Annotated in this window: 84 protein-coding genes (1 of these 84 running past the window's edge); 40 read left to right on the top strand and 44 right to left on the bottom strand. The window is 73.4% G+C overall.

Translation table 11 applies throughout. The features are described from left to right. Positions 1-116, top strand: the final stretch of a protein-coding gene (locus tag ACA514_RS34890; RefSeq protein ID WP_375045535.1) for a MarR family winged helix-turn-helix transcriptional regulator. The gene continues 319 nt to the left of window position 1, outside the view; the window shows 116 of its 435 coding nt (coding positions 320-435); the start codon falls outside the window, past its left edge; the stop codon is at positions 114-116. A 48-nt stretch (positions 117-164) separates the two neighbouring features. Here the strand turns inward: ACA514_RS34890 and ACA514_RS34885 are convergent, their stop codons facing one another. Beyond that, positions 165-686: a GNAT family N-acetyltransferase gene (locus tag ACA514_RS34885; RefSeq protein ID WP_375045559.1), complete on the bottom strand. Its 522-nt coding sequence runs from the start codon at positions 684-686 to the stop codon at positions 165-167. 1089 nt (positions 687-1775) lie between these two features. On the opposite strand from ACA514_RS34885, the gene ACA514_RS34880 reads away from it, so the two are divergent. The 7 genes from ACA514_RS34880 (at position 1776) to ACA514_RS34850 (ending at position 11872) form a co-directional block, all read left to right on the top strand. Next, positions 1776-3227 carry an aminobutyraldehyde dehydrogenase gene (locus tag ACA514_RS34880; protein ID WP_375045534.1) on the top strand — a complete coding sequence of 484 codons (1452 nt, stop codon included), beginning with the start codon at positions 1776-1778 and terminating at the stop codon, positions 3225-3227. Positions 3228-3264: 37 nt separating this feature from the next. Continuing rightward, the gene (gene speB, locus ACA514_RS34875) at positions 3265-4227 is read left to right on the top strand and encodes an agmatinase (protein ID WP_375045533.1); all 963 of its coding nucleotides are present in this window, start codon (positions 3265-3267) and stop codon (positions 4225-4227) included. A gap of 16 nt (positions 4228-4243) precedes the next feature. Then, on the top strand, positions 4244-5857 hold the full coding sequence (locus ACA514_RS34870; RefSeq protein ID WP_375045532.1) for a N,N-dimethylformamidase beta subunit family domain-containing protein: 1614 nt from the start codon (positions 4244-4246) through the stop codon (positions 5855-5857). Positions 5858-5870: 13 nt separating this feature from the next. Further along, positions 5871-6230 carry a cupin domain-containing protein gene (locus ACA514_RS34865; protein WP_375045531.1) on the top strand — a complete coding sequence of 120 codons (360 nt, stop codon included), beginning with the start codon at positions 5871-5873 and terminating at the stop codon, positions 6228-6230. A gap of 47 nt (positions 6231-6277) precedes the next feature. Continuing rightward, complete coding sequence (locus tag ACA514_RS34860; RefSeq protein ID WP_375045530.1) at positions 6278-7747, top strand: PucR family transcriptional regulator; 1470 nt, start codon at positions 6278-6280, stop codon at positions 7745-7747. Positions 7748-7871: 124 nt separating this feature from the next. Then, positions 7872-9335 (top strand): APC family permease, encoded by a 1464-nt coding sequence (locus ACA514_RS34855; RefSeq protein WP_375045529.1) that lies wholly within the window; start codon positions 7872-7874, stop codon positions 9333-9335. Further along, positions 9332-11872, top strand: coding sequence for a CehA/McbA family metallohydrolase (locus tag ACA514_RS34850; protein WP_375045528.1), 2541 nt, complete (start codon positions 9332-9334; stop codon positions 11870-11872). The genes ACA514_RS34855 and ACA514_RS34850 overlap by 4 nt, the downstream gene beginning before the upstream one ends. Positions 11873-11924: 52 nt before the next feature. Here the strand turns inward: ACA514_RS34850 and ACA514_RS34845 are convergent, their stop codons facing one another. From ACA514_RS34845 to ACA514_RS34825, 5 genes are all read right to left on the bottom strand, one after another. Continuing rightward, the gene (locus ACA514_RS34845; protein WP_375045527.1) at positions 11925-12971 is read right to left on the bottom strand and encodes a hypothetical protein; all 1047 of its coding nucleotides are present in this window, start codon (positions 12969-12971) and stop codon (positions 11925-11927) included. Further along, positions 12968-13924, bottom strand: a complete 957-nt coding sequence (locus ACA514_RS34840; RefSeq protein WP_375045526.1) for a LysR family transcriptional regulator — start codon at positions 13922-13924, stop codon at positions 12968-12970. Before ACA514_RS34840 ends, ACA514_RS34845 begins: the two co-directional genes overlap by 4 nt. Positions 13925-14155: 231 nt before the next feature. Continuing rightward, on the bottom strand, positions 14156-14770 hold the full coding sequence (locus tag ACA514_RS34835; protein ID WP_375045525.1) for a TetR/AcrR family transcriptional regulator: 615 nt from the start codon (positions 14768-14770) through the stop codon (positions 14156-14158). Then, complete coding sequence (locus ACA514_RS34830) at positions 14770-15618, bottom strand: oxidoreductase (protein ID WP_375045524.1); 849 nt, start codon at positions 15616-15618, stop codon at positions 14770-14772. Before ACA514_RS34830 ends, ACA514_RS34835 begins: the two co-directional genes overlap by 1 nt. Positions 15619-15772: 154 nt before the next feature. Further along, positions 15773-16348 carry a hypothetical protein gene (locus ACA514_RS34825; RefSeq protein ID WP_375045523.1) on the bottom strand — a complete coding sequence of 192 codons (576 nt, stop codon included), beginning with the start codon at positions 16346-16348 and terminating at the stop codon, positions 15773-15775. 112 nt (positions 16349-16460) lie between these two features. Between ACA514_RS34825 and ACA514_RS34820 the strand changes: the two genes are divergently transcribed. Next, positions 16461-17063: a TetR/AcrR family transcriptional regulator gene (locus ACA514_RS34820; protein ID WP_375045522.1), complete on the top strand. Its 603-nt coding sequence runs from the start codon at positions 16461-16463 to the stop codon at positions 17061-17063. Here the strand turns inward: ACA514_RS34820 and ACA514_RS34815 are convergent. Together ACA514_RS34815 and ACA514_RS34810 are read right to left on the bottom strand one after the other, a co-directional pair. Continuing rightward, positions 17050-17418, bottom strand: a complete 369-nt coding sequence (locus tag ACA514_RS34815) for a VOC family protein (RefSeq protein ID WP_375045521.1) — start codon at positions 17416-17418, stop codon at positions 17050-17052. The genes ACA514_RS34820 and ACA514_RS34815 overlap by 14 nt on opposite strands. Positions 17419-17451: 33 nt before the next feature. Continuing rightward, positions 17452-18228, bottom strand: coding sequence for an oxidoreductase (locus ACA514_RS34810; protein WP_375045520.1), 777 nt, complete (start codon positions 18226-18228; stop codon positions 17452-17454). 81 nt (positions 18229-18309) lie between these two features. Here ACA514_RS34810 and ACA514_RS34805 point away from each other — a divergent pair, with 81 nt between their 5' ends. Further along, entirely contained in the window at positions 18310-18897 is a 588-nt protein-coding gene (locus ACA514_RS34805; RefSeq protein WP_375045519.1) for a TetR/AcrR family transcriptional regulator, read from the top strand. Between the two features lie 222 nt (positions 18898-19119). Further along, positions 19120-19494: an MmcQ/YjbR family DNA-binding protein gene (locus tag ACA514_RS34800; protein ID WP_375045518.1), complete on the top strand. Its 375-nt coding sequence runs from the start codon at positions 19120-19122 to the stop codon at positions 19492-19494. A 366-nt stretch (positions 19495-19860) separates the two neighbouring features. Here the strand turns inward: ACA514_RS34800 and ACA514_RS34795 are convergent, their stop codons facing one another. Beyond that, positions 19861-20520: a hypothetical protein gene (locus ACA514_RS34795; protein ID WP_375045517.1), complete on the bottom strand. Its 660-nt coding sequence runs from the start codon at positions 20518-20520 to the stop codon at positions 19861-19863. A 487-nt stretch (positions 20521-21007) separates the two neighbouring features. On the opposite strand from ACA514_RS34795, the gene ACA514_RS34790 reads away from it, so the two are divergent. Further along, entirely contained in the window at positions 21008-21841 is an 834-nt protein-coding gene (locus ACA514_RS34790; protein ID WP_375045516.1) for a CHAP domain-containing protein, read from the top strand. Between the two features lie 106 nt (positions 21842-21947). On the opposite strand, the gene ACA514_RS34785 is transcribed toward ACA514_RS34790, so the two are convergent. Continuing rightward, positions 21948-22526: a class I SAM-dependent methyltransferase gene (locus ACA514_RS34785; protein ID WP_375045515.1), complete on the bottom strand. Its 579-nt coding sequence runs from the start codon at positions 22524-22526 to the stop codon at positions 21948-21950. A gap of 22 nt (positions 22527-22548) precedes the next feature. Between ACA514_RS34785 and ACA514_RS34780 the strand changes: the two genes are divergently transcribed. Then, entirely contained in the window at positions 22549-23397 is an 849-nt protein-coding gene (locus tag ACA514_RS34780; RefSeq protein ID WP_375045514.1) for a helix-turn-helix transcriptional regulator, read from the top strand. Between the two features lie 135 nt (positions 23398-23532). On the opposite strand, the gene ACA514_RS34775 is transcribed toward ACA514_RS34780, so the two are convergent. Beyond that, positions 23533-24027: a CAP family protein gene (locus tag ACA514_RS34775; protein ID WP_375045513.1), complete on the bottom strand. Its 495-nt coding sequence runs from the start codon at positions 24025-24027 to the stop codon at positions 23533-23535. 642 nt (positions 24028-24669) lie between these two features. Between ACA514_RS34775 and ACA514_RS34770 the strand changes: the two genes are divergently transcribed. Together ACA514_RS34770 and ACA514_RS34765 are read left to right on the top strand one after the other, a co-directional pair. Further along, the gene (locus ACA514_RS34770; protein ID WP_375045512.1) at positions 24670-24795 is read left to right on the top strand and encodes a hypothetical protein; all 126 of its coding nucleotides are present in this window, start codon (positions 24670-24672) and stop codon (positions 24793-24795) included. Between the two features lie 326 nt (positions 24796-25121). Next, positions 25122-25613, top strand: coding sequence for a nuclear transport factor 2 family protein (locus ACA514_RS34765; RefSeq protein ID WP_375045511.1), 492 nt, complete (start codon positions 25122-25124; stop codon positions 25611-25613). 74 nt (positions 25614-25687) lie between these two features. Here ACA514_RS34765 and ACA514_RS34760 read toward each other — a convergent pair whose 3' ends face one another. After that, a complete protein-coding gene (locus tag ACA514_RS34760; RefSeq protein WP_375045510.1) occupies positions 25688-26071 on the bottom strand; it encodes a DUF5997 family protein in 384 nt (127 codons plus the stop codon). A 55-nt stretch (positions 26072-26126) separates the two neighbouring features. Here ACA514_RS34760 and ACA514_RS34755 point away from each other — a divergent pair, with 55 nt between their 5' ends. Then, positions 26127-26810 (top strand): LysR family substrate-binding domain-containing protein, encoded by a 684-nt coding sequence (locus ACA514_RS34755; protein WP_375045509.1) that lies wholly within the window; start codon positions 26127-26129, stop codon positions 26808-26810. A gap of 114 nt (positions 26811-26924) precedes the next feature. On the opposite strand, the gene ACA514_RS34750 is transcribed toward ACA514_RS34755, so the two are convergent. Genes ACA514_RS34750 through ACA514_RS34740 form a run of 3 tightly spaced genes read right to left on the bottom strand, consistent with a single transcriptional unit; the run spans position 26925 to position 32391 of the window. Beyond that, complete coding sequence (locus ACA514_RS34750) at positions 26925-28103, bottom strand: hypothetical protein (protein ID WP_375045508.1); 1179 nt, start codon at positions 28101-28103, stop codon at positions 26925-26927. Continuing rightward, positions 28100-31030 (bottom strand): DEAD/DEAH box helicase, encoded by a 2931-nt coding sequence (locus ACA514_RS34745; RefSeq protein ID WP_375045507.1) that lies wholly within the window; start codon positions 31028-31030, stop codon positions 28100-28102. Before ACA514_RS34745 ends, ACA514_RS34750 begins: the two co-directional genes overlap by 4 nt. 38 nt (positions 31031-31068) lie before the next feature. Beyond that, entirely contained in the window at positions 31069-32391 is a 1323-nt protein-coding gene (locus ACA514_RS34740; RefSeq protein WP_375045506.1) for a hypothetical protein, read from the bottom strand. Between the two features lie 388 nt (positions 32392-32779). On the opposite strand from ACA514_RS34740, the gene ACA514_RS34735 reads away from it, so the two are divergent. From ACA514_RS34735 to ACA514_RS34695, 9 genes are all read left to right on the top strand, one after another. Continuing rightward, on the top strand, positions 32780-33628 hold the full coding sequence (locus tag ACA514_RS34735) for an ABC transporter permease (RefSeq protein WP_375045505.1): 849 nt from the start codon (positions 32780-32782) through the stop codon (positions 33626-33628). Then, entirely contained in the window at positions 33625-34356 is a 732-nt protein-coding gene (locus ACA514_RS34730; protein ID WP_375045504.1) for an ABC transporter ATP-binding protein, read from the top strand. Before ACA514_RS34735 ends, ACA514_RS34730 begins: the two co-directional genes overlap by 4 nt. Further along, entirely contained in the window at positions 34353-35927 is a 1575-nt protein-coding gene (locus tag ACA514_RS34725; RefSeq protein ID WP_375045503.1) for an FAD-binding protein, read from the top strand. Before ACA514_RS34730 ends, ACA514_RS34725 begins: the two co-directional genes overlap by 4 nt. Then, positions 35924-36268: a 4Fe-4S dicluster domain-containing protein gene (locus ACA514_RS34720; RefSeq protein WP_375045502.1), complete on the top strand. Its 345-nt coding sequence runs from the start codon at positions 35924-35926 to the stop codon at positions 36266-36268. The genes ACA514_RS34725 and ACA514_RS34720 overlap by 4 nt, the downstream gene beginning before the upstream one ends. Positions 36269-36329: 61 nt before the next feature. Further along, positions 36330-37301 carry an ABC transporter substrate-binding protein gene (locus ACA514_RS34715; protein WP_375045501.1) on the top strand — a complete coding sequence of 324 codons (972 nt, stop codon included), beginning with the start codon at positions 36330-36332 and terminating at the stop codon, positions 37299-37301. Further along, on the top strand, positions 37298-38848 hold the full coding sequence (locus ACA514_RS34710) for an FAD-binding protein (protein WP_375045500.1): 1551 nt from the start codon (positions 37298-37300) through the stop codon (positions 38846-38848). Before ACA514_RS34715 ends, ACA514_RS34710 begins: the two co-directional genes overlap by 4 nt. Then, on the top strand, positions 38845-39198 hold the full coding sequence (locus ACA514_RS34705; RefSeq protein ID WP_375045499.1) for a 4Fe-4S dicluster domain-containing protein: 354 nt from the start codon (positions 38845-38847) through the stop codon (positions 39196-39198). The genes ACA514_RS34710 and ACA514_RS34705 overlap by 4 nt, the downstream gene beginning before the upstream one ends. A 247-nt stretch (positions 39199-39445) precedes the next feature. Beyond that, complete coding sequence (locus ACA514_RS34700; protein ID WP_375045498.1) at positions 39446-39904, top strand: SigE family RNA polymerase sigma factor; 459 nt, start codon at positions 39446-39448, stop codon at positions 39902-39904. After that, complete coding sequence (locus ACA514_RS34695) at positions 39901-41073, top strand: hypothetical protein (RefSeq protein WP_375045497.1); 1173 nt, start codon at positions 39901-39903, stop codon at positions 41071-41073. Before ACA514_RS34700 ends, ACA514_RS34695 begins: the two co-directional genes overlap by 4 nt. Positions 41074-41095: 22 nt before the next feature. On the opposite strand, the gene ACA514_RS34690 is transcribed toward ACA514_RS34695, so the two are convergent. Then, complete coding sequence (locus ACA514_RS34690; RefSeq protein WP_375045496.1) at positions 41096-42016, bottom strand: AraC family transcriptional regulator; 921 nt, start codon at positions 42014-42016, stop codon at positions 41096-41098. Between the two features lie 126 nt (positions 42017-42142). Here ACA514_RS34690 and ACA514_RS34685 point away from each other — a divergent pair, with 126 nt between their 5' ends. Beyond that, positions 42143-42541, top strand: a complete 399-nt coding sequence (locus tag ACA514_RS34685; protein WP_375045495.1) for a Dabb family protein — start codon at positions 42143-42145, stop codon at positions 42539-42541. A 43-nt stretch (positions 42542-42584) separates the two neighbouring features. Here ACA514_RS34685 and ACA514_RS34680 read toward each other — a convergent pair whose 3' ends face one another. Both ACA514_RS34680 and ACA514_RS34675 read right to left on the bottom strand, forming a co-directional pair. Then, complete coding sequence (locus tag ACA514_RS34680; protein ID WP_375045558.1) at positions 42585-43817, bottom strand: nucleotide disphospho-sugar-binding domain-containing protein; 1233 nt, start codon at positions 43815-43817, stop codon at positions 42585-42587. Positions 43818-43871: 54 nt separating this feature from the next. Next, on the bottom strand, positions 43872-44861 hold the full coding sequence (locus tag ACA514_RS34675; protein WP_375045494.1) for a glutathione S-transferase C-terminal domain-containing protein: 990 nt from the start codon (positions 44859-44861) through the stop codon (positions 43872-43874). 179 nt (positions 44862-45040) lie between these two features. On the opposite strand from ACA514_RS34675, the gene ACA514_RS34670 reads away from it, so the two are divergent. Further along, positions 45041-46105, top strand: a complete 1065-nt coding sequence (locus tag ACA514_RS34670; protein ID WP_375045493.1) for a glucose-1-phosphate thymidylyltransferase — start codon at positions 45041-45043, stop codon at positions 46103-46105. Then, positions 46102-47067 carry a dTDP-glucose 4,6-dehydratase gene (gene rfbB / locus ACA514_RS34665; RefSeq protein WP_375045492.1) on the top strand — a complete coding sequence of 322 codons (966 nt, stop codon included), beginning with the start codon at positions 46102-46104 and terminating at the stop codon, positions 47065-47067. Before ACA514_RS34670 ends, rfbB begins: the two co-directional genes overlap by 4 nt. Here rfbB and ACA514_RS34660 read toward each other — a convergent pair. After that, positions 47021-48103: a Gfo/Idh/MocA family protein gene (locus tag ACA514_RS34660; protein WP_375045491.1), complete on the bottom strand. Its 1083-nt coding sequence runs from the start codon at positions 48101-48103 to the stop codon at positions 47021-47023. The two genes, rfbB and ACA514_RS34660, sit on opposite strands and share 47 nt — an antisense overlap. A gap of 147 nt (positions 48104-48250) precedes the next feature. Between ACA514_RS34660 and ACA514_RS34655 the strand changes: the two genes are divergently transcribed. Further along, positions 48251-49696, top strand: a complete 1446-nt coding sequence (locus tag ACA514_RS34655; RefSeq protein WP_375045490.1) for an NDP-hexose 2,3-dehydratase family protein — start codon at positions 48251-48253, stop codon at positions 49694-49696. 26 nt (positions 49697-49722) lie between these two features. On the opposite strand, the gene ACA514_RS34650 is transcribed toward ACA514_RS34655, so the two are convergent. After that, positions 49723-51591: a multicopper oxidase family protein gene (locus ACA514_RS34650; RefSeq protein ID WP_375045489.1), complete on the bottom strand. Its 1869-nt coding sequence runs from the start codon at positions 51589-51591 to the stop codon at positions 49723-49725. A gap of 247 nt (positions 51592-51838) precedes the next feature. Between ACA514_RS34650 and ACA514_RS34645 the strand changes: the two genes are divergently transcribed. Continuing rightward, on the top strand, positions 51839-54589 hold the full coding sequence (locus ACA514_RS34645) for an AAA family ATPase (protein WP_375045488.1): 2751 nt from the start codon (positions 51839-51841) through the stop codon (positions 54587-54589). Here ACA514_RS34645 and ACA514_RS34640 read toward each other — a convergent pair. The 8 genes from ACA514_RS34640 to ACA514_RS34605 form a co-directional block, all read right to left on the bottom strand. Beyond that, positions 54573-56171, bottom strand: coding sequence for a bifunctional 3-(3-hydroxy-phenyl)propionate/3-hydroxycinnamic acid hydroxylase (locus ACA514_RS34640; RefSeq protein WP_375045487.1), 1599 nt, complete (start codon positions 56169-56171; stop codon positions 54573-54575). The genes ACA514_RS34645 and ACA514_RS34640 overlap by 17 nt on opposite strands. Then, on the bottom strand, positions 56168-56962 hold the full coding sequence (locus ACA514_RS34635) for an arylamine N-acetyltransferase (RefSeq protein WP_375045486.1): 795 nt from the start codon (positions 56960-56962) through the stop codon (positions 56168-56170). Before ACA514_RS34635 ends, ACA514_RS34640 begins: the two co-directional genes overlap by 4 nt. Before the next feature lie 3 nt (positions 56963-56965). Further along, positions 56966-60061: a type I polyketide synthase gene (locus ACA514_RS34630; protein ID WP_375045485.1), complete on the bottom strand. Its 3096-nt coding sequence runs from the start codon at positions 60059-60061 to the stop codon at positions 56966-56968. Next, on the bottom strand, positions 60058-65202 hold the full coding sequence (locus ACA514_RS34625) for a type I polyketide synthase (protein ID WP_375045484.1): 5145 nt from the start codon (positions 65200-65202) through the stop codon (positions 60058-60060). The genes ACA514_RS34630 and ACA514_RS34625 overlap by 4 nt, the downstream gene beginning before the upstream one ends. A gap of 11 nt (positions 65203-65213) precedes the next feature. Next, complete coding sequence (locus ACA514_RS34620) at positions 65214-78269, bottom strand: SDR family NAD(P)-dependent oxidoreductase (protein ID WP_375045483.1); 13056 nt, start codon at positions 78267-78269, stop codon at positions 65214-65216. A gap of 127 nt (positions 78270-78396) precedes the next feature. Then, on the bottom strand, positions 78397-79071 hold the full coding sequence (locus tag ACA514_RS34615; protein WP_375045482.1) for an HAD-IA family hydrolase: 675 nt from the start codon (positions 79069-79071) through the stop codon (positions 78397-78399). Further along, a complete protein-coding gene (locus tag ACA514_RS34610; protein WP_375045481.1) occupies positions 79064-80170 on the bottom strand; it encodes a Gfo/Idh/MocA family protein in 1107 nt (368 codons plus the stop codon). The genes ACA514_RS34615 and ACA514_RS34610 overlap by 8 nt, the downstream gene beginning before the upstream one ends. Positions 80171-80241: 71 nt before the next feature. Beyond that, a complete protein-coding gene (locus tag ACA514_RS34605; RefSeq protein ID WP_375045480.1) occupies positions 80242-81393 on the bottom strand; it encodes a DegT/DnrJ/EryC1/StrS family aminotransferase in 1152 nt (383 codons plus the stop codon). A gap of 191 nt (positions 81394-81584) precedes the next feature. Between ACA514_RS34605 and ACA514_RS34600 the strand changes: the two genes are divergently transcribed. The 5 genes from ACA514_RS34600 (at position 81585) to ACA514_RS34580 (ending at position 87586) form a co-directional block, all read left to right on the top strand. Then, positions 81585-82016 (top strand): type II 3-dehydroquinate dehydratase, encoded by a 432-nt coding sequence (locus tag ACA514_RS34600; protein WP_375045479.1) that lies wholly within the window; start codon positions 81585-81587, stop codon positions 82014-82016. Beyond that, positions 82013-82900, top strand: a complete 888-nt coding sequence (locus ACA514_RS34595) for an ROK family protein (protein WP_375045478.1) — start codon at positions 82013-82015, stop codon at positions 82898-82900. Before ACA514_RS34600 ends, ACA514_RS34595 begins: the two co-directional genes overlap by 4 nt. Next, positions 82897-83946 carry a 3-dehydroquinate synthase family protein gene (locus ACA514_RS34590; protein WP_375045477.1) on the top strand — a complete coding sequence of 350 codons (1050 nt, stop codon included), beginning with the start codon at positions 82897-82899 and terminating at the stop codon, positions 83944-83946. The genes ACA514_RS34595 and ACA514_RS34590 overlap by 4 nt, the downstream gene beginning before the upstream one ends. A 1-nt stretch (position 83947) precedes the next feature. Then, entirely contained in the window at positions 83948-84745 is a 798-nt protein-coding gene (locus tag ACA514_RS34585; RefSeq protein ID WP_375045476.1) for a shikimate dehydrogenase family protein, read from the top strand. A gap of 75 nt (positions 84746-84820) precedes the next feature. Then, positions 84821-87586 carry a BTAD domain-containing putative transcriptional regulator gene (locus ACA514_RS34580; RefSeq protein WP_375045475.1) on the top strand — a complete coding sequence of 922 codons (2766 nt, stop codon included), beginning with the start codon at positions 84821-84823 and terminating at the stop codon, positions 87584-87586. Here the strand turns inward: ACA514_RS34580 and ACA514_RS34575 are convergent. Continuing rightward, positions 87563-89011: an MFS transporter gene (locus tag ACA514_RS34575; protein ID WP_375045474.1), complete on the bottom strand. Its 1449-nt coding sequence runs from the start codon at positions 89009-89011 to the stop codon at positions 87563-87565. The genes ACA514_RS34580 and ACA514_RS34575 overlap by 24 nt on opposite strands. Before the next feature lie 155 nt (positions 89012-89166). On the opposite strand from ACA514_RS34575, the gene ACA514_RS34570 reads away from it, so the two are divergent. Continuing rightward, positions 89167-89724, top strand: a complete 558-nt coding sequence (locus tag ACA514_RS34570; protein ID WP_375045473.1) for an NADPH-dependent FMN reductase — start codon at positions 89167-89169, stop codon at positions 89722-89724. A 63-nt stretch (positions 89725-89787) separates the two neighbouring features. On the opposite strand, the gene ACA514_RS34565 is transcribed toward ACA514_RS34570, so the two are convergent. The 10 genes from ACA514_RS34565 to ACA514_RS34520 all read right to left on the bottom strand — a co-directional run bounded on the left by ACA514_RS34565 (position 89788) and on the right by ACA514_RS34520 (position 104248). After that, positions 89788-90192, bottom strand: coding sequence for a TIGR03618 family F420-dependent PPOX class oxidoreductase (locus ACA514_RS34565; RefSeq protein ID WP_375045472.1), 405 nt, complete (start codon positions 90190-90192; stop codon positions 89788-89790). A gap of 50 nt (positions 90193-90242) precedes the next feature. Beyond that, positions 90243-91127: an SDR family NAD(P)-dependent oxidoreductase gene (locus ACA514_RS34560; RefSeq protein WP_375045471.1), complete on the bottom strand. Its 885-nt coding sequence runs from the start codon at positions 91125-91127 to the stop codon at positions 90243-90245. After that, positions 91124-92332 (bottom strand): macrolide family glycosyltransferase, encoded by a 1209-nt coding sequence (locus tag ACA514_RS34555; RefSeq protein WP_375045470.1) that lies wholly within the window; start codon positions 92330-92332, stop codon positions 91124-91126. Before ACA514_RS34555 ends, ACA514_RS34560 begins: the two co-directional genes overlap by 4 nt. Before the next feature lie 31 nt (positions 92333-92363). Continuing rightward, on the bottom strand, positions 92364-94034 hold the full coding sequence (locus ACA514_RS34550; protein ID WP_375045469.1) for a hydantoinase B/oxoprolinase family protein: 1671 nt from the start codon (positions 94032-94034) through the stop codon (positions 92364-92366). Next, positions 94031-96157, bottom strand: a complete 2127-nt coding sequence (locus ACA514_RS34545) for a hydantoinase/oxoprolinase family protein (protein ID WP_375045468.1) — start codon at positions 96155-96157, stop codon at positions 94031-94033. Before ACA514_RS34545 ends, ACA514_RS34550 begins: the two co-directional genes overlap by 4 nt. Next, a complete protein-coding gene (locus ACA514_RS34540) occupies positions 96154-97791 on the bottom strand; it encodes an ABC transporter substrate-binding protein (RefSeq protein WP_375045467.1) in 1638 nt (545 codons plus the stop codon). Before ACA514_RS34540 ends, ACA514_RS34545 begins: the two co-directional genes overlap by 4 nt. Positions 97792-97825: 34 nt before the next feature. Then, entirely contained in the window at positions 97826-99508 is a 1683-nt protein-coding gene (locus tag ACA514_RS34535) for a dipeptide ABC transporter ATP-binding protein (RefSeq protein WP_375045466.1), read from the bottom strand. Then, on the bottom strand, positions 99505-100416 hold the full coding sequence (locus ACA514_RS34530; protein WP_375045465.1) for an ABC transporter permease: 912 nt from the start codon (positions 100414-100416) through the stop codon (positions 99505-99507). Before ACA514_RS34530 ends, ACA514_RS34535 begins: the two co-directional genes overlap by 4 nt. Continuing rightward, positions 100417-101397: an ABC transporter permease gene (locus ACA514_RS34525; RefSeq protein WP_375045464.1), complete on the bottom strand. Its 981-nt coding sequence runs from the start codon at positions 101395-101397 to the stop codon at positions 100417-100419. A gap of 97 nt (positions 101398-101494) precedes the next feature. After that, positions 101495-104248, bottom strand: a complete 2754-nt coding sequence (locus ACA514_RS34520) for a family 78 glycoside hydrolase catalytic domain (RefSeq protein ID WP_375045463.1) — start codon at positions 104246-104248, stop codon at positions 101495-101497. A gap of 200 nt (positions 104249-104448) precedes the next feature. Here ACA514_RS34520 and ACA514_RS34515 point away from each other — a divergent pair, with 200 nt between their 5' ends. Further along, positions 104449-105468, top strand: coding sequence for an LLM class flavin-dependent oxidoreductase (locus ACA514_RS34515; protein ID WP_375045462.1), 1020 nt, complete (start codon positions 104449-104451; stop codon positions 105466-105468). A gap of 84 nt (positions 105469-105552) precedes the next feature. Then, the gene (locus ACA514_RS34510; RefSeq protein ID WP_375045461.1) at positions 105553-105990 is read left to right on the top strand and encodes a winged helix-turn-helix transcriptional regulator; all 438 of its coding nucleotides are present in this window, start codon (positions 105553-105555) and stop codon (positions 105988-105990) included. Positions 105991-105996: 6 nt separating this feature from the next. Here ACA514_RS34510 and rfbH read toward each other — a convergent pair whose 3' ends face one another. Next, a complete protein-coding gene (gene rfbH, locus ACA514_RS34505; protein WP_375045460.1) occupies positions 105997-107301 on the bottom strand; it encodes a lipopolysaccharide biosynthesis protein RfbH in 1305 nt (434 codons plus the stop codon). 146 nt (positions 107302-107447) lie between these two features. Beyond that, complete coding sequence (locus ACA514_RS34500; RefSeq protein WP_375045459.1) at positions 107448-107954, bottom strand: GNAT family N-acetyltransferase; 507 nt, start codon at positions 107952-107954, stop codon at positions 107448-107450. 178 nt (positions 107955-108132) lie between these two features. On the opposite strand from ACA514_RS34500, the gene ACA514_RS34495 reads away from it, so the two are divergent. Further along, a complete protein-coding gene (locus ACA514_RS34495; RefSeq protein ID WP_375045458.1) occupies positions 108133-110241 on the top strand; it encodes a TIGR03564 family F420-dependent LLM class oxidoreductase in 2109 nt (702 codons plus the stop codon). A 35-nt stretch (positions 110242-110276) separates the two neighbouring features. Here ACA514_RS34495 and ACA514_RS34490 read toward each other — a convergent pair whose 3' ends face one another. Continuing rightward, complete coding sequence (locus tag ACA514_RS34490) at positions 110277-110681, bottom strand: winged helix-turn-helix transcriptional regulator (RefSeq protein ID WP_375045457.1); 405 nt, start codon at positions 110679-110681, stop codon at positions 110277-110279. Between the two features lie 48 nt (positions 110682-110729). Here ACA514_RS34490 and ACA514_RS34485 point away from each other — a divergent pair, with 48 nt between their 5' ends. Then, positions 110730-111599 carry an MBL fold metallo-hydrolase gene (locus tag ACA514_RS34485; RefSeq protein ID WP_375045456.1) on the top strand — a complete coding sequence of 290 codons (870 nt, stop codon included), beginning with the start codon at positions 110730-110732 and terminating at the stop codon, positions 111597-111599. A gap of 22 nt (positions 111600-111621) precedes the next feature. Here ACA514_RS34485 and ACA514_RS34480 read toward each other — a convergent pair whose 3' ends face one another. Then, positions 111622-112998: an NtaA/DmoA family FMN-dependent monooxygenase gene (locus ACA514_RS34480; RefSeq protein ID WP_375045455.1), complete on the bottom strand. Its 1377-nt coding sequence runs from the start codon at positions 112996-112998 to the stop codon at positions 111622-111624. Between the two features lie 13 nt (positions 112999-113011). Next, positions 113012-114100, bottom strand: coding sequence for an LLM class flavin-dependent oxidoreductase (locus tag ACA514_RS34475; protein ID WP_375045454.1), 1089 nt, complete (start codon positions 114098-114100; stop codon positions 113012-113014). Between the last annotated feature and the right edge of the window lie 1243 nt (positions 114101-115343).

The raw sequence follows: 115343 nt of genomic DNA, 5'->3' as shown, positions 1-115343 counted from the left end.
TCAGTGAGGCCGCGGCCCACGGCCAGGACCACTTCCTCCGCTCCTTGGACCCTGCCGAACGCGACCATCTCAACGACCTGCTGCGACGTCTCTACAACGCCCACGTCCAGGCCTGACCCGAGCCGTCCGCCGCCGGCGACCCGCGCGCAAAGGCCCGCCGTGGCTCACGACGTGCCGGCGGGGCCGGTCAATTCGTCGGCCAGAAGGTCCATGAGGAGACCGTCGTGCCAGGTGCCGTCGGCGGCGCGTTCGTACCGGCGCATGACGCCGACCGGCCGGAAGCCGACCTTCTCGTAGCAGCGGATGGCGGCGGCGTTCGATGCCGCCGGGTCGATCGTGATCCGGTGGTGGCCGTGGTCGTCGAACAGGTGCCGGGCGAGGGTGCGGACGGCGTCGCCTCCCAGGCCCCGCCCGCGCACTGACGGGTCGAGGTAGATGTCGATGCCGGCGTGCCGGTAGTCGGGGTCCTCTTCCTCATGCCACTGGATCAGGCCGATGGCCCGGCCCTCATACTGGATCACCAGCTTCCCGCCGTCGGGGTCGGCGAGCTCGCGGGCCACCTCGGCGGCGAGGTCGGAGCCGCCCCGCCACCACTGGTGCACCTCCGGCTTCGCGCGGACCGCGGCCAGCGCGGGAACGTCGGCGTCCGTCGCGGGCCGCAGCGTCACGGACTCCCCGTGAAGAATCTCAGGCACGGTCCGACGATATCCGCAGCACCGCACAGCAGCCCGCGGGCGTTGGCCTCGGGCGCCTCGACCAGGGGAATTCCAGCGTCCGGCGCGACTTCTCCGTCTTGGTGGCACCGCCGGCCCGCACAGGCCGCCACACATAGATACCGGCCGCCATTCTTAACCAGTTCGGCCACTTTCCGCGCGACCACGTCCCGCGCCTGCGGCTGACGAATGAGCGATCGCGGGGCCCTCACGGGCGAGTTCTGGCCCCATCCGGGTAGGTTGACCGGGATAGCAGTGGTTGGCCGCCTTCATCGCTAATGGTGGAGTATGGCGTCGAGGGAATGCGGGCCGACGGTGCTATGTAGTGTCACCAGCTTCGACCTAAGGGCGGCCTTCCGCGCGCTAGGAGGAGAAGAGGACGGATGACGGTCAACGCTTATCGGAGTCGTCGGCTCGTACTGAAGAAGAACGTGCCTGTCACGTTGGTGGAGACGTTCGCCGAGGCTGCGGGCTGGGAGGAGAGAGATCACAGAGAGCCGAGATCCTCGCCCTGATGGAGAAGGGCATTCATGTCTGGACGCTGGACGAACTGGCCGAGATCGCCGATCTGAGCTTTGAGAGCGGACTCCCCGACGAACAAATGCGCGCCATACTGTGACTTGGGCTCGGAGCCCCGCTCGCGGCCGCAGAAGCATTCACAGAGCTGTTCGCACGGGGAAGTAAAGATCCGGCGCCGATCGTCCGGTACTCCACGTTGCGGGGATCGTCCATGCGGAATGGTCAGAGTGTCTGGTCATTGTAGAAGATCTGAGCCACGACCCGCACCCGCAGGTATCCGAGTTCGCCGGACGCGTGCTCGAGACATTCAGCGCCGTTGGTGATGGGCCATAGCCGCAAACGCGACAGCCGCGGTGGTGGTCCCCGGCGGTGATCGCGCCCTCGGGTACGGCGCCGCCGGGCATTGTCCGAACTGCACTGATGGATCGCGTCCGTGGGTCGGTCTGCACAAAGTCGGCGGCGGAGGTCTGTTCCTAGCATGACGGCGGAGCGCCGCCGTGAACGGTGCTCTGGACAGTGTTCCGCCGACTGGGAGGAGGCCCGATGGGCGACCGCGTCGAACTGCGGAACTTCATCGACGGTGAGTTCGCCGCTGCTGCGGACGGCGGCACCATGGAGATCGTCGACCCGTCGGACGGCGAGGTGTACGCGACGGCGCCGAGGTCGGGGGACGCGGATGTCGATCGGGCCTGCCGGGCGGCGGAGAGGGCCTTCGCCGGGTGGCGGCGAACGACCCCCGGCGAACGGATGGCCTGCCTGCTGCGCATGGCGGACGCCGTCGAGCGCCACGCGGGCGAGCTGGTCGAGGTCGAATGCCGGGACACCGGCAAGCCGCCCGCGCTGACCATGCGGGAGGAGGTCGTCCCGATCGTCGACCAGCTCCGGTTCTTCGCGGGCGCGGCCCGGATGCTCGAAGGGAAGGCGACGGCGGAGTACGTGCGCGGGCGCTCCTCGTCCGTCCGCCGGGAGCCGGTCGGCGTGGTCGGGGCGATCGCGCCGTGGAACTACCCGGCGATGATGGCGGTCTGGAAGTTCGGCCCCGCACTCGCGGCGGGGAACACGGTCGTGCTCAAGCCGTCCGACACCACGCCCGCCAGCGCCGTCTTCCTGGCCGGTCTCTTCGCCGACCTGCTGCCACCCGGGGTCTTCAACGTGGTGTGCGGCGACCGGCGGACCGGTGCGGCGCTGGCCGCGCACCCGGTTCCGGCGATGGTGGCGATCACCGGGAGCACCGCCGCGGGACGCGCCGTCGCGCGGTCGGCGGCGGACACGGTCAAGCGCGCCCATCTGGAACTCGGCGGCAACGCGCCCGTGCTGGTGTTCGGCGACGCCGACCTGCGGGCCGCGGCGGACGGGATCGCGTTCGCCGGCTGCTTCAACGCCGGGCAGGACTGCACCGCGGCCACCCGGGTGATCGTCGCGGAGGAGGCGCACGACGCGTTCGTCGACGCCCTGGTCGAGCGCGTCCGCGGGATCGGGCTGTCGCGGGACGAGCCCGCAGGCCGCGCCCTCGACATCCCGCCGCTGAACAACCCGGACCAGCTCGCGCACGTCGCGGGGCTGGTCGCCCGGGCGCCGTCGCACGCGACGGTGCCGGTCGGCGGCCGGGAGGCCGGCGGCCCCGGCTACTTCTACCTGCCGACGGTGGTCGACGGGGTGACCGCGGCGGACGAGCTCAGCCGCACCGAGATCTTCGGGCCCGTGGTCACCGTGCAGACGTTCCGCGACGAGGCTGATGCGATCCGGCAGGCCAACGACTCGCCGTACGGCCTGGCCTCCAGCGTGTGGACGCGCGACCACGGCCGGGCGCTGCGCGTCTCCGCCGCCGTCGACGCCGGCCACGTCGGCGTGAACTGCCATCTCCCGCCGGTGCACGAGATGCCGCACGGCGGCGTGAAGCAGTCCGGCTACGGCAAGGACCTGTCGCTCTACTCCGTCGAGGAGTACACGCGGGTCAAGCACGTCCTGTCGGCGCTCGGCGAGGACGCCGAGTGAACCGTCTCCCACCCCTGCTCCTGGAGGCTGCGAACCCATGACCGAGGTACCGAGGACCGGCCCGGTGGACGCGACGAAGATCCCCCGGTACGCCGATCCGGGCACCTTCGCCCGGCTGCCGCGGACCGACCAGGTGGACCACGTCGACGTGGCGATCGTGGGGGTGCCGTTCGACAGCGGCGTCTCCTACCGTCCGGGAGCGCGTTTCGGGCCCGGGCACGTCCGTGCGTCGTCGAAGCTGCTGAGGCCCTACCACCCGCCCCTCGACGTCGAGCCGTTCCGCGCCCAGCAGGTCGCGGACGCCGGTGACATGGGGGTGAACCCGTTCGACATCGAGGACGCGATCCGCACCATCGAGCGCCGGTCGGACGAGCTGCGCGCGGACGGGGCGAAGCTGCTGACGATCGGCGGCGACCACACCATCGCGCTGCCGCTGCTGCGGTCGCTGCACCGCGACCACGGCCCGATCGCGGTGCTGCACTTCGACGCGCACCTCGACACCTGGGACACCTACTTCGGTGCCCCCTACACCCACGGCACCCCGTTCCGCCGGGCCGGCGAGGAGGGCCTGCTGGACCCCGAGCACTGCATGCACATCGGGATCCGCGGCCCGCTGTACTCGCGGGAGGACCTGGCGGAGGACGACGCGCTCGGGTTCCAGATCGTCCGCGCCGACGACTACGAGAGTGGCGGGACGGCCGCCGCCGTGGAGCGGATGCGGGCCCGGCTCGGCGACCGGCCGGTGTACGTGTCGGTCGACATCGACGTGCTGGACCCGGCCCACGCCCCCGGCACCGGCACCCCGGAGGCCGGCGGGCTGACCAGCCGGGAGCTGCTGGCCACGCTGCGGGGACTGGCCGGGCTGAACCTGGTCGGCGCCGACCTCGTGGAGGTGGCCCCGGCCTACGACCATGCCGAGATCACCGGGATCGCCGCAGCTCACGTGGGGTACGAGCTGCTCAGCGTGCTCGCCCTGGACCGTTCCGGCGCATCCCGATGAGCAAGGAGTGAAACACGTGCACAACCCGAAGCCGGCCTTCGCATGGTCACCGCGGTCCTGGCCGTCGGAGCGGGCGTACGCCGTCCCGGACGCCGAGGAGGTCTGGTGCTACACCGACCGGTTCTCCTACTTCCCCGGCGAGACGGTCGCGTTCCATCTGAGTGCGAGCGTCCCGTCGTTCACCCTCGAGATCACCCGCGACGGCGCGCGCCCGGAGACGGTCTGGAGCCGTGAGGGCGTCACCGCCGGGCGGCACGAGGCGCCCGCCGACGCCCACGCCCGGGGTTGCGGCTGGCCGGCCGGTCTCACGCTGGAGATCCCGGACGGCTGGCGTCCCGGCTTCTACATCGTCACCGTCCGGACGGTGCTGAGCGACGGCGAGCTCTGGGAGCGCGAGCACTTCTTCGTGGTGAAGGCCCCGGCCGGGCGGCGCCCGAAGGCGGCGATCGTCCTCACGACCGGGACCATGCTGGCGTACAACGACTGGGGCGGCGCCAACCACTACCGCGGGCTGGGCGACGACCCGCGCGACGACGCGGGCTGCCCGCTCGCGTCGACGCAGCGTCCGATCGCGCGGGGAATGATCCGCAAGCCGGAGGGGGCGCCGCGGGAGGCGAACCACCTCACGCTGCCGATGAACGGCGCGCCCCGGTACGCCTCCTACGAGTGGGCGCGCCTGAACGGCTACAGCCGCCATCACGGCGACGCGTTCTGGGCCTCCTACGAGCGGCTTTTCGTCCGGTGGGCCGAGGAGCGCGGCTACGAGCTGGACTACCTCACCCAGCATGACCTGCACGTCGACGAGACCGTCCTCGACGACTACCGCTGCGTGATCGTGGTGGGCCATGACGAGTACTGGAGCTGGGAGATGCGCGACGCCGTCGACCGGTTCGTGGACGGCGGCGGAGGGCTGGCCCGGTTCGGCGGGAACTACCAGTGGCAGGTCAGGCTGAGCGACGACCTGACCACGCAGTACTGCTACCGCCTTCCCTCACTCGATCCCGATACGGCGCGGTCGCCGCGGACCGCCACGACGATGTGGGAGGCGAAGTCGGTCGGGCGGCCCGGGGCCACCACGGTCGGGCTCAACGGCCTCGGCGGCGTCTACACCCGGTACGGCGTCGCGACCCCCAGGTCGTCGGGCGGGTTCATCGTCTACCGCCCCCATCACTGGGCGTTCGAGGGCACCGACCTCTACTACGGCGACCAGCTCGGCGCGGCCCCGACCTTCCTGGCCGCGTTCGAGGTGGACTCGGTCGAGTACACCTTCCGCCGGGGCCTGCCGTACCCGACCTTCGAGGACGGTGCGCCGGAGACGCTGGAGATCCTCGCGCTGACCCCGGCGGTCCGCGGCGAGGAGGACCGGTTCGGCGGCCTCCTGCCCATGGGCGGGCCCGAGGAGGAGGTGTACGCCTACAACCGCGAACTCGGCGACGACCTGCCCGACTACGTGCACGAAGGGGAGATGCGCGGAGCCGGGATGATCGCGGCGTTCACGCGGGGACGCGGCGAGGTCTTCAACGGCGGCTCGACGGAGTGGCCCTACGCACTGCACGTCGGCGACCCCTACGTCGACCGGATCGTCCGCAACGTGCTCGACCGGTTCCTCACCCGCGACCTGGAAGGCTGAGGCGAGGCGCACCATGGACATCACCGACGTCGTCCGGCTCTCCCCGGAGACCGGAACGCCCAACGTCCCGCCCCTCGAGGGATACGAGATCCTCTCCGCGCAGTGGCGCGAGACCGAGTACCTCGCCTTCGGCGGCCCTGCCACGGAGTACACGGGCGGGTTCTGGACCGGGGAACCGGGCGCGGTGCGGATCGCCCCGTGGCCCTACGACGAGATCTGCGTGATCCTCAGCGGCCGGGTCGCCGTCGCCGACCTCGACGGCGGCCGCGCCGAGTTCGGCGCCGGCGAGGCCTTCTTCATCCCGCAGGGCTTCGAGGGCGACTGGTTGACGATCGAGCCCACGAGCAAGGTTTTCGTGGCCGTCAGCCGCTGAATGTTCCGTTTGCGCGGTCATGGCCGTACTGCGGCTACGTTGGCGTCGTGCTTCCTCTCCGGCTCTTCCTGACCCGGCTCGGGCTGCGGCCGCTCGGCACCGCCGACCCGTCCGAGCGGTGGGTGCGGTGGGTCCACGTCAGCGAGCTGCCCGACCCCTCCCCGTTCCTGCGCGGCGGGGAGCTCCTGCTGCTCGCCGGGACCGGCTTCCGCCCCGCCGACAGCCGCGACTACGTGCGGCGGCTGACCGAGACCGGGGTCGTCGCCCTCGGGTTCGGGGTGACGCCCGTCTTCGACGCCGTGCCGCCCGAACTCGTCGCCGCCTGCGACGAGTTCGGCATGGTGCTCCTCGAGGTCCCGGCCCGGGTGCCGTTCGCCTCGGTGGTCGAACTCCACCACGCCGAACTCGTCCGCGCCGAGACCCTCGGCCTGAAGCGCCTCTCGGAGGGGCAGGCGGTCCTGATCCGGGCCGCCGCGGGCCCGGGGCCCCTGCGGGCCGTGGTGGAGCGGACGGCCGACCTGCTCGACGGCTGGGTCCAGGTCGTGGACCGCAACCGGGACAGGACCTGGACCGCCGGGCCGGCCCGGCACGACCCCGAGGTGAGCGCGGCGCTCGACCAGGCCTGCCGGAGCAGGTCCCCGATGAGCGCGGCGCTCACCACCGCCGAAGAGAACATCGAGGTCCAGCGGCTCCTCGGCCCCGCCCCCACCGGCTACGCGATGGCCGTCGCGCGGCGCGCCCCGTTCACCGTCGCCGACCGGGGCCTCGTCGGCGTCACCGCGTCGGCGCTCTCCCTGCTCTTCACCGCGCCCTCCGAGGCGAGCTCGCCGGAGGCGCTCGGTACGGCCGTCGTGGCCGGGCTCCTGCGGCTCCCCGCGCTCGCCCGCGACCTCGCCGCGCCCCTCGACCGGCCCGCGGACGTCCGGTGGCGGATCGTCCGCGGCACGCTGGACGAGCCGCCCGGCTCCCGGGAGACGATCGTCCAGCGGCTGTCGGCGCTGCTCGGCACCCCTTTCGTCGCGCAGGACGGCTCCGCGTTCGTCGCGCTCGTCCCCGCGGACGCGGTGGACGAGCTGCCGCACGCGCTGGACGAGGCCGGCCTGCCCGCGGGGATCAGCCGCGCCCACCCCGCCGCGGACCTCGATCCCGCCTGGGGCGAGGCGGGCGCCGCGCTCGACGCCGCGCGCGTCGGCGGCGCGACCGTAGTCGCGGGAGCCGGCCTCCACGGCCTGATGGCCCTGCTGGACTCCCCGCAGGCGTCCCGGTACGCCGACCGGATCCTCGCGGGCCTCGACGCGGCCCCGTCCCCGGACCCCGCCCTGCTGGCCGGCACGCTGCGCAGCTGGCTGGCGCACCACGGCAACTGGGACCGCACCGCCTCCGACCTCGGCGTGCACCGCAACACCGTGCGGCACCGCATCCGCCGGATCACCGGGCTCCTGGACTTGGACCTCAACGACCCGGACGTGCGCATGGAGCTCTGGTTCGCACTGCGCTGGCGGAGCCAGATCCATTGAACCGGCCGGGACGATACGTACAACCCGCACCTTAAGCTGGGCCTGAACATCCACTTCTGTCGTACGAGGGGGCTTTCTAGCGTTGGCGCAGCGGGCTCCCGCGGACTCCCGGAGGCGGATGACCATGTCGACACACCCAGGTACCGACGGCCTGGCGGCGAACGCGATGGGGACGAAGGATCTCGTCTTCACCGTCCTGGCGGCGCTGGCGCCGCTGACCCTGATCGTCGCGGTGGCGCCGCTGCACTTCCTGAAGGGCGGCGCCGCCGTCCCCGGCGCCTACCTGGTGGCGGGCGTCGTGATGGCGCTGTTCGCGGTCGGTTTCATGACGATGAGCCGGTACGTCCGCAACGCGGGGGCGTTCTACGCCGTGATCACCCGCGGGCTGGGCCGGCCGGTCGGGTCGGGCGCGGCGACGCTGGCCCTGCTCGCCTACAACACCCTGCAGATCAGCACCTACGGGGCACTCGGCCTCTACGCCGCGGACACCTTCGACAAGTACACCGGCGTGTCGCTGCCCTGGTGGGTCTTCGCACTGGTCGCGGTCGCGCTGGTGGCGTGGCTCGGCTACCGCGGCATCCACACCAGCGCCCAGATCCTCGGGATCCTGCTCGTCCTGGAGATCGCGGTGCTCGTGGTGATGGCCGTGTACGTGCTCGCCAAGGGCGGCGCCGGGCACACGTCGTACACGTCCTTCTCCCCCGCGACGGTGTTCACGCCGTCCAACGCGGCGATGTTCGCGCTGGTGTTCGGCGCATTCATGGGGTTCGAGTCCACCGCGATCTTCAGCGAGGAGGCGCGCGGCGGGATCCGGACCGTCCGGCGCGCGACCTACATCGCGGTGGGCTTCATCGCCGTCTTCTACGCGCTCATCACCTGGACGATCGTCCAGGCCATCGGCGCGGACGGCATCAAGGCCGCCGCCGGCCAGGACACCGCCGGGCTGGTCATCGGGGTGTTCGACGAGTACACGCCGGACGCGGTCTCGGCCGTCATGCAGATCCTGCTCCTCACCAGCGCCTTCGCCGCGCTGCTGGCGCTGCACAACGCGGCGAACCGGTACCTGTTCGCGCTGGGCCGCGAGGGGCTCATGCCGCGTGCGTTCGGACGCACCCACCCCCGCACGCAGGCCCCGCTCCTGGCGGGCGTGGCGCAGACGGTGGCGGCGGCCGCCGTCGTGGTGATGTGGGCCGCGTTCGACCTCGACCCCTACCTCCAGCTGCTGCTGTGGGGCAGCGCGATCGGCTTCCTCGGGATCATCGTCCTGTGGGCCCTGTGCTGCCTCGCCGTGGTCTCCTACCTGCGGCGGAACGCCCCCGAGGCCGGGCTCTGGCGGACGCTGATCGCGCCCGGGCTCAGCTTCCTCGCCCTCTGCGTGATCCTCGTCCTGGCGCTCGCCAACGTGTCTCTGCTGACCGGTGCGGGCACGGTGACCAACGCGGTGCTCCTCGCGCTGAGCGTGCTCGCGTTCGCGGGCGGGGTCGCCTCGGCGCTGTCCCTGCGCTCGCGGCTCCCGGAACGGTACGCCGTCCTGGCGGAGACCGGCGCCCCCGAGGCCGCCGAGACGGTCGCCGTGGAGCCCGCATGACCTGGCAGCGCGGCTACCGGACCCTCGACCTGGCGGCGTGCTGGAACGCCCCCCTGACCCTCCTCGATGACGTGGACGCCTCTTTCGCCGGGGAGCGGACCCTCTACGGGCTGCCCTTCCGCTTCGGCACGGATCTCGACGGGGCGTCCCTTGTCCGGGTGACCCAGGACGATCCGGCCGTGATCCCCGTGGACGAGGACTGCCACTGGATCCTCTTCGCCCACGCCCTCGAAGAACCGAGCCTGTTCGAAGGGTCCCCGGTCGGCGAGACCGTCGCCCGCTACACGCTCCGGTACGCCGACGGCGGCGCGGAGAGCATCCCCGTCCGGCAGCGGTTCGAGATCGGTCCCACTCCGCGGCTGTGGCAGGGCCGCCCGCTCCCGCTGGACTGGGGCCAGACCCCCTTCCTCGCGCTGCCCGACGCGCAGCACCGCCTCATGCACCGCACCTGCGGGCGCTACGACGCCGCCGGGGCCAGATACGTCGACATCGACGACCCGCAGGCGCGCTCGCCCTACGTCCTGCCCTACCGCTTCTACCTGTGGCCCTGGCGCAACCCCCACCCGGAGCGCCGGGCGGCCGCCATCGAGATCGCGTCCGCCGGCCCGGCCGTCCTGATCGGCGCGATCACGCTGAGCAGGCTGGCCGAGGAGCCGTTCGGCCGGACGGTCTCCCGCGAACTGGTCTTCGCGCTCGCCGACGGATCGGTGGACGAGGACGTGGCGGTGACCGTCGACCGCGGCACCGCCACCTACGCCTACCGCACGGTCGACGAGGACAGCGTGTCGACGCCGCCGGCGTGGGGAGGCGCGACCAGCGAGCGCACCGGCTACGTCCGGGTCGCCGCGACGCCGTCGGCGACCGTCTCCCTCGACGTCGCCGGCACCGTCAAAGCCCGCTTCACCTGGGGAGACCTCCTCGAACAGGGCCGGATCGTCACAGCCGACGGCACCGCCTGGCGCCTGCCGGAGGCCGGCCGGGCCTGGATCAAGGGCACGGTCGCCGACGCCGCCACCGGCGAGCCGCTGACCTGCCGCCTGCACTTCCACACCCCCGAGGGCGTCCCCCTCGCGCCCTACGGGCACCACGCGCACATCAACTCCGACGGCAACACCTGGAACCTGGACATCGGCGGCGACGTCCGCCTCGGCCAGCGGACGTACGCCTACGTCGACGGCGAATTCGAGGGATGGCTCCCCCACGGGCGGGTCGTCGTCGAAGCCGCACGCGGCTTCGACTACCTTCCGCTGCGCGAGGAACTGACGATCCGGCCGGGCCAGCGGACCCTCGAACTGCGCCTCGAACGCTTCCACGACCCGGAAGCGGACGGCTACGTCGCCGGCGACACCCACGTCCACTTCGTCTCGACGCACGGCGCCGAACTCGAAGCACGCGGCGAGGGCGTGCGCGTCACCAACCTGCTGCTGAGCCAGTGGGGTCACCTGCACACCAACGTCGAGGACTTCACCGGGCACCCGCACACCTCGGCGGACGGCGCGACCCACGTCCACACCGGTCAGGAGAACCGGACCGCGATGCTGGGCCACATCAACCTGCTCGGCCTGCGCGCGCCGATCCGCCCCTGGTGCACCGGCGGCGCCGAGGAATCCGACCTCGGCGGCGGGCTGGAGACCACCCTCGCCCACTGGGCCGACGAGTGCCACGCCCAAGGTGGGACGGTCCTGCTCGCGCACTTCCCCGTCCCCAACGGCGAGGCCGCCGCCCTGATCGCCACCGGCAGGCTCGACGGCGTCGAGATGATCGCCTACGACGACTACAACATCACCCAGTACTACCGCTATCTCAACGCCGGATACCGCCTCACCCTCGTCGGCGGCACCGACAAGATGAGCAGCGAGGTGCCGATCGGCCTCGTCCGCACCTACGCCCGGGTCCCGGACCCGGCGACCATGGACTACTGGGATTGGTGCGAGGCCGTCCGCTCGGGCGACACCGTCGTCACCAGCGGCCCCCACCTGCGGCTTTCGGTCGACGACGCCCCTCCCGGCTCGGTGCTCGCCGATGCCGCAGGAAAAACCCTGCACGTTGCGGCGGAGTACCGCTCGATCTTCCCCATCGACCGCCTCGAAATCGTGGTCAACGGCACGGTCGCCGAGTCGCGGCGCTGGGACGAGCCCGCCCTGACCGGCTCGCTCGAATTCGACCTCCATGTCGAGGAGTCCTCCTGGGTCGCCGCCCGGTGCTACGGCCCGGGCGACGGCATCGCCCGCCACCGGGACGTCTGGGAGCGGCCCATCATGGCCCACACCTCACCGGTCTACCTCGCCGCCGGCGACGCCTACCAACGCACTGACGACGGCGTCCTCGATGAGATGCTGCACCTCATCGACGGGGTGGAAGAGCACATCCACCACCGCGCCAGGACCGCGTGGCCCGGCCCCGTCGACCACCGCCACGGGACGTCCGACCACACCCGGTACCTGCTCGCACCGCTGGCCGAGGCCAGGCAGGCGATCCGCGCATCCTCGACGACCACCCCGGCCGAGACCACCGCCGGCGAAGCGAACGCGGACTGAAAGGAAGACCGGTTCACCCCTCACTACCGGTGAAGTCGCCTTTGCCGTCGACTCAGTGCTCAATGGTCGCGGTGAGCATCGCGCCCAGCGCCGCGTCGCCGACCAGGGCGCCGTCCCACAGGGCGGTCAGTGCGGTGATGCGCGCGTGGCGGTCGAGTTCGAGCGCGACGGCGCCGTTGTTGACGAGGACGCCGCCGGGGTTGTTCGGATTGCTCCACTCGTAGCCGCCGCCCTGCGCGCTGCCGACCACGTGGCGGAGCGAGGACCCCGGCCCGTACGGCAGCAGGCGCAAGCCCCGCTTCAGGAAATCGGCGATTGCCCGGCGGCCCACCAGGCGGCTCTTCAACGTCAGGTCCTCGAAGCTCCCGTCGAAGGCGAACAGGTCGGCCGCCGCTGCCGCGTTTCCGGCAACGAAGGCTTCCGACAGGGCGGTGGCGACCCTGCGCACCACGGGTGAGGCGTTCTCGCCCGTGGCGCGTTCACCGAATTCACGGGGGAACTGCTCGGGGGGCAGCCGGAAGTCCTTGGTGGCTTGGATGGTGAAGTGCCTGCCGTCCCAGTAGTCCACCTGGCGGATGACCTTGCCGCCTTGGAAGTCGAGGGGCGCCATGGAACGGATTTCGTGGCCGAACAGCTCGGGTGAATCATAGAACAGGAGCATGGCGCTGCGGGAATCGCCGATGATTTTGATCGGGTACGCGTCGGCGTTGGGGCCCCACCCGGGCATGATCGCGCCTATTGCCGCGTAGAGCTCATCCCAGGTGCGCCACTGGCCGCCCCAGATGGGGTCGACGTAGGTCAGCCGGCGTTTTGAGAAGTACGACAGGAAGCCGTCCAGGTCCCTGGCCGCTTTGGCCTGGAACATCTTCACGACCAGGTCGGCGACTTTGCGCGTGGCGTGGCTCGCGTCCAGCGCAGGATCGGCTCCGCCGACAGGGCCGGAGGCGTCGGCCGCCGCGGCGACGGCCGAACCGCCGACCGCGGCCAGGGTGACGGCGCCGGCACCGGCGAGCGCCGCCCTGCGGGTCAGCAGGGACGGCGCGGACGAGGCGGACGAGGCGGACGGTGTGGCGAGGGTCTTGCTGCTGCGCTTGTTCACCTTGCCAGGGAAGCTCCGGTCTCCATCATTTGTCGAAGGTCGTCCGGGCATGGCTCCATGTCTGGCCGGCATAGCGCCTCGCCGGCGTGCCGGACGAACTGCGCGACATCGACCGATGTCGCGCGGGCGGCCCAGATGACCCGCAGCTCGATCGGCGACAGTTCCTCGATCTGGGGCACGACGCTCAGCCCCGTGCGCGGCAGGTCGCGAACGTGGCGAGCCGCGAGGAAACCGACGCCCCGGCCGAGGCGGATGCCGGCGACGAACTGGGAGAGGTCGTGCACCACCGGGCCGGCCTGCCACTCATAGGGCGTCCGGTCCGTGCCCGTCCAGAAGGCCGTTTCTTCGGCGGTGTGCGAGGCCCAGACCGGAAAGGTCTCGCCGTCGAGCTCACTGCGATGCACCTTCGTCCGCCCGGCCAGTGGATGGGATTCAGGGAGCACCGCGACCCGCGGGTCGCAGCGTATGGGGTCTGCTTCGAGACCCTGCAGATCGGCGGGACCGCTCCGCAGCGTCACGTCCACTTCCCCGTCGCGCACCTGATCGAGCTGGACCCGTCGGTCGACGACCTTCGCCAATGCCTGACGGGCGCCTGGGTAGCATTTATTGTAGGAGTCAACCAATTGCTGCAGGACATCTATGTCACAACTCTGGGCGCTTACCCGCAACTGCGGTTCTTCCTGCCCCAGTCGCAAAAGCCGGGTCAACGCCGTGTCGGCGAGATCAACGAGCGTGCGGGCATCCTGGCTGAGCAGCAGTCCGGCCTGAGTCAGTTCCACACCGTGCGGGCCGCGATTGAAAAGCGGTGTCTCGACCGCTCTCTCCAGCGTGCGGATCGCTCGCGACAGCGCAGGTTGAGTTATGTGCAGACGCTCGGACGCGGCGGTGAACGTACCCGCCTCGGCGACGGCGAGGAAGTAGCGCAAAAGTCTCAGATCGAAGTCCGGTTCCATGAACTCCACGATCTCACGTGGATCTTGCCCTGTCCTCGTGAAGATCGTTACATGCCAGGCCAGTACACTGACCCTTTTTCTTCCTCAGGCGATGTTCCCTGCCTTCCTTGGTGCCACAGCCCCCTTGAGGATTCCGGCGCGGTTCAAAGCCGGTCGGGATCGCGCGCTGCGCTTCTTCAGCTAAGCGCTCCCAACTGAAGCGGCATCCCGGTAACGGTCACCGGCCGACCCTCAGGTGGTCAGACGGGCGCTGGTCAGCCAGATGTGTTCGCAGGTCGCAGACGCCTCCTGCAACCTCCCGGGGGACTCTTGCGAGGCGTGGTAGAAGGTTCGCTCGATCATCCAGCACAGGGCTCGTGCCATCGCCGAGGCTTGTTCCGGCTCAGTGCCGGCCTGGACGCCGGCGCGTTCCAGAACGGCGGTGATGGCCGCGATGAACAAGTCGGCCGTACGGCTCCACAGCTCGCCGATCTCCGGGACGGTCAACGACAGGTCGATCGCCGTGCGCATGACCAGGCCGTGCTCGTTCCACAGGTCGACGGTGCGCTGCATGGCCGCCGTGATGGCCAGGCGCGGATCTTCGGTCTGCGCCGTGGTCCGGGACCGCTCCCACAGATGCTCGACGGTCCGGGCGACCAGTGCCGTGACCACTTCTTGCTTGGAGCCGAAGTAGAAGTACAGGGCGCCTCGGGTGATGCCGACGCCCTGGGCGATGTCGCCGACGGTCATGGCGTCGTAGCCCTTCCGTGCCAGCAGAATTTCGCAGGTGTCCAGAATGGCCCGCTCTCGGACATCGCCCTTGCGTTCGGTGGTGCGCCGGCTCCGCGCCGGGTGGTGACCGGCCATCAGAGCTGAGCGCCCTCGGCGAAGTCGGTCGTCCGGGAGAGCGCCTCCCATGCGCGGATGTCCTCGTCCACGGCCGTGCGCGCGGCGGCCACCAGGCGCAGCGCGTCCGAGCCCAGGACGAGGTGAGCCGGCGGCTGCTCGACCGACGCGATGTGCACGACGGCCTCCCCGGCCTTGGCCGGATCGCCCAACTGGTTCCCGCTCGCCTTCCACCGCGCTTCACGGATGGGGGCGAACAGCTCGTCGTAGTCGTCGATGGACCGCGCGGCGCGCGTCATGGACCGTCCGGCCCAGTCGGTGCGGAAGGAGCCGGGCTCGATCGCCGTCACATGGATCCCGAACTGTGCGACCTCCTTGCCCAGTGCCTCGAGGATGCCTTCCAGGGCGAACTTGCTGCCGCAGTAGGCGGACATGCCGGGCACGGCCATGAGCCCGCCCATCGAGGTGACGGCCATCAGGTGTCCGCGGCGTCGCCGGCGCATGTGGGGCAGCGCCGCCTGCAAGGTGGCCACTGTCCCGAAGACGTTGACCTCGAACTGCCTGCGCACCTCGGCGAGCGGGGTCTCCTCGAGGGTGCCCTCCAGGCCGTAGCCGGCGTTGGCGATGACGACGTCCAAGGGGCCGACGCTCTGCTCCACCTCCGTGATCACATTCGAGACGGCGCCGTCGTCCGTCACGTCCAGGATGCGGCCGTGCGCGTGCCCGGGTTCGAGCGCCTCGAAGGCCCGCAGGTCCTCCTCGGAACGGACCGTGCCGGCGACGGTGTGCCCAGCGGCCAGCGCGGCCTGGGCGAACGCGCGTCCCAGACCCGTGCTGACACCGGTGACGAGCCAGTTCTGCCTCTGCATTGCTTCTCCTCAGGAGACTCGCGAGGAGCCGGACCGCTCCCCCGCTCCCAAAGTCTACACAGCGTCGATTTTTCCCGGCGCCATGTAGACTTCTTGGACCTGCGACACAGGGTCGAGAGCGTTGGAAGCGTCGGTTGATACCGCCGGCGACCGTTCAGGCGTTGACGGTGTGTCGGCCGCCGTTGGCGGCCCGGCCGAGACGGATCGCCGAGATCAGGAAGAAGATGCCGCCGGGAACGGCGTAGCCGGCCGCGTTGGTCAGCGTCGGGTCGTCCGCGGAGGCGCCGATGACGAACGAGCCGCCGGCGAGCACGGAGATGGCACCGCTGATGATCATCGGCCACTGGCCGCCCATCGTGCGACGGGTGGCGCCCACGATCAGCTGGACCAGCCCGGCCACGACCGCCCAGGCGCCCCACACGCGCAGGACCGCCGGAATGCCGGACGCGCAGGCGGCGGCCACGCCGGCGGCGGTGAGCAGGCTGACCGCGATGTTCACGTACAACAGCGCGGGCGATCCGGTGGTGCGCGACGCGCGGGCGTCGACGATGGCGGCGGCCACGTCGAAGACCGGATACAGCACGAGCAGGGTGACCGCGAGCGGTCCCAGGTCCGAGGCGGTCGTGAACATCACGAGGGCCCAGACGATGGCGAATCCGAAGCGGACGAAGTACAGCCGCCGCAGGCCGGAAGCGGTCCCGGCGATGCCGTTCGAAGCGATGGTGGTCACGCTGGCCTCTTTCGATCAAGGAGGTAGAACGAACGTTCTGTCTTTATGAGCATCCCAAGCTCACCGCCCACTGTCAAGACCGAACGTTCTACCTCTCGCTAGGATGTTCCCCATGAGGCAAGAATCCGAGGGCCGGCCCTCCGAGGCGCGCTCCCGCCTGCTCGGCACGGCGACCAGGATCTTCTACACGGAGGGGATCCACTCGGTCGGGATCGACCGGATCGTCGCCGAGGCGAAGGTGACGCGGGCCACTCTCTACCGGCACTTCTCCAGCAAGGAAGACCTCGTCCTCGCCTATCTGGGCGAGGTCGACCGGGCCACGCGCGGCCAGGTGGACGACGCCGTCGCCCGCGGGCTGCCGGCGGCCGGCACCGTCCGGGCCCTCAGCGAGTCCATCGCGCAGGGCATTCGATCCCCCGGCTTCCGGGGGTGCGCCTTCCTGAACGCCGCCGCCGAATACTCCGACCCCGATCATCCGGTGCACATGGCCGTCATCGCCCACCGGCAATGGTTCCTGGACACCGTGACCGGACTGCTGGCACGCATCGGGGACACGCCCGCCGAACCCGCCGCCCGGCACTTCGTGATGCTGCGCGACGGCGCCATGGCCGCCGGCTGCCTCTTCGACCCGGAACTGATCTGCGAGACCTTCCTCCGCGGAGTCGACGGCCTGTTGGCGGCTCATGCCGCACCTGGCAAGGTCAGGCCGACCTGAGACAGAAGGGATGTCCGGCCGGGCTGGTGTACACCCGGGCGCCCTGCGGAGCGGAGGCGACGGCATCGCCCGCCGGTCGCAGCCGGCGACCGCCGGCGTCGAGCACGCGCTCGTCCGCGCTCGCCGCGTCGTCGGTGGCGAGGTCGAAGTGCATCTGCTGGGAGGCGCCGTCGGGCCACTGCGGCGGGACGTGCCCCGGAGCGCGCTGGATCACGATCACGGGGAAGCCGTCGATCCGCAGGAAGTGGTGCGTCGCCGTCCTCGTGATCGAGCCGCCGAGCAGCCGGTGCCAGAACGCGCTCTCGCTCTCCGGGTCCGCGGCGTCCACGATCAGTGACGTCAGGCTGAAGGTCATGGTGTCTCCTCGATTCGTGTGCCGGGGTGCGGCTCAGACCACGGGGATGATGCCGCCGTCGACCCGGAACTGGGCGCCGGTGAGCCACTTCGCTCGGTCGGAGGCGAGGAACGCGATCATCTCGGCGACGTCCTCGGGTTCGCCCGGGCGCCCCATCGGCACCTTCAGGTGGTCCACGATCCGCTGCTTGACTTCGTCAATTCCGATGTTTTGGTCATCGGCCATGTGCTGGAGGTGGGCGGCCGCCCCCTCGGTGAAGATGAAGCCCGGCAGGACGCACACCACGCGTACGCCGTGCTCCCCCACCTCCGTTGCCAACTGGCGGCTGTAGGCGTTGAGCGCCGCCTTCGACGCGTCGTACGACGCCTCGCCGGGTTGGGGAAGGCGGCTGGAGATCGAGGAGACGTGCACCACGACGCCGGAGCCGCGCTCGACCATCCCGGGAACCAGGACCCGGTCGAGGCGGACGGCGCTGAGCAGGTTCATCTCCAGATCGGCCAGCCAGGTCGCGTCCGACCGCTCCAGGGTCGGCATCGGCCCGGTCGCGGGGGCCGCGGCATTGTCGACCAGGACGTCGACGCCTCCGAAGCCGTCCACCACTCGGCGGCCGAGTTCCGCCACCCCCTCCTCCGACCCCAGATCGGCGGGAATGAAGGTGGCGGGCAGGTCCTCCGGAGGAGCGGTTCGCGAGGCCGTCAGCACGGTGGCGCCGGCCGCGGCGAACCGGCGGGCCGTCGCCGCCCCCAGTCCCCGGCTACCCCCGGTCACCAGCACTCGCAGGCCGGCGAGACCTTCGTGCTCGTGCGTCATCGCGTGCTCCCTCGATAAGGTGAACCAGACTCCGGAAACTGTACACAACAACCGGAGTCCGACTCACCTTATGGAGGACCGTTGCCGTCATCACGTCCGTTGCGCGCCGACGCCCGCCGCAACCGCGACGCACTCGTGCTCGCCGCGCGGGAGGCGTTCCTCGCCGGCGACACCGCCCATGTGGACGAGATCGCCCGCCGCGCCGGCGTGTCCGTCGGCACCCTCTACCGCCACTTCGAAACGCGCGAAGCGCTCGTCGCGGAGGTGTACCGCCAGGAAGTCGCCGAGCTTTGCGCGGCCCCCGCCCTGCTGCTCGCACGGCACGCCCCGGACGAGGCCCTCCGCACCTTCCTGCTGCTGCTCGTGGAGCACGCGGCGGTAGGCAGAGGGATGGGCGAGGCGCTGGAGAGCATCATGGCGACCGACTCGCCGGTCTTCGACGACGCGCGCGACGAGATGGCCCGCGCCCTCGACGAGCTCCTCGCCGCAGGCGTTGCGGCCGGCCTCGTCCGCAGTGACGTCACAGGCCGCATCGTCCTGCGCGCCCTCGGCGGCATCTGCGGAATGCGCGCCAAAGGCTGGAAGGACGACGCGCTACAGGTCGTGGCGGTGCTGTACGACGGGCTGCGCTACGGCGCGGCGAATCACGGCCACAACACACCCGAGTGAAGCCGTCCGTTGGCCGGAGGGTCCGCGAGGACGGTGCGGTCTGTGGCCAGACCATCCCACCCACACAGCGGCATCCGGGCCGTGCGAGACGAGAGTGCGGATCGCGCCTACGAGTACCTTGGTGGACCCGGCTGGGACAGGTCCGGCTGCCTCCGGTGCCTTCGCGGTTCGTGGGCCGATAGCCTGCACGTGTGCGGAAACCGGTGTCCGGGAGCGACCAGGATGGCTGACGCCGAAGACGTTCGCCGGTTGGCGCTCGCGCTACCTCACGTGGTCGAGATCGACAGCGACGGCTTCGATTTCCGGGTCGGCGGCAAAGGGTTCGTCTGGTCCTATCCCGAGCGCAGGCCGGGTAAGCCGCGCGTCATCCGGACCGACATCGCCGTACTGTACGTCGGCGACGAGGCAGAGAAGCAGGCGTTGCTGCTCGGTGAGCCGGAACGCTTCTTCACCACACCCGGCTACGACGGGATGCCTCTGGTCATGCTGTGGCTCGACAAAGTGGACCTCGACCGTCTGGAAGAGCTCATCACCGACGCCTGGCGCATGCGGGCGCCGGACACGCTCGTCGGCGACCTCGACGCCACAGCCGATTAGCCCAGCACAAATCCAGAATGGCCCTCGATGTCGGTGACGAAGCGGCCGTCAAGGTGAAAGACGGTTCCTGCCCGCTGGTCGGGGTGTTCGGAAGGTGATGGGCCAGTACCACGCCAACCCACTCGTGTCGCAGCGTCCGGTCCTAGCGCGCCCACAGGTTCCGTGTGCGCGTGCCGAACCTGCCCGGACGCGTGACGGAACAGTCGACCGCGGCGGCGACTTCAACGGCGAGCCCCGGCTTCGCTTCTCGAAAGTGTCGTGACGCGGGCGAGAGGTGGGCGCGACGATCGTGCCGCCGCGCGGGCGCGGGCCGGCAGCTGCCCGTGCTGCCGGGGCGTGATCGCCGCCGGCGCCGTCGAGGTCGTCTCAGGCGGCGAATACGGCAGGATCGGGCGCGTCTTCCCTGGTGAACAGCCATGCGGGCACCAGCCGGGGATGATGCCCCTCCGTACCCCAGTCCAATGCGTAGACGAAACGCGCGCCGGTCACCAAGGACGGCAGGCGGGGAGGAGGGCATGGGGGCGACTGGGGACGGTCGGCGGCCGGACACGCCTTGCTCGCCGTAGGCGGTCTGGCCGCCTGCGTCTGCAGACGGGCGAACGCTTGCGCGGCGTCCAGCAGCGTGCGCTCCGTCCCCTCCCCCGCAGGCCCCAGCCAGCCGGACGCGTAGACAACGCCGCTTCGATCGACCTGGACCTCGGTTTCCCAGCCCCACGTCGGATGCCCCTCCACGCGGGGCTCCAACCTGACGGTGGAGTTCTCGACCCGGGCATCGGCGGGATCCAACCCGGCCGCGCGCAGGACCGGCCGGGCAACGGTGCGCGCCTTGCCGTCGTCGGTCACTTCTGAGCCGTTGACGGTCGGTTGCCGTTGGTAGCGCCAGCGGCCTCCGCTGTCCGGCCATATTTCGAGCTTGGCCTCGCCTTGCACGGCTCGCCAGGGATTACCGCCGAAGGCGATAGGGGTTTCCGCCAGCCCGAGCGCGCCGGCGAGTGCGAGGGCGCGTCGTTGGCCCGGCGTGTCCAAAACGCGCGAGCGCCCCGTCTTGGGCCCACGTACGGTGAACGGGCGTTCGGTCCAGTATTTGGCCTGCTCGTACCCGAGCCGATGGGTTGGAGGGGGCGGGAATGTCGTTGGACGCTGGACGATGTCAGCCGTCGCCGGGACCTGTGTCGTGCTCGCGGTGGTATGTCCCGCACTCCCCGAACAGGCCGTCGTGGCACACACGACCACGATTCCCGCCGCCCATAATCGCCGCATCCCGCCTCCGGGCCTTGTCCGCCTGCACCGCTCACCCTAGGGCTGAGGTGCCGTGGTCGACGAACAGCGGGCGTGCCCGTGACGGTCGGCCCCGTCGGCAGGTCGAGGGAGAGCGACGGAAGCACGGCGGCCGGTCACGACGCCGCCCTACTTGTGCCACTCGGTTCCATCCGGTGTCACATGGCTGGAACGCCTACTGTGCGAGCCCTCCCAGGCCGACCCGGGGGCGTGCGCCAGCGAACGGAGACGTGCGATGAGCGAGGACCTCTTGTCGGAGCCGCTCCCCCGGGAGCCCGCCGACAAGGCCAGACCCCGTCCCGAGGACGGGCCTCAGGACGTTCCGCAGACGCCCGGCAGCACCGTCCCCGAGACGGTCGGCGCGGCGGTGGGCGCCGCGGCCGGCGGCGCCGACCAGGTGCTGGCCGTGGCGCGCGGCGAACTGGGCCAGGGCGAGCACCCGCCCGGCTCCAACCACAACAAGTACACGCAGTGGTACGGGCTCGACGGGCCGTGGTGCGACATGTTCGTGTCCTGGTGCGCCGACCGCGCCGGCGCCCTCGCGGCGGTCGGCAGGTTCGCGTTCACTCCGTTCCACGCCCAGTGGTTCAAGGACCACGGCCGCTGGGGCCATGTGCCGCGCAAGGGCGCGATCGTGTTCTACGACTGGGGCGGCTCCCGCGACATCTCGGCGATCGACCACATCGGGATCGTCGAGGCCGTCCGCGCCGACGGATCCATCGTCACCATCGAGGGCAACACCGAGGACCACGTCATGCGGCGGGTCCGCGCGTCCTTCATCGTCGGCTACGGCTACCCCGCCTACGGCGCGGCGGACCGGCCGGCCCCGACCGCTCCCGCCTGGCCGGGCCGCTTCCTGCGCTGGCCCCCGGCGATGACCGGACCGGACGTCCGCACCTGGCAGCAGCGGATGCACGACCGGGGCTGGCACCTGACCGTCAGCGGCACCTACGACTCCGAGTCCGTGATGGTCTGCCGCGCCTTTCAGGCGGAGAAGGCCCTGGAGGTGGACGGGATCGTCGGCCCCCTGACCTGGCAGGCCGCGTGGACCGCACCGATCACGCCCTGACCGCCCGCACGATCGCCCGGACGGGGGCGGGACCGCCCCCGTCCGGAACGCGGCTCCGGGCGGAGGTTGGACGCCATCCGCTCCTCGTCCGCCCGATGAGGCGCGGTTACGAAAAGGGCGCGGGCTTTCTCGCGTGGAAACGGAACTGGTGTTGGTTGGGGCGGTGCACGGTGACGTCCGTGAATCCGGCGGCGCGCAAGCGGTCTTCGAGAGTGCCGGGGTCGACGGGGACGTACGTGTCGTCGCGATGGCCTTGCCGGATCATTTCGCTGTCAATGGAGTCGACTCCGAGCAGTGCGGCACCGGGCCTCAGAAGAGCGTGGAGCCGGCTGAACAGCTCATCCTGGACTTGCGGCGAATCCATGTGGTGAAGCATCGAGAAACAGGTCCCGGCGGAGAACCGTCCCTCCTCGAGTTCGACGGCGCGGGCATCTCCGTGGACGACCGCCACGTCCCGTCCGTGAAGGCGTTCGCGAAGGCCGGTTGCGAGGTCGTGGTCCACCTCGACCGCCGTGACCTTGCCGGCCACTTCGAGGAGCAGGTCGGTCGTGAGCCCGGGGCCTGGGCCTATTTCCAGAACGTCATCGCCGAGGTCGGCGACCTGCCGCAGCCAGGGAAGCAGATCGGTGCGCAGTGTCTCGGCCCAGGCGGGGCTCGCCAGGTACGAAAGGTGGGATTCGTTCATGTGACATTGGTACCGTTCGGGCATGGCAGCCGGCTCTGCTGGAACGGCCGCATTCCCGCCCTCGGCGGCCAATGTCAGGCGGGTGGCGCCCGGCCGGTACGGCGGGATGGCCGCCGGGTCGTACGCATACGACGGCGATCTGCGCGATCTTCCACGGGAGATGCCGTGGCACTCGCATGATCTGCATCAACTGGAATACGCCTTCGAAGGCGTCGTGATGGTGGAGACGGCCGCGGCGCGCTACCGCCTGCCGCCGCGCCAGGCGGTGTGGATTCCGGCGGGCCTGGCGCACAAGAGCACCTTCGCCCAGGCCAGGACCGTATCGGTGTTCTTCGAGCCGTCGCTGGTCCACGACCGTTCGGGCCGAGCCCGCGTCCTGCCGGTGGAACCGGTGCTCCGCGAAATGATGATCTACGCGCTGCGCTGGCGCATCGACAGGACGTCCAGCGATCCGCTGGCCGACGGCTATTTCGAGACCTTGGCCCATCTGGTCTCCGACAGCCTGCGGTACGAGCTGCCCTTCTTCCTGCCGACCAGCACCGACCCGCTCATCACCGCGGTGATGCACTACACCGACGACCATCTGGACACGGTCGACCTCCAACAGGTCTGCGAAGCGGTCCGCATCTCAGAGCGGACGCTGCGCCGCAGATTTCGCGCCTCGACCGGAATGACATGGCGCCAGTACACCCTGCACAGCAGGATGCTGCATGCCATGACCATGATCGTCGATCAGGACGCCACGATCACGAGCGTCGCCACCAGCGTCGGCTTTGACAGCGCCAGTGCATTCAGCCGGGCATTCCAGGGTTACACAGGGCGCACACCGACCGCGTTCCGGCAGGAAAAGGGCGATTCCGAGATTGCTTGATCCGGCACTGCGTCGGACGGGCGCACCTCACTGACCACACCGAATCCCCCGGCCACGAAGATCTGCATCGCGTGCCGGGGGATATCGTCGTGAGGCTCCGGAGCCGACAGGTCAGAGGCTATCGGCGCCGCCGGTTCAGGCCGGAAGGACGTTTTCGGTGAAGGCGCCTTCCATGTTGCCCGGGGATTCGAAGACGAACACGATGTAGGTCTCGTAGTACTTGCTGCCCTTGCCGGAGACGCGTCCGATCCCAACCTTGGTGCTGCCCTTCCAGACCAGTTGGGTGAAGTGGCCGGTGCTCGATCCGAACTGGGCCTTGTTGAAGTCGTAGTCCTTGATCTCGTCGTACCAGGACTTGGCCGCCGCCGGCCCGTCGGCGGCGGTGGTGCCGGTGGTGGCGCCCCAGAAGATGTTCTCGCCGGTGCCCTCGCGCAGGCCGTCGTGGCCGGCGTCGAGCATCTCCTGCTCCGAGCGCGAGGCCGCCCGCTGCATGGCGTAGGCGTTGAGGTCGGGGTCCATCACCAGCGGCGGCGCGTGGTGGGTGGCCCGGTAGGCGTTGGCCGCGGCGAGCGCCCCGGCCTGGAAGTCCTGCGTGGTGTTGTCGGGCATGGCGGGACGCGTCGACGGCATGGGACATCCTTAGCTGGCGCTCCGAGGGGCGCCCGCAGGAACCGCGATCTCCGATGACCGCGGTGTGTCCTCCGATCGTTCATCGGGCGGGCGCACCGGGGCAATCGCCGAGCGGCGGACGGGCGGATCCGCCCCATTTCGGCGCGCGGCGGACGGCGCCGCGGCCCCGGTCCCCCGTCCGCATGCGGACGCGTCCGGCACGAGGGCGCTGGAAGCGCGAGCGAACACGCTTCCAGCGGATCTCCACGTCCTGAACCGGCCACCGCCTGCACAAACAGCCCGAAACCCGCCGAACACCTCACCGTCCGCCACGTCCGGCTGATGAAGATCACGGCGACCGGCGATGCTCGAACACCACCGCGGCCTGGTCGGTGCTCCGTGGGCCCATCGTTCCGGGCATCGAGAGAGGACCGAACGGCGAAGGTGCCGCGCCGGCGGGCGGCATTGCCGTCTCATCAAGGAAGTCGCGCACGGCGAAGGACCGTGCCGGATGGAGCCATCGTGAAATCCCGGCCGGCCGCGCGGTTGCCTCGGGCGCACGGCCGGTTGCCGCTAGGTGCTGGTCGCGCCCGAGGCGCCCCCGTGACCGGCCGGGATGCTCATCGGTACTGCGGGTGGAGCGGCCTAGTCACGGTCGGCGGCGTGTCGCGGCAAGACCAGCAGCGCTGCTTCGAGTACGGCGCCAAGCGCCTCCAGACCGACCGGCGGCTCCGCATGGCCGGGCCCGGCGTTTCCGCCGGCGGGCGGCACGGGAACGCAACGCGCTGACGCGCCCGATTCCGGAAGATCCTCGAATGGTGGGTCGTGCATGCCTGGAGCTCCTTGGTCCCACACCAGGTGCATCAGGTGCACCGGGTAGACAATGGGCAAGTTGCCGCCAGGGTCTGGAGCGACATCTTCACCGGTGCCGGCAGCGGATGCGCCGACACGGCATGGTGAACCATTCGGTCCTCACGCTACCCCTCGCCCGGGCGAGCGAAACATCCTTCGGGGCACATCGCGCACGCCGCGACCCTTCCTGTGCAGCGGAGGGCCGCGTCGAAAATTAGAACGTGTTCTTGTCAATGGCGGCGGTGTCGAGCAGGCTACGTCGCATGGATCTGAACGCCCTGGAAGAGATTCGTCAGGTGAAGTACCGCTACCTGCGCTGCCTGGACCTGAAGGACTGGGACGGGTTCGCCGGCACCCTCACCGAGGACGCCCTGGGCGCCTACGGGACCCGCGCGGTCGGCGGGCCGCTGCGCCTGGAAGGCCGCGACGCCATCGTCGGCTACATGCGCGACAACCTCGGTCCCGAGATCACCACGGTGCACTTCGCGGGCCAGCCCGAGATCCGGGTCGACGGCGACAGGGCCGAGGGCACCTGGTGCCTGGAGGACACCGTCATCGCCAAGGCGTTCCGGGTGCTGATCCGCGGATCCGCCTTCTACGAGGAGACGTATCGGCGCTGCGCGGACGGCGAGTGGCGCATCAGTGGCATCGGCTATGAACGGACCTACGAATACTCGGTATCGCTCGACGATGTGCCCAGCTTCAGGCTGCTGGCAGACCGCTGGGCGCCCTCGCCCTCGCAGCCGGGAACCTGACCCGCACCAGATCGAGAATCACGTCCATGCAGGGCGCCTGACCAATGCGGCCTCCACCGCGGGCATCGCGTGAGTCAGGCCTTGGCGCGCTGCTGCTTGAGGCGGAGTTCCTCCTTGCGGACCTCGGCTTGGACGGCCTGCTCGCGTTCCAGCCAGTCGGGCCGTTCGGCCTTCAGGTTCTCGATCTCGGCCGTGGTGAGGGGGCCCGTGATGCCGGCGCGGGCCAGACCTGAGACGGAGACGCGGAGCCTGGCGGCGGCGACCTGGCGGGGGTGGGGGCCCTCGCGGCGCAGGTCCGCCAGCCATGAGGGCGGGTCGGCTTGGAGCGCGTTCAATTCGTCCCGGGAGACAGGACCTTCCTGGAACTCGGCGGGTGCTGCCGACAGCAGGATCCCCAGCTTCTTGGCCGCGGTCGCGGGCTTCATGGTCTGCGGGGTCTTTGCTTTGGACGTGCCCATGACCTCAAGGGTATCCAGCGGGAAGGAGCCGCTCGGACGTGACTAGGGTGGCGGAGTGACCGATAGTGAGTTCCGGCTGGCCTATGTGCCGGGGGTGACGCCCGCGAAGTGGGCCGGGGTGTGGGCCGAGCGGGTCCGGGAGGTGCCGCTCCGCCTGCTGCAGATGCCGGCGACCGAGGTCGTCCCCCTGCTGCGGAGCGGTGGCGTGGACGCGGCGTTCGTACGCCTGCCCGTCGACCGCGAGGCCCTGCATGTGATCCCGCTGTACCTGGAGACGACCGTGGTCGTGGTGCCGAAGGATCACGCGGTGGCCGCGGTGGAGGAGGTGGAGCTCGCCGATCTCGCCGACGAGGACGTGTTCGAGCCACTCGACGAGGTCTTGACCTGGGACGACCGCCCTGGGCAAGCCGCCTTCACCCGTCCCGAGAGCACCGCCGGCGCGATCGAGTTGGTGGCGTCGGGAGCCGGCGTCCTGCTGCTCCCGCAGTCGCTGGCCCGCCTCCACCACCGCAGAGACCTCACCTACCGAACCGTGACCGACGCTCCTCAGTCGCAGATCGGCCTGGCCTGGCTCGACACCGAGACGACCGACCTGATGGAGGAACTGATCGGCATCGTCCGCGGCCGCACCCCCAACAGCTCCCGTGGCCGCAATCCCCGGCAGGAGCCCGCCCGTAAGAAGACACCGCAACAGCGTTCCACCTCCAAGAAGCGCCCCCAGAAGCGCCGCCGGAGGTGACGAGAGCCGTGCTCACCGACAACACCCGAAAGCCACGTCCGCGCAGGTAAAGCAGCATGCGCCCTCCTAGGCGGCCGGGTTCTTCCCGGCCGTTTCGGATGTTCCGGGATCGGCTCAGAGAGGTAGCGGGGACTGGCCTGTCTGGTAGGCGTGGCGGCGGAGGTCGTCCAGGGTCACTGGGGCCGTTTCCAGCTGGGTGCAGAGGCGGGCGAGGAATTGCTCGGCTTCGGCGGTGGAGAGTTTGCGCGACGCGATAACGCGGTTCAGCGCGCGTTCCAGGACGGCCTCGCGGCGTAGGCGCGGGTCGTCGCACCACAATTGCAGGACGTGGTTGCGGGGCGCCAGATAGGAACCGACCTGGGTGAGCGGGAAGGCGCCCTTGCCGTTCGCTCCTCGGCCGTTCGTCGTGCGGGCATCGGAGAAGCGGGCGGGAGGAAGTGTGAGGCGCAACGTGCCGGTGTCGGTCCAGCGAAGGCGGGCCGGGTCGATGTCGCGGTCGGAGAGCCACGTGCCGAATTCGGCGCGGACGTCGCCGGAGTCGCCCGAGTCGAGAGTGCGGGTGAGGGCGGGCCAGTTGCGGCTGATGTTCCTGAGATGGTCGTCGCGGGTCTCGGAAACCGCGGAGTACATCAGGAAGGACCGCCCGGCCGGGGTCTCGGTGCGGATCACGTAGCAGGGCAGGTAGGCGTTGCTCAGGGACTCGAAGGTCACCTCGCGGAGCTCGTCCGGGAGGTTGAAGTCGCGGCGGTCGGGGCGGGCGGCGAGGCGCTGGAGGGAGTCGTTGCGGAACGCGCAGGCGTACTCCATGAGGCGGTGCCAGCGCTGTCCTCTGGCCTCGGCGGTGTCCCAGACGACCACCTTGCGCCCGTAGTAGGCGGCGGGCAGGGGGTCGCCGAGGACGCCGTCGAAGTAGAGCCGCTGCCGGTCGCGTTTCGGGACGTAGCGGGTGTCGTCGCGGACGGAGCGGAGGCCGAGGCCGGTCAGGGCGAGGGTTCCGTCGGGGTGGGCGACCACGTGGCCGACGCCGCCGAGGAAGCGCAGGACGCGGTCCACCATCGCCTCGTCCAGGCCGAGGAGGCCCGCGATGTCCGGGACGGTGCGCAGGCCGGCCTCGGCGATCGCGCGGCCGACGAAGCGGTCGAGCAGGTCGTAGGGCTGGCGGTCGTCGACGAGCGCGCCGATCTCGACGGCGAAGAGCGGCACGCCGATCTTGTGCAGGCGGACGGGCCTGACGCCCGGGAGGCTCGCGGCGTCTTCCAGAGCGCGGGAGGTGTGGTAGAGCGGGTCCTTCACCGGTCTCCTTCCGGGGCGATCAGCTTTTGGACCTCGCGGACGTCGCGCAGGTCGCCGCTCGTGCGGACGTGGTCCAGGAGCGCTTGCGCCATGGCGCGGAAGTCGGGGTCGCGGGCCTGGACGAGGGTCGAGGAGTCGCCGACCAGGATCAGCAGCCGGCGGGGGCGGGAGAAGGCGACGTTGGCGCGGCGGAGTTCGTTGAGGAAGCCGATGGCGCCGGTGGCGTTGCTGCGGGTGAAGCCGAAGACGATCAGGTCGCGCTCGCCGCCCTGGAAGGAGTCGACGGTGCCGACGCCGGCGGCGGCCTCCCCGTCGCCGATGCGTCCGGCGAGCAGCTCGGTGACGAGCCCGACCTGTGCCTGGTACGGGAGGATCGCCGCCCAGTCGGCGACGGTTCCGCGGTAGTGCGCGACGAGGTCGGTGATGACGCGGGCCTCGGCGTCGTTGGCGTAGCCGTTGTCGGCCCAGCGCTCGTCCGGGCGGGGCTTGCGCTCGTGGCGCGCCCGGCGGGGCAGGCCGGCGGTGTCGACGAACACCAAGGGCGCGGCGAAGAGGCCGTCGCGGTGCGGGCGCTGCACGTCCGACTCCAGGAAGCCGTTGTAGAACCACCGCGAGATGAACCGTGCGATGACCGGCGGCATCCGCCGCTGGTAGCGCAGGATCTCGCGGTGCCCTTCCGGGACGCCGGGGAACAGCAGCTCGAAAGCGCTCTTGGTGACCAGGTCGAGGGCGCGCGGGTCGTGCCGGGCCCACGCCGCCACCTGCGGATCGACGAACGGCGGGAGCTGGTTGTGGTCGCCGACGAGGACGGCGCGGCGGGCCCGCACCAGCGGGACCAGGACGTTCGGCGTGCTGATCTGCCCGGCCTCGTCCACCACGGCGAGGGCGAAGTCGAGGCCCTTGAGCGCGCCGGTGGTGGCGGTGCCGATGCAGGTCGCGCCGATCACGTCGGCGTAGCGCGCGAGTTCGGGGTAGAGCTGCTCGGTGCGGCTGCCGAGGTGCTCGCGCCACTCGGTCAGCAGTTCAAGGCGCCGTCGCATCAGGTCCAGCGCTTGGACTGCCTGGTCGCGGAATCCGGCGAGGGCCGGCAGGCTCGCCTCGGGGGCCGGCGGGACGGGCACGCCGTGCAGGAGGGCGCGCAGTTCCGCGGCATCGTCGGCGGCGGCCCGCGCGCGATCACAGGACGCCGCGCGAGCCTCGTCCAGGGTGCGGCGCAGGCCGGCCAGCTCCGGTGAGGTGTCGCGTATCCGGCGGGCCTCGGCGAGGGCACGGTCCCGTTCTCCCAGGACGCCGACCAGCGCGGCTTGGACCCGCCCGCGCTCGTCCTTGCCCTGCCGGTGCTCGGCGGCGAGGCGGGCGGCGCGGCCGCGCAGCAGGCCTCCGACGACCGGCCAGCGCGCCCTGGCCTCGGCGCGCGCGAGACGCCGGGCGAGGACGGCCAGGTGCGCGTCGTGGTCGGCGAGCACGCGCTGGTGCTCGCCGGCGGCCTCGGTCAGCCGGCGCGCGTGGTCTTCCGCGGGCGCGGTGAGCTGGGCGGTCCGCTCATGCAACCGCGCGGCGGCCCGCCGCTCGTCCTGGTCGGCTTCGCCGAGTGCGCCGATGGACGCGTCCAGCTGCCGCAGCCATGCGTCGGCCTCACCGCGTCCGCTCTCGGCGGGCGCGTAGCCGCGGACGTGGGGTTCGGTACGGCGGAGGATCTCGTTCTGCAGGGTCGCCGCCTGCGCCTCCAGCGTCAGGTGCTCGCAGCCGGGCGTGACGCCGTCGTCCCGGCCGACGCGCAGGACGACCAGGTCGTGCGGCAGTTCCTGCAGGACGTTGTCGACCGCGCGGTTGGTGTAGGAGGTGATGAGGACACGCTCACGGGCGGCGGCGCAGGTACGGGCGATCTCGGCGATGGTGCGTGTCTTGCCGGTTCCAGGCGGCCCGAGGATCAACCCGACATCCGGTACCGCGAGCGCCTTGTGGAACGCCGATTTCTGACTGTCGTCCAGAGCGCGCGCGGGCTCGATCGCAGCGGGGGTGAACGGACGGAACCGGTGCCCGGCCAGGACGTCCAGCAGATACGGGTTCGCGGACTGCCCGTCGCGCAGCATCCGCACCGCCTCGGCCTGGCGGTCGTACGGGATGGTCGAGGGCGACTCCACGAACGCCCCCACCTTGGGGATCGTGTCGGCGTCGACGGGGCGCTCGAACCGGACGGTCATCAGGGTGCCGCGCAGCTCGTCCACCCGTCCGCGCAGATCGGGCATGTCCCGGATGTGCATGCGCGTGCCGACGACCGGGCGGCGGCTGCCGATCAGCTGGAAATCGTGGACACCGCGGGCGGACCGGCGCCGCGCGGCCGACGCCTCCACCCTCCGGTAGGAGATCATGCCGTCACTGCGGGCGGCGGCCAGCTCGACCCGGCGCCCCTCCTCGATCATCGCGTCGAGGAGGTCCAGGAACTCGTCGTGCGCCTTCGGCATCGACGGCGCGGGCGCGGCGGCGTCCTCGTTCAGAAGCCGCCAGCGGTCGCGCAGGAGGTCCCATCCGGCGCTGATCCCGAACGGCAGCTCCCTGATCTGCTGGTGGTAGATCCAGCCCGGCGCGCGTACCCGCAGCGCGCCCCGCACGATCTCGTCATGGTGATCGAAGCCCATCGGGTACACGCCGCTGACCGAGTACCCGTTGCCGTGCTTCGTCACGTTCATGGTCAGGACGTACCGGCCGTCGACGTAGAGCTTGAGGAAGTCGCCGCGCCCGCCGCGTCCCCGCTCGATCCGCGCGGGCACGGCCCCCCTGGACGTGACCTCGCGCAGGTCCCGCAGGATGCCCTCGACGTCCGGCAGGAACGAGTAGCGGGCGCGCTGCTCCGCCAGCCGCTCCAGGAAGCGCAGCGACGGGACGAGGTGGACCGCCCCTGGCAGGTCGATGTGCGGGTCGGACACCGGTTCTCCGTTTCGGTGATCGCTTCGCTGGCGAGGTTTCAGCGCTCGCGGCTGCCGGGCGCCCGGATCGCGGCGTGGGTTCCGGTCCGGAGAGCGGCGGCGAACCCGCGGACATCGGAGCGCTGCGCCGGATCCACGGCCAGGGCGTCCCGGAACGCCGCGTCCCACTCCGCCGGGACGGCCGGATTGAGAGTGGAGGGAGCCACGTGCCGCGCACGCCGTCCCGGCGGACGACCGGTGACCAGCTCGTACAGAACGCGCGCCAGCCGATGAACGTCGGTCGGCGGCCCGGGAAGCACCGTCCCCGCCGCCTGCTCGGGTGCGTGGTAGGGATCGTCGCGCTCCCCCACCCGCGGCGGTGTGGACGCGAGGCCGAGGTCCCGAAGCATGATCGTGTCCAGAGCCGGCATGACCAACGTCCCCGGGCTCAGCGCGCGATGAGCCGAACCGCGATCGTGCAGCTGCCCGAGCGCTTCACAAAGCGGCCGAAGGGCGCCCGCGAGCAAGGCCAGCTCGTCCCGGCCGGGGAGGAGGCCGGTACGGATGCACCTGTCACGGAACGTCTTCGGCGACGGCAGCGCCGTGACCAGGGTGACCGCCTCTGCCGTCATGTCCACGCCCAGCAGACGCGGCAGACCGGGGAGGGAGGGCAGGTCCAGGAGCAGCGCGGCCTCGTCGGCCAGCGCCGCCCTCAACACTCCTTCGCCCGGCGCCGCTTCCGACCTGCGCAGCCACGCGTGCCCTTCCGTCCCGCCCTCGCCGTATGCGTGCCCTTGGCACCAGATGACCGAGCCGTCACCTTCGGCCGTGACCTCATAGGCACCGTCGGCATGACCCTCGACGTCTCGGACAGCGCCCGGCACACCGCATAGCCGGTACGACTCACCGTCCACCACGACGACGTCGCCGGGACCGGGCGGCGTCCGCGCCGGGCTCTCGCCACCGGACGGCCGAAGCGGCGGGCGCGAGGCGAGCACGGCCGTCCACGACTCGTGGTCCCGCTTGAGCTTGAGCAGCTTGCGAGGCGGCCAAAGCCGCGCCCCGTCGCCCTTGTCTATGGTGCGGTGATCGGACGGGCACAGCAGCACGAGGTTCGCGATGCCGTTGACGTCCGCAGGCCGCACACCGTTGCCCCTGGGCCCATCGACCGCCTCCGCGACGATGTGCGCCGCCTCGGCGATGTGGTACCCGGCACCGCCCGGCCCCACGTCGATCACCAGAGACCGCTGGCACATCGCGCACCGCCCACCGCCACGCGTGAACAACTCTCGCCGAGTCCGTTCCGAGGCAGGCACCCGCAAATGGTAACGAATCCCCTCCAGAGCACGGGAGCGGAAAGATACCTCCGCCCAGAGGAGCACCCCGACACGGGTGACGTGATCTGCGTCACCATGGTGCCGGAGGCGGGCGCGGGGTGGTGCCCGGCATATTCCCTGGTAAATCGGTATGTTTTGTTGGTTTTACGCCTCGGCCGGGACGTCCGTGCAGGTCGTGCGGGCTTTCGGCGGGCTTCACAAGCGCCGGTTCCGTGTGCATCCTTGGGGACATGAACGCGACGGAGGTACTGGTGGCGAGGCGCCACATCGACCTCCTCCGCGTGTGCAGCGCGTCCTGTTGAACCGCTGATCCGCACGCCCACGGCCGGTGACCGGCCGCTTCTCTTCTCTCTCCTCCGCCCGGCAGCGCCGCCGCGCCGGATCCCTCCCTCCTGCCTTCCTTGCGTCCGTCCCCCTGTTCCGGAGGTGCCGCGTGTCCACCGATCTGCTCGATCCGCCCCGTTCCGCGCTAGCCGGGGCCGTGGCGCCCACGGCGGCGGGGCGCTCCGGTGCCGTGGCGCTGTCGCTGCTGCGCCGCGTCCGCAAGGCCGGCGGGCTCGTCGTCGTCCTCGCCCTCTGGGAGGCCGGCGCCCGCGCGGGCTGGCTCGGCAGCACGACGCCGCCGCTCAGCGACGTCGCGGTGCGCGGCTGGGAGATGGCCTCGTCGGGCGAGCTGTTCAGCAACCTCGGCGTCTCGCTGGTACGGGTGCTGAAGGGGCTCGCGATCGGGCTGCCGCTCGGCCTCGTGCTCGGCCTGCTCTCCGGGCTGTTCCGGATCAGCGAGGACATCATCGACGCGCCCGTCCAGGCCGTCCGGATGCTGCCGCACCTGGCGCTCGTGCCGCTGTTCATCATCTGGTTCGGGATCGGCGAGACGTCCAAGGTCGGCCTCATCGCGGTCGGCGTGGTGTTCCCGCTCTACATCAACGTGTTCCACGGCATCCGCGGCGTCGACGAGCGGCTGGTGGAGTCGGCGCGGACCTGCGGCCTCGGCCGGCTCGGGCTGGTCCGGAAGGTCGTGCTGCCCGGCGCGCTCCCGCAGATCCTGGTCGGGCTGCGGCTGTCGCTCGGCGTCGCGTGGCTGACGCTCGTCGTCGTGGAGCAGTCGGCGACCGCCAGCGGCATCGGGTTCCTCATCAACCAGGCCACCCAGTTCATGCAGATGGACACGGTCTTCCTGGTTCTGGTGCTGTACGCGGTGCTCGGCGTGTCGACGGACCTGCTGGTCCGGCTCATCGAGCGGCGCGCCCTGGCCTGGCGGAAGGGACTGGTGGCGCGATGACCGCGGCCCTGCGGAACGGGGTGCGCGTCCGCGGCCTCAGGCGGGTGTTCGGCGACCGGACCGTCCTGGACGGCGTCGACCTCGACATCGCGCCCGGCGAGTTCGTGGCGCTGCTCGGCGCGAGCGGGTCCGGCAAGAGCACGCTGCTGCGCGCCCTGGCCGGGCTGGACGGCAGCGGGAGCGGCGAGGTCGACGTCCCCGGCGGGCGCGCCGTCGTCTACCAGGAGCACCGGCTGCTCCCGTGGAGCCGGGTGTGGTCCAACGTCGCGCTCGGGCTGCGCGGCCGGGACCTGCGCAAACGTGCCGAGGCCGCGCTCGCCGAGGTCGGCTTGGCGGCGCGCGCCGACGCGTGGCCGCTCACCCTGTCGGGCGGCGAGTCGCAGCGCGTCGCGCTGGCCCGGGCCCTGGTCCGGACGCCCGACCTGCTGCTGCTCGACGAGCCCTTCGGGGCGCTGGACGCGCTGACCCGGCTGAACGCGCAGGCGCTCGTCGCCGACCTGTGGGCCGAGCACCGGCCCGCCGTCCTGCTCGTCACCCACGACGTGGAGGAGGCGCTGCTGCTCGCCGACCGCGCGCTGCTGCTGGCGGACGGCCGGATCGCGCGGGAGTACACCGTCGGCCTGCCGAGGCCGCGGTCGCTGGACGACCCGGAATTCATCGCGCTGCGGCGCGACCTGCTCGACGGGCTCGGGGTACGGGCCGTCGCCACCGTCAAGGAGACCCGATGAACGAACTGACCGCCGACGTCCTGGTCGCGGGCGGCGGACCCGCCGGCGCCTGGGCCGCCGTCAAGGCCGCGGAGGCCGGCGCGAGCGTCGTCCTCGCCGACAAGGGGTACCTCGGGACGAGCGGCGCGACGGCGTCCGCCGGCACCGGGGTCTGGTACGTCGAGCCGGAGCCGGCGGCGCGGGAGACCGCGATGGCGAGCCGGGAGGGCCTCGGCGGGCATCTCGCCGACCGGGAGTGGATGGCTCGCGTCCTCGACCAGACGTACGCGAACATGAACGAGCTGGCCGAGGTCTCGAGGTACCCGTTCCCCGTGGACGAGCACGGCCGGCAGATCCGGCGCGGGCTGCAGGGCCCGGAGTACATGCGCCGGATGCGCGTGCGGGTCCGCCGCGCCGGGGTCCGGGTCCTGGACCACAGCCCGGTCACCGAGCTGCTGGCGGACGGGTCCGGGGCCGTCGCGGGCGCGGCCGGGTATCACCTGCGGGGCGACCGGCCGTTCAGCGTCCGGGCCGGTGCGGTCGTGCTCGCCACCGGCGGGTGCGCGTTCCTCAGCAAGGCGCTCGGCTGCGACGTCAACACCGGGGACGGCGCGCTGTTCGCGGCGGAGGCGGGCGCGGAGCTGTCCGGGATGGAGTTCTCCAACGCCTACGCGATCGCCCCGGCGTTCACCTCTGTGACCAAGACGGCGTTCTACGCGTTCGCCACCTTCTACCGCGCGGACGGCAGCGTCCTGGAGGGCGCGGGCAGCCGCCGCGGCCGCTCCGTCATCGCCCGGACCCTGCTCAGCGAGCCCGTCCTGTGCCGCATCGACCGGGCGACCCCGGACGAGCAGCGGGCGATGCGGCTCGCGCAGCCGAACTTCTTCCTGCCGTTCGACCGGCAGGGCATCGACCCGTTCACGGACCTGTTCCCCGTGACGCTGCTGGCCGAGGGGACGGTCCGCGGCACGGGCGGCATCCGGATCGCCGGCGCCGACTGCTCGACGACGGTGCCCGGCCTGTTCGCGGCCGGCGACGCCGCCACCCGCGAGCTGATCTGCGGCGGCTTCACCGGCGGCGGCAGCCACAACTCGGCGTGGGCGATGTCGTCCGGCACGTGGGCCGGGCGGGGCGCCGCGCGCTATGCCGCCGGGCTGGGCGGACGGGCGGGCGCGCGTTCCGTGCGGGCGCTCGGGGAGGCGGGTGTGCGGCCGTCCGGCCCCGCGACGGGCGGTCACGCCGACCACGTCGCGGCCGTCCAGGCGGAGGTGCTGCCCTACGACAAGAACCTGCTGCGCACCGGCGACCGCCTCGCCGCGGCGCTGGCGTCCCTCGACGGGACGTGGCGCGAGCTGCGCGGCACGCTCCGCGAGGACGGCGCCGGGGTCGTCCGGGCGCGGTCGGCCGCCGCGATGGCCGCGCACGCCCGCTGGATGTACAACGCGGCGCTCGCCCGGACCGAGACGCGCGGCATGCACAAGCGGCTGGACCTGCCCGAGCAGGATCCGGCCCAGCGCCGCCGGCTCGTCACCGGCGGACTCGACGAGGTGTGGACGCGGCCGGAGGCCGGGGCCCTGGCGGTGGCGTCGTGATCGAGGTCGTCTCGCCGGACCGCTGCATCGCCTGCGACAAGTGCATCGAGGTCTGCCCGACCAACGTCTTCGACCGCGGGGCGGACGGGATCCCGGTGCTCGCCCGGCAGTCCGACTGCCAGACCTGCTTCATGTGCGAGGCGTACTGCCCGGTGGACGCCCTGTTCGTCGACCCGCGCTCGCATCCGCTGCCCGAGCCGCCGGACGAGGCGGTGCTCGCCGCCGGCGGGCTCCTCGGCAGCTACCGCGAGCAGATCGGCTGGGGCCGGGGACGGACCCCCGGCGCCCGGCTCGCGGTCGGGCCCTCGCTGGACGGCGCGGGCGCCCCCCTCACCTCCTGAGACCACGCAAACCCCTGCAGAGCCCGTCCGGCCACCTGCAGAACCCCCGAAAGGCATCACCGTGAGAACTCCCCGGGTCCTGGCCGCCGGCCTGCTCGTCCTCGCCGCGACGGCGTGCGGTTCGTCCGCGGCCGCCGGCGGCTCCGGGACGCTGCGCGTCGGAGTGATCGGATCGGCCGTCGGCAACAAGCTGACCCGCGCGGTCGGCTTCCTCGACGAGCGCGGCGAGCTGCTGCCCGCGCTGAAGGCCGCCGGCATCACCAAGATCAAGGTCGCGACGTTCCAGAACGGCCCCGACCTGAACCAGGCGCTCGCCGGCGGCTCCCTCGACATCGGCATGTACGGCGACACCCCCGCGCTGATCGGGCGCGGCCAGGGCCTGCCGACCCGCCTGCTGTCGCTCAACTCGGTCCGGCTGGACGCCGCGGTCGTCGCGAAGAAGAGCGGCGGGCCGGCGTCCCTCAAGGACCTGCAGGGCAAGGTGATCGGAGTGCAGACCGGCTCCTACATCCACCGCTACCTGCTCGGCGCGCTCCAGCAGGCGGGGGTGAAGCCCAAGCAGATCATCCACATGTACACGCCCGCGATCATCGCGGCGCTGGAGAAGGGCTCGATCGACGCGGGCGGCCTGGTCTCCGCCGACCAGGCCGCCGAGGAGGCGAAGGGCTACACGTCGATCGACGTCGCCTCCCGCGACCACCCCGACCTGCTCGGCACGTCCGTCACCGTCGTGACGGAGAAGTACCTGTCCAGGCACAAGGACATCGTCAAGGTGTGGCAGCAGGCCGAGACCAAGGCCTCGCAGGTCGCGAAGGCGAACTGGGCGGGCTACACCGCGTACGTCGCCAAGACCGGCGGGTACGCGCCGCAGGTCACGATCAAGACCACGCTGAAGGACCAGCTGCCCGACGAGCCGTTCCCCGCGGACGGGCTGAAGCTGCTCGAGGGCACCAAGACCTTCCTCGTGCAGCAGAAGCTCGTCAAGAAGGACTACACGCTCGACTCCTGGCTCGCGCCCGGAGCGAAGGCGTGATCGAGCTGGACGCCGACGTCCTCGTCCTCGGCGGCGGCCCCGCCGGGGCGTGGGCGGCGCTCGCCGCGGCGGGCGCGGGTGCGCGCGTCGTCCTCGCCGACAAGGGGTACTGCGGCACCAGCGGGCCGACCGCGTCGGGCGGCAACAACCTCTGGTACGTCCCGCCGGACGCGGCGGCGCGCGAGCGCGCCGTCGGCGAGCGGTTCGAGCAGAGCGCGCGGCTCGCCGACCACCGCTGGATGTCCCGCGTCGTGGACGAGACGTACCGGCGCGTCGAGGACCTCGCCGCGTTCGGCTACCCGTTCGCCATTGACGACGACGGCGTGGAACGGCGCGGGAGCCTCCAGGGCCCGGAGTACATGAAACGGATGCGGCGCCGCGTGCACCGGTCCGGCGTGACGATCCTCGACCACCATCCGGCGCTGCGGCTGCTCGTGGACGGCTCGGGGACCGCGTCGGGCGCGTCGGGCATCGCCCGCCAGCGGGGCGGCGAGGCGTGGACCGTCCACGCGGGCGCGGTGGTCCTCGCGACCGGCGGCTGCGCGTTCCTGTCCGGGGCGTTCGGCACCAACGTCGACACCGGCGACGGGCATCTCATGGCCGCCGAGCTGGGCGCGGACCTGTCGGGCATGGAGTTCTCCGCCGCGTACGCGCTGTCCCCGGCGCACGGCGCCCACACCAAGGGCCTGATGATGCAGTTCGCGACGTACTACACCGCCGGCGGGGAGCCGATCGACGTCCCGAATCCGCTGGGGGCGAGGATCCAGGTCGCGGAGCTGCTCGCGGCCGGCCGGAAGGTGTTCGCACGGCTGGACCGGGCGCCCGCGGAGCTGCGCGGGGCGATGCGCGACGCCCAGCCGAACTACTTCCTGCCGCTGGACAAGGCCGGCATCGACCCGTTCCGCGACCGCTACGAGGTGCGGATGGTGCTGGAGGGCACCGTCCGGGGAACGGGCGGCCTGCGGATCACCGGCGACGACTGCGCGACCACGGTCCCCGGCCTCTATGCCGCCGGAGATGTCGCGACGCGGGAGCTGGTGTCGGGGGCCGTCAGCGGAGGCGGCGCCTACAACGGGGCATGGGCCATCTCGTCGGGCACGTGGGCCGGGCGCGGGGCCGCCCTGTTCGGGACGGGCCGCCACCGTCCGCACGCCACCGCCGCCGGACGCGCGGGCCTCGGGCCCGGCCGGCTCGACGCGGCGGAGGTCGTCCGGGCGGTGCAGGCGGAGATGCTGCCGCTCGACCGCAACCTGTTCCGGACACGCGCCGGCCTGCGCGCTTCCCTCGCCTCGCTGGACGCGCTGTGGGACCGCATCACGTCCGAGGGCCTCGCGGGCACGGGCCGCGAACGCCTCCGTGCACGGTCGGCGGCGGCGATGGTCGCGCACGCCCGCTGGTGCTACCGCGCCGCGCTGGCACGCGAGGAGGCCCGGGGCCTGCACCGGCTGGAGGACCTGCCCGCCCTGCCGCGGTTCGAGCACCGCCTGCTGACCGGCGGCCTCGACGATCCGTGGACGGCCGCGGAACCGCGGGAGGCGGCGGCATGATCGAGGTGGTGAGCGCGGCCCGCTGCGTCACGTGCGACATCTGCATCAAGGTCTGCCCGACGGACGTCTTCGACCGCGGCCCCGACGGCCTTCCGGTGATCGCCAGGCAGAGCGACTGCCAGACCTGCTTCATGTGCGAGGCCCACTGCCCGACCGACGCGCTGTACGTCGCGCCCTTCAGCGAGCCCGCGCCGGCGGGCTCCCCGCACACCGACGAGGCGGCCCTGACCGGGGCGTTCGGCGAGTACCGCCGCATCGTCGGCTGGGGCCGCGGCCGCACTCCCGGCAGCCGCGCCGACCGCAACCACATCTTCACCGAACGGCTCCGGTCCACCCCGCAGAACCCCTGAGACTCCGCCCCCGAGACCCGCCAGGCGCGCCGTTGGCGGTGCAGGCGAAGTTCAGCGCGTCCACCGTGGCGTCGAGCGTGTCGGCCATGATCTGGAAGGCGCTGACTCGCGGAGCTGATCTCGGGGCGCAGGCATAGCCGTGGTCCTCCGAAAGCGTCTCAGGGGCGAGAGCAAATCGGAGGTGACGATGGATGCCGCCGCGGAGCGACATTTTCGTGAGTTCGTTGAGACGAGGTCGGTCGCGCTGATGCGCCTGGCGTACCTGCTCACCGGGGGCGACCAGCACGCGGCCGAGGACGTCCTCCAGGTCGCGCTCGCCAAGACGGCGGGACGGTGGGGCGACATCGACAACCCGGAGGCGTACGTACGGCGCGTGATGTACCGCCAGCAGGTCAGCACCTGGCGGCTCAAGTGGCGGCGGCGCGAGACCACCGTCACGGCGCTTCCCGAGAAGAGCGCGAACGACGACATGTCGGCCGTCGACCTGAAGCTCGCCGTACGGGGCGCCCTGACCCGCATCACTCCCCGGCAGCGGATGGTGCTGGCGCTGCGCTTCCTGGAGGACCTGCCGGAAGCGGAGGTGGCACGGATCCTCGGCTGCAGTGTCGGCACGGTGCGCAGCACGACGCACCGCTCGCTCGCCCGCCTGCGGCGGTTGGCTCCCGAACTGAACGAACCCGAAATGGCCGAGGAGGTCCAGCGATGAAGCCGGAGCTGATCGTCAGGAGTGCGTGCGAGGAATGGGCGGCGGAGGCGCGGGTCCCCGCGGACCTGGCCGACCGGGCGCTGCGAGCACGCACCGGCCGGCACCCGTTCAAACTCGCGCTGGCCGGAGGGGCGACCGCGCTCCTCGTCGGGGCCACGGCCGTCGCCGTCGCCTTCGGCGGCGGCTCGGCGCACCCCGGGCCTGACCACGCGTTCGAACCCGTGGCCCTGTCGTCGGACACGACATTGCGCACGGATCTCGGCAGCGCCTTCCCGCGCCGCCTCGTCGCCGCGGGGCACACGGCCGTGGCCGCCTACTTCACCCGACACACACGCATGGTCAACGGTCGAAGTACGCTCCAACGCACGTGGCACCTGTACAGCCCGTCGACCGGCGAATACGAGCAGACTCCTTGGGCGTACATCAGCGTCGCACCCGGAATGGAGCGGGCGGCCGTGCTGCAGGGTCCCCTCCCCGCCACCCGGGTCGGGGTACTCGACATGAGGACGCGGAAGGTCGTCCACTGGATCCAGCTCGATCACCCCGTCGGCGGCGCCGCCTGGTCGCCCGACGGCCGCCGCCTCCTCCTGACCGCCTACAACGGCAGTCCCGACGTGGAGGCGGGTCCGGGGAAGTCGTCTAGGACCGGCTACTACATCGTCGACAGCGCAGCCGGATCGGGCGCGTTCCATTCTCTGCCCGCACGGTCCGACAACTTCAACGCCCGCCAGGACATGGGGTGGAGCCGGGACGGAACCCTGATCTGGGCTCCCACGGCGACCGTACCGACCAAGGTCTTCTACACGCGGACCGGTGAGCGACGGCCCGCGCCCGCGCACGAGGCCGATTACACAGACGGTGAAGAGGCCGGTCTGTCCCCGAACGGCACGCTGCTGCCCGCGTTCGGTCCCAGTCCCGGCCCTGCCGTCACCGTCAGGAACGTGGTCACCGGAAAGGCGGTGGCGGTGCTCCCGATCGAGCAGGACAAGGCGTGGGCCGACGATCGGCACCTGTTCGCGATCGGCTGCGATCCGCAGAATTGCCAGCGGAAGAACGAGTTCAGGAATCGGCTGCTTCTCGTGGACCTGGACGGGAAGATCACGCCTCTCACCGGATACCGCCGATTCGATCGGGCCGGCGCCTGGGTTCCGGTCTTCACCCACCGCTGACACCCGGCGACGGGCTCGCGTGTCAGGGGTGGGGTGCCGGCTTTCGGCGGTACTGGCCTGGGGCGATGGTGAACGCGCGTTTGAAGGCGTTCGCGAACGCGTATTCGGAGGTGTAGCCGACGCGTTCGGCCACCGCATTGAGCGGTGCGTCGGAATCGCGGAGCAGCCTGGCCGCCTCGGTCAGCCGCCACCAGGTCAGGTACGCCAGCGGAGGCCGGCCGACGAGCGAGTTGAAGCGCCGCGCGAACGCCGCCCGTGACAGGCCCGCATGGGCGGCCAGTTCCGCGACGGTCCACGACTGGGCGGGGTCGCCATGGATCGCGTCGAGTGCCGTGCTCACCGCGGGATCGGCCAGGGCCGCGGCCCACCCGGTGGTTCCGCCGCACGTCGGCTGCTCCTCCAGCCAGGTCCGCAGGACGTAGACGAGCAGGGTGTCCAGAAGCGATGGCACGACGGCGGCGCTGCCCTGGCCAGGCGCCTGGAGTTCGGCGCCGAGCAGGTCGACCGCGGCGCGCAGGCGGGAGTGGCGGCCGACGCTCGCGGGGATGTGGACGATGCCGGGCAGTTCCGCCAGCAGCGGGTGCCCGCGGTCGGCGTCGAGCTGGTAGGCGCCGCACAGCACCACTGCGCTCGGCCGGGCGGCGGCGTCCTGGCCTGCGGGCACCCGGGCGTCCGAGGATGGGAGATCGTGGAAGCGTGCGGTGGGGGTGTCGGTCAGGCCGTATTCGCCTCCGTGCGGAAGGAACAGCACGTCTCCGGTGCCGAGCGGGATCGGGTCCCGGTCCGGCGGTATCAGCCAGTAGGACCCGGCGAGCACGACTTCGAAGCCGGCGGTCCCGGGCGGGTACCGGAACCGCCGCCCCCAAGGGGCGTGTCGTTCCACGCGGGCGGACCGGGGTTCTCCGGTGCGCATGACGGCGATCACGTCGCTCAGCACGTCCACGCGATCAGGCTAGCCGGAAAGACGATCACGTATGAAGACGAGACCGTGGCGCATTGGCCGTCTCGCGCGACCGCCGTACGGTCGTGATCACATCAGGTGAGAGGGAAGGCGAAAATGATCTTTCTTATGCTGCGTTTCAGCTTCAAGGCGGGCACCACGCCCGAACGGGAGGAGTCCGTGCTGGCCGCGATGAGGCGTACCTCGCAGGTGGAGTCGACGTCGTTCTCGTTCGTCGGTCCGGACCTGGGCGACCCGGCGGAGGGCTATACGCACGGATACTGCGTCGCGCTAAAGGATCTCGACGCGCTCGACCGCTACATGTACGACCCTGTGCATCTCGAAGGCGACTTCGAGATCCTGCCGCACCTGTCCCGGCTGTCTCAGATCCGGCTGTCGGACGACGCCGATCCGGACCTCAACGACAAGATCTTCGCGATGCACCAGAAGAAGCTGGCGACCTACCCCGAGTGGGACCGCCTCCTCGGCACGATCCCCGGCGGCGGTGCGCCGCCCGTGAACGCCTGACGCGCCGCGTCATGCCCCGGCCCCTCGGGCATCGGCGCGGCCGTCACCGATGCCGGACTCCCAGCGCTGCGACGTGCTCCAGGGTGCCGACGAGTTGGGCCGGGGTCGGCTGGGCGAGCATCTCCTGGCGCAGTCCGGCGGCGGCGTCGCGGTAGGCGGTGTCGGTGAGGAGGTCGTGGAGGGCCGCGCGCAAGGCGTCGGGGTCGGCCTCGTGCCCGGGCAGGTGGCGGCCCGCGCCGGCCGCTGCGACACGGCGGCCGGTGGCCGCCTGTTCGGAGGCGAACGTGGTGGTCAACTGGGGTACGCCCGCCCACAGCGCGGTCATGGCGCTTCCGCTGCCGCCGTGATGGATCACGGCGGCGGATCCCGGCAGGACGGCCCGCAGGGGCACGTGCTCGGCGACGCGGACGCCGGCGGGCACGGGGCCGAGGGCGGCCGCGTCCGCGGCGGTGGCCAGGACGATCACCTCGCAGCCCAGGCCGTCCACCGCCCGGAGGATGGCCGGGAGCAGGTAGGAGTCCGGTCCCGCGGTCGCGGTCAGGGCCGTCGACCAGGTCACGCAGACGCGGTGGCGGCCGGGCGCGGGCGGTTCGAGCGCCCATGGCGGGACGGGCGCGGTCCCGTTGAAGGGGACGTAGGCGAAGCGCACGCGCTCGGCCGGGGTCGGCGGGGCCAGGGACGGCGGGCAGGGGTCCAGGACACGCTCGATCATGCCCAGGTCGAACTCGCCTTGGCCATGGCGTGGGAAGGACCCGCTGTGGTCGGTCGGGACGATGCGCATGTGCTCGGGTTCGTGGGTGCCGACAGGCCCCCACAGGCACAGCGCCGCCGGGACGCCCGTGACGCGGGCCGCGAGCAGCCCTTCCAGGCTGGCGGGATCGTGCAGGACGAGGTCGGGCCGCCACGTGCGGGCGAACGCCACGGCCGCGTCGAAGCCGCGTGCGGCCCGCTCCGCCAAGTCAGGGGCGACGTCACTCTGGAAGCCGGCGGCGTCGAAGTCGGCGAGATCTTTCAGCGGTTCCCCGGTGAGGGGGTGCGGGGGCGGCCATGGGTAGGGCCGCTTCCCTTCGACGGCCTCGTGGTAGGCCTGCAACCGGAGCCGGGTGATGACCTTCATGCCGTCCAGGACGGGCACCGGGAGCAGGCCCGTCCGGCCGACCGCCGCCGTCTGGTCGGGCGTGCACAGCACCCGCACCTCGTGGCCCGCCGCCTGCAGCGCCCACCCGGGAGGGACCATCGCGGAGTAGTGGGTGGCCTGGGAGGAGACGGTGAACATGACCCGCACTCAAGGCTCCTTCGTCCGGCCGCCGCGGGCGTCGGGTCGCGCCGCTCAGGCGGTGAGGCGGTGGCGGTCCTGCGGTTCGTCCCAGTCGGCACGGTACGGCTCGACCTCGATGCGGGTCACGGCCGGGTCGAGGAACGGGGGGCCGAGGTGGGTGAAGGCGCTGAAGTCGGTGGTGTCGCGGAAGGCGGGCAGGGTGTAGAGGTCGCGGGCGTAGGGCCACAGGTGGGGGAAGTCGACCAGGCGGCGCTCGCTGATCTTGGCGAAGGGGTTGTAGGTGAGGTCGAAGCGCGCCAGCGTCACCCAGAAGCGCACGTCGGACTCGGTGACCGCGTCGTCGAACAGGAACCGGCGGGTCGACAGCCGCTCGTCGAGCCGGTCCAGCGCGGCGATCACGCGGCCGCGCAGGTCGGTGTAGGCCTCGTCGGAGGCGGCGCCGGCGACGCGGTAGTTGCCGTCGTTGAAGTTGACGTAGATGTACTCGTTCAGCTCATCGATCTCCTCCCGCAGCTCCACGGGGTACAGGTGGACGCCGGGGTCGCCGTACTCCTCGAACTGGGTGCCGAGGTCGATGGTGATGTCGAAGAAGTTGTTGCTCAGGATCCGGCCTGTCTCGCGATCCCACAGGACGGGCACCGACACGTGGCCGTCGTAACCGGGCTCGGTCGCCTCGTAGGCTTCGCGCAGGAACCGGAACCCGTTGACCGGATCGGCGCCGCGCTTCTCCCGGAATGCCCAGCCCCGCCCGTCGCGCTCGTCATCGACGTAGGACAGCGACACGACGTCTTCCAGCCCCTTCAGGATCCGGACGATCGCGGTGCGGTGCGCCCAGGGACAGCGGTGCGAGACGTACAGGTGGTAGCGCCCCGGCTCGGCCTTGTATCCGCTGGACCCGTCGGCGGTGATGCGCCCCTGGAAGGGGTAACGGGGCCGGTTCCAGCCGCCGTTCTCCGCCTTCAGCGCGGTCGCCCCGTAGACACCGTACTCGTCCAGGTCCACAGGGTCGGCGTACACGGCACCACCGGTCGTCGCGGTCATCGAAAGGCCTCCAACAGGAGCTCGGGAAGACGGAACGGGAATGCTCGTAGCGAATCACCGGCCCGGAGGAGCGGTCAATCGTCCCTACCGTTTAAATGGGGAATCCGCCCGCCCCCGTAGGGGTTCCCGGCCGGACGTCAGGGGACGGCGCCCCGGCCCCTCCCCCGACCATGGGCAGCATGAAAGCCCTGGTCCTCTCGGGCGGGTCCGGAACACGGCTGCGCCCCATCACGCACACGTCCGCGAAACAGCTGGTGCCCGTCGGGAACAAGCCCGTCCTCTTCTACGGGCTGGAGGCCATCGCCGACGCGGGCATCACCGACGTCGGCATCGTCGTCGGCGAGACCGCGGCCGAGATCCAAAGGGCGGTCGGCGACGGGTCGCGCTTCGGCCTGCGCGTCACCTACCTGCGGCAGGAGGCGCCGCTGGGCCTGGCGCACGGGGTGCTCATCGCGCGCGACTTCCTCGGCGACGAGGACTTCCTGCTCTTCCTCGGCGACAACTTCATCGTCGGCGGCATCACCGGCGTCGTCGCCGGCTTCCGCGCGGACCCGGCCGACGCCCGGCTGCTGCTCACCGAGGTGCCCGACCCGAGCCGTTTCGGCGTCGCCGAGCTGGGGCCGGACGGCCGGATCGTCGGCATCGAGGAGAAGCCGCACCGGCCGAAGAGCGACCTGGCGCTGGTGGGGGTGTACCTGTTCGGCCCCGCGATCCACCGGGCCGTCCGCGCGATCGCGCCGTCCGAGCGGGGCGAACTGGAGATCAGCGACGCCATCCAGTGGCTGCTGGACGCCGGCCTGGACGTGCGGTCGACGGTCATCACCGGGTACTGGAAGGACACCGGCAACGTCGACGACATGCTGGAGGCCAACCGCACCGTCCTCGAGTCCCTCGAACACGGCGTCGAGGGCGAGGTCGACGGGGACACCGAGATCATCGGCCGGGTGCGGATCGCGCCCGGCGCGATCGTGAAGGGCACCCGCATCGTGGGCCCGGCGATCATCGGCGAAGGCGCCCGGATCGTGGACTCCTACATCGGCCCGTTCACCTCCATCGGCGACGGCGTCCGCGTGGAGGACAGCGAGATCGAGTACTCCATCGTGCTCGACGGCTCCACCATCCAGGGCGTGCGGCCCATCGAGGCGTCGCTGGTGGGCCGCGCCGTCGAGGTCACCCCCGCCGCGCGGACCCGCGCCGCCCACCGCCTCGTCCTCGGCGACTACAGCCGGGTGCGGATCGCATGACGAGGATCCTGGTCACCGGCGGCGCCGGCTTCATCGGGTCGCACTACGTCCGCCGGCTCCTCGGCCCCGAAGGCCCGGGGGACGTGTCGGTCACCGTGCTGGACGCGCTCACCTACGCGGGCAACCTCGCCAACCTGGCCGCGGTCGAAGGCCATCGGGGTTTCCGGTTCGTGCACGGCGACATCTGCGACGCCGAACTCGCGGGCCGGCTGGTCGCCGAACACGACGAGGTGGTGCACTTTGCGGCCGAGTCGCACGTGGACCGGTCGATCGCGGCGGCCGAGGCGTTCGTGCGCACCAACGTGCTCGGGACGGGCACGCTGCTGGACGCGGCGCTCCGCTCGGGTCTGCGGACGTTCGTCCACGTGTCCACCGACGAGGTGTACGGATCGGTGGAGGCGGGGTCGTCACCGGAGACCGCACCGCTCAGGCCCAACTCGCCCTACGCGGCGTCCAAGGCGGCCGCCGACCTGCTCACGCTGTCCTACCACCGCACCCACGGCCTGGACGTGCGGGTGACGCGCTGCTCCAACAACTACGGGCCGTACCACCATCCGGAGAAGATCATCCCGCTGTTCGTGACCCGGCTGCTGGACGGCCGGCGCGTCCCGCTGTACGGCGACGGCCTGAACGTGCGGGACTGGCTGCACGTGGACGACCATGCGCGCGCTCTGGAGCTGGTGCGGGCCAAAGGGGCGCCGGGCGAGGTCTACAACATCGGCGGCGGGACGTCCCTGGCGAACCGGGAGCTCACGGGCCTCCTCCTCAACGCGACCGGGACCGGGTGGGACCGGGTCGAGCACGTCCCCGACCGCAAGGGCCACGACCGGCGCTACGCGGTCGACGACGCCAGGATCCGCGCGGAGCTGGGCTACGAGCCGAGGATCCGCTTCGCCGAGGGGCTGGCCGCGACCGTCACCTGGTACCGGGAGAACCGGCGCTGGTGGGAACCGCTGGTCTGACCGGTCCGTCCTGGTCGAGGGCGTGCCGGCGCACGCGGTCCACCAGCCGCGCCTGCTCGACCACCGTCTCCCCTTCCAGGACGGACGGCACGCCGTCCCGGACCCGGGCGACGAAGGACGCGACCGCGCCGGCGAAATGGTCCTCGGCGGGGAGCGCCAGCTCCTCGACGTGGTCCTGGCGTTCGATCCGCACGACCGGACGGTGCGCCGCGGACGGCGTGAAGGCCCAGGTCAGCTCGATCCGGCCGGAACTGCCCCACAGCGCGTACCGGGACCGGTAGGCGTGCTCGGCGCCCCAGGTCAAGTGGGCGGTGCGGCCGGACGGGTCGGCCAGCAGCGCCGCGCCCGCCACGTCCACGCCCCGCGCCTCGTCGTACCGCAGGTGCACGCCGCGCACCTCGAGGCCGGTCCCGAGGTGGAGGAGGGCGGCGCGCAGCGGGTAGACCCCGACCTCGGCCAGCACGCCTCCTCCGAGGCCGGGACGGTAGATGTTGCGGCCGTCGGCCATCGGCGGGAACGCGAACTCGGCGGTGAGCGTGCGCAGTTCCCCGATCACGCCCTGCGCGACCATGTCGCGGACCCGGGCGTGCTGCGCGTGGCACAGGAACATGAAGTTCTCCAGCAGCGCCAGCCCCCGCGACTCCGCGAGCGCGACCAGCGCCTCGGTGTCGGCGGCCGAGGCGGTCAGCGGCTTCTCCGCCAGCACGTGCCGGCCGGACCTCAGTGCCCGCCCGACCCACTCGGCGTGCAGGTGCACGGGCAGCGGCACGTACACCGCGTCGACGTCCGCGCGGTCCAGCAGTGCCTCGTATCCGACCACCGGCTCGCCGCCGAACCGCTCGGCGAAGCGCCGCGCCTTGGCCGGGTCGCGGCTCGCGAGCGCGGTCAGCCGGACGTCCGGATGGGCGGCCAGGGCCGGCAGCGCCCGCCGCCAGGCGATGTCCGCGCAGCCCATGACGGCGATTCTCAATGGTTCCGAATTCACCGGTACGGCCTCCAGTAAATAGGATTGGCGAATCACGATGAGGCTAGGCATGCCGACGGGACGCGTTACCCCTGACGTGTGATTACTCCCCCCGGGCACACCCCCTCAACACCCCCTGTCCATTGCCGCCACAGCGGCACGGAATTGCCCTTTACCGGCATATTGGAATCCTTGCCGAGGCCATTTCCAGGAGGACCGATGTCGGGGATCATCACGGCGCTGACGACCGACCACCGGAGGGCCGTGCGGATCGCCGAATCGGCGCAGGCGGCCGAGGGCGTGCTGTCCGAGGCGCGGTTCCGCGAGTGGTTCGCCGAGCGCCGCCGCAGCGACGTCTCGCAGGTCGAGCGGGTGCCGCTGGATCGGCTGGAGCGCTGGGCCACCGACCCGGCCACCGGCGACATCCGCCACGACAGCGGCCGGTTCTTCACGGTGACGGGCCTGTCGGCCGAGGTCGCCGGCGCGGCGGTCCCCGCGTGGACGCAGCCGATCCTGCTGCAACCGGAAATCGGCATCCTGGGAATCCTCGCCAAGGAGATCGACGGAGTCCTGCACTTCCTCATGCAGGCCAAGAACGAGCCCGGCAATCCCGACGGCGTGGAGATCTCCCCCACCGTGCAGGCGACGCGCAGCAACTACATGCGCGTGCACCAGGGCAGCCCGGTCCCCTATCTCGACTATTTCCGCGACACCCGCCGGCACCGCGTGGTCGCCGACGTGCTCCAGTCGGAGCAGGGCGCGTGGTTCTTCCAGAAGCGCAACCGCAACATCATCGTCGAGACCGACGACGAGGTGGAGCCGCTGGAGGGCTTCGCGTGGCTCACCCTGGGCCAGCTCCACCGGCTGCTGGCGGACGACACGGTCGTCAACATGGACGCCCGCACGGTGCTGTCGTGCCTGCCGTTCTCGGGCGTCGGGCTGTCGTCGTCCTATCCCGTCCGCGACCAGGAGTTCCGGCAGTCGGTGCTGCGCTCCTGCAGCGAGGAGTTCGCGGGGCTGCACGGCATCGGCGACATCCTGAGCTGGATCACCGAGTCCCGAAGCAGGCAAGAGGTGCTGGCGCACCGCGTGCCGCTCCGCGAGGCCGAACTGTGGCACCGCGGCGAGGAGGCGGTCGAGCACGAGTCCGGCCTGTTCTTCCGGGTGATCGGGGTCGAGGTGCGGAGCGGGCATCGCGAGGTGTCCCACTGGCACCAGCCGCTGGTTGAGCCGGTCGGGGTCGGCGTCAACGCGTTCCTGGTGAAGCAGGTGGACGGCGTCCTGCACGCGCTGGTCCACGCCGGCGTCCAGCCCGGCTACCTCGACGTCCTCGAACTCGGTCCGACCGTGCGGTGCACACCGGGCAACTACACCTGGCTGCCGGACGCGGCGCGGCCGCCCTTCCTGGACGAGGTGCTGTCCGCGCCGACCGGGCGGGTCCGTTTCTCGAGCGTGCTGTCGGAGGAGGGCGGCCGGTTCCACCACGCCCGCAACCGCTACATGATCACCGAGGTGGACGCCGGGTACGCGCCCGACCCGGGGCCCGACTACCGGTGGCTGACCCTTCACCAGCTCGTCGGGCTCCTGCGCCACAGCCACTACGTCAACGTCGAGGCGCGCAGCCTGGTCGCCTGCCTGCACAGCCTGGCGGGCCGGGCCGGCTGACCGCCCGGCCCGGCCCGCCGCGGCGGTCAGCCGTGGTGGTGCCCGAGGGGCGAGGAGGCGGGCCGCGCCGCCCCCATCCTGGCCGCCATCGCGGTCTGGATCGCCTTGGGCGCCACGACGAACGGGCGCATCATGCCGTGGTCCTCGTGTTCGAGGATGTGGCAGTGGTACACGTAGTTCCCCGTCCCGCTGTGGAACCGCCCGGCCACCGACACGTGGTCGTGCTCGTCCATGCGGATCGTGTCCTTCCACCCCTGCTCGTCCGGCCCGAGGCCCTTCGGGGCGCTGTAGGTGGCGGTGTAGGTGTAGACGTCGTTGGCGGTGTCGGAGGCGACGGTGACGGTGTAGACGTCGCGGGCCAGGGCCTGGAACGACACCAGGTGGATGTGCATCGGATGGTTCGGGCCGGCGAGGTCGATGAAGTTCCAGACCTCCCAGCCGTCGAGGGAGACGTTGAACGTCACGGCCTCGTCGAAGGTGCCCGCCACCTTCCGGTAGGTGGTGCTCTTGCCGTCCTTCACGATGGTGACGATGCGGTCGCCCTTCTGCGGGACGTACCCGGCGGGCGTCTTGGCCAGTTCCCACATCTCGGGATGGCCGCTCGACGTGCCGTCGTGGGTGGCGGTCGCGACGTACCGCTCGGTGTAGCCCGACGGGACCTTCGCGGCGGTCAGCCGGGAGAACGACGGCGCCAGCTTGGCGGGCAGGGCGAACGGGTCGGTCACGGCCGTTCCGCCCACCCGGAACTGCAGGATCTCGGGGCCGAGCGGCGAGGTGGCGGTGTCGGTGTTGGACAGCCGGAGCCGCGCCCCCTTGAACGCGGCGAAGTTGATCAGGATGTCGGCGCGCTCGGCCGGGGACAGCGTGACCCGGTCCTGCTTGACGGGGGCGCCGAGCAGCCCCTGCTCGGTGCCGATCTGGACGAACGCGCCGGTCACCGGCGTGCTGGTGCCGTCGGCGTTCTCCTTGCGCAGCTCCAGCGTGTAGGTGCGCCCGTTCGCGCCGTTCAGCACGCGGAACCGGTACCAGCGGGGCTCGACGTTCAGGTACGGCCAGATCTTCCCGTTGACGAGGTTGTACGGGCCGGCGAACGGGAGCGAGATCCGCCGGCCGTTGGTGTCGTAGTAGCCGACCTTGTGCAGCAGCCGCCCGTTGAAGGTGTCGTCGGCGTTGGTGTCGAGATTGCGGTCCGCGATGACCAGGGGGATCTCGTAGGCGCCGGACGGCAGTTTCAGCGCGTCCTCTTCCGGGTCGCGGATGAGGTACAGGCCCGATAAGCCGGCGAACACGTTGTAGGCGGTGATGTCCATGGCGTGGTCGTGGTACCAGAGCGTCGAGGCACGCTGGGCGTTGGGGTACTCGGCGGCCTGGGCCTGGCCATAGGAGATCCCGTTCTTGGGCCAGCCGTCGCTGTCGCCGCTGATGGCGCCGCCGTGCAAGTGGGTGACCACCCAGGGGGCCAGGTCCGCGATGTCGGGAAGCGGCTCGGCGCCGCCCCGCCCCGGACTGAGGATCGAGTCGAGCCCGGTGAAGGGGACCTCCACGGCGGTCACCGGGAACTTGCCCTCGATCCGGTTCTGCCAGCTCACCTTGACGCGCTGCCCGCGCCGCACGTCGATGACCGGCCCGGGGTAGGCGCCCTCGTAGCCCCAGACGGGCGTGTCGGGCAGTTGCGAGTGCAGCTTCACGGTGCCGGCGCGCTGCCGCAGGGTCAGCGCGGTGTCGGGCTTCAGCACCGCCGGGACGGGCAGCGGGTCGGCGAACTTGGCGAGGTCGGCGGGAGCCCCGCGGAACACGCGGGACGCGGAGGCGAACGCGGACAGGTTCGCCTGAACGGTGGCGGCCACGCCGATACCGGCGGCCGATCCGGCGATGAACTGACGTCGGCTGGGCATGGGGGGCTCCTCTGCGGGCATGGGCGGCGCAGCCGATCCTTCGCCCGCGGCGGCGCCGGCTCCATCGGCGGGCCGGAATTCAGGGGTTCGCGCGCCGGCTTCACGGGTTTACCGGGACTCCGACAGTGGAAGAACGTGCGCGTCACGGTGAACCGGCAGGGCCGGCCCGCGTCCCACCCCGGGATTCGGTCGTCCGATAGGCGCGCGATTGCCGGGCAGTGGGCGGGCATCTTCGATCATCGGATCCGTGGTCGCACTGGTCGAACGAGACGAACAGATCCAGCAACTCGACAGCCTGCTCGGGGACTGCCTGGCGCGCCGCGGCCGGGTCGCGCTCCTCGAAGGGCCGATCGGCACCGGCCGGACCGCGCTGCTGCGCGACCTCGCCGAACGCGCCGAACGGGCCGGATTCCGGTGCCTGCGCGCCTCCTGCTCCCCCGCCGAGCAACAGCTCCCCTACGGCGTCGCCGGCCAGCTCCTGCGGGACCTGCCCCGGCCGGACGGCCCGGACGATCCGTCCGGCCGCCTCCTGGAGGGGCTCGCGGCGACGGCGGACGTCCCGGACGCCGGCCCCGCGTCGCCGCGGGCGGTGCGCACGCACCACGAACTCGTGCTGGCCGTGCTCGGGTACGCCGAGCGGGAGCCGCTCCTGATCACCGTGGACGACCTGCGCTACGCCGACGTCCCGTCCCTGCACCTCCTGCTCCACCTGGTCCGGCGGCTGGCGTCGGCGCCGGTGCTGGTGGTGCTCGCCGACGAGCCGGTCCCGCGGCCGCGGCACCTGACGTTCCTGGCCGAGCTGTTCCGCAGGCCGGAGTTGCACCGGCTGCGGGTGGGGCCGCTGTCGCCGGCCGGGACCGCCCGCGCCGCGGCCGGGCCGTCCGGCGCCCCGCCGGCCCCGGCCGCGGACCTGCACGCGATCAGCGGCGGCAACCCGCTGCTGCTGGACGCGCTGGCCGAGGACGCCCGGGTCGCGGGCGGCCCGCGCGCGGAGGGGTACGGGCTGGCGTTCCTGGGCTGCCTGCACCGGGGCGACCCCGCGACGCCCGCGGTGGCGAAAGCCCTGGCGATCATGGGCGAGGAGGCGGCGCCGGCCGAGCTGTGGCCGCTCGTGTCGCTGAAGCCCGAGGACGGCGGCCGCGCCCTCGGCGCGCTCAACGCGGCCCGGCTCCTGGACGAGGGCCGGTTCCGCCACCCGGTGGCGCGGGACGCGGTGCTGGACGACCTGGCCCCGGCGGAGCGGGCCGAGCTGCACCGCCGGGCCGCGCGCCTGCTGCACGACCAGGGCGCGGCCGCCACCCGCGTGGCCCGGCACCTCGTCCACGCCGACCACGCCCAGGAGCCGTGGGCGGCGGCCGTGCTGTCCGAGGCGGCCGAGCACGCGCTGCTCGACGACCGGACCGAGGAGGCGGCGCGTTTCCTGCGCCTGGCGCACCGCGGCCTGTCCGGCGAGAGGGAGCGCGCCGCGGTCCGCACGCGCCTCGCCGGCGCCGAGTGGCAGACCGCGCCGGCCTCGGCCGCCCGGCATCTGGCCCCGCTGGTGACCGCCGCCCTCGGCGGCCGGCTCGGCGTCGCCGACGGGCTGGCCCTCGCCGGCCGGCTGCTCTGGTTCGGACGCGGCGAGGAGGCGGTGCGGGTCCTGGACCGGCTGCGCGCCGACGCCCGCTCCGAGAGCGGCGGCCTCCGGGACGCCGAGGTGTGGCTGGCCTACGCGCATCCGCCGCTGGCCTGCAACCGGCGCACGCCGGTGCTGGCCGCCGAGAAGGCCTTCGCCGTCCCGGCTCTCGGCGGCGATCCGCAGCTGCACGCGGCGGCGGTCCTGGCCGACGGGCTCATCCGCCGCCGGAGCCACACGGTGGCGGCCCGCGCCGAGCAGGTCCTGCGCGACCTCCCGCTGCACCTTCGCAACCCGTGGACGGTGGAGGCGGCCCTGCTGGCCGTGCAGGTGCTGCTGCGCGCGGACCGTCTCGACGTCGCGGCGGCGTGGTGCGAGGAACCGTCCGGTGAGGGGCGGAACGGCGCGTCCCAGGGCGACGGCACCCGGGCGGCGTTCTTCGCGGCGGCGCGCGCGGAGGTCGCGTTGCGGACGGGCGACCTGCCGAGCGCGCTGCGGGAGGCGCGGGAGGCACTGGCGCGCCTCAGCCCCAAGTCATGGGGCGTGGCGATCGGGTACCCGCTGGGCACCTGCATCCTGGCCGCCACCCGTGCCGGCGAGCACGACGAGGCCGCCCGGTGCCTGGCCCTGTCGGTCCCCGAGGCGATGTTCCAGAGCCGTCACGGCCTGTACTACCTGTACGCCAGGGGCCATCACCACCTCGCGTCCGGCCACGCCCACGCGGCCCTCGCCGACTTCCTCAGCTGCGGCGAGCTGATCCGCGGCTGGGGCCTGGACGCCGCCGGGCCGGTGCCGTGGCGCACCGACGCGGCCGAGGCGTGGCTGCGCCTCGGCAACCGCGACCAGGCCCGCCGGCTCGTCCGCGAGCAGCTCGCGCGGACCGACGGCCGCGGCCCGGCGCTGCGGGTCCTCGCCGCCGCGAGCCCGGCCGGGCGGCGGCTGCCGCTGCTGACCGAGGCGGTCGACCTCGCCGAGGCGTCGGGCGACCGGTTCGAGCAGGCGCGCGTCCTCGCCGGCCTCAGCCGCGTCCACGCGGCGGGCAACCGGCGGCGCGCCCGCCTGCTGCTCCGCCAGGCGCTGCACGTGGCGAACATGTGCGGGATGCGGCCGCTCGCCCGGGAGCTGCTGTCGGTGCAGGCCGACCTCGGCGGCGCGGAGGCGATGGCGGACGGGCTGGAGGGCATCGCGTCGCTCACCGACTCCGAGCGCCGGGTCGCGTCCCTGGCGGTGGTCGGCAACACCAACCGGGAGATCGCGGCGAAGCTCTACATCACCCCCAGCACGGTCGAGCAGCACCTCACCCGCATCTACCGCAAGCTCGGCATCCGGCGCCGCAAGGAGCTGCCCGCCGACCTGTGGGCCGGGCTCAGGAAGACCGGCTGACGGCACCACCCGCACCGAGGTCCGCGCCCGCGTCGAGGTCCGCGCCCGCCCCGAGCCCGTCGAGCAGTTCCTCGACCAGGGCGGCGGCGCCGGCCCGGTCGGCGGCCGTGCCGAACAGGTAGAAGTCGGGGCGGACGAGCGCCGCGACCGCCCCGGCGCGGGCCAGGTACGGCAGATGGACGGCGTCGAGGTCCGCCGCCGCGTCCAGCCGCACGAACCGGGTGCCGAGCCGAGCCAGCGCCGCCGCGTGCGGGGGGTCGAGCAGCTCGCCGGGCGGTTCGGTGGTGAGCAGCACGAAGCCGGGGGCGCCGATGACGTCGTCGAGCAGCCCTTCGCGGCCGCCGATGCGGACCCGGCCCTGCGGGGTGAGCTCGCCCGCCGCCCCGCGCGGGCGGCCGCCGGCGTCCCGGGCGAGCAGCCCCCCGGTCAGCGGGTGGACGGCCGACGGCGGGGGCGCGGCGAGGCCGCGCTCCCGCACGCCGATCATGACCTCGTCGCGGTCGCGGGCGGCGGCCGGGTCGGTCTGGCAGATGACGCGGCCGAGGTCGACGGACATGGCGATGGCGTGCCGGACGTGCTCGCGGCGCTCGTCGGTGTAGGTGTCCAGCAGCGCCTCGCCGGCCCGGCCGGTGAGGACGAGGTCCAGCTTCCAGGCCAGGTTCGCCGCGTCCCGGAATCCCGAGCACATGCCCTGCCCGGCGAACGGCGGCATCAGGTGGGCGGCGTCGCCCGCGATCAGGACCCGGCCGGTCCGCCACCGGTCGACGTAGCGCGCCTGGAAGGTGTAGACGGCATGGCGTTCCAGCGTCGCGCCGCTCTCCTCGACGCCGAACAGCGCGAGGAGGCGCCACACGTTCTCGATGCTGCCGAACTCCTCCCGCGGTTCGCCGGGCAGCCGCATGAACTCCCACCGGCGGTGGCCGGGCCCGGCGGAGACGGCGGTGCGCGGCCGGGCCGGGTCGCAGACCTGGAGGTTGTTCGGGACGAAGCGGCGCGGCTCGTGCAGCCGCACGTCGCAGGTCAGCCAGTCGTTGAAGAAGCGCAGGTCGGTGGCGGCGGCGTCGAGCGCGTCGCGGACGGCGCTGTTCGCGCCGTCGCAGCCCACGACGTACCGGGCGGTCAGCACGCCGCCCTCGGGGCCGTCGACGGTGGCCTCCACGTGGTCTCCCGCGTCGCGCAGGCCCGTCAGGCGGTGGCCGCGCAGCACCCGCAGCGTGGGCTGCGCGGCGCCGCGCTCGGTCAGGGCCGCCTCGATCCCGGGCTGGTACATCGAGACCGAGTCCGGCCATCCGGACCAGCCCCGCTCGGCGACGTCCACCTCGAACAGCGTCGCGCCGTCCCCGTTCGTCCAGACGTAGTCGCGGGACGGCTCGGCGACGGTGCGCAGGGCCTCGCCGATGCCCGCCGCGGCGAGGATGCGGGCGGACTCGCCGTCGAAGGACACCGCCCGCGGCATCGGGTAGGGCTCCGGCCGGCGCTCCACGACGGTGACGCGGTGCCCGCGCCCGGCCAGCAGCGTGGCGGTCACCTGCCCGACCGGCCCGTACCCGACGACGAGGACGTCGGTGCCCGCCCGGTTCACCGCGCGCTCCTCGCGGCGGCGGGCGAGCCGAGGATCTCGGCCACGACGCGCTCGTGCTCGGCCGGGTCGGTGAGCACGCGGACGGTCTCGCGGCCGTCGTCCACGGTGAGCAGGCGCTTGCCGATGAGCACGCGCTGGCCGGTCGCGAAGGACCGTCCCCGCACCAGGATCCCGGCCCCCGCCAGCGCCCGGGCGAACGCCTCCAGCTCCGCCGAGGGGTCCTGCCATTCGGCGAGGTCGCGGGGCCGGTCACGGAACCTGTAGACCGCCTGCCAGGTCCCGGACCGGCCGCTGCGTTCGACCACGTGGTAGCCGTCCACCCGCACGACACGGAATCGGTTGCCGTGCTGGTGCTGCACCTCGGCGGTGACGCGCAGCGGTTCCAGGTAGGACGGTCCGACGAAGCCCACGTCGACCAGGTACAGCTCGCCGCCGAGGCGGGCGTGGTTGAACACGTGCTCCAGGTCGGGGCCGAACGAGCCGTCCATCTGGCGGATGCCCGCGCCGAACACGCCGACGTCGAACCCCAACTCCTCCAGCAGGAGGCGGAACAGGCCGTTGAGCTCGTAGCAGACGCCGCCGCGCCCGCCGACGACGATCTCGTCGAACGCGGCGTCCCGGTCGATGTCCACCCCGGCCCACAGCGTCGCGTCCCTACCGGTGTTGAGCGCGCTGTCGTACGGGAAGGTCCGCAGGTGGCTGTGGTGCAGTGAGCGGAGGGTCTCCAGAGTGGGCGCGGCCGGGCCGTGGTGGCCGAGCGCCTTGAGGTAGGTGTCGACGTCGAAGCCCATGGGTCAGTCCTCCGCGGTCTCGGCGGTTCCGGTGCCATTGCGTGCGGTGTCATTGCGTGCGGTGTCGGTCAGTTCGGCCAGCAGGTGGTCGGCCAGTTCGGCCGGGGTGGCCCGATCGAAGATCAGCATTGCGGGCAGTTCCAGTCCGGTGGCGGCGGCCAGCCGGTCGCGCAGTTCGACGGCGGTCAGCGACACGTACCCGACCTCGAAGAAGACGTCGGTGGGGGCGAGCGTCTCGGCGGGCGGCCGGCCCAGGACCGCCGAGGCCTCCGTCCGCACGAACTCCACCAGCGCGCTCCGGCGTCCGTCCCCGTCGAGTTGGTCGAACCCGGCGAGTGGCGACGGCGTTTCCCCCGCCTCCTCGGGAGGCGTCGCGGCCGCCCGGGCGGTGGGCACGGATTCCAGCCAGTAATGGCGGTGCTGGAAGGCGTAGGTGGGGAGGTCGACGCGCCGCCGGCCGGCCAGGGACGCCGACCAGTCGACCCCGGCGCCGCGGACGCGAAGTGCCCCCGCTGACAGCAGGAACGCGCGGAGGCCGCCCTCGCCCCGGCGCAGCGTGCCGGTGACCGCGGCCGCCGCCGGACCGGCGGCGTCCTTGATCTCGGCCGCCAGCACCGGATGGGCGCTGACCTCCACGAACGCCCGGAATCCGTCGTCCAGGAGAGCGCGGGCGGCGGCGTCGAACCGCACGGTGCCGCGCAGGTTGCGGTACCAGTAGGCGGCTTCCAACCGCGTGGTGTTCAGCCATGTCCCTTCGACAGTGGAGTAGAAGGGCACCGGCGACGGTTTGGGGGCGAGCCCGTCCAGGAGCGCATGGAGCTCGTCGCGGATCGCCTCGACGTGCGAGGTGTGCGAGGCGTAGTCGACGGGGACGCGGCGGACCCGCACGCCCTCGTCCTCGTAGGACTCGATCAGCTCGGCCAGGGCGCCGGCGTCACCGGCGACGACGACCGAGGCATACCCGTTGACCGCGGCGATCTCCAGGCCGGACGCCAGCCGCGCGGCGACCCGCTCCTCTGGCAGCGCGACCGACGCCATACCGCCCCGGCCCGCCAGGCTTCGAGCAATAGCCTGGCTCCGCAACGCCACCACCCGCGCCGCGTCCTCCAGCGACAACGCACCGGCCACGTGCGCGGCGGCGATCTCGCCTTGCGAGTGCCCCACCACCGCGTCGGGCACCACACCGAACGACTCCCACAACCGGGCGAGAGCCACGTTGACGGCGAACGACGCGGGCTGCACCACGTCCACCCGATCGAGCGGACCACGCAGTTCCTCGGCGAGTGACCAATCGATGTAGGGCCGCAACGCCGCCTCGACATCTGCCAGAGCCGCAGCGAAGACCTCCGACTCGGCGGCCAGATCGGCGCCCATTCCCGTCCACTGCGTCCCCTGCCCGGGGAACACGAAGACGGTCCTGCCCTCGACGTCCGCGACGCCGGTGATCGTGGTGGGCGCGGGCTCCCCGGCCGCGACCGCGCGCAGTCCGGCGAGCGCCTCGTCCCGGCCGGCCGCCACGACGACCGCGCGGTGCGCGAGGGCCGCCCGGCCGGCCGCCAGGGACGCGGCGACGTCGGCGGGCTCCAGCGCGGGACGTTCCCCGATGTGGGAGGCGAGGCGCGCGGCCTGGGCCCGCAGCGCGTCCGCCGTCGCCCCGGAGATCTCCCACGGCAGTGCGGTCGGGGCGGCGGGCGGATCTGCGGGCGCGTCCGGCACCGGCGCCTCTTCGATGATCACGTGCGCGTTGGTGCCGCTGACGCCGAACGACGACACCCCGGCCCGGCGCGGGCGCCCCGGGTCGGGCCAGTCCCGCGGTCCGGTGAGCAGCCGGACCGCGCCCGCCTCCCAGTCGACCTTCGTGGACGGCGCGTCCACGTGCAGCGTGGCGGGCAGCGCCCGGTGCCGGAGCGCCTCGATGATCTTGATGATCCCGGCGGCGCCGGCGGCGGCCTGCGCGTGCCCGAGGTTGGACTTCAGCGACCCCAGCCAGAGCGGGCGGCCGGCGGGGCGGCCGCGCCCGTAGGTGGCGAGAAGGGCCTGCGCCTCGATCGGGTCGCCGAGCGGGGTGCCGGTCCCGTGGCCCTCGACCGCGTCCACGTCGGCGGGCGACAGACCCGCCGCGTCCAGGGCGGCCCGGATGACGCGCTGCTGGGACGGCCCGTTGGGGGCGGTGAGGCCGTTGGAGGCGCCGTCCTGGTTGACGGCGCTGCCGCGCACGACCGCGAGCACGGGATGGCCGTTGCGGCGGGCGTCCGACAGGCGCTCCAGGAGGAGGACCGCGGCGCCCTCGGCCCAGCCGGTGCCGTCGGCGGCGTCGGCGAACGCCTTGCAGCGACCGTCGGGCGCGAGGCCGCGCTGCCGGGAGAACTCGATGAAGGGCGACGGCCGCGCCATGACGGCGACACCGCCGGCGAGCGCGAGCCGGCATTCGCCGTCGCGCAGCGCCCGTGCGGCCAGGTGCACCGCCACCAGGGAGGACGAGCACGCGGTGTCGATGCTCAGGGCGGGCCCTTCGAACCCGAACGTGTAGGAGACGCGCCCGGACACGACGCTGCCGGACGTCCCCGTCCCGAGGAGCCCTTCGAGGTCGTCCGGGACCTCGGCGAGCGCGGCGGCGTAGTCGTGGTACATGACGCCGGTGAAGACGCCGACGTCTTCGCCGCGCAGCGAGGTGGGGGCGATGCCGGCGCGTTCCAGCACCTCCCACGAGATCTCCAGCATGAGGCGCTGCTGCGGATCCATCGCGAGCGCCTCGCGCGGCGAGATGCCGAACAGGGCGGCGTCGAAGGCTCCCGCGTCGCGCAGGAAGCCGCCCTCCCGCACGTAGGAGGTGCCGGACCGGCCGGCCTCGGCGGCGAAGAGCCCGTCGAGGTCCCAGCCCCGGTCATCGGGGAAGGGCGAGAGGCCCTCGCGTCCTTCGGAGACGAGCTGCCACAGGTCCTCGGGCGAGGCGATCCCGCCGGGCAGGCGGCAGGCGGCCGCGACGACGGCGACGGGGTCGGCGGCGGCGGTGCGTCTCAGCCGGTCGTTCTCCTCGCGCAGCCGCTCGTTGTCGACCAGCGCGGCACGCAGTGCGCGGACCACCTTGCCGTCGGTCATCGGTTCCCTCCCAGAGCCCGTTCCACCAGGTCGTCCACGTCCATCTCGGCGATGGCCGCCGCGATGCCGTCGGGCTCGCCGGGTGGCTCCGGCGCGAGCTCGGACAGGAGCCGCCGGGCCAGGTCCGCCGGGGTCGGGTGGTCGAAGACGAGCGTGGCGGGCAGCCGCACGCCCGCCGCCCTGGCGAGCCGGTTGCGCAGTTCGACCGCCGCGAGGGAGTCGAAGCCCAGGTCCTTGAACGCCTGCGCCGCGCCGACGGCGTCCGGGGCGTCGTGCCCGAGGACGGCGGCCGCGTTCCGCCTGACCAGGTCGAGCGCCGTGTTCGTCCGCTCGGCCGCGGACAGTCCGTCGAGCCGGTCGGCGAACGACGCGGCGGGCACGCCGGCGGGAGGCGGCCCGTCCAGGCGGAACCCGTTGACGAGACCGCGCAGGACGGGCGGCAGGTCGCCGTCGGAGGCGAGGGACCGCAGCGCGCCGGGGTCGAACCGCGCCGGGACGACGACGGCGTCCTCGGCCGCGAGGGCCGCGTCGAACAGGGCCAGCCCTTCGGCCGTCGAGAGTGCCGCGAGGCCGCCGCGCGAGAGCCTGCCCAGCGCGGCGTCGTCGAGGTGACCGGTCATGCCGCTGGCCCGGGACCACAGCCCCCAGGCGAGCGACACGGCGGGCAGTCCTTCGGCGCGCCGCATGCGGGCCAGCCCGTCCAAGTACCCGTTGGCCGCCGCGTAGTTGCCCTGCCCCGCGTTGCCGAGCACCCCGGCGCCGGAGGAGAACAGCACGAACGCCGCCAGGTCCAGGTCACGGGTCAGCTCGTGCAGGTACCAGGCCGCGTCCGCCTTGGGCCGCAGCACCGGAGCCAGCCGCGACGGTTCCAGGTCGTCCAGCAGAGCGTCGTCCAGGACACCGGCGGCGTGGACGACGCCGGTCAGCGGATGCCGGGCGGGGATCGCCGCGAGCGCCGCCGCCAGCACCTCCCGGTCCGCGGCGTCGGCGGCCTCGACGGTCACGTGGGCTCCGGCTTCGCGCAGTTCGGCGTACAGCTCGGTCGCGCCCGGGGCGGCGAGGCCGCGCCGGCTGATCAGGACGAGCCGGCGGACCCCGTGCGCCCGCACGAGGTGCCGCGCGACGAGGCCGCCGAGCGTCCCGGTCCCGCCGGTGACCAGGACCGTGCCGTCCGGATCCGGGGACGGCGGGTTCCTCCGGCCGGCGCCCGCGTGGGCCAGCCGGGGCGCGTGGGCGCGTCCGGCGCGCAGTTCGATCTCCGGTTCGCCGGAGGCGATGATCCGCGGCAGCAGGTCCTGGGCGTCCTCCTCCGCGTCCGCCCCCACCAGGACGATCCGCCCCGGCTGCTCGCGCTGCACCGCGCGCACCAGGCCGCGGACGGCGGAGGCGGCGAGGTCGTAGGGCGCGTCGCCGGTGAGGACCGCGACCGGGCCGCCGTCGCCGGCGAGCCGGTCGCGCAGGAAGGCGATCGCCTCGGCCGTCCGCTCGCGGGCGACCTCGGGGGTCCAGCCGCCGCGGTCGGTCAGGTCGAGGACGTCGTCGCCGGGGATCCGCGCTCCGGCGGCGCTGGGGAGGGAGACCGGCACGTGGTCGAGCCGGTAGAGCAGGTCGTGGGCGGGTGCCAGCCGGTCGGGGTCGACGTGCCTGAGCGTGAGGGAGTCGATCGAGGCGACGGGCCGCCCGTCCCGGTCAGCCAGGGCGATCGCGTATCCGGAGGTCGCGCCCTGGTGGGTGGCGTGGACGCGCAGCGCCGACACGCCGGACGCGTGCAGGCGCACGCCGCTCCAGGCGAAGGGCAGCGGTATCCGGCCGTTCTCTGGCTTCGTCGCGCCGAGCAGGCCGATGGTTTGGAGGGCGGCGTCCAGGAGGGCCGGGTGCAGCCCGAAGCCGTCCGGGCCGGTGCCTTCGGGCAGCTCCACCTCCGCGAAGACCTCCTCGCCGCGCCGCCAGGCGGCCCGCAGCCCTCGGAAGGCGGGCCCGTATTCGTAGCCCTCGGCGGCCTTCCGCTCGTAGAAGTCATCGACGGGGACGGGTTCGGCGTCCGCCACGGGCCACGGGAGCGGCGCCTGCGCACGGCGCCCGGCGGAGAGGCGGCCTGTGGCGTGCCTGGTCCACCGGCCCTGGCCGCGCCGCGAGTGGATTCCGACCTCCAGATCGGCGACCACGACCCGGATCTGCACGTCGTCCTGGTCCGGGACGGTCAGCGGCGCTTCGATGACGAGTTCGTCCAGCGCGTCGTGGCCGGTCTCGGCGCCGGCGCGCAGCGCAAGGTCGACCAGCGCCGCCCCCGGCAGCACGGTCGTGCCCGCGACGGCGTGGTCGGCGAGCCATCCGTGGTCGCGCAGCGACAGTCGGCCGGTGAGGACGGCACCGTCGGGCAGCGGAACGGCCGCGCCGAGGAGGGGATGACCTGCGTCCTCCACCCCGGCGGCGGTGAGGTCGCCTCGGCCGCGGCCGCCCTCCAGCCAATAGCGCTGATGCTGGAAGGCATAGGTGGGCAGGTCCGCGCGCCTGAACGGGCCGGGCCCGAACGCGCGGCTCCAGTCCACGGCGAGCCCGGCGACGTGCGCCTCCCCGGCGGAGCACAGGAACCGGTCGAGGCCGCCCTCGTCGCGGCGCAGCGTGCCGAGGGCCACCGACGGTTCCGCGACGACCTCCGCGATGCCGGGCGTCAGCACCGGATGGGCACTGACCTCGATGAACGCCTTGAAGCCGTCCTCGGCGAGCGCTTCAACGGCGTCGGCGAAGCGGACGGTCCGCCGCAGGTTGCGGTACCAGTACCCGGCGTCCAGTTCGGTGGTGTCCAGCCAGCGCCCTTCCAGCGTCGAGAAGAACGGGATCCGCGACGCGCGCGGGACGACCCCGGCCAGCAGATCCGCCAACTCGCTCTCAACCGACTCCACATGGGAGGTGTGCGAGGCGTAGTCGACGGGGATCCGCCGCGTCCGCACCCCGTCGGCTTCCAGCGCGACCAGCAGGGCGTCGAGTGCGCTCGGTTCCCCGGCGACGACGACCGAGGCGGGCCCGTTCACCGCGGCGATCTCCAGGCCGGACGCCAGCCGCGCGGCGACCCGGTCCTCGGGCAGCGCGACCGACGCCATGCCGCCCCGGCCCGCCAGGCCCCGAGCAATGCCCTGGCCGCGCAACGCCACCACCCGCGCCGCGTCCTCCAACGACAACGCACCGGCCACATGCGCGGCGGCGATCTCGCCCTGCGAGTGCCCCACCACCGCGTCGGCACGGACGCCGAACGACTCCCACAACCGGGCCAAGGCCACATTCACCGCGAACGACACCGGCTGCACCACGTCCACCCGATCAAGCGGACCGCTCAGTTCCTCGGTAAGCGACCAATCCACGTACGGCCGCAACGCCGCCTCGACCTCCGCCAGAGAAGCAGCGAAGACCTCCGACTCGGCGGCCAGATCGGCTCCCATTCCCGTCCACTGCGTCCCCTGCCCTGGGAACACGAAGACGGTCCTGCCCTCGACCACGGCCGGGCCTACCGACTCGACTCCGGCCAGGGCCGCGATCGCCTCGGTGCGGTCCCCGGCCACCACGACCGCCCGGTGCTCCAGCGTCGCCCGTGCCGTGGCCAGGGTGTGCCCGATCTCGGCCGGTGCGAGGTCGTCGTGTTCGCGCAGGAACGACGCGAGCCGCTCTGCCTGCGCGCGCAGCCCGTCCGCGGTCCGGGACGAGAGGAGCCATGGGACGGCGCCGGGTCCGGCGCTCTCCTCCGCGTCCTTCGCAGGGTCTTCGGCGGCCTGTTCGATGATCACGTGCGCGTTGGTGCCGCTCACGCCGAACGACGACACCCCCGCCCGGCGCGGACGGTCCGCCTGCGGCCACGTCACCGGTTCGGTCAGCACGCGGACGGCGCCGGCCTGCCAGTCGACCTGCGACGTCGGCGCGTCGACGTGCAGCGTCTCGGGCAGCACGCCGTGCCGGAGCGCCTGCACCATCTTGATCACCCCGGCCACGCCCGCCGCCGCCTGGGTGTGGCCGATGTTCGACTTCAGCGACCCCAGCCACAGCGGCCGGTCGTCCGGACGGTCCTGGCCATAGGTCGCCAGCAGTGCCCGCGCCTCGATCGGGTCGCCCAGCCGCGTCCCGGTCCCGTGGCCTTCGACGGCGTCGACGTCGGCGGCGCTCAGGCCGGCGGCGGCCAGCGCCTCCCGGATCACGCGCTCTTGCGACGGGCCGTTCGGCGCGGTCAGGCCGTTGGAGGCACCGTCCTGGTTGACCGCCGAACCGCGTACCACGGCCAGCACCTCGTGGCCGTTGCGGCGCGCGTCCGACAACAGCTCCAGCACGAGCACACCGACGCCCTCCGAGAGGCCCGTCCCGTCGGCGGTGTCCGCGTACGCCTTGCAGCGCCCATCTGCGGCCAAGCCGCGCTGCCGCGAGAAGTCGATGAAGACCTCGGGGGTCGCCATCACCGCCGCTCCCCCGGCCAGAGCCAGCGAGGACTCGCCCGACCGCAGCGACTGCGCCGCCAAGTGCAACGCCACCAGCGACGACGAGCACGCGGTGTCCACCGTTACCGCCGGGCCCTCCAGCCCGAACGTGTAGGACACGCGGCCGGAGGCCACGCTGCCGGAATTGCCGATGCCGAAATAGCCTTCGAGCCCCTCCGGGAGAGTCGCCAGGTTGTCCCGGTAGTCGTGGAACATCAGCCCCGTGAAGACCCCGGCGCGCGTGCCGCGCAGCGAGGTCGGGTCGATTCCCGCGCGTTCCAGTGCCTCCCACGACACCTCCAGCAGCAGCCGCTGCTGCGGGTCGACGGCGAGAGCCTCGCGCGGCGAGATGCCGAAGAGCGCGGCGTCGAACCCACCCGGCTCGGTCAGGAAGCCGCCCTCTCGGGTGTAGGTGCGTCCGGGACGTCCGGGGTCGGGGTCATAGAGCTCGTCGGGATTCCAGCCGCGGTCGCGGGGGAACGGGCCGATGGCGTCGCGGCCGCCGGCGACCAGCCGCCACAGGTCCTCCGGCGAGGCGATCCCGCCCGGCAGGCGGCAGGCCATCCCGACGATCGCGACGGGCTCGGTGCGGCGCGCCTCGGCATCGTGCAGCCTGCGGCGGGTCCGCCGCAGGTCGGCGAGGGTCCGCCGCAGGTATTCGCGTAGTTTCTCGTCGTTGGTCACGTGCCCCTCCTTCAGCCCTGTCCGAGTTCGTGGTCGATGAGCGCGAAGAGCTGGTCGTCGGTCGCCGCGTCCAGGTCGGGGCCGGGTTCGGCGGGCCCGGCCAGGCGGGCGGTCAGCGCGTCGAGCCGTGCGACGATCCGCTCGCGGAGCGCGGCGTCCTCGGGCGGCTCGCCGAGCGCGCGTTCCAGCCGTTCCAGCTCGGCCAGCGCGGGCGGGACGGCCTCGCGCGGGGCGACGCCGAGTTCGGCGCGCAGGTGCTCAGCGAGCGCGGCCGGGGTGGGGTGGTCGAAGACGGCGGTGGCCGCGAGCCGCACGCCGGCCGCCTCGGCGAGGCGGTTGCGCATCCGTACGGCCGTCAGCGAGTCGAATCCTGCGTCCTTGAAGGCCTGGTCGGCGCGCAGGGTCTCGCCTGCGGCCAGGCCGAGGACGTCCGAGGCCGCGGCGCGCACGATTTCGACCAGTTCACGCCGCTGATCGGGTTCCGGCAGCCGGGCCAGCCGGTCGGCCAGGGTCTCGCGGGCCGAATCCGCCACGGCCTGGGTCCGGTGCGGAGCCGTGCGGACAAGCCCGCGCAGCAGGGCCGGGAGCGTGCCCTCGCCGGCCCGGCGACGCAGGGCCGCATGGTCGAGCCGTGTCGGGACGAGCACCGGCTCGCCGTCCGCACGCAGTGCCTGGTCCAGGAGGGAGAGCGCCTCCGCCGTCGACAGCGCCAGTTGCAGGCCCCGGGCCAGACGGCCGCGGCCCGCCTCCCCGAGATGATCGGTGAGGCCGCTGGCCTGCTCCCAGAGCCCCCAGGCGAGCGAGACGGCGGGCAGCCCTTCGGCGTGCCGCAGCCGGGCCAGCCCGTCGAGGAAGCCGTTGGCCGCCGCGTAGTTGCCCTGTCCGGCGTTGCCGAACGTCCCGGCGCCGGAGGAGAACAGCACGAACGCCGCCAGGTCCAGGTCGCGGGTCAGCTCGTGCAGATGCCAGGCGGCGTCGGCCTTGGGGCGGAACACCGCGTCCACCTGGTCCGCGGTCAGCGCGGTGAGCACCCCGTCGGCCAGCGCGCCCGCCGCGTGGACGACGGCGGTCAGCGGATGTTCGGCCGGTACGTCCGCGAGGACGCCCGCCAGCGCGTCCCGGTCGGAGACGTCGGCGGCGACGATGCGCACGTGCGCACCCGCCTTCCGCAGCTCCTCCGCCAGCTCGCCCCCGCCGGGGGCCGCCAGGCCCCGGCGGCCGACCAGCACCAGGTGGCGGACGCCATGGGCGGTCGTCAGATGCCGGGCGACCAGCCCGCCCAGCGTCCCCGTGCCGCCGGTGATCAGCACGGTGCCGTCCGGGTCGAGCCGCGGCGGTTCTCCCGTGGCGCGTGCCTGCGCGAGGCGGGGTGCGTGCAGGGCGCCCTGGCGGACCGCGAGCTCCGGCTCGCCTGAGGCGACCGCCGCGGGTAGCAGCGCCCGCGCCGCGTCCGGCTCGTCGGCCTGGACGAGCGTGAGCGGGGCCGGGTCCTCGAGGCGGGCCGTGCGGACGAGGCCCGCCACGGCGGCACCGACCGGACCGCCACGGGTGAGGACGACCCTGGGCGGGTCGTCGGCGAGGCGCCGCACCACCCGGGCGACCAGGTCGCGGGCCGCCTCGTGGGGCGGTCCGGCCGGGACGTCGGTGACGTCGAGGACGTCCCCGGCCTCGACCGGCGAAGCGTCCGACACCTCCGGGACCGCGGTCCACACGATGCGGTGGAGCCCGTCAGAGGCGGGCGCCCCGGCCGGGCGCAGCACCAGCGATCCGATTCCGGCGACGGGCCGCCCCGACCGGTCGCTGATCGCGAAGGTGACGGCGTCGTCGCCCGACCGTGCGGCGTGGACGCGGAGCGCGGTGGCACCCGTCGCGTGGAGGGTGACGTCGTTCCAGGCGAACGGGAGGAGCGCGCCGCCGTCGCCGGAACGCGGGGCCGCACGGAGGTTGGCCGCTTGGAGGGCGGCGTCCAGCAGGGCTGGATGCAGAGCGAAGCCCTCGGCCTCGACACCGCCGGGCAGTTCCACCTCCGCGAACACCTCGCCCGGACGGGTCCAGGCGGCGCGCAGCCCGCGGAAGGCCGGACCGTACTCGTACCCGCGTTCGGCGAGATCGTCGTAGAAGGAGTCGACGGCGGCCGGTTCGGCCCCAGCCGGTGGCCACTGCGGCGGTACCGGTGCAGGCCCGGGGCCGTCCGCCGATACGCGGCCCGTGACGTGGCGCGTCCATGGACCGTCCGGTTCGGGACGCGAGTGGACGCTCACGGGGCGACGCCCGGACCCGTCCTCCTCCCCCACCGTGACCGAGACGCCGACGACGCCCTGCTCCGGTAGTTCTAGCGGCGTCTCGATGACCAGTTCCTCGATGCTCGCCGCCCCGGCCTCGGCGGCGGCCTGGAGTACGAGCTCGGCGAAGACCGCGCCCGGCAGCAGGACGCGTCCCCCCACGGCGTGGTCGGCCAGCCAGGGCCGGCTTCCGAGGGACAGCCGGCCTGCGGCGTGGACGCCACCGCTTTCCGGGTCGGGAGTGATGGTGTCCAGAAGGGGTTCGGCCGCCTCGATCCAGTAGCGGCGACGCTGGAACGCGTACGTCGGCAACGGCACCCGCCGTCCGCCGCGGGGCGGAAGGACCGGGGACCAGTCGACGGCCGCGCCGCGCACGTGGAGTTCGGCGAGCGAGAGCAGGAAGCGGCCAAGCCCGCCGTCGTCGCGGCGCAGCGTGCCGACGGCCACCGACGTGCGCTCGTCCACGAGTTCCTGCACGCTCGGCACCAGTACCGGATGGGCGCTGACCTCGATGAACGTGCGGTAGCCGGCGTCAGTCAGTGCTTCGGTGGCGTCGGCGAAACGGACCCTGTGCCGCAGGTTGCGGTACCAGTAGCCGCCGTCCAGCTCGGTGGTGTCCAGCCAGCGTCCTTCGACCGTGGAGAAGAACGGGATCCGCGAGGCGCGGGGAACGAGCCCATGCAGCAGATCGGCAAGCTCGCTCTCGATCGACTCCACGCGCGAGGTGTGCGAGGCGTAGTCCACCGGGATCCGCCGGACACGCAGGCCATCGGTCTCTGCCTGGGCAACGAAATCGTCCAGCGCGCCCGGGGCTCCTGCGACGACCACCGACCCCGGCCCGTTGACCGCCGCGACCTCCAGCCCGCCGGCCAACCGAGAAGCGACCTGCTCGACGGGCAGTGCGACCGAGACCATCCCGCCGCGCCCGGCCAGCCCGCGCGCGATCGCCCGGCTGCGCAAGGCCACCACCCGCGCCGCGTCCTCCAACGACAACGCACCGGCCACATATGCGGCGGCGATCTCACCCTGCGAATGCCCCACCACCGCGTCGGCACGGACGCCGAACGACTCCCACAACCGGGCCAAGGCCACATTCACCGCGAACGACACCGGCTGCACCACGTCCACTCGATCGAGCGGCCCGCTCAATGCCTCCTCGAAAGACCAGTCCACGTACGGATCCAGGGCCCCGCCCACCTCTGCCAGCGCCTCGGCGAAGATCGGTGACGCCTTCGCCAGTTCGTCCGCCATCCCGGCCCACTGCGCTCCCTGGCCGGGGAAGACGAAGACGGTCTTGCCGGTGACGTTCGCCGTCCCGGTGACGGCGGCCGGTGCGGACGTGCCCTGTGCCAGCGCCTCCAGTGCGGCTGCGGCCTCGTCCCGGTCGGCCGCGACGACGACCGCGCGTTCGTCCAAGGCGGCGCGGGCGGTGGCCAGGGCATGCCCGATCTCGGCCGCCGTCAGATCCTCGTGCTCCGCGACGAACGAGGCGAGCCGCGCGGCCTGCGCCCGAAGCGCCCGCGAGTCGCGGGCGGACACCTGCCAGACCACGGCGGCGGGCTCCTCGTCCGGGACAGGGGTCTCGGGGGCGGGCGCCTGTTCGAGGGGCACCGGCGCCTCTTCGATGATCACGTGGGCGTTGGTGCCGCTCACCCCGAACGACGACACCCCCGCCCGGCGCGGCCGGTCGACCTCGGGCCAGTCGCGCGGCTCGTCCAGCAGCCGGACGCCGCCCGCTGACCAGTCCACCTCCGAGGTCGGCCGCTCCACGTGCAGGGTCTCGGGCAGCACGCCGTTGCGCAGCGCCTCCACCATTTTGATCACGCCGGCGGCGCCCGCGGCGGCCTGGGTGTGGCCGATGTTCGACTTGACCGATCCCAGCCACAGCGGGCGGCCGTCCGGCCGCTCTCGCCCATAGGTCGCCAGCAGTGCCTGCGCCTCGATCGGGTCGCCCAGCCGCGTGCCCGTGCCGTGCGCCTCGACGGCGTCGATGTCGGCGCCGTTCAGCCCGGCGTCGGCCAGCGCCTGGCGGATCACGCGCTCCTGCGACGGGCCGTTCGGCGCGGTCAAGCCGTTGGACGCGCCGTCCTGGTTCACCGCCGACCCGCGCACCACCGCCAGCACCTCGTGCCCGTTGCGGCGCGCGTCCGGCAACCGCTCCAGCACCAGCACCCCGACGCCCTCCGACATGCCAAAGCCGTCGGCGGACTCCGCGAACGCCTTGCAGCGTCCGTCCTCGGCCAGCCCTCGCTGCCGGCTGAAACCGACGATGCCCTCCAGCGTGGACATGACCGACACCCCGCCCGCAAGCGCGAGCGAGGACTCCCCCGACCGCAGCGACTGCGCCGCCAGATGCAGCGCCACCAGCGACGACGAGCACGCGGTGTCCACCGTCACCGCCGGGCCCTCCAAGCCGAGGGTGTAGGCGACGCGTCCGGTCAGTACGCTCGCCGCGTTCCCAGTGACGAGGTAGCCCTCGTCCGCGTCGCCGCGCGGGCCGTTCCGCCCGTAGTCCTGGCCGTGCGTCCCGACGAAGACGCCCGTGGGCGTGCCGCGCAGGGACGTCGGGTCGAGGCCCGCGCGTTCCAGGGCCTCCCACGACACCTCCAGCAGCAACCGCTGCTGCGGGTCCATGGCGAGGGCCTCGCGGGGGTTGATGCCGAAGAAGCCCGCGTCGAAGTCGGCCAGGCCGCGAAGGAACCCGCCGCCCCGCACGTAGGTCCGGCCGGGTACGTCGGGATCGGGGTCGTGGACAGCGTCGAAATCCCAGCCGCGGTCCGTCGGGAAGCCGGTGATGGCGTCGCCGCCCGAGGTGACGAACCGCCAGAGGTCCTCGGGAGAGTCCACGTCTCCGGGGAAGCGGCATGCCATGGCGACGATGGCGATGGCATCGTCGTCGCCGCCTCCGGAGGCGTCAGAGATCCGCGCGTCTGCCTGCGGCGCCGTCCCGGACAGTTCGGACCGCAGCCTCTCCGCGAGCCGGGCGGGGGTGGGGTGGTCGAACACCAGGGTCGCCGGGAGGCGGAGCCCGGTGGCGTCGGCCAGCCGGTTGCGCAGTTCGACCGCGGTGAGGGAGTCGAGGCCGAGGTCCTTGAAGGCGCGTCCCGGTTCGACGGCGTCGGCGCCGGTGTGCCCGAGCACGGCGGCGGCCGTCGCCCGGACGACGTCGAGCAGGTCGGCGGGCGCGATCGCGTCCGGGCCCGGGGACGCCGCGGCCTCGGGCCGCCGGGCCCGTGCGGGGACCAGGGCGCGCAGCAGCGGCGGCACGTCCTCGCCGGCGCGGACGGCGGCCAGGTCCAGGCGGATCGGCACGAGTGCCGGGCGGTCGCTCTCCAGCGCGGCGTCGAACAGCGCCAGCCCCTGCTCGGCGGTCAGCGGACGCGTGCCGGAGCGGGCCATTCGCGCCAGGTCGGTGCCGGAGAGGCGGCCGCCCATGCCCTCGGCACCGCCCCACAGCCCCCATGCCAGCGAGACGGCCGGGAGGCCCTCCGCCCTGCGGTGCCGGGCGAGCGCGTCGAGGAAGGCGTTGCCCGCCGCGTAGTTGCCCTGGCCGGGGCTGCCGAACGTGGAGGACGCCGACGAGTACAGGACGAACGCGGCGAGGTCGAGGTCGCGGGTCAGTTCGTGCAGGTGCCAGGCCCCGTCCACCTTCGGTGCCAGGGCGGCGTCCCAATCCTGCCGGCCGAGCGAGGCCAGCACGCCGTCGGCGACGAGCCCGGCCGTATGGACCACCCCGGTCAGCCGGTCCGCCACCTCCCCGACCGCCTCGGCGAGGGCGGTTCGGTCGGCCACGTCGGCGGCGACCGTCCGCACGCGGGCCCCGAGGGCGGACAGTTCCGCGACCCACGCTGCGGGGGCGCCCGTCCGGGACAGCAGGACCAGCTCCGCGACGCCGTGCGCCCGCACCAGGTGCTCCGCGACGAGGCGGCCGAGGCCGCCGGTCGCGCCGGTCACCAGCACGGTCCCGCCGGCCAGCCGCGAACGCTCCGGCGGGGCCGGGAGCGGTGCACGGGTCAGCCGCGGCACGAGGGTCCGCCCGTCGCGCACGGCGATCTGCGGTTCGGCCAGGATCAGGGGCAGCGCGGCGGCGACCGCCGCCTCGCCGGGATCGTCGGTGACAAGGGACGCGAACCGGCCGGGGTGCTCGGACTGCGCGCTGCGGAGCAGGCCCCGCACCGCCTCGTGCATCGGGTCGTCCGGCGAGGTGACCACCAGGAGGCGGGCCGATGCGGCGCGCGGGTCGTCCGGCCAGTCGCGCAGCAGGCGCAGGGTCTCCCAGCCGACCGCGCGGACGCGCTCGGCGAGGGAACGCGCGGTGTCACCTGCGCCGACGCGGTGGACGACGACTTCCGCCGCAGGGTGACCGGACTTTCCGGCCGGAACCCACGAGACCTCGAACAACCGGTCGCGCGCCCCGCCCGCGTCGAGGCTGCCGGGGGCGAGCGGGCGCAGCGCGAGCGCCTCGACGCCGGCCACCGGGTCACCCGACGGGTCGGCCGCCGTGATCGCCACGGTGTCGGGCCCGGTCGCGGTCAGGTGGACGCGCAGTGCGCGGGCACCGGTCGCGTGCAGGCGCACACCGGACCAAGAGAAGGCGAGGCGCGGCCGGTCCGGATCAGGCAGGAGCCCCGCCGCGGCGATCGGGTGCAGGGCCGCGTCGAGCAGCGCGGGATGCAGGCCGAAGCCGTCCGGGTCCGCCTGCTCCGGCAGCCGGAGTTCGGCCCACGCCTCCCCATCGCCCGCCCAGGCGGCGTGGACGGCGCGGAAGGCGGGACCGTACTCGACACTGAGGCGCTCATAAAAGCCGTCCAAGTCGAGAGGACTCGCGTCGGCGGGCGGCGGCCAGGGGACGGCGGCGCCCGGCCGCCGGTCCTCCGCAAGCGTCGCGGTCGCGTTCTCGGCCCACTCCGCGTCAGGGCCGTTGCGGGTGTGGACGCGGACGGACCTCTCCTCCACGCGGATCTGGAGGTCGAGCGCTCCGTCCTCGGGCAGCACGATCGGCGCGGAGCTCGTCAGCTCGGCGACGACCGGGGTGCCGCGCAGGTCGCCGATGTGGTGGAGGGCGTCCAGCAGCGCGGTGCCCGGCAGCAGCACGGCCCCGTCCACCCGGTGGTCGGCGAGCCAGGGGTGGTCGCGTTCGGTGAGCCGCCCGGTGAACACCGCGCCGTCCGATCCGGCGAGCGGGACGACCGCGTCGAGCAGCGGATGGCCGGCGGGCTCGGGTCCGGCGGCCGGGCCGTGGGCGGGTTCGAGCCAGTAGCGCTCGCGCTGGAAGGCGTAGGTGGGCAGCGCGACCCGCCGAGGGGCGGATCCGGCGAAGACGGCCGTCCAGTCGACCGCCACGCCGCGCACGTGGAGTTCGGCGAGCGAGAGCAGGAAGCGCCGGAGCCCCCCGTCGTCACGGCGCAGGGTGCCGACGGCCACCGACGGTTCCGTGACGATCTCCGCGATGCTCGGTGTCAGCACCGGATGCGCGCTGACCTCGACGAACGCCCGGAACCCGTCCCCCGCGAGCGTTTCCGCGGCCGCTGCGAAACGCACCGGCCGCCGCAGGTTGCGGTACCAGTAGCCGGCGTCCAGCTCGGTCGTGTCCAGCCACCGTCCTTCGACCGTGGAGAAGAACGGGATCTGCGAGGCCTGCGGGACGAGCCCGTCCAGCAGCTCCGCCAGCTCGCCCTCGATCGCCTCGACGTGGGAGGTGTGCGAGGCGTAGTCCACCGGGATCCGCCGGGCGCGCACACCGTCGGCCTCGGCGCGGGCGATGAGGTCGTCCAGCGCGCCCGGATCACCCGCGACGACCACCGCTCCCGGCCCGTTGACCGCCGCGATCTCCAACCCGTCCGTCAGCCGCGAGGAGACCTCCTCGACGGGCAGCGCCACCGACGCCATCCCGCCCCGGCCCGCCAGGCGCCGCGCGATCACCTGGCTCCGCAGCGCCACTACCCGCGCCGCGTCCTCCAGCGACAACGCCCCCGCCACGCATGCCGCCGCGATCTCGCCCTGCGAATGCCCGACGACCGCGTCCGGCGTGACCCCGTGGGCGCGCCAGACCTCCGCCAGAGACACCATCACCGCGAACGCGACGGGCTGCACGACGTCCACCCGGTCCAGCGGCCCGTGCAGCGCCTCGGTGAGCGACCAGTCCACGTGCGGGGCGAACGCGGCGGCGCATTCGGCGAACCGCGCCGCGAAGACCGGGGACGTCTCCAGCAGTTCCGCGCCCATGCCCGCCCACTGCGTGCCCTGCCCGGGGAACACGAACACCGTCCTGCCGTCGACGTCGGCGACGCCGGACACGACGGTTTGCGAAGGCTCGCCCGCCGCGAGCGTGCCGAGCCCGGCGAGCGCCTCGCCCCGGTCGCCCGCCACGGCCACCGCGCGGTGGCGGAGGGCGGCGCGGGTCGTGGCCAGGGAGAAGCCGATGTCGGGCAGCCTCGTCGCCGGGCGCGCGAGCATGTCATCCCGAAGCCGCCCCGCCTGTGCGCGCAATGCCGGCACGGCTCGGGCGGAGAACGGCAGGACGACCACGTCCGGATCGGGCGCCAGGGGATCGCCGGCGGCGGCCGTGTGCGGGGCCTCTTCGATGATCACGTGGGCGTTGGTGCCGCTCACGCCGAACGACGACACCCCCGCCCGGCGCGGCCGGTCGACCTCGGGCCACTCGCGCGGCTCGTCCAGCAGCCGGACGCCGCCCGCCGACCAGTCCACCTTGGACGAGGGCGCGTCCACGTGCAGGGTCCTGGGCAGCGCGCCATGGCGCAGCGACTCCACCATCTTGATCACACCGGCCACGCCCGCCGCCGCCTGCGCATGTCCGATGTTCGACTTCAGCGACCCCAGCCACAGCGGCTGGTCGGCGGAGCGGCCCTGGCCGTAGGTCGCGAGCAGTGCCTGCGCCTCGATCGGATCGCCCAGCCGCGTCCCGGTCCCGTGCCCTTCGACGGCATCGACGTCGGTGCCGGCGAGACCGGCGTTCGCGAGGGCCTGGCGGATCACGCGTTCCTGCGACGGGCCGTTCGGCGCGGTCAGGCCGTTGGACGCGCCGTCCTGGTTCACCGCCGACCCGCGCACCACCGCCAGCACCTCGTGCCCGTTGCGGCGCGCGTCCGACAACCGCTCCAGGACCAGCACCCCGGCGCCCTCGGACCAGGCGGTGCCGTCGGCGGCGTCCGCGAACGCCTTGCACCGGCCGTCAGCGGCGAGGGCGCCTTGCCGGGTGAACTCGACGAACGACGTGGGCCGGGCCATCACCGCCACGCCCCCGGCCAGCGCCAGCGAGGACTCCCCCGACCGCAGCGACTGCGCCGCCAGGTGCAGCGCCACCAGCGACGACGAGCACGCGGTGTCGACCGTCACCGCAGGTCCCTCGAAGCCGAACGTGTAGGACACGCGACCGGAGGCGACGCTGCCGGAGTTGCCGGTGCCCAGGTAGCCGTCGAGGTCGGCGGGCACGTCGGCGAGGTCGGTGGCGTAGTCGTGGTACATCAGGCCCGAGAACACGCCGATGTCGCGACCGCGCAGGGACGTGGGGTCGACGCCCGCGCGTTCCAGCGCCTCCCACGACACCTCCAGCAGCAGCCGCTGCTGCGGGTCCATGGCGAGGGCCTCGCGCGGGGAGATGCCGAAGAAGCCGGCGTCGAAGTCGCCGGCGTCGTGGAGGAAGCCGCCGTGCCGGGTGGCGGACCGCAGGGAGTCGAGGTCCCAACCGCGATCGGCGGGGAACTCCGTGATGGCCTCGGCGCCTTGGTCGACGAGCCGCCAGAGGTCCTCCGGCGACGCGATCCCGCCGGGCAGGCGGCAGGCCATGCCGACGATCGCGACGGGTTCGCCGGACAGGGCATGCGGCACGGCCGCGTCCCGGGCGGCGGGCTCGGTGAGCAGCGACGCCCGCAGGTGGCGTGCGACGGCGAGCGGGGTCGGATGGTCGAAGGCGAGCGTGGCGGGCAGTGGCAGCCCGGACGCGGCGGCCAGCCGGTCGCGCAGGGCGACGGCGGTCAGCGAGGTGAGCCCGAGGTCGCGGAACGGGGCGTCGGCCGGGAGGTCGCCGCCGTCCCCGAGCAGGTCGGCGACCTCCGCGCGGACCAGGTCCGTCAGCAGCCGGTCCCGGTCGGCCGCGCCGGGCAGGTCGCGGAGCCTGCGGCGCAGGTCGGCGGCCGCGCCGTCGTCCGCGGCCACCGCGCGGACCGGGGCTTCGATCAGGTCGCGCAGCGGCGCCGGGACCGCGTCGGCGCGCACCGCCGCCGGGTCGAGGCGGAACGCGGCGAGGCAGGTCTCCTCCGCGGCGAGGGCCGCGTCCAGCGCCGACAGGCGTTCCCGGGCCGTCAGGCGCCCGACGCCCGGCGGCAGCGGACGATCGTCGCCGTGGACGGGCCCCAGGGTCAGCGACAGCGCCGGCAGTCCGTCGGCCGCGCGGCGGCGGGCCAGCGCGTCGAAGGAGGCGCCGATCGCGGACTCCTCCACGCGTCCCGCCGTACCCAGCAGGCCGGTGGCCGGGGAGAGCAGTACGAAGGCGCCGAGGCCGTGGACCGCGGTCAGCTCGGACAGGTTCACGGCCCCCGCCAGCGCGGCCGCGGGGTCCCGGCCGTCGGGCGCGTGGACGACGGCGCCGACCGGACCGCACGTGGTGAGCAGCGCGGCGAGCGCGTCCCGGTCGGCGGCGTCGTCGGCGACAGCAGTGACGTCGATGCCATAGGCCTCGGCCAGGTGGCGGGCGACGGTCTCGCCGAGCTCGCCGTCGGTGCCGGTGACGAGCACGGTCCGTCCCGCGGCGAACGGGGAGCGCGGGTCCGCGTCCGGCGGCGCGGCGGTGCGGACGGCGCGCGGTACCAGGACCACGCCCGACCGGACGGCCGCCTGCGGTTCACCCGCGGACACCGCCTCGGCCGCGAACCGCTCGGCGTCGGTGTCGGCGTCCAGGTCGAGCAGGGTGAACCGGCCCGGATGCGCGGCCTGGACGCAGCGCACCGCGCCCCACACCGCCGCCTGGGCGGGGTCGGCGGCGGTGCCTGTCTCCTCCACGGTGAGCGCTCCGCGGGTGACGACGACCTGATGGGAGCCCGCGTGCCGTTCGTCAGCCGCCCAGTCCGCGAGCCGTGCCGCCAGCTCGCGCGCGTCCGTGGCCGGCGAGGTCACGACCAGTTCGGGCCGCGCGTCTCCCCCGCCGGAGCGGCCGGGCACCGACGGGAGCGGGATCCAGTCCAGGCGGAACAGCGACTCGTGGCGCCCGCCGCCGGTCGCGCGCAGGCGGGCGGGACGCTCCAGCAGCAGCCGCCGCGCGACCTTTCCGGAGGCCGTGCGCGGGACCTCGGCTATCTCGTACAGCTCCTCCGGCACCTTGAAGTAGGCGAGGCGCTCCCGGCAGGCGGCGAACAGGGCCTCAGGGTCGAGGCCTTCCGGGCCCGGTACGACGAACGCCACCGGGACCTCGCCGAGCACCTCGTGCGGGCGCCCAGCCACCGCGACGTCCGCCACGCCGGGCCGTCCCCGCAGGACCTCCTCCACCTCGCCGGGGTGGATGTTCTCCCCGCCCCGGATGATGAGCTCCTTGATCCGGCCGGTGATGGTGAAGTAGCCGGCGGCGTCTCGCCGGGCCAGGTCGCCGGTGCGGTACCAGCCGTCGCGGAACGCCTCGGCGGTCGCCTCGGGCTGGTCGTGGTAGCCGACCATCACGCTCGGGCCGCGGACCCAGACCTCGCCCTCCTCCTCCGGCCCGACGTCGATGCCGGTCTCGGGGTCCACCAGCCGCACGCCGAGGCCGGGCACCGGCAGGCCGCACGATCCCTCGACGCGGGCGCCGGTCGGCCAGTTGATGGTGATCGACCCGCAGGTCTCGGTGCTGCCGTAGGCGTCCAGCAGCGGCGCGCCGAACGCCTCCTCGAACGCCCGGCGCAGCTCCGCCGTGGTGACCGCGCCGCCGACCAGGCACATCCGCAGGTGCGGCGCCGTGAAGCCCTCCTCGCGCGCGGCCCGGACGAGGTGGTGGTACATCGTCGGGACGCACGCGAGGAAGGTCGCGTCGTCCTCGCGGAGGGCGTCGAGGACCTCCCCGGCGCTGAAGCCGTCCAGAATGCGCGCGGTCGCGCCGACCGTGGTGACGGCGAGGACGCACGCGATGTGCGAGAGGCTGTGGAACAGCGGCAGCGGCCACACGACGCGGTCGTCGGCGGACAGTCCGGGAACGGGCACGTAGCAGGCGGCGACCGACCACAGGCAGTTGCGCTGCGTGGAGACGACCCCCTTCGGCCTGCCGGTGGTGCCGGAGGTGTAGAGCATCCACGCCGGCTCGTCCAGGCCGAGGTCGTCGCGGGCCGGCACGCCCGGGTCGGTGCCGGCGAGCGACTCGAACGGGACCGCGGCTGGCAGCGCCTCCGGCGGCGCGTCGCCGGTCACCACGACGGTGACGTCCGGGCGCCCGGCGAGCACCCGGGCCAGCGGCGCGGCGCGCTCCGGGTCGGTGATCACCAGCCGGGCGCCGCTGTCGTCCAGCAGGTAGGCCAGTTCCGCCTCGGTGACGCGCGGGTTCACCGGGACGCCGACGGCGCCCGCCCGGACCAGCGCCAGGTAGCCCTCCACCATCTCGACGCGGTTGCCGAGCAGGAGGGCCGCGCGGTCGCCGGGCTGCAGCCGGCGTTCCGCGAGATGGGCCGCCAGGCGCCGGGTCCGCGTTTCCAGATCGGCATAGGTGACGCCGCGCCGGGCGTCCCGGAAGGCGATCTTCCGGGGCGCCCGGCGGGCGTGTTCGCTCAGCAATTCGGGCAGGGGCCGAATCAGCTCCGTGCGCAGCATTCCGGCGCATCCCCCAACGCGAAGGTGACGGTACGGGACCGCCCGCGGAAATATGCGGGCCAATGCGTCGAGTGTCGTCAAGGAATGGTCGGAACAATCCCCTAACCGCCCCCCTAAGATTCCTTGCTCACGTCCGGACCCGGGGAAGCGGCGGGGTCAGCAGGCCGAGCAGGTCCGCGGGGCGGTGGAGCACCGCGTCCGGGCGTTCGGCCAGCAGCGGCGCGGGGTCGCTCTCGCCCCACAATGCGGCGATCGCCCCGACGCGGGCCGCCCGTGCGCTGCGCAGGTCGGTGACGGCGTCGCCGACCATCACCGCCTCGTCCGGGCGGACGCCGAGCAGGTCGAGGGCGCGCTCGACGATGTCGGGCGCGGGCTTCGGCCGGGCCACCTCGTCCGAGCCGATGATGTGCTCGAAGTGCCCGGCGATGCCGAGCCCGGCGAGCAGCGAGCGCGCCCGGGGCCCGCTCTTCCCGGTCGCCACGGCGAGCCGCAGGCCGCGCCGGCGCAGCCCGTCCAGCAGCGGCCGGACGCCGTCGAAGACGGTGACCTCGCCGGCGAGCCGGTAGCTCTCCCGGACGAAGGGCTCCTCGATCTCCGGCGGCAGGCCCATGATCCGCATGATGTCGGGGAAGTAGCGGCCGAGGTGCCTGCTGTACTCCTCGAAGGGCGCCGGGCCGTCGCCCATCACCTCGGCGTAGGCGACCTGGAACGCCCGGCGCATCACGTCGAAGCTGTCGACGACGACGCCGTCCAGGTCGAAGACCACCGCGCGCACGGCGCCGGCCGGGGAACCGTCAGCCATGACCCGCCCCCGCCATCGCCGGTGTCGCGGCCGCGGGCCGGGCCGAGTCGTACAGGCGCCCGATCGCCGCGATCATTTCCCGGGCGCGCGCGATCGCGGCGCCGCGGCGCCCCGGGTCGGCCAGCATGCCGGGCAGCTCGTCGAGCTGGCGGGAGTACTCGACGCCGACCGGCTCCCTCGGCACCGGGACGGGCCGGGCGACGCCGTGCCGGGTGCGGACCAGCTCGGACGCCTCCAGCCGGTTCGTGCTGAACCCGAACGTGCAGCGCAGCGCGGCCGTCCCGGCGGCGCCCTCCACGGTGATCGCGGTGACGTCGCGGGCCTCGTGCGAGGCCCAGCTCGCCCGCAGCGCCAGCGAGACGCCGCGGTCGGTCACGAGGAACCCGCGCGCGGTGTCCTCGACGTCGCCGCCCCCGGTGCCGTCGCGCGCGGGGGCGCCGGGCCCGCCCTCCTTCCAGCGGGCGCGGCGCGAGGGGTCGTTGACGAAGTCGGACGAGACCGTCCCGAGGACGTGGTCGAAGGCCGTGCGGCCGAGCAGCGGCTCCACGGCGTCGAGCAGGTGCCAGCCCAGGTCGAGCAGCGCGCCGCCGCCCGCCTGCTCGCGCCGGACGGACCAGCTGCTCGCCGTGGGGACGCCGTGCGCGCGCACCCAGGACAGGTCCACGTGGCGGATCGGGCCGAGGCCGGCGGCGACGTCCAGCAGGGCCTGGACGTCGGCGCGGTACCGGGCGGCACTGCCCGCGAGGAGGACCGCCCCGCCCGTCAGCTCGGCCGCCGCGAGCCGGTCCGCCTCGGCGACGCTGAGGCAGACCGGCTTCTCCAGGAAGACCGGCACTCCCCTGGCCAGCAGCCGGGCCGCGACGGAGGCGTGCAGGTGGTTGGGGGCGGCGACCACTGCCACGTCCACGGTCGCGGGGTCGAGTTCCTCGACGGTGGCCAGCGCGATCGGCGCATCCGCCGCGGCGCGCGCGGCGGGGTCGGGGTCGACGACGGCGGTGACGGTGTAGCGCTCGTGCTCGTGCAGTCGGGGCAGCCAGATCCGCCGCCCCGCCCAGCCGAGTCCGACCAGCGCGACGCGCAGGCGCGCAGAGCCCGTCATGCCTGCCCCCTCCGGGGGGACGACCCCCCGCGCCCCCCGAAGAGCAGCGTTCATGCCCTCGCTGCGCTCGGTCATGCCGCGCTCACGGCGTCGGCCACGATCTCGGCGACCCGGTGGATCTGCTCCTCGGTGCCGAGCAGCGTGCGGTGGTGCAGCCAGATGCCGTCACCGGTGATGGCGTCGGCGTTCGGGCAGCGGGCCGCGAGCTCCTCGGCCGTGGCGTCCGGCGCGCCGGTCTCCCAGAAGGCGGCGGTGCGGTAGACCGCGCGGAACACCACGAAGGCGGGCACGCCGCGCGCCACGAGCGCGTCGACGAGCGCGTCGCGCCGCTCCCCCGCCAGGCCCGGGACCCGGAACATCGCCATGTAGTGCGGCACCCGGTCGGCGCGGGCGTCGCGCTCCTGGGGCACGACGCCCGGGATCTCCGCGAGCAGCCGGGACAGCACGGGCGCGCGCCGCTCCCGCGTGTCGATCTGCTCGTCCAGGCGGCTCAGCTGGGCGCGCAGGACCGCGGCCGAGAACTCGTTCAGCCGGAAGTTCGACCCCGAGGTCCGGTGGTGGTAGCCGCGGTCGTCGCGCGGGCGCCCGCAGCTGTGCCGCAGGAACGCCTCCTCGTAGGAGTCGCGGTCGGGGAAGGTGACCGCGCCGCCCTCCCCGGCCGTCATGAGCTTGCCGTTCTGGAAGCTGTAGGCCGCGATCGTGCCGAACTCGCCCACGCGGCGGCCGTTCCAGCGGGCGCCGTGCGCGTGCGCGGCGTCCTGGAGGAGCGGGACGCCGCTGTCGGCCGACAGCTTGGCCAGCCCGTCCAGGTCGGCGAGCTGGCCGGCGATGTGCACCGGCATGATCGCCCGGGTGCGCGGTCCGATCGCCGCCTCGGTGGCCGCGACGTCCAGGTTGTAGGTGCCGGGGTCGACGTCCGCCGGCACGGCCACCGCGCCGAGCCGCTGCACCGCCTGCGACGAGGAGATGAAGGTGAACGCCGGCACCACGACCTCGTCGCCCGGACCGACCCCGAGCACCTGCAGGGCCAGCTCCAGCGCGTGCGTGCCGTTCGTCACCGCGAGCGCGTGCGCGGCGCCCTCGTGCTCGGCGAACTCGCGCTCGAAGGCGTCGACCTCGCCGCCGCCCATGCGCCACCACTGGCCCTGCTCGAGCGCGCGGACCAGCCCGTCGCGTTCCCGTTCGTCGTACTGCGGCCACTCCGGAAGCCCGATATCACTCATCTGCCCCACACCCCTCCGCGTTCTGCGTTCCGGCCGTTGCATAAAGCGTCCCCAACGGGGATTTCATCGGCACGGTACCTAAGCGCGGAGGGCTTTTCACATCCCCTATCGACCCCCCTATCATTCCCTTGCCGAAATGCGGCGACGAGGTTCTGCGCACCGAATGCGCGGCGCATGTTATAACGGCGATCGTGCAGTTGCTTTTGCTGAACGGACCGAATCTGGGGATTCTCGGGCGCCGGGAACCGGAGATCTACGGGACCGACACGCTGGCCGACGTCGAGTCGTTCGTCCGCGCGGAGGTGGCCGCGCGCGGCTGGGAGGTGGTGCCGGTCCAGCGCGAGTCGGAGGGCGAGCTGATCGAGACGCTGCACGGCCGGTGGGACACGGTCGGGGCGATCGTGAACCCGGGCGCGCTGATGGTCGCCGGCTGGGGTCTGCGCGACGCCCTGGCCGCCTATCCGCGCCCGTGGATCGAGGTGCACCTGTCGAACGTGTGGGCGCGCGAGTCGTTCCGCCACGAGTCGGTGCTGGCTCCGGTGGCCGACGGGGTGATCGTCGGGCTTGGCTCGCTGGGCTACCGGCTCGCCGCCCGCGCGCTGCTGGCGCTGGTGCCGGAATGACCCGCCTCGGGATCGACGTCGGCGGGACGAAGGTCGCCTTCCGGCTGGCGGCCGCGCACGGGCCGCCGCGCGACGCCGCGTTCCGCTGGCCGTCGCCGGCGGACCCTGCCGCGGACTGGACGGCCCTGGCCGGGGCGGTGGCGCGATTGCGGGGCGGGGCGGACCCGCCGATCGCGGCCGTCGGGGTCGCGCTCCCCGCCGCCGTCGACTCGGCCGGGCGCGTCACGGCCTGGCCGGGGCGCCCCGGCTGGGCCGGTCTCGACGTGGGGGCGCGGCTGCGCGCCCTGTTCCCCGGCGCGGCGGTGCGCTGGGCCGACGACGGCGACCTGGCGGCGCTCGCCGAGGCCGGGCGGGCGCGGGCGCGGAACGCGGTGTACCTCGGGGTCGGTACGGGCGTCGGCGGCGGCGCCGTGCTGGACGGACGGCCCGTGACGGGATGCGAGACCGGCCATCTGATCGTCGACCGGTCGGCACGGGAGGACCGGTGCGACTGCGGCCGGTTCGGGTGCGTCCAGGCCGCCGCCTCCGGTCCCGCCATCCTGCGGCGGGCGACGCGGCTGCGCGGCGCGTCCGTCTCGTTCGCCGAGCTGAGAGCCGGGCTGGCGGACGGTGCGGGCTGGACGACCAGCGCGCTGGAGCCCGCCTGGGACGCGCTCGCTACCGCCGTCACGGGTCTCGGCGAGCTCCTGCACCCCGAGATCGCCGTGATCGGCGGGGGCGTCGCCGCAGGACTGCCGGGCTTCACCGAGGCGGTCGCCGAGCGCGTCGCGGGCTACGCGCGCGCGGGGTACGCGCCGCCGCCGGTGCGGCCCGCGGAACTGGGCGCGCTGTCGTCCCTGCACGGCGCGTTGCTGCTGGCGGAACGAGAGGAGTTTCCGGCATGACCGGACGGGACGAGCGAACGGCCACAGCGCCGCGGTGCGTGGACGTGGCTCTGGGGGAACGCTCGTACCAGGTGCGCATCGGAGCCGGGGTGCGCTCGGTGCTCCCCGACGTCATCGCCGGGATCGGAGCGCGGCGGGCCGTCGTCGTCTCGGCCAGGCCTCCGGAGTGGACCCCCGATCCCGGGGTGCCGTCCATGGTGGTGCCCGCGCGGGACGGCGAGACCCGCAAGACGCTGTCGCAGGTGGAGGACCTGTGCCGCCGCTTCGCCGACTTCGGGCTGACCCGCTCGGACGCGGTCGTGTCGTGCGGCGGCGGCACCACCACCGATGTCGTCGGCCTGGCGGCGGCGCTCTACCACCGGGGCGTCCCCGTCGTGCACCTGCCGACCTCGCTGCTGGCGCAGGTGGACGCGAGCGTCGGCGGGAAGACGGCGGTGAACCTGCCGCAGGGCAAGAACCTCGTCGGGACGTACTGGCAGCCGCGCGCGGTCCTCTGCGACACCGACTACCTCGACACCCTCCCCCGGCGCGAGTGGATCAACGGGTACGGCGAGATCGCGCGCTGCCACTTCATCGGCGCGCCGGACCTGCACGGGCGTCCCGTGGAAGAGCAGATCGAGGCGAGCGTCGCGCTCAAGGCGTCGATCGTGGCCGCCGACGAACGCGACGCGGGGCCGCGGCACCTGCTCAACTACGGGCACACCCTGGGCCACGCGCTCGAACGCGCCACCGGCTACCGGCTCCGGCACGGGGAGGCGGTGGCGATCGGCACCGTCTACGCGGGGCGGCTCGCCGGGCGGCTCGGCCGGATCGGCCCGGCCCGCGTCGCCGAGCACCGCGCCGTCGTCGCGGCGTACGGGTTGCCGACCGAGCTGCCGGCCGGGACGGACCGCGACGCGCTCGTCCGTCTGATGCGGCTGGACAAGAAGGCCACGGACGGGCCGGCGTTCGTGCTGGACGGCCCGCGCGGGGCCGAGCTGGTGACGGGCGTGCCGGAGTCCGAGGCCGCCGCCGCGCTCGCGGAGATGCCGGTCGGTCAGGGCTGAGATGGGGCGGATCTCGGGCACCACCCGGCTGCTGGCCGTCCTCGGCGACCCGATCGAGCAGGTGCGGGCTCCGGCGCTGGTCAACCCGCTGCTGGACCGGCTCGGCCGGGACGCGGTGCTCGTCCCGGTGCATGTCCGGCCGGCGGACCTCGGCGAGGTGGTCGGCGGGCTGCGGCGGATCGGCAACCTGGACGGCCTGCTGGTCACCGTGCCGCACAAGATCGAGATCTGCCGGTACGCCGACGAGCTGGCGCCGGCGGCGGCGTTCACCGGGAGCTCGAACGCCTTGCGCCGCGAGCCGGACGGGCGCTGGCGCGCCGACAACTTCGACGGCGTCGGTTTCGTCCGCGGGCTGCGGGCGCGCGGCCACGAACCGGAGGGCCGGCGGATCTCGCTGGTGGGCGCGGGCGGGGCGGGGACCGCGCTGGCGGCGGCGCTGCTGGAGAACGGGGCGGCCCGCCTGTCGGTCTGCGACACCGACGCCCGGCGCCTGCACGCGCTGCTCGCCCGCCTCGGCGAGCGCTGGCCGGGCCGCGCGACCGGCTCGGCCGTCCCGCGGGTGGAGGACGCGGACATCGCCGTCAACGCCACCCCGCTCGGGATGCGCGCGGACGACCCGCTGCCGTTCGACCCCTCCCGCGTCCCGCCGGGCGGCGTGGTCGCCGACATCGTCATGAAGCCCGCCGAGACGCGGCTGCTGCGGACCGCGGCGGCGCTCGGGCGCGCCGTCCATCACGGGATCCACACGCTCGATCACCAGCTGGAGTGTTACGCGGCCTACTTCGGCCTCGCGGGTTGACCCGAAATGCAGTCAATACCGATAGAATTAGTATGAAATACCCGCCAAGACGAGACGGTCGACAGGGGGACCCCCTTGCGATTCAGCCTGCTCGGTCCGCTGGAGGTGGTGCGGGACGGCCGGCCCGTCCCGCTCGGAGGGCTCAACCAGCGCGCGGTCCTGGGCTGTCTGCTCCTGCACCCCGGCACCGTGGTGTCCACCGGCGACCTCATCCGCGCCCTGTGGCACGACCCCGTACCGCCCACCGCGCGCAAGATGGTGCAGAACGCCGTCGCCGGAGTGCGCCGCGCGCTTCCCGCCGACGGTTCCTGCACGCTCGAGACCACCTCGCCCGGATACCTGCTCCGCGTCGACCCCGACCTCATCGACGTCACGCGGTTCCACGCGCTGGTGGAGCGCGGCCGCGCCGACTTCCGCGCGGAGCAATGGGAGCCCGCGGCGCGGCGGCTGCGCGAGGCGCTCGCACTGTGGCGCGGCCCCGCGATGGCCGACGTCGTCGAGTCCGTCACCGGGTGGCCCGAGCTGACGGCGCTGGAGGAGGCGCGGCTCGCCGCGCTGGAGGACTGCCTCGAGGCCGAACTCGCCCTCGGCCGCCACCACGAGCTGATCGGCGAGATGACGTCCCTCGTCGACGAGGAGCCCGCACGCGAGCGGCTGTGCGGCCTGCTGATGCTGGCGCTCTACCGCGGGGGGCGCCAGCGCGAGGCGCTCGCGGTCTACCAGGGCCTCCGCGACGTCCTGCGGGACGGCTTCGGGCTCGACCCCGGTCCCGAGCTCCGGCGGTTGGAACGCGACATCCTGACCCAGCACCCGCGGCTCGCCGTCGCGCCGCGGACGGCGCCGGGCATGGTGGACGGCGGGTTCCCCGAGGGCGCCGTGCTTTCCCGCGTGGCGGGCTCCGGCGGCGCGGCGGACCGCCCGGCGACCGCGCCTCCGGCGAGGACGCCCTGCGGCAAGACCGCCGACGCGCACGGCCGGGTCTCCGGCGGCGGCACCGGCGAGCGTCCCGTCTCCGAGCGCAAACGGGCCAGCGTCCTGCTGGTGCGCACCCGCATGGACGTGGTCCACGACGCCTCCGAGTGCGTGGACGAGACGCTCAACGACCTGGCCCACGTCATCGCCGAGGAGGCCCGGCGCTTCGGCGGGGTCGTGCGCGAGACGCTGGGCTCCGTCCGGCCGGTGGTGTTCGGCTTCCCGCAGTCGCACGAGGACGACCCGGAGCGCGCCGTCCGCACGGCCCGCGCCATCCGCGCGCGGATCGCCGACCGCGTCGCGGCGTTCCTCGGCGTCCAGATCGCCGTCGCCACCGGCGACGTCCTCGCGACCTACCGAGACGAGCACGACCCCGCTCCCGCGCATCTGGCGGGAACGGTGCCGCACTCCGCCGAGCGGCTGCTGGCGCGCACCCCGCACGGCGGTATCCAGATCTGCCCCGCGACCGCCCGCGCCGCGGGCCTGCACGCCGCACCACCGGAGGGCGACCCGGCCGGCGGCGTCGCCGTCTCGCCCGGACACGGACCGGTGCCGGGAACGCCCCTCCCGGCGCGTCCCGGCCGGCTGGTGGGCCGGGACCGCGACCTGGAGATCCTCCGCGGCCTGCTCGGCGACGTGCGCCGCAGGCAGCGCCCGCACCTGGTCACCGTCCTCGGCGAGCCCGGCATCGGCAAGAGCCGCCTGATGGCCGAGTTCGCCGCGGAGATTCCGGGATCCGTGCTCGTCGGGCGCACCCCGCCCTACGCGGGCGGGATCCTCGCCCCGCTCGCCGACGCGGTGCGGTCGCGGCCGGACGGCGCGGAGGCGGCCCGGCTGATCGAGCGGCTGCCGGCGGAGGCCGGTGCGGCGGCCTGGCGCCGCCACGTCGCCGACCTCGCGCTGGAGGGCCCTTTGACGATCGTCCTGGAGGATCTGCACCGGGCCGACGCCGCCCTCCTCGACCAGGTCGAGGACCTGACCGAGCAGCTCGCCCGGGTGCCGGTCCTCATCGTGGCGACGGCCCGGCCCGAGCTGCGGCAGCGCCGGGCGGGCTGGGGGTGCGGCAAGCGCGACGTCACCACGCTCACGCTCGACCCGCTGTCCGACGAGGAGGCGCGCGCGCTCCTGCCCTTGCCCGCCGACGCCACGATGCTCAAGCTGGTCGGCGGCAACCCGCGGCACGCCGAGGAGTACGCGCGGGCCGTGCGCGGGCACGCCGGCGACGCCTTCGACGGCGCCTACTACGGAGCGCCCGTCCCCGGGCCGCTGCGCGCGCTCGTCGCCGCCCGGATCGACACGCTGCCGCTTCCCGAGCGGGCCGTCCTGCGGGACGCCACGACCTTCCCGGAGAGCGGGTTCCGGGCCGAGGGCGTGGCCGCTCTGTCCGCCCGTACCACCGAGGAGACCGCCGCGGCCCTGCGCGCCCTGGAACGCAAGGACTTCCTCGTCCGGCGGCCTTCGGACCGTTCCGGCGCGCCGGAGTACGCCATCCGGCAGCCGCTCCTGCGCGAGGTCGCCCACGCCCAGCTGCCGCGCAGCCGGCGGATCGACCGGCACCGGCGCGCCATCGGCTGGGTCCAGACGCTGCCGCCGGACGAGGCCGACCTCCTGATCCACCACTACCGGCTCCTGGTGATCCTCAACTCGCCCGACCTGGCGTTCGACACGGTGCGGCAGGCCCATCACGCGCTCCTCGCCGCCGAGCGCCGGGCCGCGGCGGCGGGCGCCCACGACACCGCCGCCCGGTGCCGGCGCGCCGCCCACGACCTGCGCCGCGGGCGGTCCCACTCCGCGCCGTCCTGGGCTGCGGCGTTGCACCGGCCGCTGCCCCACCGCATGGAGGAGTCACCGGTCGCCACCTACCACTGATCCCGCCGCGCTACCGTCCCGCGGCAGCAGCAGGGCGATCGCCAGCGCGAGCAGGAGCAGCACCGCGCCCGCGGCGAAGCCGATCCGGTAGCCCTGCGTCAGCGCGGCCGGTCCCGCCGCGCCCGAGGCCGCGGCGTGCCGGGTCCCGGCCGCGGCGAGCGCCGCCATGCCCGCGAGCCCCAGCGCTCCGCCGACCTGCTGCGCGGTGCCGATCACCCCGGACCGGACCCCGGAGTCGGCGTCGGACGCGCCGGTCATGGCGAGCGCGGTGGCCGCCGGCAGGACCAGTCCCGCCGAGACGCCGAGCGCCAGCATCGCGGGCAGCACGTCGATCGCGTAGGTGCCCGACGCCGGCGCCCGGGCCAGCCAGCCGAACGCCAGGACGCCGGCGGCGAGCCCGGCCGGCAGGACCCGCCGCACGCCGAACCGGACGATCAGCGGCTCGGCGAGCGCGAGCGAGGTCGCCCCGATCACCGCCGAGGCCAGCAGGTAGGCGAGCCCGGTCTCCAGCGGCCCGAGGCCGAGCACCTCCTGTAGGTACAGCGTCACGAGGTACTGGAAACCGAACATCGCCCCGACGAAAAGCGCCTGCAGCACGTTCCCGCCCGACCAGGCCCGGGAGCGGAACACCGCCAGGTCCAGCAGCGGCGCCGGGGCCAGCCGCTGGCGCAGCACGAAGCCCGCGAGCAGGGCGAGCCCCGCGGCGGCCGGCGCGGCGACTACAGCCGCCCCGGAGCCGCCGGGCCCGAGGGAGCCGACCGCGAAGACCACGAGCATCAGACCCGCGGTGACCAGTGCCGCGCCGAGCAGGTCCGCCCCGGCGCTCCAGCCGATGCCGCGGTCGGGGCGCAGCGTGCGGCGGCCGAAGGTCAGCAGCAGCGCCCCGATCGGCAGGTTGACCAGGAACATCCACGGCCAGCCGAGCAGGTCGGTGAGCACCCCGCCGCCGAGCGCGCCGACCGATCCGCCGCCCGCCGCGACGAACGCGATCACCGTGATGGCCCGGACGCGCTCGCGGCCCTCGGGGAACAGCACCACCGCCATGCCGGTGATGACCGAGCCCGCCATCGCGCAGCCCGCTCCCTGGACGAACCGCGCGGCCACCAGGACCGTCGCGCTGCCGGCCGCGCCGCACACCGCCGACGCCGCGGTGAACACCGCGATGCCGGTGAGGAACACCCGCCGCCGCCCGAGCAGGTCGCCGAGCCGGCCGCACAGCAGCAGGAGCCCGCCGAAGGCGACCAGGTACCCGTTGACGACCCAGGACAGCTGCGCGCCGGCGAGGCCGAGGTCCGCCTGGATCCGCGGCAGCGCCACCGCGACGCCCGTCCCGTCGACGATCAGCATCAGCTGCCCGGTGGCCAGCACCGCCAGGGCCGGCCAGGGGGAGCGCTCCGTCCGCACCGCGGTCTCCGCGACGTCCATCCCGCCTCCCCTTCTACTGCCGCGATCGTGCCACCCGGAACCGAATTCAGAAAGAAGGAACATCGATGTAACCACGGGAAGGAAAAGTGCCTTCTTCCGCCCTTCTCCGGAACTGGTGAAGGATGGGATCACCCGAAGCACAGGGAGTGGAAGAAATGACGAAGATCGCCATTATCGTGGGCAGCACGCGGCCGGGCCGGATCGGGCTCCCGGTGGCGGAGTGGGTGCACCAGGTCGCGTCCAAGCGCACCGAGGCCGAGTACGAGATCGTCGACCTCGCCGAGCAGGGCCTGCCGCTCTACGACGAGCAGATCCCCGCTGCCGTCGGCCAGTACGCCGGCGAGCACACCAAGCGCTGGGCCGGGGTCGTCGCCGGGTACGACGGGTTCCTCGTGATCACGCCGGAGTACAACCACGCGCCGCCCGCCGCGCTGAAGAACGCGTTCGACTTCGTGCACGCCGAGTGGGCGAACAAGGCGGTCGGCTTCGTCGGCTACGGCGCCGTCGGCGCCGCCCGGGCCGTGGAGCAGCTGCGGCTGGTCGCGACCGAGCTGAGCGTGGCGTCGGTCGCCGCGCAGGTCACCCTGCTCATCCCGGGCGACTTCCCGAGCTATCCCGAGTTCGCCCCGCAGGAGTTCCGCGAGGCCGAGCTGGAGCGCGTGCTGAACCAACTGGAGTCCTGGTCGAAGGCGCTGGCCACCGTCCGGGCGTGAGCCCCGCGAGGTGAGGGCGGGCACCCGGTGGGTGCCCGCCCTCGCCGTCGTCCCGCCGGGACGTCACTTCGCGGGCTCGGGCGGGAACGCGATGACCTTGTGCGGGACGATGCGGACGACCACCCGCGAGACGTCGTCCACGTCGTGGACCTCGTCGAGGTACTTCAGCGTGAGCTCGTCGGCCAGCTCCTTGCCGCCGCCTTCCAGGACCTTCGCGGTGCCGCGGATCTCGATCGAGGTGACCGGGTTCCCGATGTCGAACACCGACAGGTTGACCCGCGGGTCGCGGGAGATGTTGCGCTCGGTGCGGCGGCCGGCGTGCGTCACGAACAGCAGGGAGTCGTCCTCGTCGCGCTTGATCAGCACGATCGACGAATGCGGGCTCCCGTCCTCGTTCACGGTGGCGACCACGGGGAAATTCTTGTTGTCGACGAATGCCCGGGTCTTCTCATCGAGTTTCTCAGCCATGCGGCAAAGGTATATTCGGGAACGGTCTCCGGGCTCCCCTGATCACCCCCCTATTCGCCCGGTCCGGGAGGGGCGGCGTCCAGCCACCGGCCGATGACCGCCGCGGCGGCGGCGCCGTCCACGTCCGCCAGTTTCCGCGCGACGAGGCGGCGGGCGCCGGCGGAGGTCTGGCAGCGGAACGGCGGGGCGGCGGACTCCAGCAGGTCCGCGATCGCGGCGGCGACCTCGGCGGCCGTCTGGGTCGCCGGCAGCCCCGGCAGGGTGCCGTGCCGGGCGGCCGCGTTGTCGGCGTACTGCCGCAGCAGCCCCTCGTAAGGCCCCGCCCCGGCGAAGACGCGCGCCCAGTCGGTCTTCCGGACCGCGTCCGTGTCGATCGGCCCCGGCTCCACGACCGACACCGCGACCCCCACGCGCCGCGCCACGGGGGCGAAGCCCTCCAGGATCCCTTCGAGCGCGAACTTCGACCCGGCGTAGGCCTCCTGGAACGGCAGTCCGAGCACGCCCGCGACGCTGCCGACCGCGACGAACCGGCCGCCGCCGGCACGCAGGTGCGGGAGGCTGCTCTTGAGCAGCTTGACCGGGCCGAACACGTTCACCTCGAACATCCTGCGGTAGCTCGCGAGGTCCTCGTTCTCGAACGTGTCGACGCCCGTGACGCCGGCATTGCTGACGACGGCGCGCAGGCCGCCGTGGCGGGCCGCGACGCCGTCCACGAACGGCGGGATCGAGGCTTCGTCGGTGACGTCGAGCTCCGCGACGTCGACCTCCGCGCCGGCTCGGGCGGCGAGCTCGTCGAGGCGCGCGACGCGGTCGCGGGAATGGACGGCCGCCACCACCCGGTGGCCGCGCTCGGCGAGCCTGACGGCCGTGCTCGCCCCGACCCCCGACCCGGCGCCGGTGACGATCACCGCTCCGGCGGTCGGCCGCGCGGTCACGACGCCGCACTCCGCGCCGGGGCGCCGAGACGGGCCTCGATGACGTCCGCGGCCCGCCGCGCGCCGCCGGCGGCGCGCGCGTGCGCCTGCAGCTCCAGCATCCGCCGGACCATGGCGCCGTCCGACGCGACCGCCGCCGCCTCGGCGACGAGCCGGTCCGCGTCCAGTTCGGACGGGTCGATGACGCGGCCCGCGCCCAGTTCGACGGTCCGGTCCGCGTAGGGCAGGAAGTCGGGTGCCGGAGGGACGATGACGACCGGCGTCGCGGTGTACCAGGCCTCGACGAGCGAGCCGCTGCCGCCGTGGGTCACGAACACGTCCGCGTGTTCGAGGACGCTGACGTTGGACACCCAGCGATGGACCTCCACGTTGGGCGCGAGGCCGGCGATCCGCTCGACGTCGGTGTCGGCGAGCCCGTCCCCCACCGTCACGACGACATGCCACGGCTTTCCGGCGAACGCGCGGGCCACCGTCTCGAAGAATCCGGCGTCGCCGTTGCGCACGCTGCCCAGGGACACCAGCGCCACCCGCGCGGCGTCCGGCGGTGGAGTCCAGGTGCCGAGGAAGTCCCGCTTCTCGACGCTCGGCCCGGCGAAGACGACCTGCTCGGGGTCGAAGGTCTCGTACTCCGGCTGCATGCGGGGCGGGACGAACGAGATCGTGAGCTCCCGGACCCGCCGGGTGCTCCACAGGAAGTCCTCGACCTGGTCGCCGAGCCCGAATCCGGCGAGTGCCTCGGTGATCTCCTCCACCGGGTCGGCCAGCCGGTGGCCGGGCGCGAGGCGCTCCATGTGGTCGAAGTAGGAGTAGTGCTCGTTCGACACCACGCTCGGGGTCAGCAGGACGGGCGGCAGCCCCCACATCCTGGACAGGATGCGGCCGGCCTGGAAGGCCGCCTCGTCGTAGGCGACGGCGTCGGGGCGCTCGTCGCCGAAGTGCTCGCGCGCGGCGCGCAGGATCTCCAGGTTCTCGCGGAAGAACGCCCGGGTGGCGGCGGCCGGGTCGTCCTCGGCGAGGCTGGCCAGAGGGTTCAGGGAGGGATAGGTGACGACCTCCGCTCCGAAGCGCCGCACCCGCTCGGCGGGGCCTCCGGCCACCACGTAGGTGATCCGGTGCCCGCGCCGGACGAGCCGGTCGACGAGGTCCAGCTTCGGCAGCACGTGCCCGTTCGAGGGGATGTCGAGGACCAGGATGTGCAAGGTCATGGGATGCTCCGATCCGCCGCGGCGCGGCACGTCAGGGGGCGAGGCCGTACACGTCGCGCGCGGCGGCCTCCGACACCAGCCCGTCGCGGACGTCGGCGAGGACGGCCTCGCGCGACCGTTCCCGGGGGTCGCCGTAGCCGCCGCCACCGGAGGTGTGGATCTCGATGACGTCGCCGCGCTCCAGCACGAGGGTGCTGTTGGTGCGCGGCACCGTGACCCGCCCGTCGCGGTGGCGCACCACGCTGCGGTTCGCCGGGGCGGCCAGGCCGCCCGCCAGGCCGTAGGGCACGGTCTGCTCCAGCGCGCCCGAGCCGATGCAGACGACGGGGACGCCGTCCTGGTCGATGCGCCATCGCGAGAAGCCGCCGAGTCCGCCGCGCCACCGTCCCGCGCCGGCCGAGTCGGTCGCGAAGCCCTGGTGCAGGATGGTCGCGGGCGCGCCCAGCTCGTGCAGCTCGACGTCCACCTCGCGACCGCCGCCCATGGCGACCGGCGGCCCGATGGCGTCCCATCCGTCGCATCCGAGCACGGCGCCAGAGCCGCCTTTGAGCGCGCCGGTGGCGCCGAACGGCCGGCCGGTCCGCTCGTCGATCCCGACGGCGGCGAACGCGTACCCCCGGCACCAGCCCGCGTGGGTGAGCGCCGGGTCGGCGCTGGCCAGCGCCAGCCACACCGCTTCCACGATCGCCTCGCACGCGGTGATCGTGCACAGCGTGGTCGCTGCGGGTTCGACCGCGTGCGCGATCGTGCCCGGCCGGGTCAGCACGTCGATCGCCGAGAGGGCGCCGCTCGTGCGGCGCTGCGCGGGGTCGGTCACCCCGAACAGCGCGACGAGCACCGAGGCCACCGTGTTGGCGCGGGTCGAGTTCGCGTACCCGGTCACCTGCGGGTCGGACCCGGTGAAGTCGAAGGCGGCGCGCTCCCCCGCCACGGTGAGCCGGAGCCGCACCGCGATGGGCTCGCGGTGGTGCTCGCCGCCGTCGTCGAGGTGCCGGACGGCCTCGTACACGCCGTCCGGCCAGCGCGCGATCTCCGACCGCATGTGCCGGGCCGCGGCCGCGAGCTGGAACTTCACCGCCTCCAGGACCGGTTCGACGCCGAACGCGTCGAGCATCGCGATCAGCTCGCGCTCCCCGAGCGCGGCCGCCCCGATCTGGCAGTGCAGATCGCCTTCGACCGCGTCGCGGAGGCGGAGGTTCAGCAGGATGAGGTCCCAGACGTCGTCCTGCCGCTCGCCGCGCCGGTACAGCCGGACGGGCGGGATCCGGAGCGCGTCCTCGTAGCAGTCGCGGGCGCCGGGGTTGTAGCCGAGCTCGCCACTGCCGCCGACGTCGGCGTGGTGGCCCTTCGTCGCGGTCCAGAAGCGGAGCACGCCCCGGTGGAAGACCGGTTTGAGGACGGTCACGTCGGGCGGATGGTTGTTGCCGTGGTACGGGTCGTTGAGCACGAAGACGTCGCCTTCGCCGACGTCCCCGGCGAACTTGGCGAGGATGCCGTCGTAGGCGCTGGGCAGCGACCCGGCGAGGACGGGGATGAAGTCCTTGGTGGCGATCCACGCGCCGTCGGCGTCGAAGATCCCCGTCACGAAGTCGCGGCTCTGGAACGCCGCGGACCGGCAGGACCGCAGCATCGCGTCCGCCATCCGCGCGGCGATGGCGTGCAGCCGGTTGTCGACCACCGAGGCCAGGATCGCCGCGGTCACCGGACCGGCTCCAGCCGCGTGCCCCGCAGTCCCGCCAGCACCTCGGCCCGTTCTCGGTCCGCCGCGAACACCAGCGTGGTGCCGCTCGCGGTGACCTCGAACGCGAACCCGGGCGGGACCACGATGGTGGTGCCCGAGCCGGCCAGCAGTGCGGGCCCCTCCTGGCGCTCGTCCACCGGCAACGACCCGGGGCTCCAGACGGGCACCTCCTGGAAGCCGCCGTCGAACCATGCCCGCTGCACCTTGTCCCCTTCCGCCAGAACAGGCGCGGCCGTCGGTACGTCCGTGGACGACGGCAGGCCGGTGAGCGCACGCGCTTCCAGCCGGACGTTCACGAGTTCCACGGGCGCCTCCGGCTGCGCGAAGCCGTACAGCCGCTCGTGTGCGAGGTGGAAGTCAGCCGTGACCTGGTCGAGCGCCGCAGCGTCGACGAACGCGCCGGGCCGGAGCGGCACCGTCACCTCGTGGACCTGGCCGACGTACCGGACATCGGCCAGCCGGGTGAACCGGAAGCTCGAAGGCGACGCCGCGTCGTCCAGGGCCAGGTCCGCCTTCGCGCCGTCCTCCAGCCCGGCGAACGCGGCGGCGACCTCGTCCGGGTCGGTGCCGGTGGCGCGCGGGTCGCGCCCGCGCCCGAGCAGCGTGTGCACGTGGTAGCGGACCAGGTCGGCGCGGAGCATGCCGCGCGCGCAGAGCACCGAGGCGCCCGCCGGGACCACGACCAGCGGGATCCCCAGGTCCCGGGCGAGCTCCACCGCGTGCACCGGACCGGCGCCGCCGGCCGCGACGAGCGCGAGCCGGCGCGGGTCCAGTCCGTGCCGGGCGATCGCGAGCCGCAGGCTGTCGGCCATCTCCGCGTCGACGGCGCGGCGGACGCCCGCCGCCGTCTCGATCGTCCCGGACCCGAGGCGCCGCCCCAGGTCCCCGATCGCGCGGCCCGCCAGGGCGGCCGACGGTTCGAGGCCGTCCCCGAACCCGCCCGCGAGATGCCCGAGGAGGAGGTCGGCGTCGGTGACCGTCGCGTCCCGGCCGCCGCGCCCGTAGCAGGCCGGACCCGGGTCCGCTCCGGCGCTGGCCGGGCCGACGCGCAGCAGCCCGCCGGGGGTCGTCCAGCCGACCGAGCCGCCGCCCGCGCCGATCGTGGCGATGTCGAGCATCGGCACCGAGACGGGGTGGCCCGCCGGCTCGGCCCGCGTGGTGATCCCGGTGGCGCCGCCCGACGACAGGCTGACCTCGAAGCTCGTCCCGCCCATGTCGATCGTCATGGCCTCGGGCACGCCCAGTTCGGCGACGATGCGCGCGACGGCGGCGGGCGCGCCCGCCGGCCCCGACAGGAGCGTGTTCACGGCCCGCTCGGCGGCCCGGTCCAGGTCCACGACCCCGCCGTTGGACTGGACGATCAGCACCCGGCCGGTGTGGCCGAGGTCCGCCAGACGCCGCGCCAGGCGGTCCAGATGGTCGCGCAGCACCGGGCCGACGTAGGCGTTGAGCACCGTGGTCGAGGTGCGTTCGTACAGCCGCACCTCGGGCGCCACCCGCGACGACACCGACAGGAACACCCCGGGCAGTTCCGCCGCGAGGATCCCGGCCGCCCGCCGCTCGTGCGCGTCGTTGAGGTAGGAGAAGGCGAAAGCCACGGCCACCGCCTCGACGCCGGCGTCCCGGAACCGCCGCGCAACCCGCCGCACGCCCTCCTCGTCCAGCGGCGCCGTCACCTCGCCGGTGCGGTCCACCCGCTCCCGGACGGTCTCGATCAGGTGGCGGGGCACGAGCGGCGGGGGCGGTGCCGACCGCGAGTCGAACTGCTCGGCCCGTGATCCCTGCCGCGCGAGCAGGACGTCGCGCAGGCCCTCGGTCGCCAGCAGCCCGGTCCGCGCGCCCGTGGCGGTGACCAGCGCGTTGGTGGTGATGGTCGTGCCGTGCACGATGACGCCGGTGCGGGCGAGCAGCCCGGCGAGCGGCAGCCCCGCCTTCTCCGCGAGGCCGCGGAGGCCCGCGACGACCCCGTCCGCCGGCTCGTCCGGCGTGGAGCCGGTCTTGTGGTCCAGCTCCACGCCGTCCGGGCCGAGCAGCGCCAGATCGGTGAACGTGCCCCCGACGTCCACGGCGATGCGGTAGGTCACGACAGCCAGACGTCCTGAAGGGTGGGCAGCCGCGAGTCGGCGTCGAGGGCGAAGCCGTGCACCTTCTTGCCGACCGCGACGACGGCGGTGTCCTCCACCAGCGGGGTGAACAGTCCCTCGCCGATGATGCGCTGCTGGGCGTCGGCCAGGATCTTGTTGCGGGCCGCCTCGTCGGTGGTGGTCGCCTGCTTCGCCAGGAGCGGCTGCAACGGGGCGTCCTGGACGTTGTAGAAGTTCGGCGGCGCGGTGCTGAACGTGCCGAGCAGGCTCACCCCGGCGTCCAGGCCGCCGGCGACGCCGGACAGGAACAGGTCCCACTTGTGCGCCTTCAGCGCCTCCACCGACTGGGCGGCGGTCGCGAGCTGCGGCTTCAGCTCCACGCCGATCTTCTTGTACTGGGCGGTGACGAGCTCGACCAGCGGCTGGTCCCACGGGTTGCCGCGGTTGAGCCAGCCGAGCGTCAGGGTGAGGCGCTTGCCGCCCTTGGCCCGGATGCCGTCGCCGCCCGGTGCCCAGCCGGCCTGGTCCAGGAGCGCCGCCGCGGCCTTCTGGTCCGGTTTGAGGAGCGCGCTCTCGTCCGCGTGGCCCACGACGGCGCCGGTGACGACGCTGTCCGGCACGCCCCACTCGGGGGTGAGCAGCGTGTCGCGGATCTGCTTGGTGTCGACGGCCTTCACCAGCGCCTGCCGGACGGCCGCGTCGTCCAGCGGCGCGCGGTCGGCTCCGGTCACCACCAGGCCTTCGGCGAGCCGGGGGTTGCGCTGCGCGACGATGGCGAACCCGGCCGCGCGGACCGGCGCGATGTCGGAGGGGTTGAGCGCGCCGGCGAGCTGCACCTGGCCGGTCTTGAGCGCGCCGGTGCGGACGCTCGGCTCGGTGATCACCTTGTAGACGACCTTGTCGAGGTAGGCGTCCCCGGCGTGCCTGGCGGTCTGCGGGCCCCACGTGTAGCCCTTGCGCTTGGTGAGCACCACCTGGCTGTTCCGGGTGTAGGACTGGAGCACGAACGGGCCCGTCCCGACGACCTTGTCGTAGCGGTCGTCGAGCGGCAGCGCGAGCGTCTTCGGCGCGAGGACGCCGAAGGCGGTGCCCGCCGCCCAGAGCGGCCAGGTCGGGTACGGCTTGGCGAAGTGCTGGACGACCGTGTGCTCGTCGGGCGCGTCGGTCCCCTTGTAGCCGCCCTGCTCCAGGAGCGAGACGGACGTGGAGCCCGCGGACTTGGCCTTGTTGGCGATGATGTCGTCGAAGTTGTCCTTGACGACCTTCGCCGTCAGCGGCGTGCCGTCGGAGAAGGTGACGCCGCCGCGCAGCTTGAAGGTGAACTCGGTGGCGTCGGCGTTGGCCTTGAACGACTCGGCGAGCCAGGGCACGGGCTTCTTGGTGGCCGGGTCGAGCGCGAGCAGCGAGTCGACGATGGGCCGCGACACCTCGCGGACGAGGGGCGTGACGGCGCGCGGGTCGATGGTGACCGGGTCGCCGCCGAGCGCGACGGTGAGGGTGCCGCCGGCCTTGGGCGGGCCGCCCGCCTTGGAGCCCTCGCCGGACGAGCCGCCACCGCACGCGGCCAGCAGCAGCGCCGCGGACGCGGCGGCCGACGCGAGTCTCAGTTTTCCGACCGTTTTTACCTGGAACACGGTTCGGTTCTCCTTGTCGTGGTGATCGGCCGCGTCAGCGGCGGCCGGGGATGGCGTCCAGCAGCTCCCGCGTGTGGTCGTGCCGCGCCGCCGCGAAGATCTGCTCGGTGGGGCCGGACTCGACCAGCCGGCCCCGGTGCAGGACGCCGACCTCGTGCGCGATGTGCCGGACCACCGCCAGATCGTGCGAGATGAACAGGTAGCTCACGCCGAGCCCGGCCTGCAGCGCGGCGAGCAGGTCGAGGATCTGCGCCTGCACGGAGACGTCGAGCGCGGACACCGGTTCGTCGCACACGACGAGCTCGGGGTTGAGCACGAGCGCCCGCGCGATCGCGACGCGCTGGCGCTGCCCGCCGGACAGCTCGGCCGGCCGGCGGCCCAGTACCGAGGCCGGGAGTGCGACGAGGTCCACCAGCTCCTTGGCCCGGCCGCGGCGCTGCGCCCGCGAGCCCAGCCCGAACGACGCCAGCGGGTCGGTGACGATCTGCTCGACCGACCGGCGCGGGTCCAGCGACGCGAACGGGTTCTGCTGGACGATCTGCATCCGGCGGCGCAGCAGCCGCTGCGCGGCGCCCCGCGTCCCGGTGATGTCCTCCTCGCCGAGGAGCACGCGCCCGCCGGTCGGATCGGCCAGCCGGAGGATCAGCCGCGCCGTCGTGGACTTCCCCGATCCCGACTCGCCGACCAGCCCGTAGGTCCGGCCGCGGGGGATCGTGAAGCTCACCCCGTCGACGGCCCGGATGGCGTCGGGACGGCCCGCGGAATGGGGCGGCCGGAACTCCTTGACCAGCCCGTCGACGCGCAGGACGGGCCCTTCCTGCGCGTCGACGGCGTCCGTGTCGGCGGCGGTGCGCGGTTCGGCGAACGGGTCCCCGGCAGCGCCGCCGGGGATCGCGGTGAGCCGCACCCGGTGCGCGCGCGGCGTCCGGGCGAGGCCGGGCGCCGCGTCGATCAGGGAGCGGGTGTAGGGGTCGCGGGGGTCGGACAGCACCTCGCCGGGCGTGCCCTGCTCCACGATCGCGCCGGACCGCATCACCAGGACGCGGTCGGCGCGCTCGGCGGCGACGCCGAGGTCATGGGTGATCAGCAGCATGCCGGTGCCCGACTCGCGGACCAGCCCGGCGATGTGGTCGAGGATGCGGCGCTGCACCGTGACGTCGAGCGCGCTCGTCGGCTCGTCGGCCACGATGAGCCGGGGGCGCGCCGCGATCGCGATCGCGATGAGGGCCCGCTGGCGCATGCCGCCCGACAGCTGCGACGGGTACTGCCGCGCCTGGACCTCGGGATCGGGGAGCCCCGCGTCGGCGAGCAGTTCCAGGGTGCGGGCGCGGGCGGTGCGCCGGCCGGCGCCGCCCGACAGCCGCAGCGCCTCGGCGACCTGCGCGCCGATCCGCTGCACCGGGTTCAGCGACGTGCCGGGGTCCTGCGGGATGAGCGCGATCTCCCGGCCGCGCAGTTCGCGCCATCGGCGTTCGGGCAGGCCCGCGAGGTCCCGGCCGCCGAGGCGGATGCGCCCGTGTACGACGCGGGCCGACCGCGGGAGCAGGCCGAGCAGCGCGTACGCCGTCGTGGACTTGCCCGACCCGGACTCGCCGACGATCGCGACCGTCTCGCCCTCCCCCACCGCGAAGCTCGCCGACTCCACCGCGCGGACGTCCGCGTGGCGCACGCGGTAGTGCACCGCCAGGTCCTCGACCTCCAGGAGGCGCGGGCTCATCGCGGTCCCGTCCTTTCAGCGTCGAAGGCGCGCGAGACCCGGTTGGCGGCCAGCACGGTCAGCGCCACCACCGCGCCCGGAAGGAGGGACAGCCACCAGGCGCTGCCGAGGAAGTCGCGCCCGGAGGACACCAGCGAGCCCCATTCCGGCGTCGGCGGCTGGGCGCCGAACCCGAGGAAGCTGAGCGTGGTCACGCCGAGGATCGCCTCGCCGAACAGCAGCAGGGTCAGCACCCACACCGGCCCCATCGAGTTCGGCAGCACGTGCCGGAGCACGACGCGCGTCCACCGCGCCCCGCCGGTCCGGGCGGCCTCCACGAACCCGCTCTCGGACACGCGCAGCACCTCGGCGCGCATCACCCGCGCCGTGCTGGCGATGGCGGCCACGCCGATGGCGACGCCGACGTCGAGCGTGTCGCCCTTGCCGAGCACCGAGACCAGCATCAGCGCCAGCAGCAGGCCGGGGATCGCCAGCAGCACGTCGACCAGGCGCATGATCACCAGGTCGGCGGCGCCGCGCAGGAACCCGGCCAGCAGGCCGAGCAGCGTGCCGGCGCCGAGGCCGATCGCCGTCGCCAGCGCCGCCGCCGGCAGCGTCCGGCCGGTGCCGTGCACCGTCTCGCCGAACAGGTCGCGGCCGAGCCGGTCGGTGCCGAGCGGATGGCCGGGCGACGGGGCGCGCAGGTGCGCGGCGGTATCGACGGCCAGCGGGTCGCCCGGGGCGAGCAGCGACGGGGCGACGGCCGCGACCACGACGAGGCAGATCCAGAGGAGCGACAGTGCGAGCCCGGGGTCGCGCAGGAGTCCCGCCAGGGAGCGCAGCAGGCGGGCGGGGGTCCGCGGCCGTCCCGCGGGCTCGGGTTCCGGGAAGCGCTCGCCGGCCGGCAGGGCGACGTCGGTGACCGACATTCAGCTCACCCCCCGGCCCGCGAGGCCGAACAGCGTGAAGCGCCCCACGGGGCGCCGCGCGACCGCGAGCCGCGGATCGAGGACCTGGTAGAGCAGGTCGACGGCGAGGTTGACGGTGACGAACACCAGCGCGCCGAGCAGCACCACGCCCTGCACGACGGGCAGGTCCTCGGCGGCCACCGCACCCTGGGTGACCTGGCCGAGGCCGTTCCGCGAGAACACCGCCTCCACCACGATCGCGCCGGTCAGCAACCCGCCCACGAGCAGCCCGGCGAGGGTCAGCGTCGGCAGCGCGGCGTTGCGCAGGACGTGCCGGACGTTGACCCGGAACGGTCCCGCGCCCTTGGCGCGCGCGACGGCCACGTAGTCCTTTCCGAGTTCGTCGCCCATGCTCTTGGCCAGGACCTGACCGATGAGGGCCGCGGGCTGGACGGCGATGGTGACGGCGGGGAGCACGAGGCCGCGCAGGCCGCCCTCCCCGATGGCGGGGAACACGTTCCAGGTGAAGGAGAGCCACTGCAGCAGGACCAGCCCGATGACGAAACCCGGGATCGCGACGCCGAGGGGCGGCAGGCCGAGCAGCGTCTGCCGCAGCCACCGCGAGCCGGTCACGGTGGCGAGCACCGCCAGCCCCGTCCCGAGGAGCGCCCCGAGGACGAGCCCCGCCCCCGCCACCGCGAGCGTCGGCGGGAGCGCCCGCCCGATCAGGGAGGTGACCTGCTCGCCGGACTGCAGCGAGCGTCCGAGGTCCCCGTGCAGCGCCCCGCCCAGCTTGCTCAGGTACTGCTCCGTCAGCGGGCGGTCGAGGCCCATCTCATGCCGGAGCTGGGCGAGCTGCTCCGGTGTGACGCTGTTGTCGGCGCCGGCCGCGATCGCGGCCGGATCGCTCGGCAGCGCGTACAGAACGGCGAACGAGAGCGTGTACGCCGCCCAGAGCACGAACACGCCCTGGAGCACCCGTCCGGCCAGAAACCGCGCCATCGATCCGCAAGCCCTTCCTCCGCCGGTGGACCCGGCAATTCCGATTGATGCAACAGGCTGCCGTGAACGGCAGATCCGGATCCCCTTCGGCGCCCCCCTATGCCACCCCTGAGTCGGCGGGCGCGGCCCGGACGGCGAACGCGTGGGCGCCGGGGCCCGCCTCCGCCCGCGAGCCGTCGGGGAGGACGACGTCGGCGGTCGTGCCGGGCGGGACCGTGACCTCCAGTGAGAACCGGCCCCGCTCGGCGCGCCACGCGGCCTCGATCCGCCCGTAGGGGCAGTCGTATTTCAGCTCGGCCCAGGTGAGGCCGCCGCCCGGCTGCGGCTCGACCCGGAACCGCCGGTAGGCGGGCACCTCGGGGTCGAGCCGCACGCCGGCGACGTGGCCGTGCAGGAACTCCACGACGCTCGCCCGCGTCGGCATGTTCAGCGCCAGCATCGTGGCGCCGCTCGGGGCGATGCCGTCCCAGGTCTCCCAGAACGTGGTGCCGCCGTTGTCGATCACCGACATCCAGGACCGTGGCCCGCTGCGCAGCAGCAACTCGTAGGCGAGGTCGAGGTGGCCGTTCTCGGCGAGGACGGGCAGCAGCAGATGCGTCGTCGGCAGCCCCGTGCCGGGCCGCGTGCCCGCGGCGCGGATCAGTTCCGCCAGCCGGTCCGCGGTCCGTGCCCGCAGCGCCTCGGGGACCAGGTCGTAGGCGAGCGCCCGCAGATGCGTGGCCTGGGTGTCGCAGGCCAGCCGCCCGTCGGCGGTGATGAACTCGGCCTGCCACGCGCCGCGCACGTTGTCGGCGAGGCGCCCGTACCGTTGGGCGTCCCCGGTCCGGCCGAGGACGTCCGCGATCCGGGACAGCAGCCGGGCCGACCGGTGAAAGTAGGCGGTCGCGAAGGCCGCGTGGTCGCGGGCCTCCATCTCCTCCACCACGGCGGCGGTGAAGGAGTCCAGATCGGTGGCCCAGGTGGTCCGGCGTCCGCCCAGCGAAGCCGGGCGCCGGGGCGACACCGGGCGCTGCGGCGGCGCCGGTTCGAGGTGCTCGCCGAAGTGGTAGCCGGTGTCCCAGAGGAACTCCTCGTGCGGCGCCGGGACGGGTCGCACCGCGCGCCGGTCCGGGTGCCTGCGCTCCCGGGCGATCCGGGCCACGCGGTCGACCCACGCGGTCATCGACGGGTACTGCCGCTCCAGCAGGCCGTCGTCGCCGTAGGCCCGCCACGTCTCCCAGGGCACCACCACGGCCGCGTCGCCGAAGCCCGCCTGCCCGTGCGGGATGGCGAACCGCGCCGTCAGGCTGCGCGGGCCCAGGGGGTCGGGCGCGTAGTTGCGCACCGTCCCGTCGGGCCACTGGTCGGCGGCGAGGTCCGCCAGCCACTTGGCGCTCAGCCCCGACACGTCGTTCAGCAGCCGGGCGCCCCGGATGTTCCACCCGAAGTCGGTCCAGCCGGCGAGCTCGCGGGTGATCTCGGCCGTCGGGACCTCGCACGCCTGGTTGCGGTAGGTCCAGTAGGCGATCTCGTGGAGCCGGTCGAGCCGGTCGTCGCTGCATCGGAACCAGCCCGTGCGGGGCAGGTCGGAGCTCACCGCGACCGCCGTCACGCCGTCGGCGGTGATCGGGCCGGGATGCCCGTCCACGCGCAGGTAGCGGAAGCCGTGCCGGGTGTGCCGGGGCTCGAAGGCGGGGCCGTCCGGGCCGGCGGAGACCACGCGGTCGGTCTGGATCCCGCGCGCCGGCGCGTACCAGTGCAGGGTGGCCTGCCCGCTGGCGGTGTTGACGTCGGTGCCGTCGGGGGTGAGCGCCTCGGCGTGGGTCAGCGACAGCAACGTGCCCCGCGGCCCGGTGTCGGCCAGCCGCACCCAGCCCCCGAGGTTCTGGCCGAAGTCGATGACGTGCCGGTCCGGGGCCGGGCGAGTGATCGCGACCGGCCGCAGTTCCTGGAGCCGCCGCACCGGCGGAGCGGGCGAGGAGACCAGCCGGGCCGTCGGACGCTCGCGCGCCGCGACCGGCGCCCAGCCGCCTTCGACCGGCCCGGGACCGCTCCACCCGGCCGGCTCGTCGCGGAGGTCGGCGGCGACGCCGTCGAAGAAGTCGGCCGCCTTGACGGCCCCGACCGCCGACCGCCAGTGCGGGCCCGTCCCCGCCACCGTCGAGGTCCCGTCCTCGTGGTCGGCGTGCAACTGGACCAGGAGCGCGGTGCGGTCGCCGAAGCCGTCCGGAAGGCGGTGGTAGGACGTCCGGCCGCGGAACCAGCCGTCGCTGAGAACCGCGCCGAGCACGTTGGCGCCGGCGCGGACCGCCGCGGTCACGTCGTACGCCTGCACGTGCAAGTGGTCGCGGTAGGCGGTGAAGCCGGGGGCGAACTCGGCGTCCCCGACCCGCTCGCCGTTGAGGAACAGCTCGTACACGCCGTGCGCGGTGGCGTACACCCGCGCCCGGACGACCGGGCGCTCGACGGTGAACTCGCCGCGCAGCAGGTAGCCGGGGCGGAAGCCCGCCGGCGGCACCTCGTCCTCCGCGGGCCCGATCCACTCGGCGCGCCAGTCGTCCGGATCGAGGAGGCCCATCTCCCAGCCGGCCGGCTCCGACCAGGCACTGGCCCCGGCGTCGGTGCGAACCCGCACCGCGCATCGCACGGGCTCCCGCGACGCGAGCGGCGGGCCGCCATAGGGGACGAACAGGCTGCGGTCCGAGGCGACCCATCCGGTGTCCCACGGCCGGTCGCCAGCCAGGCCGCGGATCCGGTAGGCCCGCTGCGTCCGGGTTCCGGGCGGCAGCCGCCAGCTCAGCCGGGGCGACCGTTCGGTCAGCCCCAGCGGCGCGGGCCGGTGCTCCAGCCGCAGATCGGTCGGTGCGGACACACCTCACCCCGTTTCGGACCATTTCGGATCGCAGCTGTGCCAAGGAAAACACGGGACAGGGTGGTAACAGCAATGTTCCTTCTTCCGGTGCCGTCCCCCACCGCCTACGTTTGGCGACTGGAGAAAGGCGATCCGCCTTCAACGGAATCGCGGCACGGACGAATGGGAATACGGCGGTACCGATCGTGAAGTTCTTCGGGGTGGCTCCCATCCGTTTCCTGGATTCCGCGGGCGCGGACGAGCCCGCCGCGACGCGGGCGAGCTTCGCCCGCACGGTCGCCACGGCCCGGTACATGGAGGAGCTCGGCTTCGACGGCTTCGGTGTCGGCGAACGCCACCACTGGCCGTTCCTTTCCAGCGCCCCTCCGGTCGTCCTGGCCCACGTCGCGGCGCTGACCGGCGGGATCCGGCTGTTCACCGGCGTGACCCTGCTGTCGATGCTCGACCCGGTGCGCGTCGCCGAGGACTACGCGACCCTGGACCAGCTGTCCGGCGGACGGCTGGAGCTGATCGTCGGCAAGGGCGCCGGGCCGGGCGGCGCGATGTTCGGCCTGGCGCCCGACGAGCAGCGCCCCGCCCTCGCGGACAACTTCCGGCTCCTGCACGAGCTGTGGACCAGGGACGAGGTCTCGTGGCCGGCGGGACGGCGGCCGCGCCTGGACGGTGTGCGCACCCTCCCCCGGCCGCTGCGCGGCCGCCCCAGGATCTGGCACGGGAGTTCGTCGTCACCGGAGTCGGTGGCCCTCGCCGCCGAGTACGGCGACCCCGTGGTGTTCTCCAACGCCGGCCTGTCCAGCGAGAGCGCCCGCCCGCTCGTCGAGCACTACCGCGCCGAATGGGCGCGGCGCGGCCGTCCCGCCGACCGGCTCTTCACCGGCGCGGGCACGCCCGGGTTCCTGGTGGCCAAGACCTCGCAGGCGGCGGTCGACGCGTACCGTCCCGCCTACGAGCGCCTGATCGCGATGCAGCGCGGCATCGGGGCCCGGCCGGCGTTCCCCACCGTGGAGGAGTTCGCCGCGCGCTCGCCGGCGCTCATCGGCAGCCCCGAGCAGGTGATCGACAAGGTGCACCGCCAGCACGCGGTCTTCGGCCATTCGCTCACCGTGGTCAGCGTCGACCCCGACGGCCTGTCCGAGCAGGACCACCGGACGTCCCTCGACCTGTTCGCGACCGAGGTGGCGCCGGCCCTGCGCACCGCGCTCCCCGACCCGCCCCCCTGACCCACCCCTGCCCGGCGGGGTTCGGTTGCCCGCCCGGACGGGCGCGTGCGACGCTGAGTCGTCCGCACCGGGGAAGGGAGCCCGATGACAGCAGGAGCCCGGCTGCCCGACGACGTCGAACCGGACACGTGCGCGGCGTTCCGCGACGCCCTCGACCGGGTCGGCAGCAAGTGGGGAATCGCGATCATCGCGGCCGCGAGCGACGGGCCCATCCGGTTCGCCGAACTGCACCGCTCGATCCCCGGCATCAGCCGCCGCATGCTCACCCTCACGCTGCGCACGCTGGAGCGCGACGGGCTCATCACCCGCACCGTCCACCCCACCGTGCCCCCGCAGGTCGAGTACACCGCCACGGCGCTCGCCGAGGAGCTGTTCGCCTCCACCCGCGCCCTGTCGGCCTGGGCGGAGAACAACCACGCGAAGATCGCGGCGGCCCGCGCCGCCTACGACGGCGACGAGACCGCCCGGCACGAGGACCACGGCGCGGCCGCGACCCGGACCCCCGCCGGGCCGCGGCCGTGATCCGGGCTACCGCCGGCTCGTGACGAACTCCCTGATCGTGCCGATCACGTAGTCGATCATCTCGTCGGTGAGGCCGGGGAAGACCCCGATCCAGAAGGTCCGCGCGGTGATGACGTCGCTGTTGCCGAGACTTCCCGACACCCGGTACTCCCTGCCCCGGTAGGCGGGCTGCCGGGTCAGGTTGCCGGCGAACAGCATCCGGGTGCCGATCCGCCGGTCCTCCAGGTGGGCGACGATCTCGTCCCGGTCGAACGGCGCGTCGGCGGTGACGGTGATGACGAAGCCGAACCAGCTCGGGTCGCTGCCGGGCGTGGGCTCGGGCAGGAGCAGGCCCGGCAGGCCGTCCAGGCCCTCGCGCAGCCGCCGCCAGTTGCGCCGCCGGGCGGCGCCGAACTCCGGCAGCCGCCTGAGCTGCGAGAGGCCCAGCGCCGCCTGCAGATCCGTCGTCTTCAGGTTGTAGCCCACGTGCGAGAACGTGTACTTGTGGTCGTAGCCGTACGGCAGGTCGCCGAACTGCTGGGTGTAGCGCTTCCCGCAGCTGTCGCAGTCCCCCGGCTCGCACCAGCAGTCCCGGCCCCAGTCGCGCAGCGACTCCACGATCCGCGCGAGCCTCGGCCGGTCGGTGGTGACGCAGCCGCCCTCGCCCATGGTCAGGTGATGGGCGGGATAGAAGCTCACGGTGCTGAAGTCGCCGAACGTCCCGGTCGGCCGCCCCCGGTACCTGGCGTCGACGCCGTCGCAGTTGTCCTCGACGAAGAAGAGCCCGTGCTCGGCGGCCAGCTCGGCCACCTCCGCCGCCGGGAAGGGGTTGCCCAGCGCGTGCGCGATCATGATGCCGCGGGTGCGGGGGCCGATCGCCTCGGCGACCCGCTCGGCCGTGGTGTTGTAGGTGCCGAGCTCGACGTCGACGAAGACCGGCACCATCTGGTTCTGCAGGATCGGGTTGACCGTCGTGGGGAATCCCGCCGCGACCGTGACGATCTCGTCGCCCGGTTTCAGCCGGGCGGCGCCGATCTCCGGCTGCGTCAGCGCGGTCAGCGCCAGCAGGTTGGCCGACGACCCCGAGTTGGTCAGATGGACCTTGCGGCGCCGCAGGGTCCGCCCCAGCTCCCGCTCCAGTGCCAGGGCGCTCGGACCCGCGGCGATGCGCAGGTTGAGCGCGGCCTCGACCAGCGCGGCCCGGTCGTCCTCGTTCAGGTCGGCGCCCGAGGGCATCACGAGAGTCTCGCCCGGTACGAAGCGCCGGCTCCGTTCCTTTTCGCGGTGGTATTCGCGGACCAGTTCCAGGATCAGGTCCTGGGAGTCACCCATTATCGCCTCCAGGCGGCGCCATGAAGCACGCTCCTCGCCCATCAAAGCAACGCACCGCACGACCGCGCCCCCTGTAGGCCCCCCTCAACATCCGGACGAACCGCGAACGGCGAATCGCGGGGAGACGGCAATATGACCGGCTGCGGTCAGAGGGACTTCTCCATGCAGATCGAGAAAGTCAGCCACTCGTACGGCGGAAAAACGGGAATGCGGGTGTAGCCCTCGCGCTCGTACAGCCGGACGGCGTCCGGCTGCCGGTCCCCCGTCTGCAGGACGACACGGGACGCCCCGAGGGATCGGGCGGCCCTCTCCGCCGCCGCCAGCAGCGCGGCGGCGACTCCCGAACCGCGATGCGCGGGCGCCACGTACATCCGTTTCAACTCGACGTCGCCGCCGTATCGCCGCAGCGCGATGTGGCCGACTCCGGTTCCGCCGGCATAGGCGACGCCGACGTACACCACCTGCTCGGCCTCGACGCCGAGCGTGCCGTCCGCCTTCCGCTCCGGGGCCGCCGCCGCGGCGAGGATCTTCGCGACCCGGTCGGCGTACCGGCTCTCCATCTCCGCCTGCATCGCGTCCCGGAGGGTCGCGGCGACGGGATCGTCCCATTCGGTGGCGCGAACCTCGAAACCCCGGTCATCCGCCCTTCGCATCGGCATCCCCACCAATGTCTACTTTTTCGACCTATTGAGAAGGGATATTAGGGCACTCCGGCCGCGGCGGGCTTCACCGGGAGCCCGCGGCACGGCCGGGAGCCGCCTTCTGGCATCGTGGCCGTGATCGGGCCGGCGGTCCGCCGACCGAGGCGCTCGCCAAGGAAAGGGAAGCCCGATGAGCACCCACATCGTCGTCGGGGCCGGCCTCACCGGCGCCGCGACCGCCTGGCAACTGGCCCGGCGCGGCCACGCGGTCACCGTGCTGGAACGCTCCACGCCGGCCAACGGCGAGGGCAGCTCGCACGGGTCCGCCCGCATCCTCCGCTACGCCTACCCCGACCCGTTCTACGCCCGGCTCGTCGTCGACGCGCGGGACGAGTGGGAGGAGCTCGAGCGCCTCGCCGGCGAGCGGCTCATCAGCCCGACGGGGTCGGTGGACTTCGGAGCCGGCCGGGCCCCGGGCGCGCTGGCGGCCGTGTTCGAGGAGGTCGGCGTCGAGCACGAACTGCTCACCGCCGCCGCGGCCTCCGCGCGCTGGCCGCAGTTCGACTTCGGCGGCGGCGACGCGGGCGTGCTGTGGCACCCGGCCGCCGGTGTGATCGACGCGGAGTCCGCGGTCTCGGCCATGCTGCGGCTGGCGCGGGCCGACGGCGCCCGCGTCGAGACCGGCTGGCCGGTGGCCTCGGTCGAGCGCGTGCGCGCCGGCCTCCGGGTGGTCGGATCGGACGGGCGCACCGAGGAGGCCGAGAAGGTCGTCGTCGCCGCCGGCGGCTGGCTCCCCGACCTGCTCGGCGGCCTCGCCCTGCCGGAGTCCTTCCTGGCCGCGTTCCCGCCGCTGCGGGTGATGCGGGAGAACGCCTACCACTTCCCCTACCGCGCCGAGCCGGGCGGGCCGTGGCCGACGTTCATCCACGACACCGGGGCCATGCTGGTCTACGGCCTGCCGGGCGGGCGCGACGCCGTCCTCCCGGACGGCCGGAACGGCCTGAAGGTGGCGGAGTACAACGGCGGGCGGCCGATCCGCAGCGCGGCGGTGCGGAACGGTGGCATCGACCCCGCCAACCGCGCCCGGATCGTCGCGTACGTCCGGCGGACCCTGCCCGGCCTCGTCCCCGAGCCGTACGCCGAGACGACCTGCCTCTTCACCAACACGCCGACCGAGGATTTCGTGGTCGACGGCGTGGACGGGTTACCGTCGCCTCGCCCTGCTCGGGGCACGGCGCCAAGTTCGCGCCGCTGCTCGGCCGGATCATCGCCGACGCGGCGTCGGGCGAGCGCGCCGCACCGGAGAGATTCCGAGTATTCCGGCGGGAATAGTGCGGCTTCCTCCCGGGTTGCCGCCGACATGACGATCGGAGTGGTGCTCAACCCAGGTGAGACCGGCAACGCGGTGGACGACGTGGTCGCGGCGGCGAAACGGGCCGAAGCCGCGGGGCTGGGTTCCGTCTGGCTCGGGCAGCGGTTCGACTACGACGCGGTCGCGCTGGCGGGCCTGGTGGGCCGCGAGGCGCCCGGACTGGCCGTCGGGACGTCCGCCGTGCCGATCTTCGCGCGGCACCCGATCCTGGTCGCGAGCCAGGCGCAGACCTCCCAGGCCGCGACGCACGGCCGGTTCACCCTGGGACTCGCGCTCGGGGCCAGGACGTTCGTCGAGCCGGTGTTCGGCGTGCCGCACGACCGGCCCGTCACCCGGCTGGCCGAGTTCCTCACGGTGCTGCGCTCCCTGGCCGAGACCGGCACCGCGGACTTCCGGGGCGAGACGCTGACGGCCGCGCCACCGATGCCGACGACCCTGCCGGGCGCGGAGCCCGCGGTGCCGCTGCTGGTCGCCGCGATGGGCCCGCAGGCCCTGCGCGTCACCGGCGAACTGGGCGACGGCACGCTCCCCTTCCTGGCCGGTCCGCGAGCCCTCGGCGAGCACATCGTCCCGGCCGTCACCGCGGCCGCCGCACGCGCCGGACGTCCGGCACCCCGCGTCGTCGCCCTGGTCCCCGGGCTGGTGACCGGCGACGTCGACACCGCGCGGAAAGCCGCCGACGAGCAGCTCGCCTTCTACGACCGGATTCCCTCCTACCAGCGGGTCGTCGCGCTCGAAGGCGCCTCCAAGGCGGCGGAGCTCTTCGTCGCGGGCGACGAGGAGACCGTCGCCGCCGAGGTCCGGCGCTACTTCGACGCCGGCGCGACCGAGGTCGTCTTTTCCCAGACCGGCCTCACGGGGCCGGCCGACCAGGCCAGGACCTGGGGCCTCCTCGGCGACCTCGCAGGCGGCGCCGCGGCCGAATGAGCAGGCGCGCCACGGCCGAATGAGCGGGCTGCGCGTCAGCCTTCCGGCGGGGTCGTGCGCAGCTCGGCGGCGTGCTCGGCGGCCCACCGGCCCAGCGCCGCGAGCTGCTCGCGCAGCGACGCTCCGACCGCGGTCAGCGCATACTCCACACGGCCCGCCCTGCCGGGGGCCGGAGTCCGGCTCACGAGCCCATCGGCCTCCAGCGTCCGCAGGGTGCGGGTGAGCACGCGGCGGCTGATCCCCTCGATGGCGCGGTCCAGTTCGTTGAAGCCGTGCGGCCGGTCGGCGAGCAGCCGGATGACCGCGGGGCTCCACCTGTCGCCGACCCGCCGCAGGACGGCCGTCACCGGGCAGGCGCCGTACTCGGCGGCGGTGACGACGAGCCCGCGCGTCCCCCCTCCGGACGTCGCCGGGCGGGCGGACGGCACGTCAGTGGACATGAAAGTTCCTTCTTCCGGTCGCGCCGGGATCGTCACGAAGATCAGCGTATGCACACGTTCGACATCGGCGCGGTCTCGGTGACCCGGATCCCGCACTTCGAGAACCTGCCCCTGACCCCCGCCGCACTGCTCCCCGGTACCGGCCCCGGCGTCTGGGAGGCGAACCGCGCCTGGCTCGCTCCCGACCACTGGGACCCCGGCTCCGGCCGCGTTCGCATCTCCGTCCACAGCTGGCTGCTGCGCAGTGCCGGGCGCACGGTCCTCATCGACACCGGCCTTGCCCCCGGCCCCCGCCAGGAGGGCGTGCCCGCCGGCGGCGACCTGCCGGCGGCGCTCGCCGCCGCGGGCGTGGCCCCCGGCGACATCGACCTCGTGGTGTGCACCCATCTGCACGCCGACCACGTCGGCTGGAACACCCGCGAGGACGACGGCGGCCACGTACCGTTCTTCACCCGGGCCCGGTACCTCTTCTCCGCCCCCGACCTCGCCTTCTTCGCCCCGGACACGCTGGTGGAGGAGCCCGGGCGCAGCGCCGCCGTCCATGCCCGGTCGGTGGAGCCGGTGCTGCGCTCGGGGCAGGCGGTCGTCTGGGACGACCACTTCATCATCGACGAGAACCTGCGGCTCGACCTCGCACCCGGGCACACGCCCGGGCACGGGGTGCTCACCGTGGAGTCCGAAGGCGAGCGCGCGTTGTTCGTCGGCGACCTGCTCCACACGCCCGTCCAGCTTCTGGAACCGGACGCCTCCAGCTGTTTCTGCCACGACCCGTCCGCCGCCGCCCGAACCCGCCGCCGCATCCTCGAACGGGCCGCGGACACCGCCGCGCTCGTCGTCCCGGCCCATTTCTGCGGGCCGGGCGCCGTCGAGATCGGCCGCGACGGGACGCGGTTCACGGCCCGCCGCTGGGTCGCCTGACCGCCGGCGTCCGGGAGCCTCCCTACGGATTCAGCGGCGGCAGGGCCAGGTGCTCGCGCAGGGTCTCGCCCTCGTACGCGGTGCGGTACGCGCCACGTTCCTGCAGTTCGGGGACCAGCTTGTCGACGATGTCCTCCAGCGCGGAGGGGATCAGATACGGGGTGATGTTGAACCCGTCGGCGGCACGGGTGCGGACATAGCGGACCCATTCGTCGGCGATCTGCGACGGCGTGCCGACGAAGGCCGGGTGGCCGGGCGCGACCTCCCGCGCCAGCTCCAGCATCGACAGGCCGCGCTGCTCGGCCTGCTCGCGCCATCCGGCGATCAGCGCCAGCTTGCCGGTGCGCCGCTCGATGGGGATGGTGCCGCGGGACGGGTCGAGTTCGCCCTCGACGGGCTCGATGTCGGGAAGCGGCCCGTGCGGGTCGTAGCCGGACAGGTCCGTCCCCCAGTACTGCTCGAAGAACGTGATCGCGCGCGGTGCCGACATCTGCTCCTCGCGCACCCAGCGGGCCCGCTCGCGGGCCTCGTCCGGTGTGTCGCCGAGGACGACGGAGGCGCCGGGCAGGATCCGCAGCGAGTCGGCCGGGCGCCCGTGCCTGGCCAGCCGTTCGCGCAGGTCGGCGGCGTAGGCGACGGCCTTGTCGTACTGGGTGTTCGCCGAGAACACCACGTCGGCGCGGGACGCGGCGAGCTCCCGGCCCCCGGCGGAGTCGCCGGCCTGGAAGAGCACCGGCCGGCCCTGCCGGCTCGCGGGGACCGTCGCGACGGCACGGAGGTCGACCAGGTCGGTGCTTCGGGCGACCTCGCCGATGGAGCCGGGGCGGGCCCAGCTCTTCGCCTCCCCGGTGTCTGCGACGGCGGCCGGGTCCCATGCGCCCCACAGCGCGGTGACCGCGTCGACGAACTGGCCGGCCCTGTCGTAGCGGCGCTCGTGCTCCAGCCACCCGCCGTGGCGGAAGTTCGCGCCCGTCCAGGCGTTGTCGGTGGTGACGATGTTCCAGCCGGCGCGGCCGTCTGACAGCAGGTCCAGGCTCGCGAGCCGGCGGGCCAGGTCGGCCGGGAAGTTGTACGTGGTGTTCTGGGTGGCGACCAGCCCGATCCGCTCGGTGACCGCGGCGAGCGCGGACAGCTGCGTGATCGCGTCGGGGCGGCCCGCCACGTCCTGGTCGTGGACGCGGCCCCGGTTCTCCCGCACGCGCAGTCCCTCGCCGAGGAAGAACGCGTCGAACAGGCCGCGCTCCAGCAGCCGGGCGACGCCGGTGAAGGTCTCGATCGCGACGTGGTCGGCGGCGGACGGATCGTTCCAAACGAGCTGCGGGCCCACACCGGTGTAGAAGACGCCGAGGTGCACGCGGGCGTGCGGGTCGTAGGGGGCGCCCGTGGAGGCTTCGGTCATGGTCGGGTTCTCCTCAGGAGGCGGCGGTGAACCTGTTCGCGGGACGGGGCAGGCCGAGGGACTCCCGCAGCGTCGCGCCCGGCGCGGGCGGACGGTGCAGTCCGGCCGCCTCCAGGGCGGGCAGCACGTGCTCGGCGAGCAGGGGCAGGTCGGCGGCGAGGACGGCCGGGTGCAGCCGCACCCCGTCCACGTCCCCGGCCAGCGACCGCAGCAGGCCGGCGAACCCGACGGCGGAGCCCACGTACCGGAACCGGCCGGTGTCCGGCCAGGCCGCGGCCTCCTCCAGTTGGGCGGCGCGTCCGGCGGCGGACGCGTCGGTCTCGGCCAGGACGACCTCGATCTCGGCGAACGCCAGCGGGGCGCCGGCCTTCCTGGCCGCCGCCGCGCGTTCGCGGAGCGCGGCGGTGTCGCGCCCGCCGACCAGGGCGATGTCGGCGCGGGCTCCGAGGCCCAGCGCGGCCGGGGCGAGGACCACGACCTGGCCCTGCGGCGGCCGAGGCGTGATGAGCGGGCCCTTGACCGTGAACCGGGCTCCTTCGAAGTCGACGTGGTGCACCCGTGCGGCGTCCAGGAAACGGCCGGTCGCGGCGTCCTTGATGACGGCGTCGTCCTCCCAGGAGTCCCAGAGCAGCCGGGCGGCGTCGACGACGTCGCGCACCTCCCGCCGCAGCTCCTCCGGTGCGAGCGGGGCGGCCCCGATCGTCGCCGCCGACTCCGGGTCGTTCGCCGCCCCGACCAGCCATGCCGCCCGGCCGCGGCCGGCGTGGTCCAGGCTCGCGAGCTGGGTGGCGAGATGGAAGGGCTCGGTCGTCGTCGCGTGCAGGGCCGGGGCGAGTCCGATCCGCTCGGTGATCGTCGCGGCGAACGCCGCCCGGGTGCCGGCCTCCAGCCGCCCGGCGGCGTTGACGGCCGCGTGCGGCGGGACGGGCGTGTCGTCGAACGTGGCCAGCGTGAACCCGGCCGCCTCCGCGGCGGCGACGCCCTCGCGCAGCGCGCCCGCGGTGAGGACGGCGCCGGGGCGCCGCCCGGAGTACCGCCACGCGGCCGGGTGAGCGCCGTCCCCGTCCAGTTCGATGGCCGCCGGCAGGCGGGGTTCCCTCATGCGTCACCTTCCGGCTCGCGGTCGGGGCCCGTCCTCCGCCGGCGGCCCCGCACCTGTGCCGCGAACATAGGCACCACCCAAGGTTATCGTCAATACCTACCGTTAAAGTAGGAAATAAGACACCCTGGCGATCTTCGGCGACCCCACACGGAGGAGGCATGCGCCAACGTTTGGTTTGAGTGTCCAAAACGAGACGCTGGACCGGCGGGTCGCGGTCAAGGTGATTTCGCTGCTCGGCGGGGGCGGGAGCCGCGCGAGTGAAGCGCGTGCCCGGTTCCGACATCCAGGCGTCATTGCGGCAGTGATCGAACTGAGTGCTGAGCACGAGGGCGATCACCTCCTGCCCGATGGGAGCCGATGCGACGGCCTGGCCAGGAATGACACCAGCCAGGCCGGCGAGACACTGAGGGAGGGAATCCGCCGGCCTGGCTGGATGTGCTGACGCAGAGCGAGACTGTCTTGCTGCTGTCCCTCCTTCCCATCGCCACTCTGTCGGCGACCAGACCAGCGCCAGGCGGGCGGAACGAGCACACCGGCCGCACCCGCCCGCTCGGTGCCGTGCTGCCTTTTGCCTGGAGTCGCTGCGCCGAGGGCGCGGGCGGCGCCGCCGGGTGCGTCACGGCCGACGTCGCGGGAAGCCGGCCTCCAGGATGACGGCGCCACCATCGACCTGGGACGTGATCGGCGGAGGTGAACGTTGACGCCGGATCGTGCTGCCGGTGGCGGTGGCCAGGTCCCGGCCCGATGCCCGGGCAGGGACCTGGGGCACCCGATATCGCCACGGTCGCCCGGTCGGCGGAGTAGCGGGAGGCGCGGGCGGCCCCGGCCGGGCGGGTGGCGCGCCATAACTCGCCGCGATCAGGGCGTCGAACTCCTCGCGCAGCCACTGGTCGTCGGCGCAGATCAGCTCCGCGAACTCGCGGCCGACCCGCCGCGGCACCCATGTCGGGGCAACGCCCACCATTTCGATCACTCCCCTGGAACCTCTGCCAGCGTCGCCAGGTCAACGACCGATACAACTTTTCTATACCCACGACTACAGGAAAATGTCAAGCATGCACCGAGCAGGACCCTGGATAAGCGCGGCTCGACGCCCCTCCCGACTTCAGTGGCTGGCCTTGGCCTCCTGCGGGTCCTCGCCGGAGAAGACCAAGGCAGCACCTGCCGCGTCTCCGTCCCGCGCCAGCCACGCACCCGTGAGCGCCTCGCCGTCCACTACCCGCGCCCCCACCCCCACCCACCC

The sequence above is a fragment of the Actinomadura sp. NTSP31 genome (assembly GCF_041951385.1).
In the GTDB taxonomy this organism is placed as follows: domain Bacteria; phylum Actinomycetota; class Actinomycetes; order Streptosporangiales; family Streptosporangiaceae; genus Spirillospora; species Spirillospora napierensis.
Note: the sequence above shows the minus strand (reverse complement) of the source record. Positions and strands in the feature narration are given on the sequence as shown.

Coding starts and splice junctions, on each gene's coding strand:
- ACA514_RS34695 (WP_375045497.1), top strand. CDS start 39,901: ATGAAGCCGGAGCTGATCGTCAGGAGTGCGTGCGAGGAATGGGCGGCG.
- ACA514_RS34810 (WP_375045520.1), bottom strand. CDS start 18,228: ATGACGCACGAGCACGAAGGTCTCGCCGGCCTGCGAGTGCTGGTGACC.
- ACA514_RS34585 (WP_375045476.1), top strand. CDS start 83,948: ATGGGGCGGATCTCGGGCACCACCCGGCTGCTGGCCGTCCTCGGCGAC.
- ACA514_RS34575 (WP_375045474.1), bottom strand. CDS start 89,011: ATGGACGTCGCGGAGACCGCGGTGCGGACGGAGCGCTCCCCCTGGCCG.
- ACA514_RS34880 (WP_375045534.1), top strand. CDS start 1,776: ATGGGCGACCGCGTCGAACTGCGGAACTTCATCGACGGTGAGTTCGCC.
- ACA514_RS34510 (WP_375045461.1), top strand. CDS start 105,553: ATGACAGCAGGAGCCCGGCTGCCCGACGACGTCGAACCGGACACGTGC.
- ACA514_RS34630 (WP_375045485.1), bottom strand. CDS start 60,061: ATGACCGACGGCAAGGTGGTCCGCGCACTGCGTGCCGCGCTGGTCGAC.
- ACA514_RS34850 (WP_375045528.1), top strand. CDS start 9,332: ATGACCTGGCAGCGCGGCTACCGGACCCTCGACCTGGCGGCGTGCTGG.
- rfbH (WP_375045460.1), bottom strand. CDS start 107,301: ATGGGTGACTCCCAGGACCTGATCCTGGAACTGGTCCGCGAATACCAC.
- ACA514_RS34800 (WP_375045518.1), top strand. CDS start 19,120: ATGGCTGACGCCGAAGACGTTCGCCGGTTGGCGCTCGCGCTACCTCAC.
- ACA514_RS34555 (WP_375045470.1), bottom strand. CDS start 92,332: ATGACCTTGCACATCCTGGTCCTCGACATCCCCTCGAACGGGCACGTG.
- ACA514_RS34675 (WP_375045494.1), bottom strand. CDS start 44,861: ATGACCGCGACGACCGGTGGTGCCGTGTACGCCGACCCTGTGGACCTG.
- rfbB (WP_375045492.1), top strand. CDS start 46,102: ATGACGAGGATCCTGGTCACCGGCGGCGCCGGCTTCATCGGGTCGCAC.
- ACA514_RS34500 (WP_375045459.1), bottom strand. CDS start 107,954: ATGCGAAGGGCGGATGACCGGGGTTTCGAGGTTCGCGCCACCGAATGG.
- ACA514_RS34535 (WP_375045466.1), bottom strand. CDS start 99,508: ATGAGCCCGCGCCTCCTGGAGGTCGAGGACCTGGCGGTGCACTACCGC.
- ACA514_RS34530 (WP_375045465.1), bottom strand. CDS start 100,416: ATGTCGGTCACCGACGTCGCCCTGCCGGCCGGCGAGCGCTTCCCGGAA.
- ACA514_RS34595 (WP_375045478.1), top strand. CDS start 82,013: ATGACCCGCCTCGGGATCGACGTCGGCGGGACGAAGGTCGCCTTCCGG.
- ACA514_RS34475 (WP_375045454.1), bottom strand. CDS start 114,100: ATGAGGGAACCCCGCCTGCCGGCGGCCATCGAACTGGACGGGGACGGC.
- ACA514_RS34570 (WP_375045473.1), top strand. CDS start 89,167: ATGACGAAGATCGCCATTATCGTGGGCAGCACGCGGCCGGGCCGGATC.
- ACA514_RS34855 (WP_375045529.1), top strand. CDS start 7,872: ATGTCGACACACCCAGGTACCGACGGCCTGGCGGCGAACGCGATGGGG.
- ACA514_RS34590 (WP_375045477.1), top strand. CDS start 82,897: ATGACCGGACGGGACGAGCGAACGGCCACAGCGCCGCGGTGCGTGGAC.
- ACA514_RS34620 (WP_375045483.1), bottom strand. CDS start 78,269: ATGCTGCGCACGGAGCTGATTCGGCCCCTGCCCGAATTGCTGAGCGAA.
- ACA514_RS34730 (WP_375045504.1), top strand. CDS start 33,625: ATGACCGCGGCCCTGCGGAACGGGGTGCGCGTCCGCGGCCTCAGGCGG.
- ACA514_RS34480 (WP_375045455.1), bottom strand. CDS start 112,998: ATGACCGAAGCCTCCACGGGCGCCCCCTACGACCCGCACGCCCGCGTG.
- ACA514_RS34635 (WP_375045486.1), bottom strand. CDS start 56,962: ATGGGCTTCGACGTCGACACCTACCTCAAGGCGCTCGGCCACCACGGC.
- ACA514_RS34705 (WP_375045499.1), top strand. CDS start 38,845: ATGATCGAGGTGGTGAGCGCGGCCCGCTGCGTCACGTGCGACATCTGC.
- ACA514_RS34700 (WP_375045498.1), top strand. CDS start 39,446: ATGCGCCTGGCGTACCTGCTCACCGGGGGCGACCAGCACGCGGCCGAG.
- ACA514_RS34830 (WP_375045524.1), bottom strand. CDS start 15,618: ATGCAGAGGCAGAACTGGCTCGTCACCGGTGTCAGCACGGGTCTGGGA.
- ACA514_RS34485 (WP_375045456.1), top strand. CDS start 110,730: ATGCACACGTTCGACATCGGCGCGGTCTCGGTGACCCGGATCCCGCAC.
- ACA514_RS34525 (WP_375045464.1), bottom strand. CDS start 101,397: ATGGCGCGGTTTCTGGCCGGACGGGTGCTCCAGGGCGTGTTCGTGCTC.
- speB (WP_375045533.1), top strand. CDS start 3,265: ATGACCGAGGTACCGAGGACCGGCCCGGTGGACGCGACGAAGATCCCC.
- ACA514_RS34815 (WP_375045521.1), bottom strand. CDS start 17,418: ATGACCTTCAGCCTGACGTCACTGATCGTGGACGCCGCGGACCCGGAG.
- ACA514_RS34495 (WP_375045458.1), top strand. CDS start 108,133: ATGAGCACCCACATCGTCGTCGGGGCCGGCCTCACCGGCGCCGCGACC.
- ACA514_RS34655 (WP_375045490.1), top strand. CDS start 48,251: ATGTCGGGGATCATCACGGCGCTGACGACCGACCACCGGAGGGCCGTG.
- ACA514_RS34760 (WP_375045510.1), bottom strand. CDS start 26,071: ATGGGCACGTCCAAAGCAAAGACCCCGCAGACCATGAAGCCCGCGACC.
- ACA514_RS34785 (WP_375045515.1), bottom strand. CDS start 22,526: ATGAACGAATCCCACCTTTCGTACCTGGCGAGCCCCGCCTGGGCCGAG.
- ACA514_RS34610 (WP_375045481.1), bottom strand. CDS start 80,170: ATGACGGGCTCTGCGCGCCTGCGCGTCGCGCTGGTCGGACTCGGCTGG.
- ACA514_RS34865 (WP_375045531.1), top strand. CDS start 5,871: ATGGACATCACCGACGTCGTCCGGCTCTCCCCGGAGACCGGAACGCCC.
- ACA514_RS34490 (WP_375045457.1), bottom strand. CDS start 110,681: ATGTCCACTGACGTGCCGTCCGCCCGCCCGGCGACGTCCGGAGGGGGG.
- ACA514_RS34615 (WP_375045482.1), bottom strand. CDS start 79,071: ATGGCTGACGGTTCCCCGGCCGGCGCCGTGCGCGCGGTGGTCTTCGAC.
- ACA514_RS34725 (WP_375045503.1), top strand. CDS start 34,353: ATGAACGAACTGACCGCCGACGTCCTGGTCGCGGGCGGCGGACCCGCC.
- ACA514_RS34685 (WP_375045495.1), top strand. CDS start 42,143: ATGCTGCGTTTCAGCTTCAAGGCGGGCACCACGCCCGAACGGGAGGAG.
- ACA514_RS34780 (WP_375045514.1), top strand. CDS start 22,549: ATGGCAGCCGGCTCTGCTGGAACGGCCGCATTCCCGCCCTCGGCGGCC.
- ACA514_RS34775 (WP_375045513.1), bottom strand. CDS start 24,027: ATGCCGTCGACGCGTCCCGCCATGCCCGACAACACCACGCAGGACTTC.
- ACA514_RS34820 (WP_375045522.1), top strand. CDS start 16,461: ATGAGGCAAGAATCCGAGGGCCGGCCCTCCGAGGCGCGCTCCCGCCTG.
- ACA514_RS34605 (WP_375045480.1), bottom strand. CDS start 81,393: ATGAGTGATATCGGGCTTCCGGAGTGGCCGCAGTACGACGAACGGGAA.
- ACA514_RS34765 (WP_375045511.1), top strand. CDS start 25,122: ATGGATCTGAACGCCCTGGAAGAGATTCGTCAGGTGAAGTACCGCTAC.
- ACA514_RS34680 (WP_375045558.1), bottom strand. CDS start 43,817: ATGTTCACCGTCTCCTCCCAGGCCACCCACTACTCCGCGATGGTCCCT.
- ACA514_RS34840 (WP_375045526.1), bottom strand. CDS start 13,924: ATGGAACCGGACTTCGATCTGAGACTTTTGCGCTACTTCCTCGCCGTC.
- ACA514_RS34790 (WP_375045516.1), top strand. CDS start 21,008: ATGAGCGAGGACCTCTTGTCGGAGCCGCTCCCCCGGGAGCCCGCCGAC.
- ACA514_RS34660 (WP_375045491.1), bottom strand. CDS start 48,103: ATGCCTAGCCTCATCGTGATTCGCCAATCCTATTTACTGGAGGCCGTA.
- ACA514_RS34835 (WP_375045525.1), bottom strand. CDS start 14,770: ATGGCCGGTCACCACCCGGCGCGGAGCCGGCGCACCACCGAACGCAAG.
- ACA514_RS34650 (WP_375045489.1), bottom strand. CDS start 51,591: ATGCCCAGCCGACGTCAGTTCATCGCCGGATCGGCCGCCGGTATCGGC.
- ACA514_RS34565 (WP_375045472.1), bottom strand. CDS start 90,192: ATGGCTGAGAAACTCGATGAGAAGACCCGGGCATTCGTCGACAACAAG.
- ACA514_RS34670 (WP_375045493.1), top strand. CDS start 45,041: ATGAAAGCCCTGGTCCTCTCGGGCGGGTCCGGAACACGGCTGCGCCCC.